The organism is Pseudomonas xantholysinigenes, assembly GCF_014268885.2.
Taxonomy (GTDB): domain Bacteria; phylum Pseudomonadota; class Gammaproteobacteria; order Pseudomonadales; family Pseudomonadaceae; genus Aquipseudomonas; species Aquipseudomonas xantholysinigenes.
Window position 1 is genome coordinate 3356410 of record NZ_CP077095.1, and the last position, 111235, is coordinate 3467644.

Here is a 111235-nt window from a genome sequence, read left to right on the forward strand (position 1 = left end):
CGATGCGTAGATTGTTGTCGCTCTCGTCATCGTCGAACTGCGAATCGAGCACCTGGCCGGCCGGGTAGCCGGCCTTGATCGCCGCGTCCACGTGCTGCTTGTCGGCGGACAGGAACAGGGCGATGTTCAGTGCCGGGATGTATTCGTAGGGTGAACGGCCCTGGGTGAAGATCGCCCGGGTCATGTTCAGGCCGTAGTGACCGATGGTCTTCATTACCCGCATGCCGGTGTCTGGATCGTTCTGCGACAGCAGCACCACTTCCACCAGCGGGTCCTCGGGGTCCTCGCGCAGGTCGTTCAACGCCAGCAGGCGCTTGATGAAGGGATAGGCGATACCCTTGCCCAGCGGCACGTCCAGGTGCTGCTCCTGGTACTTGCGGTATTGCGCTTCACCGTCGCGGCGAAATACCGCGTCCGACTCGCTGAGGTCGAACACCGCGCTCGAAGCCACGCCAATCACCAGGCGATCGTCCAGTTCGAAGGGCATGCACGCTCCTTGTCTTGTAAAGTGAAACCGTCAGCCTTCGCTGCGGCCTTGCAGTCGCGAAGCCCAGTCCTCGACTTCGCGTTGCTCCAGGCGTTTTTCCAGGGTTCGACGCCAGTTCGGCACCAGCGGCAGTGCCAGGCATTCGCGCAACAGCTCAGGCTCCAGGCGCTTGTCGAACAGCACCGCCGAAAGCCGCGCCACCGACCATTGCCCATATGGGCGCTCGACCAGCTCAAGGGCATCGCCCGCCGCCACCTCGCCTTCTTCGAGCACCCGGTAGTACCAACCGGTGCGCCCACTCTGCTGCACCCGCAAGGCCATCTGCGCCACATCAAAACGGTCGTTGAGTTTCCAGCACGGCATGCGCCCCTGGGAGATCTCCAGCAACGCCGTGCCGACCCGAATGCGGTCACCCAGGCAGACATCCGTCTCGCGCCAGCCGCTGCTGCTGAAGTTCTCGCCAAAAGCGCCTGGCTGCGCCAGCAACGGGTGCGCGCCAAGCTCGGTGAGCCAATCGGCGTAGTGGTCACGGGGGTAGTGGTGAATCGCCTTCTCGACACCGCCGTGCACGCGCAGGTCGCCCTGTTCGTCGCTGGCCAGGCCGAGGAAGGTCACCTGCAAGCGACCCTGACGGGGCTGTTTGTCGATGGCGCTGTGCGAGCCTGGGCGGGTAAAGGGCCGGGCGCTGCCGGTAAGCAGGCTGTCGAGGCGTGAACTGGACGGGAGCATGCGGCGGTCTCGAGCAAAGGACCTGGCGAGCTTACACCAGAGCCGTTGCCGACCCAAGACAACGCCCTGTCGTGGGAGCGGGTTTACCCGCGAACACCGGCGCAACCGGTGCCATCGCGCGGCGCGCCCGCCCCCATTCAGGGAAGCCCGCTACTTGCCCCGCGCCTTGTTGTAAATGGTCTTGGCCCGGTCGGCAGACGCCTGGCAGGTCTTCATGTCGCCTTTGGCCTGGGCGTCCTTGGCCTGCTTGAGCAGCTCATGGTAGTCATGGGCCATGCCGCCATGCAGCGCCTGGCCATCGGTCTCGCTGATGTATTCCAGGTCCTTGATCTTGGCGTCGCAGTTGGTCGCCGGACCATCCTCGGCGTGGGCGGCGAAACTCAGTAGCGAAGCCATCACGAGCAGTGTCATGGATTTCATGGAGCGTTCTCCTGGGAAACAACCTGACTGCTGGAAAGTACGCCGGGCTGAATGTCGGCGCAGCAAGGAGCATAGCCGCGCATCGCCTGTCATGCCTTGCATCAGCCCAACGGTACGGCGACCTCGGCGAGCAGAAAATCGATGAACACCCGCAGCTTGTGCGGCATGTGCCGGGCCTGCGGGTACACCAGCATGAACGGGCGCGAGGTGCCACCGAACTCACCCAGCACCTCCACCAGCTCGCCCTTGGCCAATGCCGCCTGCACGGTGAACCGATAAGCCTGCATCAGGCCGCCGCCATGACGCGCCAGGGTGGTGGTGGCGAGGAAGTCCCCTTGGCAGGTGAATGCGCCATGGGTGTCGAGCTCGATGACCTGGTCGCCCTGGCGGAAGGTCCACGCCGGACGGCGCCCGCTGCTGGGCAGCTCGAACTGAATGCACTGGTGCCCAAGCAGATCGGCCGGCGTGCGCGGGGTGCCGGCACGGGCCAGGTATTCGGGGGTCGCGACTATGACCAACTCGGCGTCCTCCAGCCGCCGAGCCACCAGCCGCGAATCGGCCGGCGCGCGGCCACGGATCGCCAGGTCGAAAGGCTCTTCGGCGAAATCGACGTTGCGGTTGCTCACATGCACATCCACCTGCACCTGTGGGAAGCGCTGGCGAAATATCGGCAACAACGGCAACAGCCGGTAATGGGCGTAGGGGGTGGGCGCGCTGATGCGCAGGCGGCCGCTGGGTTCGAGCTGGCCACCGGCAACCTGGCGCTCGGCCTCGACCAGTTGCCCCAGGGCCTGGCGGCATTGCTGGTAATAGGCCTGGCCGGCCTCGGACAGGCGCATCTGCCGCGTGGTACGCACGAACAGGCGCACACCCAGGCGCTCCTCCAGCCGGGCCACCGAGCGGCTTACCGCCGCCGGGGTGACGCCAGCCTGGCTGGCCGCCTCGGTGAAGCTGCCGGCGTCGGCGGCCAGGCAGAACAGCTCCAGACTACCCAGTTGTAGATCGTCGAAATGGCGGGTCATGGCGTCCCCATTGATTACATGATGTATCGATTGAAATGCCATACGCCTCATTTTTCAAGCGTGCCTTGCCGCCTAAAGTGGCTCCACCCACGATCAACCGGAGTTCACCCCATGAGCACAGCACGCACCGTCATCATCACCGGCGCCTCCAGCGGCCTGGGCTTCGCCCTCGCCAAGGCGTTCCTCGAGCGCGGCGACAATGTCGTCGGCAACGCCCGCAGCGAAGCGCGCCTGAACGAAGCCGCCGCCCGCCTGGGCGATCCGCGCGCCTTCATTGGCGTGGCCGGCGACATCGCCGAGAAAGCCACCGCGCAGCGGCTGTTCGCCGCGGCGATCGAAGCCTTCGGCCAGGTCGATATCCTGATCAACAACGCCGGCATCTTCATTCCCAAGCCGGTCACCGACTACACCGAAGCCGATGTCGACGCGCTGGTCGGCACCAACCTCAAAGGTTTCTTCTACCCCGCCCAGGTGGCAGCGCAGCTGATGAAGGCTCAAGGGCACGGGCATATCGTCGCGATCACGGCCTCGGTGGCGATGCAACCGGACACCCGGGTTCCGGCGCTGCTGCCGGTTCTGGTCAAGGGAGGGCTGAACCAGGCGGTCAAGGGCCTGGCCCTGGAGCTGGCGAGCAGTGGCGTGCAGGTCAATGCCGTGGCGCCGGGCATCATCGACACCCCGTTGCACGGCGACGGTGCCAAGGGCCTGGGCATGCTGTCGCCGAGCGGACGCACCGGCCAGCCCGAGGATGTGGTGGCGGCCGTGCTATACCTGACCGACGCCCGCTATGTCAGCGGCGTCATCCTGCCGGTCGACGGTGGCAGCACCGCCGGCACCTGGCACTGAGACCTGGAGAATCGCGATGCCCTATGTTCATATCCGCGTGACCGACGAAGGCGTGACCGCCGAACACAAGCGCCTGCTGATCGAAGGCACCACCCGGCTGCTGGAACAGGTGCTGAACAAGCCACCGGCGAGTACCTTCGTGGTGATCGAGGAAGTGCCGACCGACAACTGGGGAGTCGCCGGGGAGACGGTGACGGCGTTGCGCCAACGCGAGGGATGATGCGCCGTGTGGGTATGGGGTTCAGCCGCGAACAACGCAGCGCCTGCTTCGCGGGTGAACCCGCTCGCACAGGGATAATGGTTTCCTGGGCGATCTGCTACTGCCGCAGTCGCGCCAGCGCCTCCAGTACGAATCCGGTTGCCCGCTCCACTTCGCCGTCCCGGCAAGCCACCCCCAATTGACGCCACAACCCCGGTCGCAGCGCACGCCGGACGATGCGTGGATCGTGCGCCTGGACCTCACCTTCCTGCGGCAGCAAGGTCGCCCCGTACCCCGCCGCCACCAGGCTCTTGATCGCATCGTTGTAGTTCAGTTCGATACGCGCTTCGGGGTACAGGCCCGCCGCCGCGAACCATTCGGCGGTCACCCGCGACAGCTGTGTGCTGCTGTCGTTGAGGATCAGCGCCCGCCCAGCCAACCAGGCCGGCGTCACCCGCGCCGGTGGCTGCCAGTCGGCAGGCACATAGGCCATGATCGGATCGCGCCGCCACGGCGTGACCCTCAGGCCCTTGCCCGCCACCTGGGGCAGCGCCACCAGGCCAATATCCAGGCTGCCTTCGCGCAAGCGGGCAAGCGAGGCCTGGGAGGTGAGCACCTGGACCTGTACATCAATGCCCGGATGATCCACTCGCAAGGTTTCCAGCGCCTGCGGCAGCAGATGGGCGATGGCGCCGGTGGAGGCGCCCAGGCGTACCCGGCCGCTCAAGCCTTCGACCTGCCGCCGCACCTCATCCAGCGCCTGGTCGGCATCGGCCAACAGGCGCCGGGCACGGACCAGCAGCGTCTCGCCGATGACCGTGGGACGCACCTGGCCGCGGGTACGGGTGAGCAAGGCCGCCCCCACCCGTGCTTCCAGCTCGGCCACATGCAGGCTGATGGTCGGTGGCGCGAGGTTGAGCTGGCGGGCGGCGTCGGCGAACGAGCCGTGATCGGCAATCACTACTAAGGTGCGCAGGCGGTCGAGGCTGATTTCGCGCATGGGGCTCCAGGAGCGTTCATAGGCATTGTTCAGCAATTCTGAATTTGAGCTTCATGATATTCAAATTTTCTTTTAGAGCGACAACGACGAGCATGGTGCCAACTTTCCTTGAGCGAACCCTCACCATGCACCAGCCCCTTGTCTTCATCGACGGCGACCAAGGCACCACCGGCCTGCAGATCCACGCCCGCCTGCACGGTCGTCACGACCTGCGCCTGCTCACCTTGGTCGAAGCCGAACGCAAGAACCCGGCACGCCGCGCCGAGGCGATCAACAGCGCCGACATTGCCCTGCTGTGCCTGCCCGACGATGCCGCCCGCGATGCGGTGGCGACGATTCACAACCCGGCCGTGCGGGTGATCGATGCCAGCTCCGCCCACCGCACCACGCCAGGCTGGGTCTATGGCCTGCCGGAGCTGAACCCACAACAAGCCGAGCGCATCGCCCGTGCCACCCGGGTCAGCAACCCCGGCTGCTACCCAACCGGCGCCATCGCCCTGCTGCAACCACTGGTCAAGGCCGGGCTGCTGCCGGCGGACTACCCGCTGAGCATCCATGCCATTTCCGGCTACTCCGGTGGCGGTCGGGCGGCGGTGGAACGCCATGAACAGCGCAGCGACGACTACCTGCCGGCCTTGCAGCTGTATGGCCTGGAGCTGGCGCACAAGCATGTGCCGGAGATCCAGCAGCATGCCGGCCTCAGCGCACGGCCGGTGTTCGTGCCGGGCTACGGCGACTATCGCCAGGGCATCGTGCTGAGCATCCCGCTACAACTGCGCCTGCTGCCGGGCGTGAGTGCCGAACAGCTGCAAGCCTGCCTGGAGCACCACTACCAGGGCGCGCGCCACGTGCAGGTGATGCCTCTGCATCAGCACGGCGCTGCGCCAGCACTGGACCCGCAAGCGCTGAACGACAGCAACGACCTGCGCCTGGCCCTCTACGCCAACCCCGAGCACGGGCAGGTATTGCTCACGGCGGTGTTCGACAACCTCGGCAAGGGCGCCTCTGGGGCCGCCGTGCAGAACCTCGAGCTGATGCTGGCAGCCCTGTAGCCGCGCAGCGAAGCCCGACAGCGGGTAGAATAGGCACCCCTCACGTTGCTCCCGGAGCCCTACCCGCGATGTTCATCCTCCGCCGCCTCGACGGCGTGCCGCCCGAGTCCTTCCAGAACCAGATCCGCCAGCTGGTGATCGACCATGTCGGCCAGCTCAGCAGTGTCGCCATCAGCCCGGACAACCCGCTCTACCCGCTGTACCAGTACGGCGTGGGCCTGGAGGTGCACCAGTACCTGATGGCCCTGGACGGCACCCGCGGCCTGGCGGTCGAACTGGTCCTGGCCCTGGATGCCGAGGCCCCGGACCAGTTGCTCGGTTTCGCCCTGGCATTACCGGCCCAGGATGACTCGCAGGCCTGCGCCCTGGCGTTTCTGGCGGTGGACGCCGGTCATCGCCGCCAAGGCGTCGCCCGCGGCCTGCTGGATGACCTGCGCGGCCGCTATGCCTGTGTCGAGCTCAGCGCCTTCCCGGCGCAGGTGTCGTGGTTCGAGGCCATGGGCCTGCAGGTGGTGGCCAGCGCCGGCCCGCAGGTGCTGATGAGCAGCACCGGACACGCCAGCGGCGCATTGATCGGCCGGTTGGATATCGCGCCGATCTACCAGACCGTCGAAGTCATGCAGATTCATGCCTACCTGCTCAATCAGCATGGCGACGAGGCGATGATAGAAGCGGAACAGTTGCGCGATGAGCGCCTTGACGCCCTCGCAGAAGAAGCCCAGGCCTGCGCGAAGCAGCGTCTTACCCGGCATTGACCGCCGCTGCTGTTCGCGGGCAAGCCCGCTCCCACAGGGGCAGTGCATACCCTGAGGCCAACGCGGTCCCTGTGGGAGCGGCTTCAGCCGCGAACACCGGCACAGCCGGTGCCAGGCACCGCGTCGCTTGCTTCGCGGGCAAGCCCGCTCCCACAGGTGTGGTGCATGGCCTGAGGTCGGCGCGGCCTCCCTGAGGGAGCGGCTTCAGCCGCGAACACCGGCGCAGCCGGTGCCAGGCACTGTGTTACTTGCTTCGCGGGTAAACTGGCTGGCGAAGAGGCTGTATGCACAGCCTCTAGGCATGCACCCAGCGCCGATGCAGCCCACGGGCCAGCGCATCGAGCATGAAGCCCAGCACGCCGATCAACAGCACCATGGCCATCAGTTCCGAATACGCCAGGCGATCGCGAGTGTCGAGGATGAAATACCCCAGCCCCGCACTGACCCCCAGCATCTCGCACGGCACCAGCACGATCCACAGGATGCCGATGGCCAGGCGCACGCCGGTCAGCACATGGCCGATCACGCCGGGAATGATCACCTTGCACAGCGTCTCCCAGCGCGTGGCGCTGAGGCTGCGCGACAGTTGCAGCCAGCGCGGGTCGAGCTGGCGCACCCCGGCGGCAGTGTTGAGCAGGATCGGCCATAGCGCGGCGAACGCCAGCAGGAAGTAGATCGGCTGGTCGCCCACGCCCATCAGCATCACCACCACCGGCATCCACGACAACGGCGAAATCATCCGCAGGAACTGGAACGCCGGCGTGGTCGCCGCCTCCAGATGGCGATAACTGCCCACCAGCAAGCCCAGTGGCACGCCAATCAGCAGCGCCAACAGCAGGCCGACCAGGATGCGCTTGAGGCTCACCCAGATATGCCCGTACACCTCACCCTGGCCCAGCAACTCCAGCAAACTGCTCAACGTGGCCTGGGGCGAGAAACGTGCCGACAGGCCATCGGCCGCGCCAAACACCTGTACCCCAGCCCACCACAGCACCAGCAGCACCGCCAGGCCAACCAGGCCCAGGGCGCCATGCACGACATGCCCACGCATCAGACCGCGAACTCCTCGCTGCGCTGGAAGTTCTCGGCGATGCCGAACGTCGCCGGGCCGCCCACCGCCTCGATGGCCTTGCGCACGAAGCGATCGTCGACCAGGTCGCGGGCGGTCTGCGCCGGGTCCAGGCCGGCGAGGAAGCCGCTCTCGCCTTCAATCAGGGTGTTCTTCAGCCGCTTGACCAGTTCCTCGGTGTAGCTGGGGAACGGATACGGCTGGAAGTCGATGCGTTTCTCGTCCCACTGCTGGTGCTGGATCGCACCGCTGGCGATATAGCCGGCACGGTCCTCGGCGGACGGCGCCAGGACCTTGGCCAGCACCGCTGGCTCGTGCGGGGTGTACTTGTTGGGGCCGGCCTTGGACAGCAAGGCGGCAGCCTCGGCGCGATGCTCGCGGGTCCATTGCTGGGCCTTGACGATGGCGTTGACCACCTTCTGCGACCATTCGGGGCGGTTGTTCAGGTCGTGCTCGTGCATGAACACCACGCAGCAGGCGTGGTTGCGCCAGACATCACCGGTGAAGCGCTGCACACGGCCAACCTTGAGGTTCTCGGCCAGCGCATTGAATGGCTCGGCGACGATATAGCCGGCGATACGCTTGCTGGCCAGGGCTGGTGGCATGTCCGAAGGCGGCAGCACCAGCAGGTTGACCTCGTTGTCGGCCAACTGCGCGCTGGCCGGTTTGGACACCGGCTTGAGGCCGTTGTCGCTGAGCATCTGCTGCAACACCACGTTGTGGATCGAGTACCAGAACGGAATCGCCACGGTCTTGCCGCCGAGCTGCTTCATGTCGGTGATGTCCGGCGCCACGGTCAGGCCCGAGCCGCCGACATGGTTCCAGGCCACCACCTTGGCCGGCACTTTGCTGCCGTAACGCGCCCACACGGTCATCGGCGACAGCAGGTGAATGACGTTGACCTGGCCGGAGATGAACGCCTCGATCACCTGGGCCCAGCTGCGCAGCAGCACCGGCCGTTCGGCCTTGATGCCCTCGGCCTCGAACAGGCCATTGTTGTGCGCCACCAGCAATGGCGTAGCATCGGTGATCGGCAGGTAGCCGATGCGCACCGGCGCGTCCGGCTCGGCGGCGGCGCGCGCCTGCAGGCTCGCCAGCAGCGGCAGCGCGCCGGCGGCGGTGAGCATGGCGCTCAGCTTGATGAAGTCGCGACGCGAGGTCGTGGAGCAGCAGTCATCCATGCACATGGACAGCCTCCGAGGGCAAGGGAGAAGGAATGGGTTCGGCTGTGCGGCTTGCCCGCCGAAGGGTCTTGAGAATCTCGATACGCAACGCGCCCAGTTCCTCGACGCGTTGCTCGCGGGGTTGCGGCAGGTCGATGCGCCACTGGCCGAGGGTGCGCGCCGGGTGGTTGCCCAGTAGCAGCACGCGATCGGACAGCAGCAGGGCTTCGTCGATATCGTGGGTGATCAGCACGGCGGCGGTGTTGTGGGTGGCGATCAGTTGCAGCAGCAGTTGCTGCATGTCGGCCCGGGTCACTTCGTCCAGCGCGCCGAATGGCTCATCGAGCAGCAGCACCTCAGGCTGGCGTGCCAGGCAGCGGGCCAGCGCGGTGCGCTGGGCCATGCCGCCGGACAACTGCGCCGGGAACTGGCCACGGGCGTGGGCCAGGCCCACGGCGTCGATGGCATGGTCGATCCGCGCCCGTCGCTCGGCCGCTGGCAGCTTGGGCTGGCGGGCGAAATCGAGGCCGAAGGCGACGTTCTTTTCCAGGCTCAGCCAAGGCAGCAGGCTCGGGTCCTGGAAGGCCACCGCCAAGCGCGGGTGCGGCCCTTGCAGCGCCTCGCCGTGCAGGCTGACGCGGCCGCCGCGGGGCTGCTGCAGGCCGGCCAGCACACGCAGCAGGCTGGATTTGCCGACCCCGCTGGGGCCGAGGATGGTCACCACCTCGCCCGGCGCCAAGGTCAGGTCGAACTGTTCCAGCACCGCCTGCCAGCCACCCTCGCGCGGGTAGCCCAGGCTGATGTCGCGGGCCTCGAGTAGCACTTCGCTCATGCAACAGACGCCTGGCGTTGCAGTTCGGCGCGCAGTTGTACCAGGCTCGGGGTGACGATCGGGACGAAAGCCGACTCACGCCAACGACGGGCGAACCCTTCGCCATAGGCGCTCAGGTAGGCCTTGCCACCACTGGCCTGCAACTCCAACTGCACGGCATCGGCGGCGCTTTCGGCAAGCGTGATGCGCAGCTTGAACAAGGCTGCCGGCTGGGCGAGGAAGCGCCCGTCGAGCAGGCCCTGCTTGAGTTCGCCAACAGTGTTTTGCAGACGCTGGGCCAGCACCTGGCGCGCTTCTTCAAGGAACGAGCCACGGCCTTGCAAGTGCTCCTGCACTTCCTCCAGCGCGCGGCGGGCCAGGCCGATGGCCATGCCGCACTGCAGGGCGAGAAACGCCGGGCGCACCTTGGGCAGGAACTCGCGGGCGTTGTCGTGCAGCAGCCAGTCGCGGCTCAGCGCCACCTGGCGGAAGGCCAGCGCCGCCGTATTGCTCGACTGCAAGCCCATCAATTGCAAATCGTCGGAGCGCTCCAGGCCCTTGGCATCGGAGGGAATGGCCAGCACGAAGGGCGCGCCGCCAGCGTCGTCCTCGATGGCGGCGGCGACGACGAAACCGCTCTTGCGCAGGTTGGTCACCCAGTGCAACCGGCCTTCGAGGCTCCAGCCGCCGGCCTGGGGTTGGGCGCGGACCTGCAAGGCCTCGATGCCGGACAGGAACTTCATGGCGTTGGACAGCCCGGTGGCCCCGGCCAACTCGCCTTTGAGCAGGTCGGGCAGCAGCCGCTCGCGCAGCGCCTGGTTGGGGCTGTGCAACAGGTATTCGATGAAAGCGCGCTGGCCCCAGCAGACAAACGCCGCGGCCAGCGAACGATTGGCAATGGCGGCGATGGCCTCGACCGCGTCGCTGACCTGGCCGCCCGAGCCGCCGAGGGCCGGCTCTATGCCAATGCGCAACAGTTGCGACTCGGCGATCTGCGCCAGCACCAGGTGCGGGTCGCACTGGCCCTGGTCGATAGCCTCGGCATTGGCGTCCAGCCATTGGCGAAATGCATGATCAAGCATGTCCCTACTCCTTTTGAAACGCCGGGCACGCCGGCACCAAGCCTCGATCAGGCCGAAGGCTGCCAGCGGTACTTGCTCAGCTCGTCGTTGAGCGGCGTCTGGGCGAACACATTAGCAAAGTTGCACAGGGTAGCGAGACTCACTCCGAGAATCACTTCCAGGGCATTGCCCTCGCTGAAGCCGGCGTCGCGGAAAGCCTGGTAGGTGGCGTCGCTGACATTGCCACGGGTGGCGATCACTTCACGGGCGAATTCGGCCAGGGTTTCGTAGCGCGCATCAGGCAGTTCGCCACGGGCACGCAGGGCATCGACCACCTCCTGGGGCAGCTTGGCCTTGTTCAGCGCCACGGCGGTGTGGCCGGCGACGCAGAAGTCGCAACCGTGCTGGGTGGCGGCGATCAGCTGCACCACTTCGCGCTCGGCCAGGCTCAGCTCGGACTTGCCATTGAGCGCCGACACGGTGACGTAGGTTTCCAGGGCGGCCGGAGCGTTGGCCAGGATGCCCAGCAGGTTGGGGATGAAACCGGAGTTCTTCTGCGCGTTCTCGAGGAACGGACGTGCGGCTTCCGGGGCGGTCTGCAGGCTGTGTAGAGTGATGCGCGCGGACATGGAGTGGTCTCCTTTGATGTAGGTCGCTACAGTCTGTTGGTTATAAGAAGTAGCATCCATATTCATCAGTCGCCTTTCCTTGCTCCAGAGTCTTTGCATTAGATGATTTCATCCAGCCATCTTGTCGATTGGTTATTAGAAGGCCTCGAGCTCGATGCCAGCCTGTTCCATGTCGGCCGTTACTGCGGTGGCTGGCACGCCAGCACCCAGGGCATGGGCCGGGCCAGTTTCCATTTGGTGGTGCAGGGGCATTGCTGGTTGCACATCGATGGCCAGCCCGCACCGCTGCGCCTGGAAAGCGGCGACGCGGTGTTCCTGCTGCGTGATCTGGCCTACCGACTGTCCAGCGACCAGAGCCCGGCCGATGCCTGCGCCCAGCCGCGCCAGCCGATGCAGGCGCTGGACAGTACGGCCAGCGATGGCGTGGGCCTGGTGTGTGGCTTCTTTCATTTCCAGTCAGGGCTTTCGTCGCTGATCGTCGAAGGGCTGGCGGATTGGATCGTGCTGCGCGCCGACGACCCGGCGGGCAGTGCGGCGCGGGCGTTGTTCGGGCTGATCCTGGAGGAATGCCGGCGCACCCCGCAGCCTTCGCAGACATTGCTGGAGCGGCTGACCCACTTGCTGTTCCTGTATGTGCTGCGCCAGCAGGTGCATGCCGGGCAATCGCTCGGTGGGCTGGTCGCCCTGGCACGCCAGCCGGCCTTTGCCGGGTTGCTGGAGCAACTGATCAAGGCGCCAGGGCAGGCCTGGACCCTGGAAAGCATGGCGGCCTGCGCCGGCCTGTCGCGCTCGGCGTTCTTCAAGCGCTTCAACGAACTGGCCGGGCAGTCGCCGGGGCAGGTGCTGCTGGCCTTGCGCATGCGGCATGCCGGTCAGTTGCTCAAGGCCGGCAATACCGTCGAGCAGGTGGGGGCGCAAGTGGGCTATCAGTCAGTGGCGGCCTTCACCCGGGCCTTCGCCAAGGCCGTGGGCGTGCAACCTGGCGCTTATCGCAAGCAACACGAAGGCCGCGCCCCCACCCTGGAGGCAGCACCGCGCCAAGGCTACTCCTGACGTAGCGGAATATCGCCGCCCTTCCCTTCACGGCGCTCGCTCATCCAGTCATTGACCTGCTGCCCGAACTCGGCCGGCGCCTTGCGCCCGAAGCGCCGCGCCAGGTCGAGGATGGTCTGCTGCGCCAGGGCTTCCTCCATGCGTTTCTGTGCCCCCAGCATCACCGCATGGATGGCACAGGTGCCCTCGGTTGCCCAGCGCGGCGCTGAACCCTCGAACACCGCGCAGCGCTCGCGGATCTCTCGGCAGTCGAAGAGCTTCTTCGGCCCATCGATGGCGTTGACGATATCCAGCACGGTGATCTCGTCGGACGGCCGGGCCAGGCGGAAACCGCCGCGTACCCCCTCGGTGGCCGCCACCAGCCCGGCCCGGGCCAACTTGGTGAATACCTTGGCCAGGTACTCCTGGGGCACACCTTGCAGCTCGGCTAGGTCGCGCACGCTCGACTCGCGGCTGTCACCGCGCTCATCGACCAGGAACAACAGGCAATGGATGCCGTACTCGACGCCGGCACTGTACAGCGACATGTCAATCTCCGACCAAATTTGTCGCAAATAGTACGCGCTTCCTCCTCCCCTGGCAAAACCTGCCTCGGCCATTCGTCAATATTTCAAATCCCTGGAAGCTCCATTTCACATGGGCTACAGCCAAACTCACAGGGCCCGAGGCCGGCCGTTCAAGAAAAAAACACTTGCCGCACAAAACTACGACCAATAAAGTCGCAGTTATTCGACAGATGCCCAACACCTGATCGAACCCTCGTCCCCTACCTTGCGGAGCCCCTTCATGACCTCTCACATCCTGATCATCGGTGCCGGTTTCGCCGGCGTCTGGAGCGCCCTGAGCGCCGCCCGCCTGCTCGACCAGGCCCAGCGCGACGACGTGCGCATCAGCGTGCTGGCCCCGCAACCGCAACTGCGCATCCGCCCACGCTTCTACGAAGCCAATGCGCACACCTTGCAAGCACCGCTGTCGGACTTGCTCGGGGTGGTCGGCGTGGACTTCATCCAGGGCAACGCCGAGCACATCGACAGCCAGGCGCGCCAGGTCGGCTATGTCGACGCCCAGGGCCAGCGCCAGCAGATCGGCTACGACCGCCTGGTGCTCGCCGCCGGCAGCCAGGTCGCCCGCCCCGCCGTACCGGGCCTGGCCGAACACAGCTTCGACGTCGACCAAATGGAATCGGCCGTGCGCCTCGAACAGCACCTGGCAAGCCTGGCCGAACAGCCAGCCAGCCCGGCGCGCAATACCGTGGTGGTCTGCGGCGGTGGCTTCACCGGCATCGAAACCGCGACCGAAATGCCCGCCCGCCTGCGCGCCCTGCTCGGTGAAGGCCAGGCCCGGGTCGTGCTGGTCGATCGTGGCGCGAGCGTTGGCGCGGCGCTGGGCGCCGGTATCACGCCATCGATCATTGCCGCCTCGGAGCAGGCCGGCGTGCAGTGGCTGACCGGTGCCTCGGTGGTGGCGGTGGATGCCGGCGGCGTGACCCTCGACAACGGTGACTACATCGCCAGCAAGACCGTGATCTGGACCGTTGGCGTCAAGGCCAGCCCGCTCACCGCCCAGGTCGAAGGCGAGCGTGACGGCCTCGGCCGCCTGCGGGTCGATGACCACCTCAAGGTGATCGGCCAGGCGCATATCTATGCCACCGGCGACGTGGCCTGGGCGGCGGTGGACGAGATCGGCAACCACGCGCTGATGACCTGCCAGCACGCCATCCCCATGGGCCGCCACTCGGGCAACAACGCCATGGCCGACCTGCTGGGACTGGAGCCGGTGGTGTACCGCCAGCCCAAGTACGTGACCTGCCTCGACCTCGGCGAGTGGGGCGCGACGTTCAGCGAAGGCTGGGAGCGCGAGCTCAAACTGCAGGGCCAGGAAGGCAAGTCGATGAAGCAGCAGATCAACACGGTCTGGATCTACCCACCGGCCGCCGACCGTGACCAGGCACTGGCGGCGGCGGATCCGTCGATCGCGATCGTCTGAGTGACCAAATAGCAAAGGCCCGTCACGCAAGTGACGGGCCTTTTTGTATTCGTCATTACATTGAACGACTGGTCAATAATAGTGGCACTATGTCATCATCCTGAAAAAAACAACATGAACCGTGAGGATATAACCCCTTCGCAGCGCATCGAGAGCCTGACCCACCGAGCCCGGTAAAGCCGCGCTCTTGACGCCTGCCTGCCACCGTCAAGGAGCGTCGCATGCAATTTCGGAACATGAAGATCGGCATTCGGGCAGCAAGCCTGTTCACCCTGCTCGGGATCCTGGTCCTGGCCATGGGCCTGGTCGCCCTCTACGAAACTCGCAAGATGGACAGCGCCACCGACGAGATCCGGATCACCTGGATGCCCGCGGTCCTCGCCCTGGGCGAAGTCAGCAGCAACCTCGGCCGTGCCCGCGCCCTCACCCTGCGCAGTGTCCTCGAGGAAAGCGCCGCCGCGCGGCACGCCACCCTGGCCAGGATCGTCGAGGTCAACCGCCAGCTCGAAGACGACCTCAAGGCCTACGAGAAAACCATCATCGCCGCCGACGACCGCGCCCTGTTCAGCACCTTCATGGGCTTGAGCGAGCGCTATCACGCCCAGCAGAAAGCCATCCGCGATGCCGCCGCCGACGATCAGCTGGACGAGGCCCGGCGCCTGATCAACGGCCCGCTGGCCGAATACGCCGACAGCATGATGCAAGCCCTGGCCGCGCTGATCGACTACAACACCAAAGGCGCCGAGCAGGCCTCGCTACGCAGCAGCGATGCCTCCGATGAAGCCTTGCGCCTGATCGTCGCCACCCTGGCTTTGATCCTGCTGGCCCTGGTGGCCATCGCCACCCTGCTCACCCGCAGCATCGTCCGCCCCCTGGCCGACGCGGTGGCCGTCGCCGAACGGGTGGCCACCGGCGACCTCACCCGCGACATCACCGTCACCGGCCGCGACGAACCGGCTTTGTTGCTGCGCGCCCTGAGCCGCATGCAACACAGCCTGCGCGATACCCTGCGGCAGATCGCCGCCGCCTCCGACCAGTTGGCCTCGGCCTCCGAGGAGCTGCACACCGTCACCGAGGACACCAGCCGCGGGCTGCACCAGCAAAGCGCCGAGATCGACCAGGCGGCCACCGCCGTCAACCAGATGACCGCCGCGGTCGAGGAAGTGGCCAACAACGCCGTGAGCACCGCCGATGCCTCCAAGGGCGCCGACCAGACCACCCGAGACGGGCGCGACCAGGTCAACCAGGCGCTGAGTTCGATCCAGCACCTGGTCAACGATGTCACCGGAACATCCCATGAGATCGAGCAACTGGCCAATAGCGCCAACGAGATCAGCCGGGTACTCGATGTGATTGGTTCGATTGCCGGGCAGACCAACCTGCTGGCCCTCAACGCCGCCATCGAGGCGGCCCGTGCCGGCGAAGCCGGGCGTGGTTTCGCGGTGGTCGCCGACGAGGTGCGGGCGCTGGCCCACCGCACCCAGCAGTCCACGGCGGAGATCGAGCAGATGATCGGTGGTATCCAGAACGGTACCGAGCGCGCGGTCAGTGCCATGCACAGCAGCCAGGGTCGTGCCAGCGGCACGCTGGAAGTGGCGCAGGCAGCCGACCAGGCCCTGGAGCTGATCGCCGACGCCATCGCCTCGATCAACCAGCGCAACCTGGTGATCGCCAGCGCCTCGGAGCAGCAGGCGCAGGTGGCACGGGAGGTGGACCGCAACCTGGTGAATATCCGCGACCTGGCGATGCAGACCTCGGCCGGCGCCAACCAGACCAGCGCGGCGGCCCAGGACCTGTCGCGCCTGGCGGTGGAGATGAATGGGATGGTGGCGCAGTTCAAGGTGTAACGCCGCCTCATCGCCGTTGCAGGAGCCGGCCTTGCTGGAGACTCAGGCACCGCGATAAACCTGCTCCACAGCGACCGCGCCGACCTCAGGCATGCACCACACCTGTGGGAGCGGGCTTGTCGGACCGCCGCACCGCCGCGAAGCAGGCGACGCGGTGCCTGGCACCGGCTGCGCCGGTGTTCGCGGCTAAAGCCGCTCCCACAGGGATCGCGCTAGCTTTAGCAGTTGAGCAAGACAGTTGCTCCCACAGGGACCGCGCCGACCTCAGGGCATGCACCACACCTGTGGGAGCGGGTTTACCCGCGAAGCAAACGACGCGGTGCCTGGCACCGGCTGTGCCGGTGTTCGCGGCTGAAGCCGCTCCCACAGCGACCGCGCTAGCTTTAGCAGTTGATGCTCCCACAGACAGCCCTCAAGCCATTACCGGATAATCCGTCAGCCCCCGCGCATCCCCGCCAAACAGCGTGGCCCGCTCGTGCTCGGCCAACGGCGCATTCACCCGCAGCCGCTGTGGCAAATCCGGGTTGGCCACGAACGGCCGGCCAAAGCCGATCAAGTCGGCCCATCCTTCGCAGAGCGCCTGGCGCGCACGCTCTGCGCTGTACTTGCCGGCATACACCATTACCCCAGGGAATACCGCGCGCAGCTGCTGCTTGAAATCCACCGGCATGTCCGGCGCATCGTCCCAGTCGGCCTCGGCAATATGCAGGTAACCAATGGCCAGTTCGCCCAGACGCTTGGCCGCGGCGGTGTAGGTGGTGACCGGATCGGCATCGACACAGCCATTGAGAGTGGTCAAGGGGGCCAGGCGCACACCGACACGCTGCGCCGCGCCTGTGCCATCGACCAGCGCCTGGGTCACTTCATCGAGAAAGCGCAAGCGGTTCTCCAACGAACCGCCATAGCGGTCGGTACGGTCATTGGCGCCGGAATCGAGAAACTGGTTGACCAGGTAACCATTGGCGGCATGCAGCTCGACCCCGTCGAAACCAGCAGCCATGGCATTGCGCGCGGCCTGGCGGTACTGCTCGACAATCTGGCCGATCTCGGCCTCGTCCAGCGCACGGGGCTTGGAGGCCTGGACGAAGCCCGGGGTACCGTCGGCGTTGTCGATGAATACACTGACCCCTTCGGCCTGGCGCGCGGTGGACGACACCGGCGGCTGGCCAGCGAGCAGGCTGCTGTGGCTCAGGCGGCCCACATGCCAGAGCTGGGCGAAGATGCGCCCGCCTGCGGCATGCACCGCGTCGGTGACCAGGCGCCAGCCATCGATCTGCGCCTGGGTGTGGATACCAGGGGTACGGGCATAACCCTTGCCCAACGGGGCGATCCAGGTGCCTTCGCTGACGATCAGCCCGGCACTGGCGCGCTGGGCGTAGTACTCGGCCATCAGCGCGGTGGGCACATCGCCCGGTTGCGCGGCGCGCGAGCGGGTCATCGGCGGCATCAACACGCGGTTGGGCAGGCTCAGTTCACCCAGTTGCAGGGGTTGGAACAGCGGATCTTGGTTCATGGTTCAGGTTCTCCGGTAGAGGTATTCGGCAGGTTCAGGCGCGACTGATCACAGGTTGCGGTTGGGCGGGCACCCGGCGGTCGAGGCGGCCGCTGTAGACGGTCAGGGCCAGCGCGCCCAGGGTGACCAACGCGGCGATCCAGGGGGTGTGGCCCAGGCCCAGGTGCTGCACGACCTGCGCGCCGCCCCAGGAACCACCCGCCACACCCAGGTTGAAAGCGGCGATGTTGAAGCCGGCGGCCACATCGACCGCGTCCGGCGCGACCTTCTCGGCCTGCTGCACCACGTACACCTGCAAGCCCGGCACGTTGCCAAAGGCGACGGCGCCCCAGGCCAGCACGGTGGCGACCACCAGGACCGGGTGCGGCGCGGTGAAGGTCAGCACCATCAGCACCACGGCCAGCAGCGCGAAGATGATCGACAGCGCCTGCACCGGGCCCTTGCGGTCGGCCAGGCGGCCACCCCAGATGTTGCCCAGGGCCACCGACACGCCGTAGGCGAGCAGCACCAGGGCCACGCTGTTGGCGCCGAAGCCGGCGATGTCCTGCAGGATCGGGGCGAGGAAGGTGAAGGCGACCAGCGAGCCGCCATAACCGACGGCGGTCATGGCGTAGACCAGCAGCAGCCGTGGTTGCAGCATCACCCGCAACTGGCGCAGCAGCGGTGCCGGCTCGCTGTGGGCGATACGCTTGGGCACGAACAGCAGCGCGCCGATCAGCGCCACCAGGCCGAAGGCGGCAACCACCAGGAAGGTCACGCGCCAGCCGAAGTGCTGGCCGATGAAGGTGCCCAGCGGAATACCGGTGACGAAGGCCACGGTCATGCCGCTGAACATGGTGGCGATGGCGCTGGCGGCTTTTTCCTTCGGCACCAGGCTGGTGGCGATGATCGAGCCGACCGAGAAGAACACGCCATGGGCCAGGCCGGTGAGGATCCGCGCCATGATCAGCGATTCATAGCTGGGGGCCTGCCAGGCCACCAGGTTGCCGGCGGTGAACAGCGCCATCAGCCCGACCAGCAGCAGCTTGCGCGGCACCCGGCCGGTCATGGCGGTGAGCAGCGGCGCGCCGATGGCGACGCTCAGGGCGTACAGGCTGACCAGCAGGCCAGCCGAAGGCAGGGTGACGGCAAGGTCGTTGGCGATGGTCGGGATCAGGCCGACGATCACGAACTCGGTGGTGCCGATGGCGAATGCGGCGAGGGTGAGAGCTAACAAGGCGAGTGGCATGTGAAAATCACCAGTGCAATTGGAATGGGTGAATTCTCGGGCTCGCAGGGGGACAGGAAAAAGACGGCGGCGGGACAATGAGTTTTGACCGGCAAGCAAAGATAGCCATCAAGATCGTGCCTAGATGTAGGAGGCGGATTGATGACAACCGGCACTGTTAACAAAAGACCCAAAAGGACATAATTGCCGCCATACAAGTCCCTGGAGGTCTTATGCAAGATCTACGTCAACTGCGCTACTTCGTCGCCGTCGCCGAATGCGAGAACGTCGGCCGCGCAGCCGAACAGCTGCACATTTCCCAGTCGCCCCTGAGCCGGCAGATCGCCCAGCTGGAGGACAACCTCGGCCTGGCCTTGTTCGAGCGCCGCAACCAGCGCCTGTACCTGACCAACGACGGCCGCACCTTCCTCGGCGAAGCGCGTGGCCTGCTCAAGCACGCCGAACGCCTGGAATCGCTGGGCAAGCGCCTGGGCCGCGGCGAAGAAGGCGGCCTGTGCATCGGCTACGTCAACCACGCCATCCATGCCGGCGTGCTGCCCGGCGCGGTGCGGGCGATTCGCAGTGAACGACCACAGATCCACATCGCCCTGTACAACATGACGCCCAAGGAACAGTTCGAAGGCTTGCGTCAGCGCAGTCTGGACATCGCCCTGGTGTGCGAACCGCCGCCAGTCAACGACCCGGACCTGCGCTCGCAGCCGGTGTTCGACGACCCGATGCTGCTGGCCATCCCCGCCCAGCATCCACTGGCGTGCAAGACCGAGCTGACCCCGGACGACCTGCATGAACAGGAGTGGATCATCACCGGCGGCCAACCCGACCAGGCCAACAAGCGCGACGATTTCATCGCCCGCTGCGGCGATGCCGGCTTCACCCCGCGCCTGTCCCTGGAAGCCACCGACCCGCTGAGCGTGCTCGGCCTGGTCTCCGCCGGGCTGGGCCTGGCCATGGTGCAGAGCAGCCTCAGTGCCAGCGTCGGCCCGTCGGTGGTGCTGCGCCGACTCGACTGGTTCCAGCCTAGCGTGCAGGTGTGGGCGGCCTGGCATCAGGTCGACCTGCGGCCAATCGTGGGCATCTTCCGGGAGCGCGTACTGGCCCTGGCCGAAGACGTGGAAACCCTCAAAAAGACCGCATAGGTCTCAACTCAGTCCAATTGCGTCTTTTACAGTCTTGGAATGCGCGACTAGCCTTGTCTCCCATCGATGCAACTCACATCTACAGGAGCCATTCCATGAACATCGACCTCGGCGGACGCACCGCCATCATCAGCGGTTCGACCGGCGGTATTGGTCTGGCCATCGCCCGCGGCCTGGCCCGCGCCCATGCCGACGTGGTCATCGCCGGTCGCAGCCAGAAGTCGGTCGATGCCGCCCTGGCCGAACTGCGCGCCCTGGGCGGGCGTGGCCAGGTACACGGCGTGGTCGCCGACCTGGGCACCGCCGCCGGCGCCGAGACCCTGTTCGCCGCGCATCCCCGGGCCGATATCCTGGTCAACAACCTCGGCATCTACGACGACGTCGACTTCTTCGAAGTGCCGGACAGCGAATGGGCACGCTTCTACGAAACCAACGTGCTGTCCGGCGTGCGCCTGGCCCGTCACTATGCCCCGGGCATGGTGGAAAAAGGCTGGGGTCGCATCCTGTTCATCTCGTCGGAGTCGGGCATTGCCATCCCGGCCGACATGATCAACTACGGCGTGACCAAGAGCGCCAACCTGGCGGTCTCCCACGGCCTGGCCAAGCGCCTGGCTGGCACCGGCGTCACCGTCAATGCGGTGTTGCCTGGCCCGACCCTGACCGACGGTGTCGCCGCCCTGGTCGCCGACGCGGCCAAGGCTTCCGGGCGCAGCATTCGTGACGAAGCCGACAATTTCGTGCGTACCGCCCGCCCAAGTTCGATCATCCAGCGCGCCGCCGAAGTCGACGAAGTGGCCCACTTGGTGGTGTACCTGGCCTCGCCCTATGCCTCCGCCACCACCGGCGCGGCCCTGCGGGTCGACGGCGGCGTGGTCGACAGCATGGCGATCTGAGGGTCAGCCCTTTCAAGGTGCTGTGAATTGACGTCCGACTTGGATTTGCCGGGGTCGCTTTGCGACCCTTTCGCGGCACAAGGCCGCTTCTACAGGTGATCGCGCCGTCCTGTAGGAGCGGCCTTGTGCCGCGAAAGGGCTGGATCTGAGGATGCCTGGGAGCGGGCGATGCCGCTCCCAGGCATTGCTGACTTTTATTCAAGACACCTTGGCAGCAGACGCACTGTTTCTCCCCGCCCCTAGCGCGCTAGCCTCCCCGCCATTCCCTGCCACAAGGACCCACCATGCCCAATGACCATCAAGCCTGGGGCTGGACCCCGGGTGCTGGCCTCGACGGCCTGCAATTGATCCGCAAACCCCTGCCCATGCCCGGCCCCGGCCAGGTACTGGTGGCCAACCAGGCCATCGCCCTCAACCCGGTGGACTGGAAGATCTGCGAATGGGGCCACGCCGACTGGCGCCAGGGCACCGTGCCCGGTGTCGACGGCGCCGGAATCGTGGTCGCCGTCGGTGACGGTGTCGACCTGCCGCTGGGTGGCCGCGTTGCCTACCACCAATCACTGTCGCGCGATGGCAGCTTCGCCGAGCACTGCCTGCTCGACGCCAACCTGGTGATGCACATACCCGCCAACCTCGACATCGCTGCCGCAGCGACCGTGCCATGCCCGGCGCTGACCGCCTGGCAAGCGCTGGCCAAAGTGGCCGAGGGCGCCTCGCGCGATGTGCTGGTGATCGGCGCGGGCGGCGCGGTGGCGTACTACCTGGTCCAGCTGGCGCTGCAGCGTGGCTTGCAGGTATGGGCCACCGCCGCGCCCAAGCACCATGCCCATCTGCGCGAGCTGGGCGTGGCCGAGGTGTTCGACTACCAGTCAGGTGATTGGCAAGGGGAGCTGCGCCATGCACTGGGCGAGCGCCCCTTGCATGCCCTGTTCGACACCGTCAGCGCTGCCCACGCAGCCAGCCTGGCCCACCTGCTGGGCTACAACGGCCATCTGGTGTGCATCCAGGACCGTCAGGAACAGGCGCCGCTGCCGGCCTTCAGCAGCGCGATCTCGCTGCATGAAGTGGCCCTCAACAGCGTGCATGCCCATGGTCGCCTGCGTGACCGTCAGGTACTGAAAGCCGAGGGTGAGCGGTTGTTGCAGGCGGTCGCCGATGGCCGGCTGCTGGCGCCGGCGCGCCGGGACTTCGCCTTCGAAACGCTGCCTGTGGCGTTGCGTCAGCTCAAGGACGGCAGCCGTGTCGGCAAGTGGGTGACGCGGTTGTAAGGCTGGGGCCGGTCGCTCCTCCTGTAGGAGCGGCCTTGTGTCGCGAAAGGGCTGCGTAGCAGCCCCGGATACCGAGCCATTATCGAGATTGCCGGGGCCGCTACGCAGCCCTTTCGCGACACAAGGCCGCTCCTACAGGGGGCAGTGCTGTATGCGACAGCGCAGCCCAAAGGGCGCAGGTGTCCCGCCACCCCCAACACTTACTGGCGCAGCACCATCGCCACGATGGTCGCCTGCAACTCCTGCTTGGCCGCTTGCGCGCCTAGTTCGCCGGACGCCGCCGCCAGTGACAGCGCATCCGCCGCCCCGACCAATACCCAGAGCCCGGCCACGCCGATCTCACCCTGCGGGGCGAATGGCGCCAGGGCCTGTCGGCACTTGTCCATGAACGGCCCTTCATAGCCGCGCTTGAGCGCCTCCATCTCCGGGGACCCGGCCAACGCCGCGCTCACCCCGGGGATCTCCCGCCCCTGGGTGGTCACGCAATCCACATAAGCCTCGGCAATCACCCAGGCGCGCCCCGCCAAGTCGGCGGCACAACCCGCCAGGGCCTGCTCGAGCATCGCCGTCTGGCGTGCGTCGTACTCCTGGTACAACGCCACCAGCAGCCCGGTACGGGTTTCGAAATGGTCATACACCACCGGCTTGGTCACCCCGGCCTGCTCGGCCAGACGCCCTAGGCTCAGGGCATCGGTACCCTCTTCACGGACCAGTTGCCAGGCCACATCCAGCAATTGCCGGCGGCGCTCGTCGCGCGACAGGCGTTTACGCGCCACAGGTTTGTGCTCGCTTGACATTGATTACCTACCAAAAGTAACTTACCAAGGGTAACTTACTGTGAGTATATAGCGCTCGCAGCTCTCCCGCACCCCGTTTCCGGAGATCCACCATGCATGCCTTGATCGTCATCGGCCATCACGACCCCGCCTCCCTCACCCACGCCCTTGCCCGGCAGATCGCCGCCGGCTTGCACGCCAGCGGCCATACCAGCGAATTCGCCGACCTGGCCAGCGAAGGCTTCGACCCACGCTTCAGCCTGGCCGACCATGCCGTACACCGGCGCCAGGGCAAGCCACCGGCCGATGTGCTGGCCGAGCAAGCGCGCATCGAGCGCGCCGATACCCTGCTGCTGGTCTACCCCATCTACTGGTGGTCGCTGCCGGCCCTGCTCAAGGGCTGGGTCGAGCGGGTATTCAGCAATGGCTGGGCCTTCGACCAGGCCGCCGACGGCAGCACGCGCAAACGCCTGCGCGGCATGACCGTGCACCTGGTCGGCCTGGCCGGCGCCGACGCCACCACCTTCGCCCGTCACGGCTACGCCGAGGCCATGCGGGTACAGATCGACCATGGCATCTTCGACTACTGCGGGGCCCAGGTGCTCAGTTCGACCCTGCTCGCCGACAGCGAAGGCGCGCACGCCGAGGCGCTGCTCGAACAAGCCAGGGGCCTTGGCCTGGCACTGTTCGACAACCGTCACAACGCAGCCTGAGCCGACCTGCTCATCCACCGATGGATGCGCATCGGCACAGCGAATGGCTACCATGGTCGCAACTTTCATCACTCGGGCAAGGAGGCCCGCGCGCCCATGGCCATGATCGAACTGCACGGCATCAGCCTCCACCACGCCGGCATGCCCTGTTTCAGTGCCATCGATGCCCGTGTCGAATGGGGGCAACGTATCGCCATCATCGGTGACAACGGCAGCGGCAAGTCGTCCTTGCTGCGCCTGCTGCACGGCAGCCTGGCGCCCAGCGAGGGCCGCATCGAACGCCACGGTGGCCTGCGCATCGGCCATGTGCCGCAAGTGCTGGACGCCGAGTCGTCGCTCAGCGGCGGCCAGCGGGTCAACCAGGCGCTGAGCCAGGCCCTGGCCCTGGGGCCTGACCTGCTGCTGCTCGACGAACCGACCAACCACCTGGACGCCGACAACCGTCGCTCGCTGTCACGCATGCTCGAGCATTTCCCCGGTACCCTGGTGCTGGTCAGCCATGACGTCGCGCTGATGAACCAGACCTGCGACACCCTGTGGCACTTGCACCAGGGCCACCTGGAGGTCTTCACCGGCAGCTACGCAAACTATATGGCCGAACGCGAGCAGCAACGCGCCGGGCTCAGCAAACGCATCGCCGAACTGCGGCGCGCCCGCGATGACAGCCACGACGCACTGATGCAAGAGCAGGCGCGGGCCGCCAACGCCCGCAAACGCGGGGCGAAATCCATCGAAAACCGCAAGTGGGCGACCGTGCGTTCGCCGACCAAACTGGGCCGCGGCAACACCACCGCTGGTCGCAAGCAGGGGCAGATCCTGCAACAGCAGCGCGAACTGAGCGGGCAACTGGCCGAGTTGCGCCCGGAGCCCGTGATCGTTCCGCATTTCCACCTGCCGGCGACCGCGCAATCGTCGCGGCTGCTGGTCCAGGTGCGCAATGGCAGCATCGGCCACGGCGACATGGCGGTGCTCAGCGGCATAGACCTGCAGTTGGCCGGTGGCGAACGCCTGGCCCTGACCGGTGCCAACGGCAGCGGCAAATCGACCCTGGCCCGGGCCGTGCTCGGCGACCCCGCCGTGTGGCGCCTGGGCGAGTGGCTGACACCGGCCCCCGACACCATCGGCTACCTCGACCAGCACTATGCCACCCTGCCGGCCAACGCCAGCGTCCTCGAAGCCTTGGCCCGGCACGTGCCTACCTGGTCACAGGAACAACTGCGCGCGCACCTGGCGAGCTTTCTGTTTCGCCAGGCGCACGCGGTGCACACCCCGGTGCAGGCGTTGTCCGGTGGCGAGAAGGCACGCCTGGCGCTGGCCTGCATCGCGGCGCGTCCGCCGCAGTTGCTGATCCTCGACGAGCCGACCAACAATCTCGACCTGCGTACCCGTCGCCACGTGCTGGAGGTGCTCGCCCACTACCCCAATGCGCTACTGGTGATTTCCCATGACGAAGACTTCCTCGACGGGCTGGATATCAGCCGCCGCTTTCACTGCGCCAGGGGCCACTCGGCCAAGGGCCAGTAGCGGCCCTTGCGCGACTCGTACAGGGTGAAGTGCCGCGCCGTCAGGAAGAACTCCGGTGCCTCACCGGCTTCCGGCAACTGGCCGCGAAAATCCCGCGACAGGGTCAGGTGTGGCCGGTACTCGCGGGTCGGCGCCGCGATACCGAGCGGCAACAACGCCTGGTGCAGGGCATACACCAACTGACGCAAGGCGACGGGCGCCTGCTCGGGCTCCAGCACCAGCGCATCGGCACGCGGCCACACCTGCATGCGGTCCAGCACCAGCCGCAGTGGCGCCTGCGGCAGTGTCAACCGGTCGACCGCGGCGCAGATCGACGAGACCTGCCCCGCATCGACATCGCCCAGAGACACCAGGGTGACATGGAAGTTCTCCGCCGGCACCGGCCTGCCGCTGCGCAGGCTCAAGCTCCGCCGCCATTGCGCCAGGGCCCGGCACTGGGCATCTACGACCGGCAAGGCGAAGAACAGGCGTTTGAAGGGCGCCCCGCTCGGGCGTGTGTCCTGGACCATGTCCTGCTCCTTGGCTGCGGATCGAAGGGTCGAGTGTAGCGCCCTGGCCATGGGAAAAGCCTGCAAGGGCTGTTGAATCGTTTACGCAACCCGTAGGCCATCCCACCTAAGTCGTGTGGATTTGTCGTAACAATAGGTACAAACCCGGCCCACGATTGTTTATGCTGGCGGGCTTACGCCATGGCGCATGGCCATTTTTCGACAAGTAAACGTCCATGAAAATTGCACTCGTACTGATCTTCGTACTCTCGATCGCCTATGTTCACCTGCGCGGTCGGGTTCGCCACAAACTGACCCGCCAGCTGGGCGACCACTCCAGCTTCCTGGCGCCGGTCAACGCCTTCCTCTACCTGTTCTCCAAGCACCCGGCCAAACCGTACCTGCCCGTGGAAGCGTTCCCCGAGCTGAAGGTGCTGCAGGACCACTGGCAGGAAATCCGCGCCGAAGGCCAACAGCTGCTGCAAGCCGGTGAAATCAAGAAATCCGACAACTACGACGATGTCGGCTTCAACTCGTTCTTCAAGACCGGCTGGAAGCGCTTCTACCTGAAGTGGTACGGCGAGAGCCACCCTTCGGCGATGACCCTGTGCCCGCGCACCACTGAACTGCTGCAAGGCATCGGCTCGGTCAAGGCGGCGATGTTCGCTACCCTGCCGCCAGGCGCCAAGCTGGTGCGCCACCGCGACCCATACGCCGGCTCCTACCGCTACCACCTGGGCCTGGATACCCCCAACGATGACGGCTGCTACATCGACGTCGACGGAGAGAAGTACTCCTGGCGCGACGGCGAAGGCGTGGTGTTCGACGAGACCTACATCCACTACGCGGCCAACACCACCGAGCACAACCGCATCATCCTGTTCTGCGACGTCGAGCGCCCGCTCAAGTACCGCTGGGCGAGCGCCTTCAACCGCTGGTTCAGCCGCAACGTCATGGCCGCCGCCGCCGCGCCCAACGACGCCAGCGACAAGACCGGCGGCATCAACCGCCTGTTCACCCGCATCTACAAGATTCGTGAACGCGGCAAGGCCATGAAAAAGCGCAACCGCACCCGCTACTACCTGGAAAAGTGGGCCGTGGTCGCGGCGCTGGTACTGGTCTTCATCTACATCTGATCGCCCTGCGCAAACCGGCTCCTACCCGCGCGTAGGAGCCGGCCTTGCCGGCGACCTTCGCGTCGCCCCTGTCCCGCCTCCCGAACAGCCCACTTTCGACTAGCCTGAAAGCTCCTGTTGCCAACCTGACAAGGTGAACACGATGAGCATGATGGACTGGGACGCCTACCGTAAGCAGTTGATGGCCGGCATCGGCGATCTCAAGCACCTTTCTCCCGATACCGTGGCCGGTTACATGACCGCCAGCGGTGCCGGCGCCAAGACCAACCACCTCGATGCCAAGACCCGCGAACTGATCTCCCTGGCCGTGGCTGTCACCACCCGCTGCGACGGCTGCATCGCCGTGCATTCGCAGCAGGCGGTCAAGCACGGCGCCACCCGCGAGGAAATCGCCGAGGCCCTGGGCGTGGCGGTGGCGATGAACGCTGGCGCCGCGCTGGTCTACTCGGCCCGGGCCCTGGATGCCGTGGGCAAGTCCGGCGCCTGACCCGGCCAGGCGTCGCCGCCCTTGCGCGGCGGCGCCGCGCCGCCCAGACTGAGCGGCTCAGTACCCGCAGGAACCGCCATGATCCAGATCCGCCCCATGACCCCGGAAGATTTCCAACGCTTCTGGCCCACCTTCCAGGCCATTGTCCAGGCCCGCCAGACCTACGCCTTCGACCCCGGGCTCGACCTCGAGCGCGCCCGCGCGCTGTGGCTGGAAACACCGCTGCGCACGCTGGTGGCCGAGGAAGACGGCGAACTGCTCGGCTCGTACTTTCTCAAGGCCAATGCCGGCGGCCCCGGCGCGCATGTGGGCAACTGCGGCTACATGGTCGGCGAATCTGCCCGAGGTCGCGGCGTGGCCCGGTTGATGTGCGAGCACTCGCAGAAACTCGCCCGCCAGGAGGGCTTCCTGGCCCTGCAGTTCAACTCGGTGGTGGCGACCAACGAAGTGGCCGTGGCGCTGTGGCACAAGCTTGGCTTCGACACCGTCGGGCGCTTGCCCAAGGCCTATCGCCATGCCGAACTGGGCCTGGTGGACTGCCTGGTGATGTACAAGTGGCTGGCCGACGAACCGGTGGTGGAAAAACCGCCACTGCTGATTGGCCGCAAGAACATCGAGGCGCGGGTGTCGCGTCGGCGCGGTCGCTGATCGACACAGCACATGGCACCGCATTGCCTGCTTCGTGGCGGTTCGACGCCCCGATCAATCCGCTGCCACAGGGGCAGCGCATGGTATGAGTCACAGAGGCGCCATTCACTCAAACGATTGACTCCCTGGCGCTTCGATGGTCAGATGCGCGCCAGTTTCAGGTGCCCTGCGCCGCCGCGCGCAAGGTGAAACGGGAAGCCGGTGAGTCGTCCCCACGACAAGTCCGGCGCTGCCCCCGCAACGGTAAGCGAGCGAACCCTTCGACAGACCACTGTGCCTCGGCATGGGAAGGTGAAGGCTTCACGACCCTCGCAAGCCCGGAGACCGGCCTGAGGCTTCACTTGGCAACCCGCGGTGGGCGGGCGCAGGCCGGTATCCGCGTGCGCGCCTGCCTACGCGGTTCGCCTTTGCGTGTTCTTCCACCGGGATCCATTCATTCCTGCAGCAGTGGAACGACATGTCCCGATTCAACAAGCTTCACACCCTGGCGGCGTGCCTCGCCGTCTCGATCCCGGCCCTGGCCGATGAACAGCCCGGTAGCCTCACCCTGCCCTCCACGGCGATCACCGACAACCGCGACCCGCAGGTGGTCGACCTGGCCACCCCAACCCAGGCCGGCTCGCGCCTGAACCTCAGCGCCCTGGAAACACCGGCCAGCACCAGCACGCTGAGCGAAGCGCAGATCCTCGGGCGCAACAACCAGACCGTGCAGGATGCCGTGACCCGCTCACCGGGCATCACCTTCATCGGCACGCCGGGCGACGGTGGCACCGGCCTGTCGGCCCGCGGCTTCAGCGGCCAGAGCTCGGTGATGACCCTGTTCGATGGCTCGCGCCTGTACGCCGGCGCCGGCACCCTGACCTACCCGGTCGACCCGTGGATGGTCGAGCGCATCGATGTAATCCGCGGCCCGGCTTCGGTGCTATATGGCGAAGGCGCCACTGGCGCGGTGGTCAACGTGATCCCGAAAAAGCCTTTCGACGGCGACATCCGCAACCACCTGCGCCTGGGCTACGGTTCCTGGGACCGCCAGCAGCTGGGCCTGGACAGCGGTGGCAGCCTGAGCGAACGCCTGAGCTACCGGCTCACCCTCAACCAGCAGGCCAGCAACGGCTGGGTCGACCGCACCGACTCGCGCAGCCTGGCGCTGTCGGCCGCGCTGCGTTTCGACGCCACCGACGACCTGAGCTTCACCTTGTCCCACGAGCGCGGCGACGCGCAGCCGGCCAACTACTACGGCACCCCACTGATCGACGGCCACCTGCGCGGCAGCCTGCGCAAGAAGAACTACAACGTCAGCAACGACCAGCAGCGCTACCACGACGAGTGGACGCGGCTGAACAGCGACTGGCAGATCAACGACAGCCTCAGCGCCAGCAACCAGCTGTACTACATCAAGAGCCGCCGCCACTGGCGCAATGCCGAGGAGTACGCCTGGGATGCCGACAGCGGGTTGGTCGGGCGCGCCAGCTTCCTGGAAATCAAGCACAACCAGGAACAGATCGGCGACCGCCAGAGCTTCACCTTCGATCACGCGCTGTTCGGCCTGGCCAGCAAGACCGTGGTCGGGGCGGAGTACAACAAGATTCGCTTCAATGTCGACAGCAACTCGCCCTACAACGACGACGGCAGTGACCCACTCGACCCTTGGCAGCCCACCCCCGGCGGTTTCCACAGTGGCTCGCCGCTGCGCCCGCAGATGCTGTCCAAAACCAGCACCTTTGCGCTTTTCGCCGAAAACCGAACGCAACTCACCGAGCGCCTGTCGTTGGTGACCGGCGTGCGCCGCGACCAGAACCATATCGATCGCGACAACCTCGTCGACGGCACCCGCAACGACCGCAGCCTGCGCGGCGGTAACTGGCGCGCTGGGCTGGTGTTCGCGGCCACCGACGATCTGTCGTTGTACGGCCAGTACTCCACCAGCGAGGACGGCGTCGGCGACCTGCTGACCCTGCGACCGGAAGACCGCCTGGAACTGACCGAAGCCAAGCAGACCGAACTGGGCTTGAAACAGCGCTTCTGGGACGGACGTGGCGAGTGGACGCTGGCGGCGTACCACATCGTCAAGAAGAAGTTGCCGGTCTATGACGTGGTCTCCAAGCGCAGCCAGCAAGCCGGCCAGCAGACTTCCGATGGGCTCGAAGCGAGCCTGGAATTGGCATTGGGCAACCAGTGGCAGGTGTCGGCCAACGCCGCGTTGGTGCGGGCCAAGTACGATGATTTCCTGCAACGCAGCGGTGGCGTTGTCTACGACCGAGCCGGCAATCGCCCGCAAGATGTCCCGCACCGAACCGCCAACCTGTGGTTGAGCAAAGGCTTCGGCCAGGCGGTCGACGCCGGCATCGGCCTGCGCTATGTGGACGCACGCTACACCAGTGCCGCCAACGACGCCCAGGTACCGGGCTACACCGTGGTCGACGCCAACCTCGGCTGGCAAGTGCTGCCCGATGTGCGCCTGGGCCTGCAACTGAACAATCTGTTCGACCGCCAGTACGCCCAGTCCAGCTACAGCGGCGAGCAATGGTTGCTGGGCGCGCCGCGGTCGTATTTCGCCACGCTGGACTACAGCTTCTAAGGCCACGGCCTCGAACCCTCGCCATGCGATATTGCAGGCAAACCTGGCACCAGCTACGCCGGTGTTCGCGGCTGAAGCCGCTCCCACAGCAACCGCGCCGGTTTCATGGCATGCACCACACCTGTGGGAGCGGGCTTACCCGCGAACCAAGCGACGCGGTGCCTGGCACCGGCTACGCCGGTGTTCGCGGCTGAAGCCGCTCCCACAGGGACCGCGCCGGCATCAAGCCATGCGCTACACCTGTGGGAGCGGGTTTACCCGCGAACCAAGCGACGCGGTGCCTGGCACCGGCTGCGCCGGTTTCATGGCATGCACCACACCTGTGGGAGCGGGCTTACCCGCGAACCAAGCGACGCGGTGCCTGGCACCGGCTTTGCCGGTGTTCGCGGCTGAAGCCGCTCCCACAGCGACCGCGCCGACCTCAAGGCATGCACCACACCTGTGGGAGCGGGTTTACCCGCGAACCAAGCGACGCGGTGCCTGGCACCGGCTGCGCCGGTGTTCGCGGCTGAAGCCGCTCCCACAGCGACCGCGCTGGTTTCATGGCATGCACCACACCTGTGGGAGCGGGTTTACCCGCGAAGCAAGCGACGCGGTGCCTGGCACCGGCTATGCCGGTGTTCGCGGCTGAAGCCGCTCCCACAGCGACCGCGCTAGCTTTAACAGATGCCTCGAGCGCTTGGCGGGATTGCTTTCACAGCTGATGCCACCTGTAAATCCTCGCCGTTCGATATCCGTTATGCATCGATTGCATTTGTCCCCCGCGCCGAACCCATGGCATGAATGCAGGTCCACGCCTTTACTTGGCCGCATTCCGCCTACCAGGAGATTCCGCGCATGAGCAAGCCCGAGTACATTCCGCCCAAGGTCTGGACCCACCAGGCCCCCTCCGGAGGCCAGTTCGCCAGCATCAACCGTCCGGTCGCCGGCCCCACCCACGACAAGCCGCTGCCGGTCGGCAAACAGCCACTGCAGCTCTACTCGCTGGCCACGCCCAACGGCGTCAAGGTCACCATCCTCCTGGAGGAACTGCTCGCCCTCGGGCACGTCGGCGCCGAGTACGACGCCTGGTTGATCCGCATCGGCGACGGCGATCAGTTCGGCAGCGGCTTCGTCGGGATCAACCCGAACTCGAAGATCCCCGCCCTGCTCGACAACAGCGTCGAACCGCCGGTGCGGGTATTCGAGTCCGGCTCGATCCTGCTGTACCTGGCCGAGAAGTTCGGCGCCTTCCTGCCCAAGGCCCCGGCCGCGCGTACCGAGAGCCTGAACTGGCTGTTCTGGCAGATGGGCTCGGCGCCCTACCTGGGCGGCGGTTTCGGCCATTTCTATGTGTATGCGCCAGAGAAATTCGAATACGCCATCAACCGTTTCACCATGGAAGCCAAGCGCCAGCTCGATGTGCTCGACCGACGCCTGGCCGAAAGCACCTACCTGGGCGGCGACGAATACAGCATCGCCGACATCGCCGTCTGGCCCTGGTATGGCCAGCTGGTGCGCGGCAACCTGTACGGCGCCGCCGAGTTCCTCGCGGTGGATGAATACCGCCATGTGCAACGCTGGGCCGAACTCATTGCCCAACGCCCAGCCGTGCAGCGCGGCACCCGGGTCAACCGCACCTGGGGCGACGAAGCCAGCCAGGTGCCAGAGCGTCATTCAGCCACAGACCTGGACTGAGCCTGGAGCGGCCTTGCCGAGGCTTCGGACCGACAAGGCCGCGCGGCCAGAATGCCGCGCTGCAACGAAGCATTTCCCCACTGCATGCCTGCGCCCCTCGGGACCTTCTTGCTACACTCGCCGCCATGATTTTTCCACCTGCACAACTGTGGTGACAGCATGATCGAGGTAACCGAGGTTTCCATTGCCGAGCTGCGCGACGCGCTCGAGTCCGGCCGCACGACCGCCGTCGAACTGGTCAAGGCCTACCTGGCACGCATCGACGCCTATGATGGCCAGGACACCGCCACCGCGCTCAACGCCGTGGTGGTGCGCAACCCTGAAGCCCTGAAAGAGGCCGAAGCCTCCGACGCCCGTCGCGCCCGTGGCCAAACGCTCGGCCCGCTGGACGGCATCCCCTACACCGCCAAGGACAGCTACCTGGTCAAGGGCCTGACCGCCGCCTCCGGCAGCCCGGCGTTCAAGGACCTGGTCGCCCAGCGCGATGCCTTCACCGTCGAGCGCCTGCGCGCCGGTGGCGCCATCTGCCTGGGCAAGACCAACATGCCGCCCATGGCCAACGGCGGCATGCAGCGCGGCGTCTATGGCCGCGCCGAAAGCCCGTACAACGCCAACTACCTGACCGCGCCGTTCGCCTCGGGCTCGTCCAACGGCGCCGGCACCGCCACCGCCGCCAGCTTCAGCGCCTTCGGCCTGGCCGAGGAAACCTGGTCCAGCGGCCGCGGCCCGGCTTCGAACAACGGCCTGTGCGCCTACACCCCATCGCGCGGAGTGATCTCGGTACGCGGCAACTGGCCGCTGACGCCGACCATGGACGTGGTCGTACCCTACGCCCGGACCATGGCCGACCTGCTGGAAATTCTCGACGTGGTGGTCGCCGACGACGCCGACAAGCGTGGTGATCTGTGGCGCCTGCAGCCATGGGTGCCGATCCCGGCCGCCTCGAGCGTGCGCCCGGCTTCCTACCTCGACCTGGCCGCGGATGCCGGGTCGCTCAAGGGCAAGCGCTTCGCCGTGCCGCGCATGTACATCAACGCCGATGCCGAAGCCGGCACCTCGGAAAAGCCGGGTATCGGCGGCCCCACCGGCCAACGCATCAACACCCGTGCCAGCGTGATCGCATTGTGGCAGCAGGCCCGCCAGGCCCTGGAAGCCGCTGGCGCCGAGGTGGTCGAGACCGACTTCCCACTGGTTTCCAACTGCGAAGGCGACCGCCCCGGCGCGCCGACCGTGTTCAACCGCGGCATGGTCAGCAAGGAATTCCTCCATGACGAGCTGTGGGAACTGTCCGGCTGGGCCTTCGACGACTTCCTGCGCGCCAACGACGACCCCAAGCTCAACCGCCTGGCCGATGTCGACGGGCCGCAGATCTTCCCCCACGACCCGGGCACCCTGCCCAACCGTGAGGATGACCTGGCCGCTGGCATGGATGAATACGTCAACATGGCCAAGCGCGGCCTGAAGACCTGGGACCAGATCGCCACCGTGCCCGACGGCCTGCGCGGCCTGGAAGCCACCCGCAAGCTCGACCTGGAAGACTGGATGGACGCCCAGGGGCTGGACGCCGTGCTGTTCCCCACCGTGGCCGATGTCGGCCCGGCGGACGCCGACATCAACCCCGAATCGGCGGACATCGCCTGGAGCAACGGCATCTGGGTGGCCAACGGCAACCTGGCGATCCGCCATCTGGGCGTACCGACCGTCACCGTGCCGATGGGCGTGATGGCCGATATCGGCATGCCTGTGGGGCTGACCTTTGCCGGCAAGGCCTACAGCGACAACAATCTGTTGAAATTCGCCGCCGCGTTCGAGTCGACCGGGTCGCGTCGCATGATCCCGCCGCGCACGCCAAAACTGGGCTGATCCACGCCCCACGAAACGCTTGAACAGCGCTCGCCAAATTCAACCAATTGTGTAAAATTCAACACAATATTGAATTTGGCGAGCCTCCATGCCCCCTTCCGATCCCCTTCACGAACGCCAGCTCACCCTTACCGTCCTCAAGGCCACCCTCCAGGCCCTGGGCAGCGTCGCGCCCAACAACCTAGAAATCCTCCTGCACGACCTCGACCACCCGGAACACTCCGTGGTGGCCATCGTCAATGGCCATCTCTCCGGCCGCCGGGTCGGCAGCCCGATCCTCGCCGCCCCTGAACAAGACCAAGGCTTCAAGGCACTGATGCGCGCCACGGTCGAGCAGCGCGGCTGTGACCCAGTGGTATTGCCCGACTACCCCACCACTCTCAAGGGCCGCACCCTGCGCAGCGCCACGGCGATTTTCCGCGACAGTACCGGCCACCCCTTCGCCAGCCTGTGCGTGAACAGCGACGTCACCGGCCTCGACGCGGCCATGGCCTTCCTCCAGCACTTCCAGCCGCTGGGCGCGGCCTGTGCCACGCCCAGCAATGCCGAGCCCGCCGACATGGCGGTACTGATGACCGAGATCATCCAGGACGCGCTGCTCCACAGCGGCCAGGGCCGGCTGAGCAAACAGGCCAAGGTCGAGGCCGTGCGGGTCATGCAGGAACGCGGCCTGTTCATCGTCAAGGGCGGCGTGAAGAAGGCCGCCGAAGCCCTCGGCGTCACCCGCTACACCGTCTACAACTACCTGGAGCAGCTGCGTGGCGAACACACGCCAGCTGCCCGCGACTGACCTCAGGAGCTCCCATGCCATTGCATATCCATACCCCGCTGATCGAGTCCCGCCCCCTGTCGCGCACTGCCGGGCGCCCGGTGTGGCTCAAGCTCGAGGCCCTGCAGCCCTGCGGCTCGTTCAAGCTGCGTGGGGTCGGCCACGCCTGTGAAATACACCAGGGCCGTGGCGCGCGGCATTTCGTCTCGTCTTCAGGCGGCAACGCCGGCCTGGCGGTGGCCTATGCCGGGCGCAAGCTGGGGTTGCCAGTCACGGTGGTGGTGCCCGAAACCACCACCGAGCGGGCCAAGGAGTTGTTGCGCCAGGAAGACGCCAGCGTGGTGGTGCATGGCAGTTCCTGGCAAGAGGCCAACGCCCACGCCCAAACGCTGCTGGGGCCGAACGATGCGTTCATCCATCCTTTCGACGATCCACTGTTGTGGGCCGGCCATGCCAGCATGATCGACGAAGTGGCGGCGGCAGGCGTCAAGCCCGACGCGGTGGTGCTCTCGGTCGGTGGCGGCGGGCTGCTCAGCGGCGTGGTCGAAGGTCTGCAGCGCAATGGCTGGCACGACGTTCCGGTGCTGGCGGTGGAAACCGAGGGCGCAGCTTCGCTGCACGCGGCCATCGAGGCCGGGCATACCGTGGAACTGCCCGGCATCCAATCGGTGGCGACCTCGCTGGGGGCCAAGCGGGTGGCCGAGCAGGCGCTGGCCTGCTGCCGCACCCATACCGTGCACAGCCACCTGGTCAGCGACCGCGAGGCGCTGGATGCCTGCGAGCGCCTGCTGCTCGACCAGCGACTACTGGTGGAACCGGCCTGCGGCGCCGCGCTGGCGTTGCTCCAGCACCCGGAAGTGCTCGCCCCCTACGCAAATGTGCTGGTGATCGTCTGCGGAGGCGCGACGGCGACCCTGGAGCAGATCCGCGCCTGGCGCGAACAGCTAGCCTGACTCCGCCCCGGCACGGAACACCGATGGCAGGCAGGACCGCTAACGCTATATACTTTTCAATATAGCGAACCAGACATCCTGCCTTAGCCATGCCCAGTATCCGTGACCGCAACCTGCAACTGATCCTTGCTGCCGCCAGCGAGGAGTTCGCCCTTCACGGCTTCGCCGCCGCCCGGGTCGATGCCATCGCCAACCGCGCCGGCCTGCCCAGGGCCAATGTGTTCTATTACTTTCGCAACAAGCAGCAGCTCTACAGCGCCGTGCTGGACCTGGTGATGGAGCCCTTGCTGCGCGCAGCCCGCAGCCTGGCGCCCGAGGCGCATCCACAACAGGCCCTGCCCCATTACTTCAAGGCCAAGGCCGAGGTGGCCCGCCGCCACCCCCATGCCACGCGGGTCTGGCTCAAGGAGATGCTCCACGGCGGGCAACGCCTGCCTGTCGAGCGCAGCGAGGCCCTGCGCCAGAGCACCCGGCAGAACCTGGCGTGCCTGGCGCAGTGGATGGAACAAGGCCTGATTGCCCGGACTGCGCCGGAGCACCTGCTACTGTTTCTCTGGTCCACGCCCCTGGCCAGTTTCCGCTTTGGCGAGGCGCCCGGCAGTTCGGCACGGCTGAAGCCGACGCGGGCGTCGACCCAGGCCCTGGCCGATCTGTTCCTGCGTGGCGTGCGCCCAGAGGTCGAGGCGGCGAAGCTTATCGCTGTATTAACATAACCATAACGATAGACACCCGATGAGGAGTACCGGCATGACTGCCGCCAACACTGCAAAGGAAGCTGTGGGCGCACCCTATCAGCTGGAACTGATGAAGCATGCCCAGCGCATGACCTGGCAGGCCGTTGAGCGCATCGCTCAGGGCATCGGCCCCGGCATGCGCGAGTCAGAAGCACGAGCCTTGGGCCAAAGCGTGCTGGAGGAACTGGGCATGCAACGGATCTGGCACCCCACCCATATCCGCTTCGGCAGCAATACGCTGAAAACCTTCAAGGAGCGTTCCGAGGGGGATCCGCTGCTGGGGGAGCACGACATTTATTTCATCGACATGGGCGTGGTCTTCGAAGGCCATGAGGGAGATGCCGGTGCCACCTTCGTCACCGGCGAAGATCCGCAAATGCATGCCTGCGCGCAGGCCGCCAAGACACTGTTCGAAGCGGTCGAAGCTCATTGGCGCTCACAGCGGGTGAACGGCGTGGAACTCTACCGCTTCGCCGCCGAGCGCGCCCAGCAGATGGGCTGGCGGCTCAACATGGATATCAAGGGCCACCGCGTCAGCGACTTCCCCCACGCCATCTATCGCGGTGGCAACCTGGGCGATTTTGACGGGCAACCCAGCGCGGGGTTGTGGATCCTGGAAATCCAGATCGCCCACCCCGAACTGCCTTACGGCGCCTTCTACGAAGACCTGCTGAGCTGACCGCGTCCCGCTAGGCGCCGGCCATGTCGGTGTTCGCCGGCCAGCCGGCGCCTGCGACATGACCCAGCCAAGCGGCACCTCACCACGGCGCCGCTTCGGATGGTCACATTTTCCTGTTCAACTGAGCGTGCGCCGGCAACTCGGACGAAAAGCGCCCCGCGCCCTTTCGTAGCGCGACAAGTGAAGGCACAATGCGTGTCCTTTTTTTGGCTGGCCAGGCCGGGGGCCTTTAAATGATCAAGACGCCTTACTACCTCATCGACAAACAGAAACTGCTGGGCAACATGGAAAAGATTGCCTATGTGCGCCAGCAGTCCGGGGCCAAGGCCCTGCTCGCCCTCAAGTGCTTCGCCACCTGGTCGGTGTTCGACCTGATGCAGCAGTACATGGACGGCACCACCTCCTCCTCGCTGTTCGAGCTCAAGCTCGGCCGCCAGAAGTTCGCCGGCGAAACCCACGCCTACAGCGTGGCCTGGGCCGACGATGAAGTCGAAGAGATGCTGGAGAACTGCGACAAGATCATCTTCAACTCCATCGGCCAGCTCGAGCGCTTCGCCGAGCAGTCCGAAGGCAAGGTTCGCGGCCTGCGCGTCAACCCGCAGGTGAGCAGCTCCGACTACCTGCTGGCCGACCCGGCACGCCCGTTCAGCCGCCTCGGTGAATGGGACCCCGAAAAGATCGAGAAGGTGATCGAGAAGATCTCCGGCTTCATGTTCCACAACAACTGCGAGAACGGTGACTTCAGCCTGTTCGACAAGATGCTGTCGCACATCGAAGAACGCTTCGGCCACCTGCTGCACAAGGTCGAGTGGGTCAGCCTGGGTGGCGGCATCCACTTCACCGGCGAAGACTACGCCGTGGACGCCTTCTGCGCCCGCCTCAAGGGCTTCGCCGAGAAGTACGGCGTGCAGGTGTACCTGGAACCAGGCGAAGCGGCCATCACCAACAGCGCCTCGCTGGAAGTGACCGTGCTCGACACCCTGTACAACGGCAAGCACCTGGCCGTGGTCGACAGCTCGATCGAAGCGCACCTGCTCGACCTGCTGATCTACCGCCTCAACGCCAAGATGGCCCCCAACGATGGCGCGCACACCTACATGGTCTGCGGCAAGTCGTGCCTGGCCGGCGATATCTTCGGCGAGTATCAGTTCGACAAACCGCTGCAAATTGGTGATCGCCTGTCGTTCGTCGACACCGCTGGCTACACCATGGTCAAGAAAAACTGGTTCAACGGTCTGAAGATGCCGTCCATCGTGGTCAAGCAGCTCGACGGCAGCGTCGAGGTGGTGCGCGAGTTCGGCTTCGACGACTACGTTTCCAGCCTGTCCTGACGGACAGGCCCTTTGAAGTAAGGAGCAACAGGTAAATTGAAGAAGAACGTTCTTATCATTGGTGCAGGAGGTGTCGCCAAGGTGGTGGCCCACAAGTGCGCACAGCATAACGACGAACTCGGTCGTATTGCGATTGCGTCACGGAACATCTCCAAATGCCAGGCCATCATCGACAGCGTCAAGGCCAAGGGTAGCCTCAAGGTACCCGCCGACATCCAGGCCTTCGCGCTCAATGCCCTCGATGTCGAGGCGACCAAGGCACTGATCCGCGAGACTCAATCGCAGATCGTGATCAACGTTGGTTCCGCCTTCCTCAACATGTCGGTGCTGCGTGCCTGCATCGATACCGGTGTCGCCTACCTGGACACCGCGATTCACGAAGAACCGGGCAAGATCTGCGAAACCCCGCCCTGGTATGGCAACTACGAGTGGAAACACCTCGAGGAATGCCAGCAGAAGAACATTACCGCCATTCTCGGTGTCGGCTTCGACCCGGGTGTGGTGAACAGCTACGCGAAACTCGCGCAGCAGCAGTATTTCGACCGCATTGATTCGATCGACATCCTCGACGTCAATGCCGGGTCCCACGGCAAGTACTTCGCCACCAACTTCGACCCGGAAATCAACTTCCGCGAGTTCACCGGGCAAGTGTGGAGCTGGCAGAACAGCCAGTGGACCAGCAACAGCATGTTCGAGGTCAAGCGTACCGACGACCTGCCGGTGGTGGGTTCGCAGAACCTGTACCTGACCGGCCATGATGAAGTGCACTCGATCTCGAAGAACCTGAACGTGCCGAACGTGCGCTTCTGGATGAGCTTCGGCGAACACTACATCAACGTGTTCACCGTCCTGAAAAACCTTGGCCTGCTCTCCGAGCAACCGGTGAAGACCGCCGAAGGCCTGGAAGTGGTGCCGCTGAAAGTGGTCAAGGCCGTGCTGCCGGACCCAGCCTCGCTGGCCCCGGGCTACACCGGCAAGACCTGCATCGGTGACCTGGTCAAGGGCACCAAGGACGGTCAGCCGCGCGAAGTGTTCATCTACAACGTGGCCGACCACGAAGAGGCCTACGCCGAGACCGACAGCCAGGGCATCTCCTACACCGCTGGCGTGCCGCCGGTGGCGGCGGCGCTGCTGGTCGCCCGTGGCCAGTGGGATGCCGGACGCATGGTCAACGTCGAGGAACTGCCAGCCGAGCCGTTCCTCAAGGCGCTGGACGTGATGGGCCTGCCGACCCGCGTCAAGGATGAGAAAGGCGATCGTCCGTGGGACGCTGAAGCCTGAGTCATCGCAGTAAGCAGAAGGGGCGCCGCTTGGCGCCCCTTCTGCTTTTCCAGGCCTGGCCTATTCGCGGGCAAGCCCGCTCCCACAGGGACCGCGCACGCCTTGTGCCAAGCACTGAACCTGTGGCACCGCGCACGCCTTGCGCCAAGCACTGAACCTGTGGGACCGCGCACGCCTTGTGTCGAGCACTGAACCTGTGGGAGCGGGCTTGCCCGCGAAGAGGCCGGCGCAGGCGCCTCCAGGGTCAAGTCGAGCAGCCTCTACGTCGCCCGCCTGCACCGCCTGAAGCCTACCGCCTCGAACACCGCCCACCCCCCTCTGAATGGGTGCCCGGGCCCGGGTTGCGCCGGCCCAGGCTTTCAGTCTGGCCCCGCCTGCGCTATCTTCGCCGCGCTGCCGGCTTGCCCGGCAGCCGCACTCGTGCACTCAAGGAACCGCCAGCATGTTTTCCAGCCGTACCCTCGTCCTGACCCTGGGCATCGCCTTCATCATTCTCGACCAGTGGGTGAAGCTCATCGCCCTGGTCGCCCTGAACAACCACAGCTATGTCTATGGCAACCAGAGCGTCTGGCTGGACCTGGCCCTGAGCCTCAACCCCGGCGCGTTTCTCAGCCTCGGCGCCGGGCTCGCGCCATGGCTCAAGCAACTGGTGTTCGTGGTCGCCGTCGGCGTGGTGTGCGGCTGGGCCATGGTCTGGGCTTGGCGCCACTGGCAATCGGCGCCGGTGAAGGCCAGCGCGGCCTGGTTCATCGCCGTGGGCGGGCTGTCCAACCTGATCGACCGGGTCTTTCGCGATGGCCACGTGGTCGACTACCTGGTGCTCAACATCGGCACGCTGCACACCGGCGTGTTCAACCTGGCCGACATCGCCATCATGGCCGGCGCGGCAGTGCTGGTGGTGGACGGCCTGACCCGGCCGAGCAAACGCTGAGCGGCAATTATCAACGTCTCGAAAGGGCTGGTACCTAGCGCGAGGCAGCCTCCAGCCGCTCCAGCAACGCCTTGGCCAGCGCCTTGTCGGAGAACGGATTCTGCCCGGTGATCAACTCGCGATCGACCACCACATGGGGCTTCCAGGCCTGGGCATAACTCATCGAACCGCCCGCGCCGGCCATGGCCTTGGCCGGGTAGAACTGCAAGCGCTGGGGCTTGAGCGAACCTTCGAAGACCTGTTCCTCGGGGTCGGAGAAGATCGTCATGCGGTAGCCCTGGTAGGCCCAGTCACTGGCCGCCGGTGAATCACCACGGGCCAGCGCGGCACGGTAGGCGACCGGGTCCTGCTGGGCTGACAGCAGCGTGATTGGCCCATGGCAGATGGCGGCGGTCGGTTTGCCGGCCTGATGGAAGTGCCGCAGCAAGGTGCCGACGTCCGGGTTGTTGGCCAGGTCGATCAGCGGCGCGTGCCCACCGGGAATGAAGATCCCGGCATAACGGTCCAGATCACCTGCCAGCACCTCTTTCACCGACAGCGTGTCGTGAATACCCGGCAGGCCCTCCACGACCTTGCCGATACGCTGCATTTCGCCAGCGTCACCGCCAAAGTACAGCGGGTCCACTGAACGCTCGTCAACGCTGGGAGCATTGCCCTTGGGCGTCACCAGCACCAGCGTGTAACCCGCCTTGAGCAACTGGTCGGCCGGCACGCCGAATTCGTTGAGGTAGTAGCCGGAGGGGTACGACTTGCCGTCCTTGAGCGGCAGCTGGTTTTCGCTGGACAGCAACACCAGCACCTCGCCCTTCGATTCAGCGACGGCCTGGCCGGCCAGCAGCACGCCGGCCAGGGCCAGGGCGATGGGGGCAATCCTGTTCATGGCAATCTCCTGATCAGTTGAACGGCGCGATATCCAGCGGACGGGCGAGCTGCACCTGGGTCGGCGCGGCCAGCCATTCGGCGGTGCTGGCGCGGTAGGCCTGGTAATGGGCACTGCTGCGATGGGCCTCGACTGCCGCCTCGTCGACATACAGCTCAAACAGGTCGAAGGCCAGCACCTGGCCCTCGCGGATGAACAGGTCGTAACGCAGGTTGCCGGGCTCGGCGCGAGTGTGCTCGACCATCAGGCGCAGAGCCTGCTCGGTGGCTTCACGGTGTTCGGGGTGGGGCTGGATGGTTGCAAAAATGGCGATGGCCATGGCGTTCTCCGCAAAGGGATCGAAGTCAATGCGCCCATCCTAGCCATCGCGCTAAGATTCGATAATTCGAAAGCGCTTATTTCTTCGATCCAGAATATGAATATCGCCAACAAAGACCTCAACCTGCTGCACCTGTTCCAGGTGCTCTACGAAGAGCGCAGCGCCTCCCGCGCCGCGCAACGCCTGGCGCTCAGCCAACCGGCCCTGAGCCACAAGTTGAACAAGCTGCGCCATCAATTCGACGACCCACTGTTCGTCCGCGCGCCACGCGGCCTCACCCCCACCCCTCGGGCCCATGAGCTGGCGCCGCAAGTCCAGCAACTGGTCGAGCAGTTGCAGGCCTTCTACAGGCGCTGCGACGGCGAGGACTTCCTCTCCCGTCCCGCCCAGCTGCACTTGTACAGCACCGACTACCTGGAACAGACCCTGCTGCCCAGCCTGCTGCCGATCCTGCGCAGCCAGGCGCCGAACCTTACCTTGATCACCCACAACACCCGCGGCGAGCTGCCCCGCGAGGCACTGGAAAAAGGCACCTGCGACCTGGCCATCGCCGGTTTCTACAACGACCTGCCCGACACCTTTCATCAGCAGCGCCTGCTCAGCGAGGACTTCGTGGTCCTCGCCGCGCAGGACAACCCACAGCTGGCAAACGGCATGGACCTGCGCGCGTTCCTCGCCTGCCAACACCTGCTGACCACCCTCACGGGCGACCTCGATGGCCGCGTCGATCGAGCCCTGCGCGCCCTGGGCAAAACGCGCCGGGTGGTCGCCGGGCTGTCCAGCTTCATCGCCCCCACCCGCCTGGTGCGCGGCACCGACCTGCTGTTGACCTGCCTGCGCAGCCTGGCCGAAGAAGCGGTGGCCCGCGACCCCGCGTTGGTGATCCACGCCCTGCCGCTGGATCTGCCACGGGTCGAGGTCATGCAGATCTGGCACGAACGGACCCACGTCGACCCATTGCGTCGCTGGTTCCGCCAGCAGGTGTGGTCGGTGGCGACGCAGGTCACTGCACCAACTGGTTGATCTCGATGATCGGCATCAGCACGGCCATGACGATCAGCAGCACCACGCCGCCCATCACCACGATCATCAGTGGCTCGAGCAACGCGGTCATGCCCATGGCCCGGCGCTCGATGTCCTTGGCCAGGCTATCGGCGGCGCGGTCGAGCATTGGCGGCAGGTTGCCGGTTTTCTCGCCACTGGCGATCAGGTGGATGAGCAGCGGCGGAAAGACCTTCTCCACCGCCAGCGCCGAGGCCAGCCCCGCGCCCTCGCGCACCCGCGCGGTGGCTTGGCTGACGCACTGGTCCAGGCGGTCGTTGCCCAAGGTCTGGCGCGCCGCTTCCAAGGCGCGCAGCAAGGGCACCCCGGCGCTGCCGAGGATCGCCAGGGTGGAGGCGAAACGCGCGGTATTGAGCCCCAGCACGAAACGCCCAAGCAACGGCAAGCGCAGGATCCGCCCATGCCAGGCCAGGCGCGCCGCCGGCGCGCGCAAATAGACACGCCAGCCCCACAAGGCCACTGCCATGACGGCGAAACACAACACCCCCCACTCGCGCACGAAGTCACTGGCGCTGAGCATGGCCAGGGTCAGCCCGGGCAAGTCCTGGCGCGCTTGCGTAAACGCGCTGACCACCTGCGGCACCACATAGCTGAGCAAAAAGATCACGATGCCCACCGACACCAGGCCGACTACGGCGGGGTAGATGAACGCGGTGAGGATCTTGCCGCGCAGGGTGTTGCGCTCCTCGATGTAGTCGGCCAGGCGCTCCATCACCTGGGCCAGGTCGCCGGACTCCTCGCCTGCCGCCACCAGGGCCCGGTAGATATCCGGAAAATCCCGTGGCCGCTCGGCCAGGGCATCGGCCAGGCGCATGCCGCTGCGCACATCGCCACGCACGGCGCCGAGCACCTGGGCGATATGCTTGCGCTCGGCCTGCTCCAAGGTCGCCCCCAGCGCCGCCTCCAGCGGCAGGCCTGCGGCCAGCAGGCTGGCCAACTGGCGGGTGGCCCAGGCCAGGTCGCCATCGGAAAGCTTCGGGCTGAACAACGCACCGCCCTGCCCGGGCGCGGCCTGGGCCTCCACCTGCAAGGCGGTCAGCCCCAACGCCCGCAACTGCGCCAGCGCAGCACCAGGCGTGTCGGCCTCGAGCAGGCCATTGACCAGGCGGCCCTGGGCGTCGGCGGCTTCATAGCGATAGCGATTCATCAGGCGTCCCGTGTCACGCGCAGGATTTCTTCCAGGCAGGTGCTGCCGTCATCGACCCAGCGCTGGCCATCCTCGCGCATGCTGCGCATGCCGTTGCGCCGGGCGGCGGCACGCAGGGCCTGCTCGTCGGCCCCCTGGTGCACCAGGCTGCGCACCTCGTCGTCGACGCAGAACAACTCATGGATGCCAGTGCGGCCGCTGTAGCCGCAATGGTTGCACTGCGCGCAGCCCACGGCGCGGTATTGCCCGGGCATGGCCGGATCAGGCGCGCGGCAATGCGGGCACAGCCGCCGAACCAGGCGCTGGGCCAGGACCCCCAACAACGCCGAGGCCAGCAGGAACGGCTCGACGCCCATGTCGATCAGGCGGTTGACCGCCGACACCGCGTCGTTGGTGTGCAGGGTAGCCAGCACCAGGTGTCCGGTCAGCGAGGCCTGCACGGCGATCTGCGCGGTCTCCAGGTCACGGATTTCGCCAATCATGATCACGTCCGGGTCTTGGCGCAAAATGGCCCGCAAGGCCACGGCGAAGCTCATCTCGATGCGCGCGTTGACCTGGATCTGGCTGATCCCCGGCAGGTCGTATTCCACCGGGTCTTCGACGGTGAGGATATTGCTGACGCTGGCATCCAGCCGCGCCAAGGCGGCATACAGGCTGGTGGTCTTGCCCGAGCCGGTGGGGCCGGTGACCAGCACGATGCCGTGAGGCTGACGGATCAACTGGTCGAGCCGCGCCAGCACGCCGGCGTCCATGCCCAGTGCCTCCAGGCGCAAACGCCCGGCCTGTTTGTCGAGCAGGCGCATCACCACGCGCTCGCCGTGGCCGGTGGGCACCGTGGACACGCGGATATCGATCGGCCGCCCGGCCACGCGCAAGGCGATACGACCATCCTGGGGCAGGCGTTTCTCGGCGATGTCCAACTGCGCCATGATCTTGATCCGCGACACCAGCGCGCCGTGCAACGCCTTGCGCGGCGAGACCACGTCGCGCAGGGTGCCGTCAACGCGGTAGCGCACCAGGCAATGGCTCTCGAACGGCTCGATATGGATATCGCTGGCCTGGTCGCGCGCGGCCTGGGTGAGCAAGGCGTTGATCATGCGGATCACCGGCGCGTCGTCCTGGGCTTCGAGCAGGTCGGTGACTTCCGGGATGTCCTGCAACAAGCGGTCGAGATCGACCTCGTTCTCGGCGGCGCCGACCACCGCCGCGGCGCTGCCGGTGTCGGCATAGGCGCTGACCAGCAGGGCATCCATCTGCGCGTCGCTCAGCGCCTCGAGCCGCACCTGGCCATGTCGCCTGCGCACTTCGGCCACCGCCCAGGCCGGGCTCGACGGGCAGCGCGACAACAACGCCTGCGCCTCGCCGTCGGCCTGCAACACCAGGCGCTGGGCCTTGGCCCAGGCATAGGGCAGCCGGCTCACCGGGCAACCTCGTCCACCGGCACCGCGCGGATCGACGCCCGCGGCGCGCGCAGCGCCGCCGGTTGCGCCCGGCCCTGGTCCGGCACGCCTTGCTCCACCGGCGGCAACAAGGGCATGTCCATGTCGGGCAGGGCCCAGGAGTGCTCGGGCTTGAGATTGCCCTGGGCGCGCCGGATGAAGTCGTAGCGGTTGAGGGTGATGCTGCGCCCGACACCGGCATCACGCACGATGTACGGGCGCAGGAAGACCATCAGGTTGGTTTTGTTGCTGGCCCGGCGCTCGTTGCGAAACAGCGCGCCGACCCCTGGCAGCCCGGACAGCCAGGGGATGCCTTCGTTGCTCTGGGTATAGCCATCCTGCAACAGGCCGCCGAGCACCATGATCTGGCCGTCGTCGAGCAGGATGCTGGTGTCGATGGCGCGCTTGTTGGTCACCGTGCCGGCGGCGCTGGAGGCCCGCGCATCGACGCTGCTGACCTCCTGGTAGACATCCAGCTTGACCGTGCCGCCCTCGGAGATTTGCGGGCGCACGTTCAGGCGCAGGCCGACTTCCTCGCGCTGGATGGTCTGGAACGGGTTGTTGCTGTTGCCGCCACCATCGGTGACGTACTGGCCACTGACGAACGGGATGGTCTGGCCGACGAAGATGCTCGCCGCCTCGTTGTCCAGGGTCAGCAGGTTCGGGGTCGAGAGCACGTTGCTGCCGCCCTTGCTCTTGAGCGCGTGGGCCAACACCTTGAGGTCCAGCACTTCACCGATACCGGGGATCTTCACCGTGCCGTCGACCACCCCCACCGACAGGCCCTTGGGCAGCACATCGATGCTGGTGGCGCCCTTGGTCAGGCCGCTGCCGCCCAGGTTGGCGCCGCCGAACACCCCGTTCTTGCCCAGGTTGCCAGCCTGCCACTGGATGCCGAATTCATTGGCATCGTCCTCGCCGACCTCAACGATCAGGCTCTCCACCACCACCTGGGCGCGGCGCTGGTCGAGCTGGTCGATCACCTCGCGCAAGCTGCGGTACAGCGGCTCAGGCGCGGAGATCAGCAAGGTGTTGGTGGTCTTGTCGGCCTGGATGGTCGCGCCGCCCGCGGAAAACGCCGTGCCCTGCTCGCCCTGGGCCAGGCCGTTGCCATAGCCGTTGGGCGTGCTGCCGGCGCCCAGGCCATTGTTGCCCTGGGCCAGGCTGCCAGTGGCGTTGCGGCTGGCGCCGTTCTGCGGCGTGCTGGCATTGCCGCTGGCGCTATTGCCATTGCCATTGCCAGCGCCGAGCATGCCGCCACCGCTGAGCATCGCCCGGGTACCATCGCTGGCGGCGCTGTCGCTTTCGCCGGTGAGCAATCCACGCAGGCTTTGCGCCAGCTTGTCGGCCTGGGCGTTGCGCAGGTACACCACGTGCAGGTTGCCGGTGCTGTTCTGTGCGTTATCGAGCTTGTAGATCAGATCGCGGGCCAACTGGGTCCGCTCGGGGCTGCCGGAGCGGATCACCACGCTGTTCGAGCGCGGGTCGCCGAGCACGCTGATCTTCTGCGTCGGGTCACTGCCCTGGCTGTCGAGCAGCTCGTTGACCATGCTGGCGATATCGCTGGCAATGCCGTTCTGGATCGCCACCACATCGGTGTCGATGGCACTGGGGATATCGACCCGATCGAGAATCTGCGCCACCCGCTCGAGGTTCTCGGCGTAGTCGGTGACGACCAGGGTGTTGTTACCCGGGTAGGCGTTGATCGGGTTGTCGGGCGAGACGATCGGGCGCAGTACCGGGATCAGGTTGACGGCATTTTCGTACTGCAGGCGGAAGGTGCGGGTGAGCATGCCGTTGCCGGCCTCGCGATCGCCGCTCACCAACGCGCCGCCGAGCAACTTGGCGTCGGCCTGGGGCACCACCTGGGCCACGCCGCCGACGTCGACCACACTGAAGCCCTGCATGCGCAAGGCCGCCAGCAGCATGCTGTAGGCCTTGGCCGCCGGCACCTCGCCTTCGGAGACCAGGGTCAGTTGGCCCTTGACCCGCGGGTCGACCAGGAACTGCCGGCCCGTGGCGCGGGCCAGGCCACGCACCACGGCCTGGATATCGGCGTCGACGAAATTCAGTTGCACGGGCTGGTCGCCCAAAGGGTTGGCCTGGGCGGGCATGGGCGTTGCGTGACTGTGTCGCGAACCGACCCGTGCCGGCACCTGGCGCGGCGCCGGACGGGCGCTGGGGCGGGCCTGGCTTTGATGGTCCAGGGCTGTCGGCGTGCCGCCGAGCACGGCCAGCGGCCTGCCCAGCTCGCTGCTGGCCAGGGGCGTGTGCGCGGCTGGCGGGGAGGTGCAGGCGGCAAGCGCCAGGACCAGCGCCAAGGGCGCGAACGGCAGCAGCCGGGAGTGAAGGCAGGTCATGAAGGGTCCTTAGCGCCAGGCGCCTGATCCATGCGAAGAGTTCCGGAAAATGTCACCGGGCTGCCGGGTGGGCCGTCCGCGTCACGGCGCAGCGTCAGTTGACCGATGCTCAGCCCGAGGCGCGACGGTACCTGCTGCATCCAGGCCACGGCGGCTTCAGCCGGGGCGTGCTGCCAGCCCAGTTGCCAACTACCGCCGCTGCCGTCGAGCCGCGACAGGTCCTGCAATCCCGCCTGCGCCAGGCTGTCGCGCAGGACTTGCTCGAGACTGTCGACAGCGGCGGCCGGATGCTGGCCCAGCAAAGCATCGAGGGCCTGCGCCTGGCTGCGCAGCTTGGGGGTTTCGACCTCCCAGTGGGCGATCTGGGCCAAAGCGGGGGCAATCAGCAGCTGCCAGCCAAACAGCGCACCGAGCAAACCGCCGGCCAGGGCAATGGCGCGCCGCTCCCGAGGGGCCAAGGCCTGCCAGCGCTGGCGTCCCTGCGCCCGCGCGGCGCTCAGGCGCGCCTTAATCGGCATGGGCCAGCGCCTCTTGCTGCTGGCCGGCCACGCGCAGCGTCCAACCCTGAGCATCGACGCCCGCCTCGATGCCCCGCGCCGCCAGGTCGGCTTGCCAGCTACTGTCAGCCGGAGCCTTGCCGCCGTCGGCCAAGGGGCTGATGCGCAGCACGCCTTCTTCGAAGTTCATCGCCGCCACGTTGCCAACCAGAAACGGCATGCTCTGCCCGGCAGCGTCGAGCAGTGCCGCCAATCCCGAGGCAGCGGCCCCCTGCCCGCCCTGCAACTGCTGACGGGCCTGCTGCAACGGATTGAGCACCACCGGCAATTGCGGAAATGCCTGGCGCACCTGGCTGACCATGCGCGTGCGCAGCTGTTCGCCCGTGCTGGCCAGGTGCGCGGCGTACAGGTTCAGGCCCAGGCACCAGATCGTTGCCGCCACGCCCCAGATCGCCAACACCGGCCGCCAGCCAAACGCCTTGGTCGGCCCACGCAAACCCGCCGCCAGGTTCGGCGCCGGCAAATCCTCGGCAGGCTGGGCGAACACACCCTCCAGGCGCACCCGCTCGGCCTGCAACCAGGCCTGCAGCCGCGCCAACTCGGGCTGCCCCAGCCAGGCCACGGCGACCTGCCCATCGGGCTGGCGCGGACCATGGGCTATATGCACTTGCCCGGCATCCCCCAGCACCAGCCCCTGGACCGCGCAACGCACCGCCGCCTCCAGGCGTTTGCCACTGAGCGGCGGCAGCGCGAGCGCCAGGGCCAGGCTGTCGTTTTCATGCAAGTGCAGGCGCCACACCGAACCCTTGGCCTGGACGGCCAGTTGCCCACGCGTCGCCTGCCCCCGGCGCTCGCCCTGGCGGTAGTCGAGCAACGCCTGCGCCGTCAGCTCGGAAAGCGGCGGCAGTTGTATGTCCAGCGACGTTCTCATGCGCCCACCCGTGTCCAGATCACATCCGCCAACTGCCCTTCGCGCTGACGCAACAGCGCCTGCATTGGCAACGCGCGAGCGCCCAGGCGGGCCTGGCCATGCAGGCGGAACCAATCGCTGTTGATGCCCACCCGCACGTTGGCCGTGGCCAACTGCGGCATGCGCAGGCGGTTGACGAAATCACCGCGGTTGATGAACCAGCGCCCGGCGTCGCGTTCGGCCACCAGCGCGGCGGCCTGCTGCAGCGACAGCCCCGGCACCTGGGCGGCCAGCACTTCGGCGCTGGCGGTGTTGCCATTGACCCAGGTCAGCGCCGGCAGCACGGTGACGAAACGCTGCAGGCGCCGCAGGGTCTGGCCGTCCATGCCCTTGAGCGCGGCCAGGCCGTCCAGGTTGCGCAGCATCGGGCGCTTGGCCGGCAAGGGCTGCGCGGCCACCGTCGGCGAGGTCAGGCGACCGCTGTCGAAACCTGGGGGAACCTTGCCCACGCTTTCTGCTGGGCGCCGTGGGTAGCTGTCGAGCACCTGATCGGCAATGGCCATGGCCAGGCGCGTGTCGACGCCGATCAATCCGCACAAGCGCTGGAAGGTAGCCAACGCCTCGCTATCGAGCTGGCCATCGACCACCAGGTTGCGCAGGTTGAACTTGCCCTGCTCGTCTTCCAGCCGCCCATCGAACTGCACGCTACCCGAGGGCAGGCCGAGGATCGGCCGTGCCCACGGTTGCCCACCGCGCACCAGCGGGTCGTGCAGGCGCTGTTCGAGCAGCACCTGGCGGCTGAGCTGCAAGCCGCCTTCCAACGCCCATTGCCCCTGCAATGCCAGTTGGCGATTCTCCAGCTGCCGGGTGAGCCCCCCCTGGCGCTCGATCATGCCAGCGGCGATCACCGCCACCACCGCGGCAATCAGCAAGGCGCTGATCACAGCCATGCCCTCTTCGCGCGCCATGGCCGGTCACAACTGCCACGAGCCGATATCGGCATTCACCCCTTCGCCGCCCGCCTGGCCGTCGGCGCCGAGGGAGAACACATCGACTTCGCCGTTGGCCCCCGGGTTCAGGTATTGGTAGGGGCGGCCCCATGGGTCGTTGGGCAGGCGCTCGAGGTAGGCGCGCCACTGGCCGTCCTTGGCCTGGGCCGGTTTTTCCACCAGCACCTTCAGGCCCTGGTTCTGGTTCGGGTAGCCGCCGTTGTCCAACCGATAGAGCTTGAGCGCCTGCATCAGCCCGGCGATGTCCTGGCGCGCCGCCGTGGCACGGGCCTGGTCCGGCCGGTCGAGCACCTTGGGCACCACCATCGCCGCGAGGATCCCGAGGATCACCACCACCACCATGATCTCGATCAGAGTGAAGCCCTGTTGGCGGAAACGGCGGCCTGTGGCGCTGCGGCGGGCGATCTGCATCTCGGCATTCCTTGCGTGAGTTCGAATCGGGGGCCGAGTGTGGCAGGCAGGTATGTCACGGATATTGAAAAAGCTCGGGAGTGCGCGTCGCCAAACGGTCATCGCGCGGCTCTAGAGTGCCCCTTTGCCTTGGAGCGAGTCGATGCCGTGCAGCGCCAGGAAGGCTTTACCTTGATCGAAGTGCTGGTGGCGCTGACCATCGTCGCCGTGGCCATGGCCGCCGCCGTGCGCGCCACCGGGCTGATGACCCAGGGCAATGGCCTGCTGCGCGACAAGGCGCTGGCCTTGCTGGCGGCCCAGGGGCGGTTGGCCGAGTTGCGCCTGGAGGCCAGCGCCAAACCCGGCGTCAGGCAGTTCGAATGTGATCAAGGGCGCCTGCGCCTGCGCTGCGAGCAGCGCATCGCCCAGACGCAGGGTGGGCTGCTGGAGGTGTCGCTACAGGTGTTCGATCGCCAGCGCGAAGGGCCGGCGCTGGCGCGGTTGCAGACATTGATTGCCGTGGGGTTGCCGGGTATCCGGCGATAGTCTTGCAGCACCCCCTGCAAAGCCCCGGTGCACGGATTCAGGATGGCGCCGACACCCGCTCATCTTCCTCCACCCGAGCCGCATAGCGCTGCGCCAGCACCGCGCAGACCATCAGCTGGATCTGGTGGAACAGCATCAATGGTAGGATCATCGCGCCGATGCCACCACCGACGAACAGCACCTGGGCCATCGGCACGCCGGTGGCCAGGCTCTTCTTGGAGCCGGCGAACAGGATGGTGATGCGGTCCTCGACATTGAAGCCAAGCACGCGCCCGAGCAAGCGCGTGCCCAGCAGCACCACTGTGAGCAAGATCCCGCACACGGCGAACAACCCGGCCAGGTGCTGCGCCGACACGGTGTGCCACAGGCCGGTCACCACCGCCTCGCTGAACGCGGTGTACACCACCAGCAGGATCGAGCCCTGGTCCACGACCTTGAGCCAGCGCGCATTGCGCTTGACCCAGGCGCCGATCCAGCGGCGGGCGAGCTGCCCGGCGACGAAGGGCACCAGCAGTTGCAGGGTGATCTTGAGCACCGCGTCCAACCCCGAACCCGTGTCGCCAGAGGCGCCCAGCAACAGCATCACCAACAGCGGCGTGAGGAAGATCCCCAGCAGGCTCGAAGCGGCCGCGCTGCAGATCGCCGCCGGCACGTTGCCGCGCGCCAACGAGGTGAAGGCGATGGCCGACTGCACCGTGGCCGGCAAGGCGCACAGGTAGAGCACGCCCAGATACAGCTCGTTGCCCACCAGCGGCACGAACAGCGGCTTGAATGCCAGGCCCAGCAACGGGAACAGCACGAAGGTGCAGGCAAATACCAGCAGGTGCAGGCGCCAATGGCCAGCGCCGGCGATGATCGCCTCGCGCGACAACTTGGCGCCATGCAGGAAGAACAGCAGGCCGATGGCCAGGTTGGTCAACCAGCCGAACAGCACCGCCCCCTCGCCGGAACAGGGCAGCACGGTGGCGATGAACACCACGGCAAGCAGGGCCAGGGTGAAATTGTCGAACAGCATGCGCAAGTACTTCATCAGAGGTTCCATCTTGTCTTTATGCAAGCCAGGACGATAAGGTCTGGGTCTTTGCGCCGCTAACGCCGGAACCCCCGGCAGTGTCGCCCAACGGACACCCCAGCCCTCGCCTGGCGGGACTCAAGTACTGAGCCCCCAAGACTGATGACAAGGAACGCCCCGACCATGATCCGCTCCACCCCCTGGCTGCTGGCCAGCGCCCTGACCCTCGCCGCGTCGCCGCTGCTGGCCGATGACCTGCAAACCACCGTCGATGGTGTGATCGAGCCGCTGATGCGCGAGCAACACATCGCCGGCATGGCCGTGGCGATCCATGCCAACGGCCAGTCGCATTACTTCAGCTATGGCTGGGCGAGCAAGGCCGACAAGCAGGCCGTGACCCGCGACACGCTGTTCGAGGTCGGCTCGGTGAGCAAGACCTACACCGCCACCCTCGCCGCCCTGGCCAGCGCCGAAGGCAAGCTCGACCTCAATGCCCCGGCCAGCCGCTACCAGCCGGCCCTGGCCCAGGCCGCGATCGGCAAGGCCAGCGTGCTGCAACTCGGCGCCTACAGTGGCGATTGCCTGCCGTTGCAATTTCCGGATGCCGTGCAAACCCCCGAACAGACCCTGGCCTGGTTCCAGCACTGGCAACGCCGCTTCGAGCCCGGCAGCTACCGCTGCTACTCGAACCCCAGCCTGGGCCTGTTCGGCGACCTGGCCGCCCGTGCCCAGCAGCGGCCATTCGCCGAGCTGATGACCCAGGGGCTGCTGCCGCGCCTGGGCCTCAAGCACACTTACCTGGAGGTGCCTGCCAACGCACGCGGCCTGTACGCCCAGGGCTACGACGCCAACGACAAGCCGGTGCGGGTCAACCCGGGCCCCTATGCCGACCAGGCCTACGGCATCAAGACCAGCGCCAGCGACCTGCTGCGCTACGTGCAGTTGCAACTGCAGCCGGACACGCTGGACCCGGCCCTGCGCAAAGCCATCGGCATTACCCAGTCCGGCTATTTCCAGGTCGGCCCGATGACCCAGGGCCTGGGCTGGGAGCGCTACCCATACCCGGTCGCGCTCGACACCCTGCTCGAATACAACGGCGCCAAGATCATCCGTGGGGAAAACCCGATTCGCGCGCTGCAACCGCCGCTGCCCGCCGAACCCGCCGCCTGGTACAACAAGACCGGCGCCACCGGTGGCTTTGGCGCCTATGTGGCGTTCGTGCCCGCCAAGCAGATGGGCATCGTGCTGCTGGCCAACCGCAACTACCCCAACGAAGAGCGCGTGCGCGCCGCACAGCGCATCCTGTCCAGCCTGGAGCAATGACATGCTGAAGATCCTTGGCAAGGCGTCCTCGATCAACGTGCGCAAGGTGCTGTGGACCTGCGCGGAACTGGACCTTGCGTTCCAGCGCGAAGACTGGGGCAGCGGCTTTCGCGCCACCGACACCCCGGAGTTCCTGGCGTTGAACCCCAACGCCATGGTGCCGGTGATCGTCGATGGCGACTTCGTGCTGTGGGAGTCCAATACCATCCTGCGCTACCTGGTCAACCAGCATGGCGGGCAGCACCTCTACCCCAGCGCCCCCCGCGCACGCGCCGCGGTGGACCAGTGGCTGGACTGGCAGGCCACCGACCTCAACGATGCTTGGCGCTACCCGTTCATGTCGTTGGTGCGCCAATCCCCCGCGCACCAGGACCCCGCCCTGCTGGCTGCCGCCAGCGACCAGTGGACAGCCCGGATGCGCCTGCTCGAACAGCGCCTCCAGGCGACTGGCGCCTATGTCGCCGGCAGCGATTTCAGCCTGGCCGACGTGGCCATCGGCCTGTCGCTCAACCGTTGGCGGCGCACGCCACTGGAGCATCCGGAACTGCCGGCACTGGAGGCCTACCATGCGCGACTGCGCCTGCGCCCAGGCTACCTGGAGCACGGCGACAACGGCCTGGCCTGACAGAACCCGCTGGATTGTCCGACAAGATGTAGTGACAAAAAATAATCACTACAAAACGGTTGACGCCCTTCCCGCGCCTTGTGCATGATGAGGCCGTCTCCCCGATCGGGAGCGGTGGCAAGGGTGTTCCAGACGGCCTGCGCGGTAACGCAGGTCGTCCGTGGAGAGGGAAACTGCCCAGAAGGCAGCGTGAGAAAGCCCCTGTTGCGATGCTGCTGTAGCAGCCTTGGTTAGCGCGCTACATGGTGTGGCGCCGAATGTGAACTTCAGTCGAACTTCACCAACGAATGAGAGTAATGGGGGCTTTATGATGAACTTGAACAACAATCCAACCATCGACCAATTGGCTCAGCTGTTCGCCGCGCGCAAGGACAGCCTCGACGACCACCTGCTGTGGGTCAGCCAAACCGGCGAAGTCCGTCTGGACCGCCTGCCGCCGAACACGGTCGAAGCCGAATTCGAATCGCACATGCCCAGCATGCGCGCCCGCTTCAAGGTCTACCGCCGTGGCCAGGGCTACGTCGGCAAGAAGGCCGCCGCCGACACCTCCTTCGTCGGCCGCGTGCTCCAGACCCTGCAACAAGAATGGCCTACCGCCCGTGAGCGGCAGGCAATCAAGGTGATCGATACGCTGAACTGAGCCCGCCTCAGCCAGACAGGCACCGCTTTTGAGCCCGGCCCTACAAAGGCCGGGCTTTTTCATGGGCGGATTTTTCCCCACGGACGGCGCATCGCGGGCACGCCTCGCGTAGCCGGCGAACCCGGCAGCGCGCCACACTCAGGCCCGCAGACGCGGTACCGCCTCCCCAGGCAGCGGCAAGGCGCCCGTGGCCATCGCCCGGGCGCGGTCGACACCCCAGACCAACGCCCGGGTCATGGTTTCGCCGGGGCGCGCGGGGTAGTACTCCTCGAGCAAGGCCTTGCCGCCCTGGGCATACACGCCCACAAACAACTGCGTGGCCCCCAGCCGGGAAAGCCGCACCTGCACATCGATGCTGGTGCCGTCGCTCAACTCCTCGTCATGGCTGCGGCTGTGCAACTGCGCATCGGCCCACTGCCAGTAGGTCTCTTCCCTGATTCGCATTGAAGTCAATACTCCGAGTCTGAAATGCCGCGCAAGAAAAGCACAGTCGCAGGCCCCCGGCGAGGGTGCCGCGCCGATACCATGAGCAGGATCAAGAAATGCGGGGAAAAGCGCGCCGTTGGGCGGCTAGCCTGAATGCAATCGCGGGGCGGGCCCGCCCCCACAGGCCGCCGTGTGGCGGCTGTGGGGCGGATCCGCCCCGCGATGAAGATTAAGGTCGGCTCACTTTTTCGAAGGCACCCGCGGCATGAACCGCCCCTTCTTGGCCCGCTGCAGATGGGCCGGCTGCAATTGCGCCGACTCGTCCAGGGTCATGTTGGCAAAGCCCAGGCGCAAGGCCGCTTGGCCGCAACGCACCTGGCTGTTGATCGGAAACGCATCGTTCAGGTCTTCGAAATAGGATTCGCTCATGCCCTGTCTCCCTCCAATGGCGACCGTGCCGGCAAGCAATGCGCTTGCCTAGTGAAGCGGCGGTCCGTTGAAGTGAGACTAGCCGGTCATTTGCAGACTAGCCGGACAAAACAACCATGGCCGACCAATGGCATCCGCTTACTTCAGGCGCACCGCCGTGCCGGTAGCGAACACCACGACCATGCCCCCTTGCACCGACGGCATGCTGATCTCGAAGTCCACGCCCAGCACGGCATCGGCTTGCAACTGCCGTGCCCGGGCCATGAGTTCCTCGGTGGCCTGCTCGCGGGCCAGCTTCAACGCGCTTTCCAGGGTCTGCGAGCGGCCGCCGAAGAAGTCGCGAAAACGTGCGAAGAAATCGCGCACGAAGTTGATCCCCTGCACCGATTCGGCGCTGACCACGCCGAGGTACTCGGCGACAGGGCGGCCTTCGAGCTGGCTGGTGGTGCTGATGATCATGGGGTGGTACTCCTGAAACGAACAAAAGAGGCGATCCTAGCAAATTCATCCGCCGGGTAATTACACAAGTTCTTGCTTGAATATTACTGATCCGCCTCCTAGACTCCCTGCGCAGGATCACGCAAGGAGCCTTCATGACCGCCCTCCCCGAACAACCGCCGGCGCGCTGGAGCGAACTGCTCAGCGGCGGCAATACCCTGCGCTCGATCGCCCTGGCCGGTGGCGTGGCCCTGCATGCCATCAATGTGTATATCGTCACCACGCTGCTACCCACGGTGATCGACGAAATCGGCGGGCTGGCCTTCTATGCCTGGAACACCACGCTGTTCGTGGTAGCCTCGATCATCGGCTCCACGCTGTCCACGCGCCTGCTAGCCCGGGTCGGCCCACGCGTCGCCTACCTGCTGGCGCTGCTGGTGTTCGCCGCAGGCTCGATACTCTGTGCCCAGGCCAGCAGCATGCCGATGCTGCTGGTGGGACGCAGCGTGCAGGGCCTGGGCGGCGGCATCCTGTTCGCCCTCAGCTATGCCTTGATCCACCTGGTGTTCGAACAGCGCCTGTGGCCGCGGGCCATGGCCTTGGTCTCGGCCATGTGGGGCGTGGCCACCCTCTGCGGCCCGGCCGTGGGCGGCGTATTCGCCGAAGGGGGGCACTGGCGCTGGGCCTTCTGGTCGTTGCTACCGGTCACGGCGCTGCTGGCGCTGATCGTCTGCCTGCGCCTGCCCGGGCGCCAGGCGCGGGACGACAACGGGGCGCGCCCGGCCTATGGGCTGATTGCCTGCCTGGTCGCCTCGGTACTGGCAATCTGCGCGGCAAGCCTGTCCGAAGTGCTCTGGATCAACCTGGCCGGCATAGTCACCGGCCTGGCGATCGCCGCACTGATCGCCCGCCTCGACCCACGCGCCCACCATCACCTGCTGCCCAGCGGCGCCTACAGCCTGGGGCAACCGATGGGCGCGCTGTTCGCCATCATGTGCCTGCTGGTGGCGGCCATCACCACCGAGATCTACGTCCCCTATTTCCTTCAGCGCATCCATGGTTTCGGCCCACTGGCGGCCGGCTACCTGACCGCGGTGATGGCCGCCGGCTGGACGCTCGGCGCCCTGACCAGCGCCGGGCGCGACCGCAATGGCGGTGCCCGGCAGATCCGCCTTGGCCCGCTGGTGGTGACCGTGGCGCTGTTGGCCCTGGCATTGCTCACACCGCAACCGGCCTGGCTGGCCCAAGCCCCCGGCCTGGCGTTGTATGCCGTGGCCCTGGCCGGTGTCGGCCTGGGCATCGGCCTGGGCTGGCCGCACCTGCTCACCCGGGTGTTGCAAGCCGCGCGCCCCGGCGAGGAAAACCTCGCCTCGGCATCGATCACCACCGTGCAGCTCTACGCCACCGCCCTGGCCGCCGCCTTGGCCGGATTGGTCAGCAACAGCGCCGGATTGGTCGAGCCAGGTGGCGTCGACGGCGCGCGCCAGGCCGCGGCCTGGCTGTTCGCCCTGTTCGCCTGCGCGCCGTTGCTGGCGATTCCCCTGGCCCTGCGCATCACTCGCCCTTCAGCCCGCAAGGAACAGCCATGAAAGAATCGAAGGAAGTCTACGAGCGCATCAGCGATCAATTCGAAGACTTCACCAGCCATGCCAGCCAGCGTGGCGTCGAGGTCGATACCGTCCGCTACATGGTCCACGACTTGCTCGGCGGCGTGGTCGGCAACCAGGTCCTCGACCTGGCCTGCGGCCACGGTTTTTTCAGTCGCAGGCTCAAGGACTGGGGCGCGGCGCGGGTGCATGGCGTGGATATCTCGCCCAGCATGATCCACCAGGCTCGCCAGGCCAACGACGGCATCGCCTATGAAGTGCGCGACGTCGCGCAGATGGGCGAGATCGGCCAGTTCGACAAGGTCACCGCCGCCTGGCTGTTCAACTATGCCGGTAGCGTCGAGGAACTGCGGCGCATGTTCCAGTCCGTCGCGCTCAACCTCAAGCCCGACGGGCAACTGATCGCCTACACCGCCAACCCCACGTTCGACCTGGCCCGGGGCAATTTCACCGAATACGGCATCCGCGTCATGGACGAGCAGCCGGTGGAAGGAGGTTTTCGTTGCCAGGGCCAGTTCATGAGCACACCGCCCGCGGACTTCACCTACTACCGCTGGCACAAGTCGGTGTACGAACAGGCCGCCCACGACGCGGGCCTGCGCAACGTACGCTGGATCGCCCCGCTGATCAGCGGGATTCGCAAGAAGGCACACCCAGCGGGGTATTGGGACCTGTTCGAGCAAAACAGCCTGCAAATCGGCCTGATCTGCAGCCGCTGAGTCGAATAATGCCGCCTGCGGGCAGGTTCACAGGCTGCGCGCCAACAACTGGCCTGGCCAGCCTTCGACCTCGAAGGTGCTGACGCGCGCATAGCCGCAGGATTCATAGAAACGTACCAACGCGCCCGAGCCGCCAGCGTAGCAATCGACACGCAGGCGTCCGACACCTGCCATCCTGGCTTGTTCATCGGCGAACGCCATCAAGTGCTTGCCAACGCCTCGCGCGGCGGGATCGCGTGAGGCAACCAGCAACCGCACATAGATTTCCGCTTCCGTCGCAGGCGGCACGTAGGGCATGGCCTCGCCCAGCACCAAGGCCGCGCGAAGGGCACCCGCCGGCGTCTGCACGACCCAGGCACCCGGCAGCGCACACGCCTCGGTCACCCGCTCGATGCGCCGTGGCTGGGTCGACCAGGGCTCTGTTCCCCACTGCCCAGGGTTGCCCATTTCACGGAACCAGGCGATGACTTCATCGAACAGGCCCAGTAGCGCTGGCGCATCCGCCTCGCTGGCACGGCGCAGGACCAGGCCATCCATTGGCCAGGCGCCCATCATGGCCACAACCGGGTCGCGCTCCAGCCGCCCCCTTCCGATGTCGCGGTATAGCGCCAACGTTTGTGATTGCGGTCAGTGGCCCCCTGCCAGAACTCCACGACCGTCGGCGCGACGGCATAGACCTGCCAACCGGGCTCCACATGACCAGGGTGATCCTCAAGAAAAGCCTGAACCTCGGCAAGACGCCGCGCCAGCGACTGGGGATCCTCCATGATCTCGCTTTGCCTGGAGGCCATGGCACTGGCGCGAGAACCGACGGGACGCCCCAGAAAATCCTCGGCGCACTCCTGCGCTGACAGTGCCCCGGCTTCGCCGCGCAGGCGGATCTGCCGCCCCAGCGCAGGCCAGTAGAAGGTAAGCGATACCTTGGGCTGATGTTCGATTTGCCTGACCTTCGGGCTTTCACGCTTGACCGCGAAATGCCACCCACGCGCATCGACATTCTTCAGGATCAACACCCGCGCATCAGGCCAGCCCTGTTCATCGACGGTCGAAAGCGTCATTGCATGGGGCTCGCGCACACCCGCGGCCAACGCGGCATCCAACCACAGCGCGAAGGCCTCCTGGGGCGTGGCCGGCATGGCCGACAGATCAAGGTCGGGTAGCGGTGCCTTGAGCGATGGAATCTGCCTCAGCATTTCTTTGATCGGCAATGCGTCCGGGGTGGTGTGGAGCATGATGCGTCAACCTCCTGCAGTCAGGGCGTAAACCACCACCCTACCATCGAACCGGCCCGCCTTCCCACGCCTGCGCAGAAGCCGACGCGGCAAGCTGCCCAACGTTCAGACCCTCACCAGCCACTCATCCACCAGCCCCTGGCGCGCCAAGGCCTCGCACCACGCCGGCTCGGCCTCGACCTGCACCTCGTTGCAGTCCAGTTCGTGCAGCACCTGCAACACCCGCGACGCACCGAACTCATCGAGCATGCGGCAACGAACCCGGGCAAAGCGCCCGTCAGCCATCGCCCGCCCGTCATGCAACACCAGGGTCGGCGCACGACCGTCGAGCACCTCGGCCGACGCTGGACACTCGAGCCTCTGGTCTACCACCACGCGCATTGGCGCCACTGGCGTGGCACGTTGCGCCGACACCGGCGCCAGCAGTGACGTGTCGCACGCCTTGACCCATTCGCAGGTGGTCAGCAAGGCCGATGCCCGCCCCCGCCAGTGGGCCAGTGGTGCTTGCTCATCGCAATGACTGAGCATCGCGCCGTCGCCCAGCGTGCCGATCGCCAACGCGTCGGGCCGCAATACCCGTACCCAGGGGCGCTGGCGCTCGATACGCGAGAAGAACCCGCGATTGAGCGCCCGCGCCTCCGGGCACGGCAATACTTCGACGACGATGCCGGCCTGGCGCAGGCGTTCGCCACCGCCGCACTGGGAGGCATCGGCGCTGGCGCTGACCACCCGGCGCACCCCCGCGGCCACCAACGCATCGGCGCAGGGCGGCGTGCGCCCATGCCGGCCACACGGCTCGAGGGTGACATAGGCGGTGGCGCCACGCGCCGCTTCCCCGGCCTCGCGCAACGCGTGTACCTCGGCATGGGCTTCGCCGGCACGTTGATGCCATCCACGCCCCACCACCCGGCCATCGTTGACGATCACGCAACCCACCCGTGGATTGGGCATGCTGCTGAACAAGCCCTGGCAGGCAAGCGCCAGGGCCATGTCCAGGTAGTGGTGGTCGATCACGCTCACGTGCGGACCAGCGCCAGCAAGTAGCGAGCCTCGCCATGCTGGCGCTCGATCACCTCCAGCCCCTGCCAGGCAAAACCATGGGCCTCGAGGGTCTGGCGGATGCCATTGTCGGTGAAGAAGTAGCCCTGGCGCTGATTGTCCATTTCACGCCAGCCGGGCTCGGGCTGGACATCATCGACGCCGAACACGTTCAGCCCCACCAGCGCGCCAGGGCGCAACAGACGGCGCACATGGGCCAGGTACGCCGCCCATTCATCCGGGTGCTGGTGGTGGAAGCAACCGTTGTCCAGGGCCGCGTCGTACTGCGTGCCCGGCGCCGGTTGCCAGTCCTGCACCGCTTGCTGCACCAGGTTCAGGCGATCGCCCCAGCGCTTGCGCAGCAGCGGCCAGCTGGAGTTCTCGACGATATCCAGGCCGGTCACCCGGTGCCCGGCGAGGATGAAGGTGGACGCATCGCGCCCACGCCCCACGCCGAGGTCGAGCACATGCTGGTCGGCGCGTGGGTCCAGGCGCTCGAGAAACGCCTGAGCCGCCTGGATCATGCCAACATCCCACGACCATTCGTCCTCGCCATGGCTGTAGCGGTGCACGAACGAGGTGTCGAGGGCCTTGCGGTAGTCGCCCTGGGCCATGAAGCCCTGTGCTTGCTTGCTCATCGCAATCCTCCGTCAGGACGCCAGGCGGGCGTCGATGCCATAGATGCGCCCGTCATAGGAGCTGGCCAGGAAGGCATCGCTGAGCGCGTCATGGCTGAGGCAGGAAATGCCGCTGGCGGTTGGCCGCTGCACCGGCAACCAGCGCCGCGAGGCCAGGTCGAACAGCGCCACGGTGCCGTTGTAGGCGGCGGTGGCGATCACCCGGCCATCCTCGGAGGCGGCAATGCACTTGATCGAGTGCTGGTGTGGTGAGTCGAACACCTCGTCGCCGGTGTCCAGCCACAGGCGCAGCTTGAGATCGCGACCGATGCTGGCGAAGCCACCGGTGATGGTGCAGCAACCGTTGGAGATGCGCGTGTGCGCGCTTTCGATATGGCGCACGCAGCTGAAGTCCTCGATGCTGTGCACAGCCGCATCGGCCGAGGCGCAGACACTGAACAGATGGCGCGCGTCAGCGGCCACGCCTTTGATCGCGTTCTCGTGCATGGGGATCGACGCCACCAGGCGCAGTCCGCCCTGGCCGTCATGGGCGAACACCAGGCCTTCACCAGTGTAGGTGCCGATCAAGGCATGCTCCTCACCGTTGCGCACGAAGCTCGCACCGCAGTTGAGCGGCGAACGGTGCTGGTACAGCAGGCGCCCGCTCAAGCCGTCGAACACCTGGCCCATCTGGCCGCCGGTCAGCAGCAGCGAACCAAACGGCAGGAGGAAGTTGCACAGGCTGCCGACACTGCTCACCGGCTGGTCGTCACGGTGCAGGATGCCGGCGTCGCCGATGCTGTAGCGGCGTTCGTCGCTGCGCACCACGGCGTTGATGCTCACCGCCGGCTCGATGCCCGAGACCTGCCACTGGTCGCGCTCGTAGTTCCAGGTGGCATAGCGCGAGCCGAAGGTGGCGAACACCAGTTGCTCGTCACCGACGAAGGCACAGCTGCGCGGCCAGACGATGCTCGGCAGCGCGGTGCTGCGGCGCTTGACCAAGTTGCGCCCGGCGTCGAAGGTCCAGAGGACCGCCGAGCGGTCGTAGCTCAGGCTCACCAGCAGGCGCTTGTCGTCGTTCCAGACGATGCGCTTGATCCCCGCGGCATGGGCCGGCACGGTGTGCACCTGGCCGTCGGCGATGATCGAAATGCGCCCTTCATCGTCGCCGGCGAACACCACGCCCTCGCGGGTGATGGCGATGGTGTCGGTCTCGACACCGCCGATGTCCACTTCACCGCACTGCGCGCCACTGCGCGTGTCCCACTGGCGCACGGTGCCGTCGTCGCTGCTGGAAATCAGGCGCTGGCCATCCGGCGACCAGACCACCGAAATTACATCGGCCTGGTGACCGTGAAAAGCCTGCTGCAACACGCCGTTGAGGTCGAAGATGCGCAGCACATGATCGCGCGAGCAGGTTGCCACGCGCTGGCCATCCGGGGAGAACACCGCCATTTCGACGTCATCGTCGTGGTCGCGCAGGACTGCTTTCAAACGCATGCTCGGTACTTCCCAGATGCGCGCGGTGTAGTCGCTGCTGGCGCTGACCAGGTACTTGCCGTCGGCGCTGAAGGCGCACTGGTTGGCCAGGTGGTCGTGGTGCACGCGGTGAATCGGCTCGCCGGTGCTGGCGTTCCACAAAATCACCTGGTTGTCGTAGCCGGCAGTGGCGACGAAGTGCGCGGCATGGGCGGCGATGCCGCTGATCGGGCCAATATGTTTCATCGAAAGATCCTTTTTCGCGAGCGATCAGAGCTTGATCGAATGGCTGGACTTGTCGGCTTTCGCCTGCAGGTAGTTACGGTTGTGCTGGGTCAGGAATACGCCGGTGGGCACTTGCTCGACCACGTCGATGCCGCCGGCGCGCAACTGCGCGACTTTCTCCGGGTTGTTGGTCAGCAGCCGGCACTTCTCCACGCCCAGGGCGCGCAGCATCTGCACCGCTGGGTCGAAACTGCGCGAGTCGGCCAGGTGGTTCAGGCGCAGGTTGGCTTCGTAGGTGTCAAAGCCCTTGTCCTGCAGCAGGTAGGCCTCGAACTTGGAATACAAGCCGATGCCCCGCCCTTCCTGGCGCAGGTAGATCAGGTAGCCGCCGACTTCGTGCAGCGTGCGCAGGGCCTCCTGCAACTGGGGGCCGCAATCGCAGCGCTGCGAGCCGAACACATCGCCGGTGATGCACTCGGAGTGCACCCGCACCAACGGTATGTCGCACTGCTCGGGGCTGATGCCCACGGCGAAGTGTTCCTGATGGCGTTCGAAGCCGTGGAAGCCGAAGAAATGGGCGTCGACATCGCCGCCGAGTATGGAGATCGGCACAATGGTATGCAGCGAAACATCCTTGTTCATGGGATCAGACCTCTTGCACGGAAGACGCGGTTGCTTAGTTGTGGTGTTCCACCAGGCGAAAGCCCATGACGTAGATCGGCCGTGGGTAGCGCCCGTGGCGGCGCGCGGTGCGCGCCAGGTCGCGAAAGCGGGTGAAGCTGCCACCACGGGCCACGCGGTGGGTACCGACATCGAGCACCAGGTCGTCCTCGATGCGAGGGCCACCGGGGTAGGCCTGGTAGTCTTCGGCCACGTACTCCTCGACGTTACCGGCCATGTCCAGCACGCCGAAGGGCGAGGCGGCGTCGACGAAGACGCCGACCGGGGTGCTGTCCAGGTAGCCCAGCTCGGCGGTGTTGGCGTGCTCGACCTGGTAGCTGTCGCCCCAGGGGAACTGCCGCCCCTCGGCGCCGGCGGCGGCATATTCCCACTGCGCCTCGCTGGGCAGGGCGAAACGCCGTCCGGTGCGTGAGCTCAGCCAACGCACATAGGCGTCGGCATCGCTGGCGGCGACGCTGTACACCGGGTGGTTGGCGTGATGCCGCGGGTAGCGACCGAACGCCCAGCCTTCGGGGATGCCGGGGTGGCCGGTGTCGAGCAGGAACTGGCGGTACTCCTGGTGCGTCACCGGAAACCGGGCGATGCGAAATGCCGCCAGCTCCACCGCGTGGCGCGGGGTTTCCTTGGCGATCCAGCTGCGGTCCAGGCCCAGCCCGTCGAACTGGTCCATCACCTGCTCCACCGCCTGCGGGTCGAGGCCGATGTGCACGCGCGCCGCCGGGATATCGATCATCTGCGGGGCAAAGGTGTCGATGCGCGGGTCACCACGCAGGGCCAGCACCTCACCGGCGGCGATGCGCCGGGCCAGGGGCTGGCTGGGCTGCTGGAGAATCGTCAGGAGGACGTCCAGCGGCCCTTGCAGCAGTTCGGCGAACGCCGTGGCGACCCGGGCCTGCAACGGATGCTCCTGATACTGCTCGGGGTAGCCCATCAAGGCCCGGTCGCTGACATCCTTGGGCAAGGGGCTGGGCAACCGTGGCCAATGCCACTGTTTGTAGCTGTTCATGCGAATACCTGCCTGAACACCGGCCCGCCGAACGGCAGGCCGGTGACAACGAGGGATCAGAGGCGGTCGAGAAGCAAGCGAGGATTGCTTTCGATCATCTCCACTTCGGCGCTGTAGACTTCGATGACCAGGCCGTCCGGGTCCTCGAAATACACGGCGCTGCGGACCTGGTCCGGGCCATGGTGATAGCCCGGGGCCGGGCCGTTGCCCTTGACCAGCTTGATGGTGCCGGTGGCCGTGACCTGCTCGGCGATACGCCGCACATCCTCGGGCAGCGCGCGGATGCCAATGTGGTAGCCGGCCGGGTAGCTGAAGGCCTCGCTCTGCTCGATGAAGAAGTCGAAGCCGTTGAGCTCCATCACCGCCTTGCGTGGGCCAAGGTTGTAGCAGTAGTTGGCACCGAGGATGTCGGCGTAGAACGCCTTGGAGGCTTCCAGGTCGCGGGTGAGGATATTGACGTGGTTCATCTCCGGGCGCTGCCTGGCCCGGGCCGCATCGTCCAGCCCCAGGCCATCGAGTGAGCGCCACAGCTTGGTGGCGGCGGCGAACTTGGCGAAGCCCGGCAGCCAGGCCTTGATCGCCTGTTCCGCGGCCTGGTCGCTGGTGATATCCAGCGCATAGGGATACAGGAACCCCTGGCATGCCTGCTGCCATTGCGCGAGCACGCCACTGGTCGACGGCAGCTGCGCCAGCGTGCCTTGCACGCGAATCAGCACCAGCGCGGTGTTGCGGCACAGCCCGCGGGCCTCGTTGAGCAGGCTGCCCAGCGCGACTGGCGGCGTCGCGCTGTCGAGCAGCAGGCAGACCGCATCCACCGGCCCCTGCCCTGCCGCCTGCTGGCTGACCTGCAGGCTGAAGCCCGCCTTCGCCGCCGCGCTGCCCAGGGTGTCCAGGGCTTGGGCTGACGCGTCGCCAAGCGGCGCGCCATGCAATGCCAATAAGCGCAACATCAGGCAGCCCTCCGTCCGACCAGCAGGGTGTAGCGGCCGATCGGCTCCTGTTCCACCGCAAGCCCGGCCGACGCCATGCTGTCGATCAGGTAGCGGGTCGAGTGCAGCTCGCCGTTGACCGTGTTGAGCATCATGTGCAGGGAGAAATCGGCGGACAACGCCGGATGGATTTCGTCGTCCTCCAGCGCCATGCTCAGCACCAGCAGCGCGCCACCGTCCTCGACCATGCCAGCGGCGCCAGCGATCAAGGTGCGCACCTGCTCACGGGTGAAGTAGTGCAGGCAGTCGTTGAGCATCACCACATCGGCGCGCTCGCCCTGGTACTGGGCCAGGTCCAGCAGGTTGCGCGCGTGGAAGCGCAGACGCTCTTCCAGTTTGTATTTGCCGAAGGTGGTTGCAGCGGCGTCACGGGTCGGCTCCAGGTCCCAGACTTCACCCTTGACCTGCGGATGACGGCTGGCGATCTCGGCCAGGTAAGTGCCATGGCCGCCGGCCAGGTCGATCACCCGCCGGGCCTTGTCGAACAACGGCAGGTCGCGCAGCACATCGACCATCGGCTGGCTGAAACGGACCATGGCGTCGTTGAATGCATCGCGCGCCGCCAGGTCGTGCTTGAAACGATTTTCCTGCTGGAAGTCCAGCGACTGGCGACTGCGCAGCACCTCGTCCAGGCGCGGCCAGTTGTGCCATTGCAGACGCTGGTGATCGATGATCGGGCCGATGAACTCGGCGCTGTCACTGACCAGGAAGCGCTGGCTCAGCGGCAGGTTCTCGTAGCCTTGCGCGGTGCGCTTGAGCAGGCCCATGGCGACCAGCGCGTTGAGGAAGATCCGCCCCTTGTTCGGCACCCAGCCCAGCGCATCGCTCAAGGCCTGGGCGGCGATCGGCTGGCGGGTGTGGTCGAACACGCGCTGGGCCAACGCCGAATGCAGAATGGCCGATTGACGGTACTGATCGGACAGTTTCACCAGGTCGACCACGCTTTGCAGGCTGCTCACCTCGTCGGCGTGTTCGTAGATGGTCACGGGTTTCTGGGCATTCATGCACTCACGTCCCTGTCGAATTATTGGAGTAGGACCTGCGCCCGGCCATTGGCCAGCCAAGGAATTCCACGAACTTGCACGCAACCCTCCCTGGGACCGGCAAGCACAGGCTCCGAAAAACAGCCTAGACCTGAGTCAAAGAAATACAACCAATAACTTTTATATTTTTATCGAATATAAATTTCACTATCGATACTCGTTCACCTTGCACCTATCCGCACGAATACACGCTATCCTTCGCCCACTCACCTGCGCAAAGGATGACCCAGGCGAGTGCCCGACCCGCTCATTCACGCCCGGTTCCCAAGGCTCCATGACCTCGACCTCCGCTGACCCGAACTGCACCACCGACCGCATTCTGTTCCTGCTCAAGACCCGCGGGCCGCTCAAGACCGCCGACCTGGCCCAATTGCTCGGTATCACCTTCGAAGCCACCCGCCAGCAGGTGCAGAAGCTCCAGGCCAGCGAGCTGATCAGCGGCATCAGCGTCCCGGCCAAAGGTGCCGGCCGGCCCTCGCAGAAGTGGGCACTGACCGCCGCGGCCCAGCGCCGCTTTCCCGACTCCCACAGCGTGCTGACCCTGCAACTGATCGAAAGTGTCGAGCAGGTGTTCGGCAGCGACGGCGTCGACCGCCTGATCAGCCGCATGGAGGACAGCAACAGCCGCGAATATCAGCAAGCCTGTGGCGACGCCGAAACCTTGGAAGACAAGGTGCGCATCCTGGTGCAACTGCGTGAACGGGCCGGCTACATGGCCGAGATGCAGGCCGATGGCCAGGCCTGGCTGATCGTCGAAAACCATTGCCCGATCTGCATTGCCGCCACGCGCTGCCAAGGGTTCTGCCGTAGCGAACTGCAGGTGTTCCAGGCGGCGATTGGCGAGCAGGCCACTGTCGAGCGCTGCGAACACCTGATCTCCGGCGATCGCCGCTGTGTCTACCGTATTTCGCCGAAGTAGCTTGCTGAATTTCGAAAGTCAGCATGCACGCCGATTGTTTGAGGTCTGTGGGAGCAACTTCAGCCGGTGCCAGGCACCGCGTCGCTTGCTTCGCGGCGGTGCGGCGGTCCGACAAGCCCGCTCCCACAGGTGTGGTGCAGGCCCTGAGGTCAGCGCGGTCACTGTGGGAGCGGGTTCACCCGCGAACACCGGCACGGCCGGTGCCAGGCAGCGCGTCGCCTGCTTCGCCAGCAAGGCTGGTTCCTACAGGAGGCGCGCAGGTTTGAGGGCTGTGACTGCAAAGCAAGACCATTGCACCCACAAGCACCATCAGTCCCGACTACTGCCCCTCACTCCCCCACCCCAACGCCTTGTACAACGCAATCGCATCCAGGTACGACGCGGTCTCCGCGTCCGCCACCTCGCGCTTGATGGCGAACAGCGCGCGCTGGTTCTCCAGCACCGCCAGGTAAGTCCCCGCCCCGCGCCGGTAGCGCTTGTTGGCGATGTCGATGGCTTCGCTGCCATGCCCGGCGGATGCCACCAGGCTTTGCAGCCGCGACTGGTTGCGCACCAGTTGGGTCACCGCGTTTTCCACCTCTTCCCGTGCCTGCAACACAACCTGCTCGTAACGCGCCCGCTTGCCATCGGCCAGTGCTTCGCGCGCGCGCAGCCGGGCCCGGGCGTTGCCCAGGCGCAGGGCTGGCCAGGTGACCACCGGCGCCAGTTCGTAGGCCCGGGCGGCACTGCCCAGGTCACCGCTGCGCAAAGCGAAGAAGCCGATGAAGCCGCCCAGGTCCAGGCGTGGGTACAGCTCGGCGGTGGCCACGCCAACCTCCTCGGTGCTGGCGGCCAGTTCACGCTCGGCGCTGACCACGTCCGGGCGCTGGCCGATCAGCGCATCGACATCGCCCAACGGCAATTGCCGCGCCAGTGGCGGCAGGAACGCCGCATCGGCCTGGGCCTGGCTGCCCGGGACTGCGCCGGTGAGCACATCGAGGCGGTAACTGGCCTGCTGGATCGCCGCCTGCAACGGCGGCACCGCTGCCTCGCTGAGCAACAGGTTGGCGTGGGCGTTTTGCTGGTCTTCGTACTGGCCGCTGCCGGCCCGTACCTGGGCCGTGGTCAACTGCAGGGTCTCGCGCCAGGCCTCGACCTGGTCTTCGGCCACGGTGAGGCTGCGCTTGAGCCCGAGCCGCAGGTAGTAGTTGCGCGCCACCTCGGCGGCAATGCTCAGGCGGGCCTGCCGCAGGTCGGCCGCGGCCGCGTCGGCACGGGCCTCGGCGGCATCGGTCAGGCGTTGCAGGCGGCCGAACAGCTCAACCTCCCACTGCACGTCGAAACCGGCGCGATACTGCTCGCTGCGCATGCGCCGCGGGTCGCTGCCATCGGCCGGTTGCTGCTGCTCCAGGCTCTGGTTGTAACCGGCGCGGGCGGTGACCCAGGGATAGCGGTCGAGGCTGCGGTCGTCGAACAATGCCCGCGCCGCCAACAGGTTGGCATGGGCCTGGCGGATATCGTGGTTGTGGACCAGGGCCTGGTCCACCAGGCGCACCAGTTGCGGGTCGTCGAAGAATCGCCACCACTGCGCCGGCAACTCGCCACGCGCGGCGAACGCGGCCCGCTGCGGGCTGTGTACGCCGCTGACCGGGATTTGCGGCACCTGATAATCCGGGCCGACGCTACAGGCGCCCAACGCCAGCAATGCAACAGGCAACAGACGTTTCATGGCTGACGCTCCAGGGTTTCGGCCAACGACCGGGCGCGCGGCGAGCGCACCGTGCTGGCATGGTCGCGGGCCAGCAGGCTGTAGATGGTCGGCAGCACGAACAGGGTGAACAGCGTGCCCACCAGCATGCCGGTGACAATCACCACGCCCAGCCCGAAACGGCTGGCGGCACCGGCACCGGAGGCGAACAGCAGCGGGATCAGCCCCACCACCATCGCCGCCGTGGTCATCAGGATCGGCCGCAGGCGGATCCGCGCCGCCTGGCCGATGGCCGCGCGGCGGTCGAGGTGCTGCTCGGCCTGCAAGGTGTTGGCGAACTCGACCATGAGGATGCCGTGCTTGCTGATCAGGCCGATCAGGGTGACCAGGCCGATCTGCGTGTAGATGTTCACCGTGGCCACCCCCAGGGCCAGCGGCAGCAGCGCGCCGCTGATCGACAACGGTACGGTGATGAGGATGATCAGCGGATCGACCAGGCTCTCGTACTGCGCCGCCAGCACCAGGTAGATCACCACCACGGCGGCGAGGAAGGCCAGCATCAGCGCGTTGCCCTCCTGCTGGTACTGGCGCGCATCGGACTGCCAGTCGATGCTGAAGCCCGCGGGCAATTGCGCGGCGGCCTGCTCGAGGAAGGCCACGGTATCGCCCAGAGTCACCCCGGCAGCGGGGATGGCCTGGAAGGTCGCGGCGTTCTGCTGGTTGAACTGGGTCAGGCGGTTGGGTTCGACCTGCTCGCTGACCTGCACCACGGTGGACAGCGGCACCAGCCGGCCCTCCTCGCTGCGCACGTACTGGCGGGTCAACGCCTGCGGGGTCAGGCGCTGGTCCCTGGGGCTCTGGGCGATCACGTCGTAGGAGCGGCCGTCCAGACCAAAGCGATTGAGGTAGTTCTCGCCCACCAGCACCGCCAGCGATTCGCCGATGTCCTGCATGCGGATGCCCATGCTGTTGGCCTTGGCCCGGTCGACGCGCACCTGCACCACCGGGTTGTTGTAGTCCAGGTCACTGTCGACCACGGCGAACAGGCCACTCTGCCGGGCCTTGCCCTTGAGCTGCTCCATGGTGTCGTACAGCACGCGGTAGTCCTGGGAGCTGCGCAGCACCATCTGCACTGGCAGGCCACCGGTGGAGCCTGGCAACGCCGGCAGCTGGAAGGCGAAGATGCTGGTGCCCTCGACATCGTTGACCGCCGCTTGCAGCTCGAGCTGGATCTGCGAGGCATTGCGCTCGCGCTCGTCCCAGGGCTGCAGGTTGATGCCACCGATGCCCGAGGCAATGCCGTCGCTGCCGTTGATGATCCAGGTGCTGACAGTCTCCGGCAAGGTGCGGTAGACCGCATCGAGCTTGTCGGCGAAGCGCTCTACATAGGCCAGGTTGGCGTGCTGCGGCGCCTTGATCGCGGTGAGCAGGCCGGCCTGGTCCTCGGTCGGCGCCAGCTCGCGCTGCGGCAGGCTGTACAACAGCGGCAAGCTGACCAGCACCAGCACGGCGAACGCGACGCTGATCCAACGGTGCTTCAGGGAAAAACCCAGGACCTGCGCGTAGCGCTCGGCCAGCCACTCGAAGAAGCGGTTGGCGGCATGGGCCATGCGCCCCTCGGATTGGCGCGCATCGAGCAAGAACGAGCTCATCACCGGCGACAGGGTCAGCGCCACCACCCCGGACACCACCACCGCCCCGGCCAGGGTCAGGGCGAATTCGCGGAACAACGCGCCGGTCAGGCCGCCCATCATGCCGATCGGCGCATATACCGCCGCCAGGGTGATGGTCATGGCGATCACCGGCCCGGCCACCTCGCGGGCGCCGATCAGCGCCGCGGCCACCGGCGTACGGCCTTCCTCGATATGCCGGTGCACGTTTTCCACCACGACGATGGCATCGTCCACCACCAGCCCCACCGCCAGCACCATGGCCAGCAGCGTCAGCAGGTTGATGCTGAAGCCGAACGCCAGCATCAGCGCCGCCGCGCCGAGCATCGACAGCGGGATGGTCACCACCGGGATCAACACCGTGCGCAGCGAGCCCAGGCACAGGTAGATCACCACCACCACGATCAACAGCGCCTCGAGCAGGGTCTTGCTCACTTCGTCGATCGACGCCTGGATGAAACGCGCGGTCTCGAAGGCCAGTTCGGCCTTGGTGTCCGGTGGCAGGGTCTGGCGGATCTGCGGCAGCAGTTGGCGGATGCCATCGACGATCACCAACGGGTTGCCGCCAGGGGTGGCGAACAGCCCCAGGTGCACCGCCGGCACGCCGTCCATGCTGGCGCTGGTCTCGGCGGAGGCTGCGCCCAGCTCGACGGTGCCGATATCGCGGATGCGCACCAGCCCATTGCCATCGTTGCGGATCACCAGCTCGCGGAAATCACCGACCGAGGTCAGGTCGGTGTCGACGCGGATATTGGCGATCACGTACTGGCCCTTCACCTTGCCGGGCGCGGCCTGGTAGTTGTTGCGCCGCACCGCCTCGGCCACGTCGGCGGCGGTCAGGCCGCGCGCGGCCAGGCGCGCCGGGTCGATCCACAGGCGCATGGACAGGGTCTGGCCGCCGAAAACCTGGACCTTGGCCACGCCTTCAATGGTGCTGAGCAGCGGCTCGACCACCCGGGTGAGGTAGTCGGTCAGCGCCGGGATCGGCAGGCTCGGGCTGGCGAAGCCGATATAGGCCACTGCCGTCGACTCGCCGGCGGAGCGCTCGATCACCGGGTCATAGGCCCGCTCCGGCAGGCGGTAGCGCACCTGGTTGACCTTGGCCATCACCTCCGTGAGAGCCTGGGTCGAGTCGCGGTTGAGTTCCATGCGCACGGTCACCAGGCTGCGGCCCTGCACCGAGGAAGACGACAGGTAGTCGATGCCTTCCACCGAGGACACCGCCTGGGCGATCGGCTGGGTGACGAAACCTTGCATCAGTTCGGCGGGGGCGCCGGGGTATTCGGTGGTGACGGTGATGGTCGAGCTTTCCAGCAACGGGTACTGGCGGATCGGCAATTGCAGCAGCGACAGCAACCCCAGCAGCAGGATCAGGGTGCTGACCACCAGCGCCAGCACAGGCCGGCGCACGAACAGGTCGGTGAATGTCATGGCGGGTTCTCGCGGGGGTCAGGCGCCGCTGGCCGGGGCCTGCAGGGTATCTTCGATGGCTTGCACGGCGGTGCCGTCGCTCAGGCGCAATTGCCCGGAGACCACCACCTGGTCGTCCTCACGCAAGCCCTGTTCGATCACCACCCGGCCGGCCTGGCGCTCGCCGGTGCGTACCGAGACGCGTTGCACCACCAGGGCATCGGCGGCGGCATCGTGGCGGGCGACGAATACCGTGTCGCCATAGGCGGTATAGGCCACCGCGGTTTCCGGCACGCTGAGCACCTGGCCGACCTCGGGGCTGGCCACCTGCACACTGGCGTACATACCGGCCGCCAGGCGCGCATCGGGGTTGGCCAGCGTCGCCTGCACCTGCACCGTGCGCGAACGGCCGATCAGCGGGTCGATGGCCGTGATGCGCGCGGTGAACGGTGTGTCGGGGAAGGCGTCGAGACGCACCTGCACCGGCTGGCCGGGGCGCAATTGGGCGCTGAGCTGCTCTTCGAGGGAGAAGTTGACGTACAGACTGCGGGTATCGATCAGGCTGACCACCGGATCACCGACATTGAGGTACTGGCCCTGGTTGACCCGACGGATGCCCAGGCGCCCATCGAATGGCGCGCGCACGGTCTTCTGGGCGATCACTGCCTCGGTATGGGCCAGCTCGCCCTGGGCCATGTCGCGGGCGGCCAGGGCGTTGTCCAGCTGCTCCTGGGTGGCGGCGTTCTCGCGCAGCAGGTCCTTGACCCGCCGGTGGTTGGTGCGCGCGTTGTCCAGCTGGGCCTTGAGGCGCAGGCGCTCGGCCTGCTCCGGCGCATCGTTGAGGGTTATCAGCACATCGCCCTTGCGCACCTGTTGGCCAGAGCTGAAGTTGATCGCCGTGACCCGCCCGCCGATCTCGGCGGAGACCAGCACCTGGTGTACCGCCTCAAGCTCGCCGACCCCGGCAAAAGCACGGTTTTCCAGGCCTTTCTGCACCGTGGCCAAGGCCACCTTGACCAGGTGCCGCGGCGCGGCGGCAGTGGCCTGGGCCTGGCCGGCATGGCGCCAGGCCAGGCCACCGGCGGTGACCAGGGCCAGCACCAGGGCGCTGCCGAGTATCGCTTTGCCATTCATTGCGCGTCCTCCCCTCATGCCCAGCTCAGGTTGAACAGGAAGAACGCCAGGATCGACCAGAGCACCAGCACCAGGTGGGTCAATTGCAGGCCTTCCTGGCGGATCCAGTAACCGAACCACAGGCCGCCGAGCAACATCGCCAAGGTGAAGGCGAGCATGGCGCCCAGCGCCAGGTTCAGCCAGGCCCGGGCCATGAGCGGGTCCTGGGCGATGACCAGGGCATAACTGCCGATCCAGGCCGAAAGGCTGGCGACAATCTGCAACAGCAAGATCACCAGCAGCGCAACCCGAGCCAGGGTCGGCGACTGGCAGGCGCGGCGCAACAGGGGGAATTCGATGGCCGGTGGTTGGCGCAGCGGCGCCATGGCCAGGGTGGCGCCGATGGCGCCGACGGAGCTGGAGAACGCCTGCAGGTTGTTCAGTACCGCGATGCTCAGCCACAGCGCCAGGCCCACGGCCTGGATGGCCTGGAACAGCCACAGGGAGGTGTGCAAATCCATATCAACGTCCGTATTGATGGCCTGGCTTGGGGTGTCCAGGCAATTACACAAGAAAACGCTTGGATATTAGTGGCAGCCTTGCCGATACACAAGCGTTGCCATTACGGGCGTGTGCGCAGGAATGAGCGTTGATATGGGTCAGGGCTTGTGCAGCGCCAGGTAAGGCTGGCGTCTACAGGTGGGGTCTGTGGGAGCAACTTCAGGCAGCCGGTGCCAGGCACCGCGGCGCTTGCTTCGCGGGTAAACCCGCTCCCACAGGCGTAACGCATGGTTTGAGGTCGGCGCGGTTGCTGTGGGAGCGGCTTCAGCCGCGAACACCGGCGCAGCCGGTGCCATCCATCGCGGCGCCTGGTGCGCCAGCAAGTCAGGTGCTGACGGCCGCTCGCAGCCGCTGCCCCAGCCGCGGCCCGAACACATTGATCAGCAAGCCGAGCATCACCAGCAGCGCGCCCCAGCCCTGCACCTCGGTCAGCCGCTCGCCCAGCAACAAGGCCGACGAACTCAAGCCGATCACCGGCACCAGCAACGAGAACGGCGCCACCTTGCCGGCCGGGTGGCGCGACAGCAGCGTGCTCCACAGGCTGTAACCGACCATGGTGGCGACAAACGCCAGGTACACCAGGGCCAGCACCGAACTCCAGCCGATATTGGCCAGTGCGTGCCCGATCCGCTCGGGCCCCTCCAGCCACCACGACAGGGCCAGGAACGGCAGCGGCGGGATCAGCCCGCCCCAGATCACCAGGGCCACCAGGTCGACCTGGCCGAAGCGCCGGGTAATGATGTTGCCCATGCCCCACATGGCGCCCGCGCACAGCGTCAGCAGCAGGGCGATCAACGGCACATGCCCGCTGTCCTCGCTGCCGATCACCGCCAGCCCTCCGGCCGCCACCAGCAGCCCCAGGACACTGGCCAGGCGCAGCCGCTCACCGAGGAACAACGCCGCGAAGCCAAGGGTAAAGAACGCCTGGGACTGCAGCACCAGCGATGCCAGCCCCGGCGGCATGCCGCTGTACATGGCCTGGAACAGAAAGGCGAACTGCCCCAGCGAGATGGTCGCGCCATAGGCGATCAGCCAGCGCCACGGCAGGTTCGGGCGGCGCACCAGGAATACCGCCGGGAAGGCCACCAACAAGAAGCGCAACGCCCCCAGCAGCATCGGCGGCAGGCCGTCGAGGCCAACCTTGATCACCACGAAATTGACGCCCCAGGCGATGATCACCACCAGGGCGATCAGCAGGTCCTTGAGTGGCATTGCACGCATTCCTTCTACAGGCTTGTTTTAGTCATATTTAGTTACAGCATAAGGTCAATCCTCCGCCGCGAACCAGCACAGTCAAGCGCCAACCTTGCGCAACAGTCGATGATCGTCAGTGTCAGCAAGCACATCACCCCTGCGCGGCTTGCGTGTAGTAACCCGCGGCCTTGCGCAGCGTGGCGGCCACACTGTCCCTCAGGCGCGCCGGTTCGAGCACCTCCAGCGTTGCCCCGTGGCTGAGAATCCACCATACCAACCCCTGGGTGTAGGCCTGCTCGCATTCCAGAAACCACCAGCCGTCCTGGTCGGGCGTCAGGGTCTGGGGCCTGGCCAATGGGGTCTCGTCGTGGTCCAGCCGCTCGCGCAATGCGCTGTTGATCCGCAGTTTCAAACGAATCGGCGCCTCTTCCAGGTGAACCCGCTGGACGTGCTCGGCCAGCTCGAACGCCTCGGGTACCTGCACACTGCGCGCCATCAATGGCCGTATGCGACGGAATCGATGCAGCGGCAACTTGCGCATGATCGGGCTGCCCTCCTCCTGGCACACCACATAGATGCTCGAGTCCTGGTACGACAGGCCCAGGGGGTTGATGACCTTGCGCGCCAGCCTGGCGCTTTTGCGCGAGTAGTAATCGATTTCCAGCTGGTAGCCCTCGAGCAATGCCAGTTGCACCGCCTCGAGCATGGCCAGGTCGACGGGCGCCTGCTGCAACTGCAAGTGCTGGGTACCAGTGACAACTTTGCCCAGCCAGCGCCCATCGGCGCGCTGCAGGCGTGTGAGCAAGGTCCGTGACTGCTCGTACAGGTCGCGCAGGTCGGCCAGCGCGGCTTCATGCAACAGATGACGGGCCTGCTCGAACAGCGTGACGATACTCAGGGCCACGCGCGCCGACTTGAGTTGCGCCGGGCTCAAGGGTTCGGGCCGACTGGCCTCGATTTCCAGGGGCTGGCGCTCGTCGGTGCGCCAGAGCAATCCTTGGCCGTTGGGATCGTTCGCCGATTTCAGCGCCTGGGCCCGACACAGCGTTTCCAGATCACGCTGTACCGTGCGCAGGTCGACCTCCGCCTGCAATTGCTGGTGCAGGGACGCGGCGGTGATCCCGCTGCGCCCACTCTGCGCCACCAGGCTCCACAGCTGGATACGTCGTTTGAGGGTGAGAAACGCCTTGGGCGTCGAGGGTGCGGTCATCGGAACGCTCCATGCCGTCTGCAGGGGAAAGGCCGGGCCAAGGGCCGGTGTGAACCGGCCCCGGGCACCTTCAGTCAGCGCGACTGGCGATGTGCTCGGCATAACGGCCAATGCACGCCGCGCTGTCACCCAGCAAGTTGCCATCCGCGTCGAGGATCGGCGTGTCCACCAGCGCCTTGACCAACTGCGCCGTCTTGACCGTCTTGAACACCAAATCGCGCCCCAGCGGGTTGTAGGTCTGGTAATCGTCGCCCAGTACATTGATCAAGGCGGCGAGTTGATCATTGGCGATCGCCAGGCGCCGCCGTGCCGCGGCCAAGGTGTCGGTGGCCAGCACGGCCAGGTCGTAGATGCCCTCCAGGCGGGACAGGATCAGGCGCACCTCCTCGGCGTAGGTCTTAGCCTGCTCGCAGTTGCTCCGGGCGTTTTCCAGATTGGTGCCGGCCTTGGCGCTGAGCAGGCTGCCGAAGACCAGCAGCGCCGGCCCGACCGCCAGCACGCCCAGCACCATGGTGCCTCCGGCCATGCCCAGGCCGCCGGAAGCCAGCGTGCCACCACCGAGCCAGGCCAAGGTGGCGTTGGTCGCGGCGGCGCCGCTCAGGGCGCTGATTGCCGTGCCGGTGCCCGCCGAAGCCAGCATCATGGTGCCGCTGTAGGCACCGAACGCCGTCAGCGCGCCACCGGCAGCGCCGCTGCCCAGGCCCAGCGCGGAGGCTTCGATCATCGAGCAGCTCAGGCTCATCTCGGCCAGTTCGTTGGCGCTGAAGTCCCCCAGGTGCAGCAGGTCGATACCGGCCGCCTCGTCCAGCTGGACGTTCTTGAGCTTGCCGTATTGCTCGACAAAGTCGCCCAGTTCCTCGCTCAACGCCGCCACCTTCTGCCGCCCCAGGCCGGCCAGTGTCTCACCGCACAGGTTACGGCTGTGCTCGAGCTGCTGGCTCATCTGGTCGACCAGTTCCCGGGACGCCTCATTGAGTTCGTGGGCGTTGTTGTTGCGAAAGACGGCCTGCACGCCCTTGCCGATACCGAACAAGCCGGAAGCGGCAACCAAGGCGGGCACAATCAGAGGTAATGGCATATGAAAGTCTTCTGTCTGCTGTAGAGGTAGTAAGGGTCAAAGCACAAGGGCGTCGTCCGACGCCATGAACACATCGAATTCCCCGCGTGAGGCGAAATGCAGCTTCACCCCCAGTTGCGCGGCGAAGGCATCGATGCGCTGGGCGAACTGATCGGCGTGCAAGTCGTCGCAACTGGCCAAGGCACTGCTCAGTTCGGCGCAATCGGCACCGAAAGCATCGCGTTTCTGGCTGATCAAGGCCTCCATGCGCAGGCGGTAGTCCTGGGCGACCTCCCGCGCCGCAGCGCATTTGTCACGGATGAACAGGTAGTGTTCATGGGCCTCGCGCTCCTGCGCGAGGGCATCCAGGAAGCTCTGGTAGAACAGGTTCGACACGGTGTAGCCCACCATGCTGCCGATCATCGCCCCGGCAACCGGAATCGGGATCACGACCTGTCCGACCGCCGAGAACACCGTGGATGACAACATGCCGTAGGCGGTCGCGCCGACCTCCTCGAGCATCGCCTGTTCGTCAATATCGCCACGCGCATAGCGGCTGACGGTCTTGCCCAGGGACAGGCTGATGGAAACCGCCAGGCTCGGCAGCGAGGTGCGCGAAAGGCTGCGCAGATGGGCGCTGGCCGACTGCTGCATGAAGCCCTTGAGCGCCGACCCGGCGAACGCCGTGGCGTAGCCCAGGCCAGCCCCTTGCAATGTGTCCAACGCCACATCGCCAGCGGCCTGGGACAGGCTCTTGTCGCCACTGTGCAACGCCACCAGGTTGGTCACCAGGCCAATGCAGCCACCAATGGCCGCGCCGAACTTGGCGCCCTCCAAGCCCGCCCGATGGCTGACCCGGCCAATATCCTTGAGCGTCTCGAACTCCGGGTCGAGTCGATAGGCGCGGGCCTCGTCACGGCTGAAGCCCGCATCACGCACCTTGCCTTCGAGCGCGGCGTAATTGTCGGCCTTCTGCCGCAGCCGGGCGGCCAGTGCGTCATCGCCCTGGGCCGCGACACGCTCGGCCTGCTCGCGCAACTGCGCGGCACGCTGGCGGCAGGCAGCCCGGGCAGTCTCGACCTGGTCGCTGGGCAGGTCGAGCCAGTCCGCCTCCAGGTAGCGGGACAGGTCCTTCTTCCCGCCGCCTTCGCCCTCGGCGATCTTGCGCATCAGGTCTACCGGATCGTTGACGAACTTCATTTGCGAATGGCTGCCCGCCACGACCTTGCCATCGATCCGCTCGACATGGTCGAAGCGGTTGTGGTTGTTGCCGTAACCCTCGACATCCTCGGTACGGCTGACCCGTTTGGCGCTGCGGTTGATGATGTGCTCGGCGTTATCCCGGCTGGTCTTGACCACTTCGGCGGCATAACCGGCCTGCTGGGCCAGGTTGTTGTCGGCGTAGTCGGGATGGATGCCGCCTTTGGCGATATCGCGCAGGTTGCGGTTGAACACCTGGCCGGTTTCCTGATCGATCCCGCGCAGGCCTTTGAGGAACTCGGCCGACGCCGAGCCGAAGCGCCCGACCGTTTCGTACAGGGAAACGCCAATGACCGTGTTGGTCGTATCGTTGAGTGTCTTGTTCATGGTGCTGTCCGTGCGGATATCAGATCAGGCCTTGGCTCTGGAGTCGCCTTGCTGCGCCGCGCGCAGGGCGGCGGCCAGGGTGGCGCGGTCGATGGCCTGGCGGGTGAGCAGGCTGCCGACGACCAGGCCGATGGCCAGGAAGGTGAGTTCTTTCATGGGTGGTTCCTCGTCAGACGGTGATTGGCCTGGCGAGTGTGGGGGCAACCCGCGACAAGAGTTGTCGCGGGTATCGGGCACAGTGGGGCTATCAAAGGGTGTCGGTCCATGGCAACGGGCATCAGCATCCATAGGGACGGATTGGATCCCACTGGACAGGCATGGCCTATTGATATCAAATTGCGCGCGCCGCGCCAAGCGCGCACCAGCCCCCAAGAGAGGACGATGCGCCTCGCCCCACAAGGAAAGCCCCATGGCCTACAGAGAAGACCTGGACCTTGAGTTCCTCGCCCGACTGGACTCGGAGTCGCTCAATGATCTGGTGTATTGCCTGGTACACGACAAGGACGGCAGCGTCCGCCTGACCGAAGAGTTGACCAGCAACGAGGTGTACAAAGCCTGGTACCCGGACCACCAGCGCTACTGGAAGCAGATCGCCGCCGAAGTGCAGTGCTTCGGCGGCAACACCCTGGCCACCCTGTTCCGTGGCGGCAAGGGCGTGCTCTACCGCGAAGTCCTCGAAGACGTCTGCGACAAGCTGAAGGTCAACTACAGCAAGAACTCGACCGCCGAGAAAATCGAGCAGAACCTGCTGATGAAGATCCTCACCGACGCCCTGGAAAACATGACGCCAGAGCAGTTGAAGGAGCTGGCCGACTCGATCGGCGTGACCAATGTCAACCTGCTTACGCCCGAGGCCATGGTCGGGATCTTCCAGGCCGTGTTCCGCGCAGGCGGCTTCAAGTCGTTCCAGCTCACGGTGATCATCGTCAACGCCGTGCTCAAGGTGTTGATCGGGCGCGGCCTGACCTTCGCCGGCGGCGCCACCCTGACCCGGACCATGGCAGTGCTGACCGGCCCGATCGGCTGGGTGATCACCGGCGCCTGGACCATGGTCGACATCGCCAGCCCGGCGTATCGAGTGACCATCCCGGCCGTCATCCAGATCGCCGCGCTGCGCCAGAAAGCCCTCTACGACAAACAGGCCGAGCAGATCGCCTTCGCCTGACCCCGCCCAAGCCGAACGAGCGCAGTCGCGCTCGTTCGGCCCTCGCTCGTCCTCCTCCCCGCCTCAAGCGACCAACTGCCAACACCTTCACTTGACCTGACTTGTATGTACATGCTCAGATCGGATCACGGCCGTCCGCCCTGCGTCCCGCCGACCGCCGCCGCCCTCACAAAAACAACGAAGCGGAGCCCTCCCCGATGTCCAGCAAACCTGTGATCGAGCGCCGCTCGATCGACTACATCCCGGAATCCGAACGCCATGGACGCGTCTACAGCCAGTTCACCCTGTGGCTGGGTGCCAACCTGCAGATCACCGCGATCGTCACCGGCGCCCTGGCCGTGGTGCTCGGCGGCGATGTGTTCTGGTCGCTGATCGGCCTGTTCATCGGGCAGCTGGTCGGCGGCGCGGTGATGGCCCTGCACGCCGCCCAGGGGCCACGCCTGGGGCTGCCGCAGATGATCTCCAGCCGCGTGCAGTTCGGCGTCTATGGCGCGGCCATCCCGATGGCCCTGGTATGCCTGATGTACCTGGGTTTCACCGCCACCGGCACGGTGCTTTCCGGCCAGGCCATCGGCCAGTTGCTGAGTGTCAGCGACAGCGCCGGCATCCTGATCTTCGCCGGGGTCATCGTGCTGGCGACCCTGGCCGGCTACCGGGTGATCCACTGGATCGGCCGCCTGGCCAGCGTGCTGGGGATCATTGCCTTCGTCTACCTGTTCAGCCGCATCCTGCTGCTGGCCGACATCGGCCAGTTGCTCGACAACCGGCATTTCAGCTGGGCCAGCTTCCTGCTGGCGGTGTCGTTGGCCGCGTCCTGGCAGATCGCCTTCGGCCCCTACGTGGCCGATTACTCGCGCTACCTGCCGAGCAGCACCTCGCCGCTCAAGACCTTTCTCGCCGCCGGCCTGGGCTCGGTGATCGGCGCCCAGGCCTCGATGGTCCTCGGCGTGTTCGCCGCGGCGATTGCCGGCGGCCAGTTCTCCGGGCGCGAAGTGGCCTACATCGTCGGCCTCGGCGGCGCCGGCACCACGGCGGCGCTGCTGTACTTCTGCATCGCCTTCGGCAAGGTGACCATCTCCACCCTCAACAGCTACGGCAGCTTCATGTGCATCGCCACCATCATCAGTGGTTTTCGCGGCCACCTGCAGATCAGTCGGATGCAGCGCCTGGTGTTCGTGCTTGGCATCGTCGGAGCCGCCACGCTGGTGGCGCTGCTGGGCCAGCATTCGTTCCTCAGCGCGTTCAAGTCGTTCATCCTGTTCCTGCTGACCTTCTTCGTGCCCTGGAGCGCAGTGAACCTGGTGGACTACTACTTCATCACCAAGGAACGCTACGACATCCCGGCGCTGGCCGATCCTGACGGGCGCTATGGGCGCTGGAACTGGCCGGGGATCGGCGTGTACACCTTCGGCGTGCTGGTGCAGATGCCCTTCATCGATACCAAGCTGTACACCGGGCCCATGGTCGCGCACCTGGGTGGGGTGGATGTGTCCTGGTTGATCGGCTTGGTGGTGCCGAGCCTGCTGTATTACTGCGTGGCGCGTGGCAAGGCCGCTCAGGCGCCGGCGCGGATCGTGGTGCCTGAGGGGCACTGAACGCCCGAAGCGTTGTGGCGCCCTGCCCGCCAGGCATCAGGCGCCCACCGCTGGCACTGTCACGCCATCGTCACGCAACTGTCGTAATCTGCGGCGCACCCTTGTGCCAAAGGTCATCGGCATGCCTCGCCTGCTTCCCATCCTGCTGTGTCTGTTGCCGGGCCTGGCCTTCGCCGAGCCTGTGCAACTGCGCCTGCAGGGTTCCAACACCATCGGCGCCGCCCTCGGTCCGGCCTTGGTTCGTGGCCTGCTGCAAGCCCAGGGAGCCAGCGCCATCGGCACCCTGCCCGGCGCCCAGGCCAACGAAACCCAGATCCGCGCCCGCGACCACGACGGCCAGCCGCTGCGCATCGACATCGCCGCCCATGGCACGAGCACCGGTTTCACTGCCCTGGCCAACGGCGAGGCCGACCTGGCCGCCGCCTCACGCCCGATCAGCGACCGCGAAGCCCTGCAACTTCAGACGCTGGGCGATTTGCGCGGCGCCAACGCCGAGCAAGTCATCGGCCTGGATGGCGTGGCGGTGATCGTGCACCCGGACAACCCACTGCCGCAGCTGACCACCACACAGCTGGCCCAGGTGTTTTCTGGCCAGTTGCAGCGCTGGGAGCAACTGGGCGTTCCCGGCGGCGCCATCCACCTGTACGCCCGCGACGACCGTTCCGGAACCTTCGAGACCTTCAAGGCGCTGGTGCTCGACCCCGAGCATGAGCAACTGTCGACGCAAGCTCTGCGCTTTGAGTCGGCCGACGCGCTGGCCGCGCAGGTCAAGGCCGACCGCCAGGCCATCGGCTTCAGCGGCCTGGCCACGGTGCATGGGGCCAAGGTCCTGGCGGTGGCCGCGGGCGATGCCCCCGCCCTGCCGCCCAGCCGCGCACTGGTGGCCAGCGAGGACTACCCGCTGTCGCGCCGGTTGTTCTTCTACCTGCCGGCCAATGCCAAGCCCCAGGCACGGGCCTTGGCCGAATTCGCCCAGAGCCCGGCGGGCCAGGCCATCGTCGCCGAGCAGGGCTTCGTTTCGCAGCAGATCAAGGCCCTGCCGGTACCCAGCCAGGCCGACATGCCGCCGCGCTACCGCGCCCTGGCCAGCGAAGCACAGCGCCTGAGCGTGAACTTCCGTTTCCAGGAAGGCAGCGCCGGCCTCGACAACAAGGCCCTGCGCGACGTGCAGCGGGTCAGCGACTACCTGCGCCAGGCCGGCAAGCTACACGGCCAGGCCGTGCTGGTGGGCTTCGGCGACCCCAAGGACACCCCAGGCCGCGCCGCCCTGCTGTCGCGCCTGCGAGCCATGGCCGTGCGCCGCGAACTGGCCCGCGAAGGGGTGCAGGTCAAGGATGTGGCCGGGATGGGCGACGAACTGCCGGTGGCCGGCAACGACCTGGAGCAAGGGCGCCAGCGTAACCGCCGGGTTGAGGTGTGGGTGTACTGAGCCCTCAGTGCTCGTCGGGCAACTCGGCCCGCGCCAGCAGCCCCCCGCCGGCACGGTTGCGCAAGGTCAGCTCGCCCCCTTGCTCGCGGATGCTCGCCCGCGCCGCCGACAGGCCCAGCCCCACCCCGCCGGTGTCACGGTTACGCGAACCTTCCAGGCGGAAGAAGGGATCGAATACCCGTTGCAATGCCTCCTCGGGAATGCCGGGCCCCTCGTCGCCGACCTCGATGACAATGCGGTGCTCACCACGGCTCAAGGCAATCCGCGGGGCTTTCGCATACTTCACGGCATTCTCCAACAGGTTGACGATCACCCGCTTGGTCGCCAGCGGGCGCCCATCGTGCACCAGGTGCGCCGGGCCATAGAAACCGACGGCGATCCCCTGGTCGCGGTAATCGTCGACCAGGGTCTGCAACAGTTCCGACAGATCGTAGGCGGTGCGCTGCTCCACCTGCGTGCCTTCGCGGAAGAACGCCAGGGCGGCGTTGATCATCGTCTGCATTTCCTCCACATCCCGCACCAGCTTGGCCTGGTGTTCCTTGTCTTCCATGAACTCGCTGCGCAAGCGCAGACGGGTCAGCGGCGCGCGCAGGTCGTGGGAGATCGCCGCAAGCATATGGGTGCGCTCGCGGATGAAATGCTGGATCTGCGCCTGCATGATGTTGAAGGCGATGATCGCCTGGCGAATCTCCTCCGGGCCTTCGATGGCAATCGGCGGTGCCTGCAGGTCGCCGCCGAAACGGCGCACGGCACCGGCGAAGCGTTGCAGCGGATTGGCCAGTTGCCGCGTGGCGAGCCAGGCCACCAGCAAGGTGGCGATCAGCCCGAGCCCCAGCACCACCGCGATCCGCGCCTCGACACTCAGGCCCCAGCTACGCTCAGGCGGCACGAACGCCAGCCAGCTGCCATCGGCCAATCGCAGCAGCGCCATGTAGTGGGCATCGGGGCTGCCAGCAGGCCAGTCGTCAGGGTTGAAGACTTCCATGTGCCGCGTCGCGCCATACAAGGCGCGCAGGTCTGGATCGGTGGCAGAATCAAGCAGAATGCCGGCGCCAGGCAACGCCAATCCCGCCCGGCGCGCCTGCCAGGTCACCTGCAGCGCCGAGCTGCTCGCCGCCTGCGCCAGTTGCTCGCGCAACTCGGCAGGTGCCGTCTCGATCATCCGGGTGGTCACGGCGATCTGTTCGAGCAGCCCGGTGCGCTCGATCGGTGGCCGTGCCCAATTACCCGCGAGCTGGACGAACAGCGCGTTGAGCGCCAGCGACGCCAGCAGCGCGGCGAAGATGGTCAGGGCGATGCGGCGCCTGAGGGTATCGCGGCCCAGCACGCGGCGGATCACGAGCGGCTGACCTTGGCGGTGAACAGGTAGCCACCGTTGCGCACGGTGCGGATCAGCTCCGGGCGCTTGCTGTCCGGCTCGATCTTGCGCCGCAGGCGGCTGACCTGCACATCGATGCTGCGGTCATAGGCATCATGCCCATGACCACGGGTCAGATCGATCAATTGCTCACGGCCGAGAATGCGCTGCGGGTGCTCGAGAAACACCACCAACAGATCAAACTCGGCGCCGGACAACGGGATCATCACCTGCTCGGGCGAGCGCAGCTCGCGACAGGTGATATCCAGTTGCCAGCCGGCGAAACCGATCAATGGCCGCGCCGCGTCGACCGGCACGCTGGGTTCGCCGGCGCGCCGCTGCAGGGCCCGCACCCGGGCGAGCAGTTCGCGGGGGTCGAAGGGCTTGGTCAGGTAGTCATCGGCGCCCAGCTCCAGGCCGATGATGCGATCGCTCAGCTCGGCCATGCCGGTCAGCATGATGATCGGGATGCCGGTCTGCGCGCGGACCTTCTGGCACAGGCTCAGGCCGCCCTCGCCCGGTAGCATCAGGTCGAGGATCAGGGTGTCCGGGCGCTGCTCGGCAATCGCCGCCCACATCGCCTGCCCCTCGGCGGCCAGGTCCACGTCGTAGCCGTGCTGGACGAAGAACTTCTTCAGCAAGGCGAGGATTTCCACATCGTCGTCGACGATCAGCAGTCGGCTCACGGTCACTCAGGTCCACGGTAAAAACGGCCAATCTATCGTTATTGCATGGCCCAGGTCATATATTTCAACCGCGCAACATTGCGTCGGCGCCGACATCAAGCGGACATCACCCGGCAATGAATCTTCGCCACCCTGCGGACCTTTCACTGCCCCGGAGGGTTTCCCTTGCACAATCCGCCCATGATCCTAAGCCAACGTGCCACGACACGCGCCGGCGACGCCCCGCTGATCATCCAGCAAGTCAGCCTGGAACTGGAGCAAGACCAGCAGCAGATCACCTTGCGCCGCTACTTCGAACACTACGGCCCGGACAGCGGCGACTGGGTCGAATACCGCCACTCGGTGAGCATCCGCGAACTGGAGCATTGGCTGATGGCCCATGGCAGCTTGCGCATCGAGTGCCCGCAAGGCGTGGTCACCGCGCGCGAAGCCGGTGTGCAATCGTGAGCCGCGTGCCCGCCCTCGCCCTGGCAGTGGTCGGCACCCTCGCCCTGGCGGCCTGCGGCAGCAACCGTACGCCGCAAGCCGGATACCTGCCCGACTACAGCCGCCTGGCCCCACTCAAGACTGCCTCAGGAGGGCAAGTGCTCGGCTGGACCGATCCGCGCTGGCCACGTGGGCGCTATATCGAGGTCTACCTGGCGCCCAGCCGGTTCTATCCCGCGCCCATACCGACAACGCGCATCCCCCAGGCGACCCTCGAACACATCAGCCATTACTACGACCAGGCACTGCGCGCCGAGCTGGGCAAGGTCATGACGCTGGTCGAGCGCCCCGGGCCCAATACCCTGGTGGTCAGGCCGGCCATCACCCGGGTCAGCGCCGATACCCAGGGCCTGCGCTTCTACGAGTGGCTGCCGATCACCCTGGTCGCGGCCGGGGTCAGCAGCGCCGCGGGCATCCGCGACCGCGACAGCCAGGTCGCCTCCGAACTGGTCTTCGAGTCCGGCACCAGCGGCCGGGTGATTGCCCAAGCGATGCTCAGCGGCACAGGCGTGCCACTGGAAAACGACCGCCAGGTAATGAGCGCCGACAACGTCAAGACCGTGCTCGACGGCTGGGCCAGCGACGTGCGCCAGACCTTTGTGCAGCAACATCGCTAGCGCAGCGCCCGCGCCAGTTGACCCTGCCCGGCAGGCGCGCCATGCTGGCGCCCCGTGTTCCACGCTGCCCAAGACCCCATGCTGACCTGGCTGACCCGCGACTCACTGGCCTTCCCGCCCCTGGCAAAGGCCCTGCACGAACCCAATGGCTTGCTCGCCGCAGGCGGCGACCTCAGCCCCGAGCGCCTGGTCGCGGCTTATCGTCATGGCTGCTTCCCCTGGTACCAGGACGGCCAGCCGATCCTCTGGTGGTCGCCAGACCCACGCACGGTGCTGTTTCCAGACGAGTTGCACGTGTCCCGCTCACTGGCCAAACTGATGCGCCAGGGCCGCTACCAGGTGAGTTTCGACCGCGACTTCGCGGCGGTGATCGCCGCCTGCGCCGCGCCGCGCGACTATGCCGACGGCACCTGGATCACCGATACCCTGCGCGCCGCCTATTGCGAGCTGCACCGACTCGGCATCGCCCATTCGGTGGAGGTTTACCAGGGCGATGAGCTGGTCGGCGGCCTGTATGGCCTGGCCATGGGCCGGCTGTTCTTCGGTGAATCGATGTTCAGCCGTGCCGACAACGCTTCCAAGGTAGGTTTCGTGACGCTGGTGCAGCACCTGCGCCAGGCCGGCTTCGTGCTCATCGACTGCCAGATGCCGACCAACCACCTGCACAGCCTCGGCGCCCGCGCCATCAGCCGGGCCAGCTTCGCCGAGCACCTGGCCAGCTACCTGGACCAACCCAACGGCGCCAGTTGGGTCGCCTAGGCGAGTTCCCAGAGCTGGCTTACACTTAGAGACAACGTCCCACCGAAGGGGTTGATCATGACAGAGCTGGCGCGGTTGAAGTTCTATGCCACTCAACCCCACTCCTGCAGCTACCTGCCGGACGAGCAGGCGACCACGCTGTTCCTCGACCCGAGCCAGCCGATGGATGTGCACGTGTATGCCGACCTGTCGGAAATGGGCTTTCGTCGCAGTGGCGACCACCTGTACCGCCCGCACTGCCAAAACTGCAACGCCTGCGTGCCGGCGCGCATCCCGGCCGCGCGCTTCATCCCCAACCGCCAGCAGCGGCGCATCCTCAAGCGCAACGCCGACCTGAGCGTGACGGCCGTGCGCCCGGTGTTCAAGGAAGAGTATTTCGACCTATACCGGCGTTATATCGAGCAACGCCATGCAGATGGCGACATGTTCCCACCCAGTCGCGACCAGTTTTCTACCTTTCTGGTGCGCGACCTGCCCTTCTGCTGGTTCTACGAGTTCCGCCTGGGCGGCCGGTTGCTGGCGGTGGCGGTGTGCGACCTGCTGCCCAACGGCCTGTCGGCGGTGTACACCTTCTACGAGCCTGAAGAGGAACGCCGCAGCCTGGGGCGCTACGCCATCCTCTGGCAAATCACCGAGGCATTGCGGCAAAACCTCGAGGCGGTGTACCTGGGCTACTGGATCAAGAACTGCAAGAAGATGAACTACAAGACCCAATACCGCCCGATCGAGCTGCTGATCAACCAGCGCTGGGTCACCCTCAACTGAAAGCATTGGCTTGAAACACAATTTTCGGGCATAATCCACGCCACTTTTTTTGCCCGGTGCAGTCGTGCGTCGGGCCATCATTGGACACCGAGGGCTTTACTGCATGTCGAAAGAAGACAGCTTCGAAATGGAAGGCACTGTCGTCGACACCCTGCCCAACACCATGTTCCGCGTGGAGTTGGAAAACGGGCACGTCGTTACCGCGCACATCTCCGGCAAGATGCGCAAGAACTACATCCGTATTCTCACTGGCGACAAGGTCCGCGTCGAACTGACGCCGTACGACCTGAGCAAGGGCCGCATCACCTACCGTGCGCGCTAAGCTCAAGCCATGAAAAAGCCCGGCCAAGTGCCGGGCTTTTTTGTGGGCCTTCATAATGCGGGGCTGCTTGGCAGCCCGATCACGGCACAAGGCCGCTCCTACAGAAATATGTAATTCCCTGTAGGAGCGGCCTTGTGTCGCGAACGGGCCGCACAGCGGCCCCAGCCTTACGCGACCTCTGCCGTGGTCTCGAAGTCGAACACCAGCTCGCCATCGCGCAGGTCGATGTGCACCACGCCGCCATGCTCGGCCAGCTCGCCGAACAGGATCTCTTCGGCCAACGGCCGCTTGATCTTGTCCTGGATCAGCCGCGCCATTGGCCGTGCGCCCATCTGCACGTCGTAGCCGGTGGTCGCCAGCCAGCCACGGGCATCGTCGCTGACCTCCAGCAACACCCGCTTGTCTTCCAGCTGCGCCTGCAGTTCGATGAGGAACTTGTCGACGATGCTCTTGATCGTCTCGTGGGACAGGCGGCCGAACTGGATGATGGTGTCCAGGCGGTTGCGGAACTCCGGCGTGAAGCTCTTGCGAATGACTTCCATGGCGTCGGACGAGTGGTCCTGGTGGGTGAAGCCGATCGACGCCCGCGCGGCGGTTTCGGCGCCGGCGTTGGTGGTCATGATCAGGATCACGTTGCGGAAGTCCGCCTTGCGCCCGTTGTTGTCGGTCAGGGTACCGTGGTCCATCACCTGCAGCAGCAGGTTGAAGACTTCCGGGTGGGCCTTTTCGATCTCATCGAGCAGCAGCACGCAGTGCGGTTGCTTGGTGATCGCCTCGGTCAGCAAGCCGCCCTGGTCGAACCCGACATAGCCGGGTGGCGCGCCGATCAGGCGCGACACGGTGTGCCGCTCCATGTACTCGGACATGTCGAAGCGTACCAGTTCCACGCCCAGCGCCTTGGCCAGCTGGCGCGCCGCCTCGGTCTTGCCGACACCAGTGGGGCCGGCGAACAGGAACGAACCGACCGGCTTGTCCGGCGCCTTGAGCCCGGCACGGGACAGCTTGATCGCGGTGGCCAGCGAGTCGATCGCCGGGTCCTGGCCGAACACGGTCAGTTTCAGGTCACGCTCGAGGTTGCGCAGCAGTTCCTTGTCGGAGCTGGTGACGTGCTTTGGCGGAATCCGCGCGATCTTGGCGACGATGTCCTCGACCTGCGGCACGTCGATGCGCTTGACGCGGTTGGCTTCCGGCTGCAGGCGCTGGTAGGCGCCGGCTTCGTCGATCACGTCGATGGCCTTGTCCGGCATGTGCCGGTCATTGATGTAGCGCGAGGCCAGCTCGGCGGCGGCGCGCAGGGCTTCGTCGCTGTACTCGATGTTGTGATGGCTCTCGAAGCGACCCTTGAGCCCGCGCAGGATGCCCACGGTGTCTTCCACCGATGGTTCGGTGACGTCGACCTTCTGGAAGCGCCGCGCCAGGGCGCGGTCTTTCTCGAAGATGCCACGGAACTCCTGGAAGGTGGTCGAGCCGATGCAGCGAATGTCGCCGGACGACAGCAGCGGCTTGAGCAGGTTGGAGGCGTCCATCACGCCGCCGGAGGCGGCACCGGCACCGATGATGGTGTGGATCTCATCGATGAACAGGATCGCCTGCGGGCGCTTGCGCAGCTCGCCGAGCAGCGCCTTGAAGCGCTTCTCGAAGTCGCCGCGGTACTTGGTGCCGGCCAGCAGCGCGCCGAGGTCCAGGGAGTAGACCACGCTCTGCGCCAGCAGGTCGGGCACCTGGCCGTCGACGATGCGCTTGGCCAGGCCTTCGGCGATGGCGGTCTTGCCGACACCGGCCTCGCCTACCAGCAATGGGTTGTTCTTGCGCCGACGGGCGAGGATCTGCGCGACGCGCTCGACCTCCTGCTCGCGGCCCACCAGCGGGTCGATACGCCCGGCACGGGCCAGCTCGTTGAGGTTGCTGGCGTAGGCGTCCAGCGGGTTGCTCGAGGACGACGCTTCACCGCCCTCCTCGTCCTGCATGTCCTGGTCGCTGTCGGTGTTCGGCCCATGGCCCGGCACCTTGCTGATGCCGTGGGCGATATAGTTGACCACGTCGATGCGCGCCACGCTCTGCTGCTTGAGCAGGAACACGGCCTGGCTTTCCTGTTCGCTGAAGATCGCCACCAACACGTTGGCGCCGGTCACTTCGCGCTTGCCGGAGCTTTGCACGTGGAACACGGCGCGCTGCAGCACACGCTGGAAGCCCAGGGTCGGTTGCGTTTCGCGGTCCTCGTCATGCACGGGGATCAGCGGCGTGGTCGAATCGATGAACTCTTGCAGGTCGTGCTTGAGTTTGTCGAGATTGGCGCCACAGGCGCGCAGAACGGTCGCGGCAGCCTCGTTGTCAAGGAGTGCCAGCAACAGGTGTTCGACGGTCATGAACTCATGGCGCTTCGAACGGGCCTCCTTGAAGGCCAGATTGAGGGTGACTTCGAGCTCGCGGTTTAACATAGCTTCACCTCATACCCAAGTGGTCGGCGATTAACCGTCCTTCTCGATTTCACAGAGTAGCGGATGCTGGCTTTCCCTGGCGTATTGGTTGACCTGCATGGCCTTTGTTTCGGCGATGTCACGGGTAAACAATCCGCATACTGCCCGCCCTTCGGTATGGACGGTCAGCATGATCTTGGTCGCCAGCTCGCGGTTCAGATTGAAGAACGTCTCGAGCACTTCGACGACGAAATCCATTGGCGTGTAGTCATCGTTGAACAAAACCACCTTGTACATCGGTGGCGCCTGCAGGATCGGCTTGGCCTCCTGAACCGCGAGACCCGCGCCGTCGTCCTCATGCCCGTCTTCATGCGACTGGGGGCGATCCTGATTGAATGTTAGTCGAATCTTACTGAGTACATGCATGGAAAGAATTTCATCATGATCGACAGGTTAAGGTTGTGGGTTGACCGCGCAGGCCATGCTTGGCGCGGGCGCCGCCTGACCTTGACTATCGGCAAAACGGTGTTACAACCAATAAGAACCCACCGTGGTCGATAAAGATCCGCGCAGTCAACCAGATTTTCTCGCATGGTGCGTATGCGGATGAAGTGGATGATACTCCAGTGATGGAGTCCTTTGCAGAGGGACATAGGGATGGCAAGCGGTAAAGTCAAGTGGTTCAACAATGCCAAGGGCTACGGATTCATCAACGAAGACGGCAAGACCGATGACCTGTTCGCCCATTATTCGGCGATCCAGATGGACGGTTACAAGACCCTGAAAGCCGGGCAAGCCGTGAGCTTCGAGATCATCCAGGGGCCCAAGGGCTTGCACGCGACCGAGATAAAAAGCGCCACCCAGGCCACCCAGGCCAATGCGACGACCCCAGGCAATACCGTCGAAGCCTGATCCCTGCTGCATCTGCCGGTAAACGTAGAAACCGGTCGCTTCTTTAATAAAGAGGCGACCGGTTTTTTGTCTGGCTTGCCAGGTCTAGCGGCGCCTGGCACCGGCTGCGCCGGTGTTCGCGGCTAAAGCCGCTCCCACAGTGACCACGCCGACCTCAAACCATGCGCTACGCCTGTGGGAGCGGGTTTACCCGCGAAGCAAACGCCGCGGTGTTTGGCACCGGCTACGCCGGTGTTCGCGGCTAAAGCCGCTCCCACAGCGACCGCGCTAGCTTTAGCAGTTGAGAAAGACAGTTGCTCCCACAGCGCTCAAGCCCTGCGCTACACCTGTGGGAGCGGGTTTACCCCTGACGAGCTACATATGCTTGATCAAGGCATCGCCAAAGCCAGAGCTGCCGACCAACGTAGCGCCATCCATCAGGCGCTCGAAGTCATAGGTCACGGTCTTGGCCGCGATCGCACCGTTGGTGCCCTTGATGATCAGATCAGCGGCCTCGGTCCAGCCCATGTGCCTTAGCATCATCTCGGCCGAGAGAATCACCGAGCCTGGATTGACCTGGTCCTTGCCAGCGTATTTGGGCGCGGTGCCGTGGGTGGCCTCGAACATGGCCACGGTGTCGGACAGGTTGGCGCCCGGGGCGATGCCGATGCCACCGACCTCCGCCGCCAGGGCATCGGACAGGTAGTCACCGTTGAGGTTGAGGGTGGCGATCACGTCGTATTCGGCCGGACGCAGCAGGATCTGCTGGAGCATGGCATCGGCGATGGCATCCTTGACGATCACTTCGCGGCCGGTCCTGGGGTTCTTGAACTTCATCCATGGGCCGCCATCGAGCAGCTCGGCGCCGAATTCGTCGCGGGCCACTTCATAGCCCCAGTCCTTGAACGCACCCTCGGTGAACTTCATGATGTTGCCCTTGTGCACCAGGGTCAGCGACTTGCGGTCGTTGTCCACCACATACTGCAAGGCCTTGCGCACCAAGCGCTTGGTACCCTCCTTCGAGACCGGTTTGACGCCGATGCCACAGTCCTGGTCAAAACGGATCTTGGTGACGCCCATTTCCTCCTTGAGGAACTTGATCACCTTGTTCGCCTCGGGCGAGCCGGCTTTCCACTCGATACCGGCGTAGATGTCCTCGGAGTTCTCGCGGAAAATCACCATGTCGACATCGCCCGGCTTCTTCACCGGGCTGGGCACGCCCTGGAACCACACCACCGGACGCAGGCACACGTACAGGTCGAGCTGCTGGCGCAGGGCCACGTTGAGCGAGCGGATGCCGCCACCGACCGGGGTGGTCAGCGGCCCCTTGATCGACACCACGTAGTCTTTCACGGCGTCCAGGGTCTCCTGGGGCAGCCAGGTGTCCTGGTCATACACCTGGGTGGCCTTCTCGCCGGCGTACACCTCCATCCAGGCGATCTTGCGCTTGCCGCCATAAGCCTTGTGCACGGCGGCGTCGACCACCTTGATCATCACCGGCGAGACATCCACGCCGATGCCGTCGCCTTCGATATAAGGAATGATGGGGTTGTCGGGCACATTGAGCGAATGGTCTGCATTGACGGTGATCTTGCTGCCGTCGGCCGGAACCTTGATTTTCTGGTATCCCATGCTGCACTACTCCGCTGTTTCGCTGGTGTGATTGGAAAACGCGCGATGCAATGAGCCTAAACCACATCCGCCGACCTGCAAGGCGATCGCTTCAGCCGCGCTCGTCCAGCAGTGTGCGGATCACCTGTTCCTGCCCGGCATAGTCGCCCTCGCCGAAATGCACGTGGCGTACCTGGCCCTGGCGGTCGACGAAGTAATGCGCCGGCCAGAACTGGTTGCCCCAGGCGTTCCAGATCCGGTAGTCGTTGTCCACCGCCACCGGGTAGTCGATGCCCAGCTGGCGAACCTGGGCGCGCAGGCTGTCGATATCCTGCTCGTAGGCGTACTCCGGGGTATGCACGCCGATCACCACCAGGCCCTGGTCGCCGTAGCGCCGGGCCCAGTGGTTGACGTGCGGCAGGCTGCGCCGGCAGTTGACGCAGTCGTAGGTCCAGAAGTCCACCAGTACCACCTTGCCCTTGAGTGCCTGAGTCTCCAACGGCGCCGAGTTGAGCCACTGCCGGGCACCGGCCAGCGACGGCATGGGGCCGTAGCTGTCGCGGGCCAACAAGTGGCCGGCCAGCCCCAACCCGACCAGGGCCAGGACCATGCCGCCGGCCTTGAGCAGGCGGCGCTGGCCGCGCGCCTCAGTTGTCATGGCAGCCGCTGGTGGCATAGCTGCGGTATTCGACGCTCTGCGCCTTGCCTTGCGAATCGAGGTAGTCCATGCGGGTGTTGACCACGCCGCAGGCATGGCGCTGGTCGTCCTTGACCGAGAGCACTTTCTTCACGTCCAGCTGGTCGCCGTAACGGTACTGCATCACGCTGGCCTGGTTGAGCGAACTGCTGCTGGCCTGGGCAGCGACGGCGCCGAGGCCGACAATGGCGAACAGGGCGGCGCTGGCGAGGGTCTTGAAGGTCATGGCGAATCTCCTTGATACAGGGTCTTGGCAGAGGGAGCGGCGCTCCCCGGTCGAGAGCCATTTCACCCCCGCCAGGTATCGCGCTTGTGTCCGCCCAGGCCGCCTTGTGCTTCTTCCTGTATCCCCGCCGGGGCCAGATACACTGCAATACAAACCAAGGCAGGCAAGCCCCGGCTCGCTCGGTACACTGCGCCCAACCTTCACCTACAAGGACACCCCGATGGACCATGTCGATCACATCCTGGTCGTCGACGACGACCGCGAAATCCGCGAGCTGGTCGGCAACTACCTGAAGAAGAACGGCCTGCGCACCAGCATCGTCGCCGATGGCCGGCAGATGCGCGCCTTCCTCGAGCAGAACAGCGTCGACCTGATCGTCCTCGACATCATGATGCCCGGCGACGACGGCCTGCTGCTGTGCCGCGAGCTGCGCGCCGGCAAGCACCGCAACACCCCGGTGCTGATGCTCACCGCGCGCAACGACGAGACCGACCGCATCATCGGCCTGGAAATGGGCGCCGACGACTACCTGACCAAACCGTTCTCGGCCCGCGAACTGCTGGCGCGGATCAACGCCGTGCTGCGCCGCACGCGCATGCTGCCACCGAACCTGACCATCAGCGAAAGCAGCCGGCTGATCGCCTTCGGCCCCTGGCGCCTGGACACCACCGCGCGCCACCTGCTCGACGCCGAAGGCACTCTGGTGGCGTTGTCCGGTGCCGAATACCGCCTGTTGCGGGTGTTCCTCGACCACCCGCAGCGGGTGCTCAGCCGCGAGCAGTTGCTCAACCTCACCCAGGGCCGCGAGGCGGACATCTTCGACCGCTCCATCGACCTGCTGGTCAGCCGCCTGCGCCAGCGCCTGGGCGATGACGCCCGCGAGCCCACCTGCATCAAGACCGTGCGCAGCGAAGGCTATGTGTTCTCGCTGCCGGTGCAATTGCTGGAGTCGCCAGCATGAAATGGCCCCGCACCCTGGCCTCGCGCCTGGCCTTGATCTTCTTCACCGGGCTGGTCCTGGCCTATGGCCTGTCGTTCAGCCTGCAGGCCTACGAGCGCTATGTCAGCAGCCGCTCGATGATGCTCAGCAACCTGGAGCTGGATGTCTCCACCTCGGTGGCCATCCTCGACCGTCTGCCCGCCGCCGAGCGCCCGGCCTGGTTGCCGCGCCTGGAACGGCGGACCTACCGCTACCGACTGGACGACGGCCTGTCCGGCGAGGCGATGCCCAGCGAGAACCCGCCCATGGCCGCCGACTCCATCGTCAAGGCCATCGGCGACCGCTATCGCCTGACGTTCCAGGAAATCCCCGGCCCCAATGCGCATTTCCAGGCCCACTTGCGCCTGGCCGATGGTGCGCCGCTGACCATCGACGTCACCCCTGCCTCGGTGCCAGTGGCCACCTGGCTGCCGGTGGTGCTGCTGATCCAACTGGCGGTGCTGCTGGCCTGCACCTGGATCGCCGTGCGCCTGGCCATCGGCCCATTGACCCGCCTGGTGCAGGCAGTGGACAACCTCGACCCGAACCACCCCGGCCCGCTGCTCGACGAAAGCGGCCCACGGGAAGTGCGCTACGCTGCGGTGGCCTTCAACGCCTTGCAGGCGCGCATCGCCGCCTACCTCAAGGAGCGCATGCAGTTGCTGGCGGCGATCTCCCACGACCTGCAAACACCGATCACACGCATGAAACTGCGCGTCGAGCAAATGGACGACGGCCAGGAGCGGGACAAGCTGGCACATGACCTCGACGCCATGGAACACCTGGTACGCGAGGGCGTGGCCTATGCCCGCAGCATGGACAGCGGCACCGAGGCGCCGTGCCGGGTCAACCTCGACGCATTCCTCGACAGCCTGGTGTTCGACTACCAGGACAGCGGCGCCCGGGTCGATCGCCATGGCAGCGCCCAGGCGACCCTGGAGACCCGGCCCCATGCCCTGCGACGGGTGCTGGTCAACCTGGTGGACAATGCGCTGAAGTTCGCCGGCTCCGCGCAGTTGGAAGTGGGCCGCGAGCACGGCGTGACCGTGATCCGCGTGCTCGACGATGGCCCTGGCATCCCCGAGGCGGAACTGGCCGACGTGCTCAAGCCGTTCTACCGGGTCGAGGGCTCGCGCAACCGCAGCACCGGCGGCACCGGCCTGGGCCTGGCCATCGCCCAGCAGTTGACCCTGGCCATGGGCGGCAGCCTGACCTTGCGCAACCGCGCCGAGGGCGGGTTGTGCGCGCAGGTCGAGCTGCGCTGAATCCACAGCTGCGACCGCCGATCAGACGCTCTCCTGTAGGAGCGGCCTTGTGCCGCGAAAGGGCTGCGCAGCTGCCCCAGGGATTCAGCATTGAAGCAAGAATCGCTGGGGCCGCTACGCGCCCCTTTCGCGACACAAGGCCGCTCCTACAGGGGTTGCGCAAAGCCTCGAAGCGGGGCCAACAAAGCAAGATCGTTCAAGCCGCCGACGCCCTGCTCTGGCATGCTGGCCTGCCCTGTCGATTCGTTGCCGCCTTCATGTCCAGCCCACCCCTCGCCCGCCACGCCTTCCTCCAAGGCGCCATCGCCATCCTGCCATTGTCCCTGGCCGTCGCGCCCTGGGGCCTGCTGGCCGGTTCCATGGCCATCGAAGCCAACCTCAGCGCCTGGCAAGGCCAGGGACTATCGGCCATCGTCTTCGCCGGCGCCGCGCAGCTGGTGGCTATCGGCATGCTCAAGGGCGGCGCCAACCTGTTCTCGATCCTGCTCACCACCTTGCTGCTGACCTCGCAGCACCTGCTCTACGGGCTGTCGATGCGCCCCGTGCTGTCGGGGCTGCCGACTCGCTGGCGGCTGGGCCTGGGCTTTCTGCTCACCGATGAGTTCTTCGCCCTGACCAGCCACCACGACCAGCAGCAGTTCAACCGCTGGTACGCCCTGGGCGTCGGGCTGACCTTCTACGTGGCGTGGAACCTGTTCACCCTGGCCGGCATCATCCTCGGCCAGAACATCCCGCATCTCGACCAACTGGGCCTGGATTTCTCCATTGTCGCCACCTTCGTCGCACTGATCGCGCCACTGGTGCGCAACCTGCCAACGCTGGTGTGCGTGGCGGTGTCGCTGTTCTGCTCGGTACTGTTCAGCTACTGGCACTGGGAAACCGCCCTGGTCGCCGCCGGCCTGCTGGGCATGGCCGCTGGGTTCGTCTATCAGAAATTTTCCGGAGCCCGCTCATGATCTGGCTGCTGATCTGCGCCATGGGCGCGGTGGTATTCCTCAACCGCTACGCCTTTCTCGAACCACGCCTGCCACTGCGCCTGAGCTCCAACGCGCGGCAGTTCCTCGGCTTCGCCGTGCCCGGCATGCTCACGGCCATCTGCGGGCCGATCATCTTCCTGCCCGGGCATCAGCTTGAACTGAGCCCGCTCAACCCTTACCTGCTTGGCGCGCTGGTGGCCATCGGCCTGGTGCTGTTGACCCGCAGCGTGTTGCTGAGCATGCTGGCGAGCATGTTGATCTTCTTCCTCCTGCGCAGCTGGCTGGCATGAACACGCCCCTGCGCGAACAGACCCACCTGTGGCAGGCGCCGGCCCTCGGCGATGTCGAGATGCTGCACGCTCGCTATTTCCAGCAGCGCTTCGCCCCGCATGTGCACGAAGGCTATGTGTTCACCGTGATCGAGTCTGGTGCCCAGCGCTTCTGGCACCGTGGCAACGAGCACCTGGCGCCAGTGGGCAGCATGGTGCTGATCAACCCCGACGAACTGCACACCGGCGCCACGGCTCATGAGGCCGGCTGGCGCTACCGTGGCTTCTACCCCGAGCACGCGCGGGTCACCGGGGTGCTCGACGAACTGGAACTGGGCCGCCATGGCCTGCCCCGCTTCAAGGACAGCGTGATCCAGGACCCGGCCCTGGCCGCCGCGTTCAGCCACCTGCACCGGCTGTCCGAAACCGGCGCCAGCGCCCTGGAGCAACAGACTGCCTGGCGCCAGGCCGTGCTGGCGCTGGTGCAGCGCCATGGCCACTGCGCCGAACCGGCCGCGCCCGGCAACGAGCCGCTGGCCGTGGCCCGCGCCCGTGAGTTGCTGGAAAGCCAGTTGGCCGACCCGCCGTCGCTGGAAGCGCTGGCCGCGGCGGTGAACCTGTCACCCTTTCACTTCGCCCGGGTGTTCCGCCAGGCCACCGGCCTGCCGCCCCATGCCTGGCTCAAGCAGCGTCGCCTGGCGCGGGCACGGGAGCTGCTGAAAAGCGGCCAGCCGGCCCTGGAGGTCGCCTTCATGCTCGGCTTTGCCGACCAGAGCCACCTGAGCCGCCAGTTCAAGCAGGCCTACGGGGTCACCCCCGGGGCCTATCGCCAGGCCTGCCTCAACCTGGCATAGCCGCCCGCGCCCAGGCGCCGGGCGTCAAACCGGTCATGCCGCGAAAGAAAGCGATGAAAGCGCTGTCGCTGGCAAAACCCAGTTCATCGGTGATCGCCCCCAAGGGCCGTTGCAGTGCCAACTGCTCCACCGCGCGCAACAGGCGCCACTGCTGCCGCCATTGCTGATAGGACATCCCGGTGTCGCGCCTGAGCAGGCGGCTGATGGTCTTTTCGCTGGCCCCCACCTGGCCCGCCAGCTCACCCAGCGTTGGCGGCAAACGGTCCAACTGCTCCACCAGCCGAGCCAAGCGGCGGTCACTCGGCAATGGCAGGAACATCGGCTGGCGCGGCGCCTGCCGCAGTTCGTCCAGGCACAACGCCAGCAGATGCGCGCTGCCGCCGCGGTCCCAGGCCGTGTCGAACGGTGCCTGGGCCATGCGTTCGAACAATTCGCGCAGCAACGCATTGACGCTGAGGATCGTGACTTGCGCGGGCATGCCTTTGCATAACGCTGCGGTGAAGTACAGCGAGCGGTAGTCCACGGTCTCGCGCATCCGCGCCCGATGCTCGAGCCCCGCCGGGATCCACGCCGCCTGCGTCGGTGGCAACAGACACAAATGCCCAGGCGTCTCGATTCGCACGCAGCCCTGACGAGTGAAAAGCAACTGGCCGCGACGATGGCAGTGGTGCCCTGAGTCGTGGTCGCCCAAGGCCGAGCAGATACCCAGCACGGGCACGGCGAAGGCGTCGGGGTCAAAAGGTGAGTCCGGGTCCAGCCAGGCCATGGGCGATGTGTCCGATTTCGACGATAAACTGTTCAGTTCGCGATAATAGTCCAACCGCTTGCCCCCCTACCATCTCCGGCCCTTCTCGCCCAAGGCGTCGATACCATGCTTTCCCGATCCTGGCTGGCCCTGGCCAGTGCCCTGCTGATGTTCCCGCAAATTGCCGAGACCCTTTACAGCCCGGCCCTGGTTTCGCTGGCCGAACATTTTGCCGTGAACGCCGCCCAGGCGTCGCTGACCCTGTCGCTGTATTTCGTGGCGTTCGCCGCCGGCGTGCTGGCCTGGGGGCGCCTGTCCGACCTGTGGGGCCGGCGCCCAGCCATGCTCGCGGGGTTGCTGTTGTACAGCGTCGCCGCCCTGGCCGCGCTGCTGGCCGACAATTTCAGCCAACTGCTGGCCGCCCGAATCGTGGCAGCCTTTGCCGCTGCGGTGGGCTCGGTGGTGACCCAGACCGTGCTGCGCGACCGTCACCAGGGCGCCGAACTGGCCCGGGTATTCTCGCTGCTTGGCGCCTGCCTGGCCCTCAGCCCGGCCCTGGGCCTGCTCGGCGGAGCCTGGCTGGATAACGTGCTTGGCTACCAGGGCGTGCTGGCCGGCCAATTGCTGATGGCCACGATATTGCTGGCCTGGACCTGGCGCTGCCTGCCGGAAACCCGCCCCGGCCGATGCACGGCCCCGGCGCTCGGCCAACTGCTCTGGCGCCTGCTCGTCGACCGCCGCATCCAGCAGGCCTGCGCCCTGGTGGCCGTGTTCAACATCAGCGTGTTCAGTTGGTACAGCTTGGCGCCGTTTATCTTCGAGCGGCTCGGCGCCAGCGCCTGGATGGGGTATTCCGGCCTTGCCCTGGCAGGTGGCGCGTTGCTCGGCGCACAGCTCAACGACAGGTTGCTGCGCCGAGGGATCAGCATGCAGCGCCTGTTGCGCCTGGCCTGCCTGCTCGACCTGCTGGCAGCCCTGGCCATGTTGGCGTTGGCCAACAGCCTGTGGGCGGTCGCCGCCATGCTGCTGGTGATGGTTGCCTTTGCCATGGCCATCCCGCTGGTGCTCGGCTCGGCCCTGGTCGACTACGGCGATTGTCGCGGCAGTGCCGGGGCGCTGTTCGGGCTGCTCTATTATCTGCAGATCGGCCTGGGATTGATGCTGGTGGGGGCCGCCCAGGCCCTGGCGGCGACACTGCTGGCCTGCGCGCTGCTGGCCTGCTTGCTGGCCGTTGGCTACCGCGCCTGAGCGTTCCGGCAGCCGCGCTGGCCGCTGCTACACTCAAGGGGCTGAACGGAGGAACCCGCCATGTCCGAACGAGAGATCACCACCCTGATCACCCTGATGAACCAGCGTCAGGCCTGCCTGAGCAGCGCCTGCAAGGAAATCGCCGACTGGATCGACCGTCAGGGCGACATACCCGCTGCGGGTAAGATCCGCGCCAGCCTGAAGGCCCTGGAGGCCGAGGACGCCCAGGTGCGCAAGACCCTGACCTCACTGAACATCGAGCGGCCGCTGCCCAGGTTCCGTAGTTGATGGGGCTGCTTTGCAGGGCGCTCCTACAGGAGATCGTAACCCCCTTGTAGGAGCGGCCTCGTGCCGCGAACGAGGCGCAACGCGCCCCCGAGCTACTCTCAGTGATTCATGTGCATATGGTCATGCCCGGCGCCGGCCTCGGCGTTGAGCGCGCGTACCGGTGCCTGTACCTGCAGGGTTTCCTTCACGCCCTTGGCATCCTCGATGGTCAGGGTCAGCGCTACCTGCTCGCCTTCCTTGACCTGCTGGTTCAAGCCCATCAGCATCACGTGGTAGCCGTTCGGATCCAGGGTCACCGCCTTGCCGGCCGGCAACTCGACCGCCTTGACTTCACGCATGCCCATCACGTCGCCGTTCATGGTCATCTCGTGCACCTGCACGGTCTTGGCCACCGGCGAAGCCACGCCCACCAGCTTGCTGTCGCTGCTGGCGGTGAGGGTCATGAAGGCGCCGGTGGCGTGCTGCTGCGGCACGCTGGCGCGCACCCAGGCATCGCTCACGGTGGTCTGGGCCAGGGCTGGCAAGGTCAGGCCCAGCAGGGCCAGGGCGGCCAGGCCGCGCTTGATCGGTTGCATCGACATTCAGCAGATCTCCATCAGGGTAACCAGATCCTCGGCGCATTCCTTGGCGTTCAGGGAATGCCCCAGGCTCAGGCGCAGGGTGCTACGCGTATCGTAGACGTAGCTGGTGGACGAGTGAGAGATGGTGTAGGTGTCGCCGGCCGGAACCTTCTCGTAGAACACCTTGAACTCCCGGGCCACCGCATCGATTTCCTCGGGGGTGCCGGTCAGGGCGACGATCGACGGATCGAAGGCCTTGACGTAGGCGTCTAGCACCTCGGGGGTGTCGCGCTCCGGATCCAGGGTGATGAACACCGGCTGGAACAGGTCGCGATCACGGCCACGGAGGATCTTGCGAATCTGCGCCACCCGCGCCATGGCGGTCGGGCAGACGGCCGGGCACTGGGTGAAGCCGAAGAAGATCATCGGCATCGACCCGTAGAAGCTCGACAGGGTCCGCTCGTTGCCTTGCGTGTCCTTGAGCTTGAACTTGCGCCCAAGGATCTCGTTGCTCATGTTCTTGCCGTACTTGAAGTCCAGGCCCCGGGCCGGGCTGCAGCCCGCCAGCAGGCCAAGGCCCAGTACGCCCATCCCGGCGACAACCGCGCGCCGGGTCAACAGATCATTCATGGAACCATCCTTTACAGGGAAGGTGCCGACCCCTGGGATGGGCCGGCCAGAAAACCGGGGCATTCTGTCACGCCCCCCCCACCCCATCTACCCGACTTAGGCGCAATCGGGCTGCAGCCCTTTGAATACGGGGCGCGACCGGTTGTCGCAGGGGTTGAATTGGTAACAGTTTATTGCTAGATGCCAACTCAGCCGCGCAACCTGTCCATACGCCGGGCGATCGCGGGGCAGCCGTTCAGGTCGACGGCCTTCTGCCAGAACTCCCGGCGCGCCGGGCTGTTCCGCTCAGCGGCGTAACCGAGCAGCCGGTAAAGTTCAGCCTGATAGGACGGCGCGGTGCCCCATTGCAACTGGATGTCTTTCGGGTCCTGCTTGACACACTCCAGCGTCACCGCCGGTTGCGGATAGTAGCCCGTGAACTGGGAGAAATCGGCCAGCGCCTTGCTCAGCGCGGGTGCGTAGGCAGGCCCGTCGACATACCCCATGCATTGGTTGGCGATCCGCAAAGCCGCTGGCGCGAAGCCTTGCTCCAGGCTCGAGGCCAACAGCGTGCATTGCGCAGGATCGTCAAGCACCGCCGCATCCGGCTGATAGACGAACAGGTAGAGCGCCATACGGTACTGGGCCACGGCATGGCCCGCATCGACTGCGCGCTGCAGCTGTGCCAGCGCCGGCGTCCATTCACCGCGCAACTGGCTCAGACGCGGTTCCAGGTCCTGGGCTGAAGCGCCTTCGGCCAGCTGTTGGATCATTCGCATCATCTGCGGCTCGATAGCGTCGAGGCGGGCAACGGCCTGGCGGTAATCGGTCTCGCTGTTGCCTGGAGGCTGGTACGCCCCCAGTACCTGGGTCGAAAGCATCAGGGTAAACAGCGCGGCAAGGGAGCGCTTCATACCGAGCATCCTTGTTCAGTCGAATGGAAGTAGCTCAACGCATCGCGGGGCAAGCTCGCACCCGCGCCTGGACGGCACTCGAGCCAGGCGTGGGTGCGGGCTTGCCCCGCGATGGAGAAACACGCCTTAGTAGTATGCGTTTTCCTTTTGGCTGTGGTCGGTCACGTCACGCACGCCCTTGAGCTCGGGAATACGCTCGAGCAGGGTGCGCTCGATGCCTTCCTTCAGCGTCACATCGGCCTGGCCGCAACCTTGGCAACCACCGCCGAACTGCAGCACGGCAATGCCGTCGTCGACCACGTCCACCAGGCTCACGGCACCGCCGTGACTGGCCAGGCCCGGGTTGATCTCGGTCTGCAGGTAGTAGTTGATCCGCTCGTTGATCGGGCTGTCCTCGTTGACCATCGGCACCTTGGCGTTCGGCGCCTTGATGGTCAGCTGGCCACCCATGCGGTCGGTGGCGTAGTCCACCAGCGCGTCCTCGAGGAACGGCACGCTGACCGCGTCGAGGTAGGCAGTGAAGCTTTTCAGGCCCACCGGTTCATCGTCGGGCTTCTCTTCGCCCGGCTTGCAGTAGGCGATGCAGGTCTCGGCGTACTGGGTGCCCGGCTGGGTGATGAAAATACGGATGCCGATGCCAGGCGTGTTCTGCTTGGACAGCAGATCGGCCAGGTAATCATGGGCGGCGTCGGTAATGGTTATAGCGCTCATGGAAGTTCCTCACAGACTTGCCGGCAGTGTACGCCAACCCGGCCCTCGAACAAAGTCCTAGTAATTGACTCGGGAAAGCGCCAGCGCCGGCTTCTGCGCCGATCGCGCGGCGAATACGGCCTTGAGCCGCCCATACAGGCTACGTTCCAGCCAGTGGTAGCTGAGCCACGACATTAGTCCGATTGACGGCACGCACAAGGCGAACACCAGGTACGGGTTCAGGCCCAACTGCTCGCTGGCGAACAACCCGCCATACAGCACCAGAACATGCACCAGGTACACCGAGTACGAACAGTCCCCCAGCGCCTTGAGCACCCGGTTGCCCTTGAAATACGGCTCCAGGGCGATGAACGCCAGCACCACCAGCGCGCTGGGCACTCCCCAGTGCAGCAAGCGCGGTGAGGCACCCAAGTAGTACAGCGCCACCACGGCCAGCGCCAGCAGCCCCAGCGGCAGCCACAGCCCCTCGCGCACCAGGCCACGGCGGTAGAGCACGCCGATGCCGATGCCGAGCAAAAACTCGTAGACGATGTCGTTGTGGTAGAAGCGGCTGAGCACGCCCAGGCGCCCCAGCGCTTCGCTGACCAGCAGCAATGCCGCGGTGACCAGCAGCAAGTGATGGCGCTGGCGCACCAGCAAGGCCAGGCCGAACAGCAGGTAGAAGAACATCTCGAAATTCAGCGTCCAGCCAACGTTGAGGGTCGGGTACAGCCCATAGCCACCGGGGTTCTCGGCGGGAATGAACAGCAGCGACAACAGCAGGTGCTGCCACTCGAACACCTGGTGCGGCATCCAGCGGCTGGCGATCAGCATCAGCACGGCCATCAGCAGGCTGTAGAACCAATAGGCGGGGACGATGCGCAAGGCGCGGTTGAGCAGGAATTGCCCGGGGGCGATGGTTTTGTCGCGGGTCGACAAGTAGATCACCAGCCCACTGATGACGAAGAACAGGTCCACCCCCACCGCACCGCGGTCGGCGAGCAGTTGGCCGATGGGGCCGGTGGATTGGAAGTCGAAGAAGATCTGCCTGAAGTGGTGGCAAACCACCAACCAGGCGGCAAAAGCCCGGAGCGCCTGAAGCGAATACAGCATGAATAACCCTGCGTTGGCCGGTGCGTTGAGGCCTCGGCAATCAGGCTATCGCCATCGCGGGGTAGGAGCGGCCTTGTGCCGCGAAAGGGCCGCTGCGCGGCCCCGGCAATCTTTGCAGCGTTGCTGAAGGCCCCTGGGGCTGCTTTGCAGCCCTTTCGCGGCACAAGGCCGCTCCTACCCCGGTGATGGCTGCAGAGCCATTTCAACCGAAACCATCCAGCAGTTCCGACCACGGCAGGCCGGGAAAGTCCCGGTCAACCGATCAGAGGTTCTCGTAGCGGTTCATGTCGAGCACCCCCGCCTCCACCGGATCGGTCTCCTGGATATAGCGATTCAGGTCATGGAAGTACTGCCAGAACTGCGGATGGCTGCGACGCACGCCCCAACGCATGACGATGCGCTCGAACTTGGCGGTGTCGTCCCGCGCCGCCTCCATGTCCTCGACGAACTCCGGCACATCGGCCACCGGAATGTTGAAGATGAAGTTCGGATAGCTGCTGAGCACGCCCGGATACAAGGTCAGGCTGTCCAGCCCGGGCTGGTAGCGATAGGCCTCGCCGAGCAGGAACGCCACGTTGCTGTGGGCGCGGTTGCGCAGCAGGCTGTAGACCTGGCGCTGGCCGCCCTGCCCTTCGATGCGCAGCATGGTCGCCTCGGGCAACTGGCCGATCACCTTGAGCCCCGCCGCCGGGCGCGATACCAGGCGGCTGAGGGTCTGCTCGGCGTCACGGAACTCGACCGGCATCTGCGCGCGCGAACAATGGGCGCCCTTGCAGCGGTTGATCGGGTCGGGCGCGGCGTTGAGGCTGCCGGTGCGTTGCAGCAGTTGCAGGCCGAAGTCGCGCTTGGGATCGTGCTTGTCCAGCTTCAGCGCGCTCGGGGTGCTGGTGTCGATGTCCTCGTAGTCCATCCACATCTTCACCTTGCCGCTGTTCTGGTACCAGTCGCTGAGTATCTGACCACGCTGGTTGGCGGGCATCAGGCGCAGGAAGTTGACCTCGGCGCCGTTACGGATCAGGTCGAAGTACAGGCGCGTCTGCAACTGGTGCGAAACGTTGCCGAACACGTCAAAGTTCACCGCCAACTGGTAGTAAGTACGCTCGAACAGTGGGTAGTCGAACAGCCACATCGTCAACGGTACATCGCCAATCAGGCCCTTGGTCACCGAGGCGCTGTCGAAGTGGCGGAAGATACTCAGCAGGGCGTTGTCGTTGCCGGCCCACAGGGTCGACCAGCTGGGCGCCGGTTGCTCGGCATAGGCTTCACGGCGCAGCGCCTCGTACTCGTTGCGCTTGTCGCGGTAGGCATGCCACAGGCTCAGCACGCTGCCGACATCGTCGATCTGCCCAGGCATGGCCAGCAGCGGCGTGGCCTCGCCCCGGTACTTGGCGTCGGTGATGTAGAGGTCGTGAGCGGGTTCCTGGAACAGCGCCCAGAAGTTGTCGCGGATCACGTCGGTGGCGATCTGCCCACGGCACACCGGGCCACGGATGAAGGTCCGGACGAAGTACTCGGCGTTGTCCAGCATGAACTGGTAGCGGGCCACCGCCGGGATCGCCTCGAAGGTCTCGAACGGGTTGGAGCGGTGCCGCGGGCCATAGCCCGGCAGCGCACTGGCGTGCCAGTCGCCGCTGTAGAACAGCTGCTTGACCCGCTTGAGCTTCTGCGGCCCCATCGGGTAGGTGATATGGGTCTTGTGCACGATCACGCCTTGCACCGGAATCAGCCGATAGTAGAAATCGGTGCCCGGCGGATCGTTGGGGCGGCGCGTGGCGATCAGGTCGACCGGCTGGCCGCTCGGCGTGCGCGAGCGCACCCACTGGAAGAAGTGGCCTTGCTCGCCGCCAACAAAGTAGATGTGCGCCAGGAACAAGTGCTCGTACAACCAGCGACCGACCAATGCTTCGGTCGAACCAGGCCGGTTGAGCAGCTCTTCCCAATCGGCGATCTGCTTGGCTTCCACCGCGCTGGGCTGGACCGGGTTCTTCTCCACCGGGGCACCTGCCGCCAGCCAGCGCTGCAAGGTCTGGTACTCCTGGTCGGTGAGGCCGGTGACCGCCAGTGGCATGCCTTCTTTGGGATGGGCGCCGGCATAGGCGTCGAACTCGTGGGGCAGCGGGCACATGTTGTTGCGGTTGAGCCCCAGGACGATCTCATCGGGCAGCTTGGCATTGGGCGTGAGCGGGGTCTTGTGGCCGAGCTCGAGCATGCGCGCCATCAGCGCGGCCTGACTGCCTTGCTTGTCGAGCACCGAATAGAAGCCCTGCTTGCGCCAGCCGGCCTCGTCACGGGCGTCGTAGAACAGCCGCGTGGTAGGCACTGCCTGGCTGCGTTCGCCCTGGTAGACCGGCACCTTGGAAGCGCCACGCTCAGCGCCCTCGGCACTGCCCAGGTTGAGCTGGCAGGCCGCGTCGTTACAGGCGTGGCAGGCCACGCACTTCTCGGTGAAGATCGGTTGGATGTCCCGGGTGTATGAAATCGTCGGGCTCGATTGGGTGGCCTGCGCGAACGCCACGCCGCTGATGAGCAAGGCGAAGGCGCTGGCAAGTATGCGATACAGCATGTGCCGATAGTCCTGGTTAATTTGAAGCCATCACGATGAGCCTGGCGGGTCCTGAGGTGTTGGGGCGGCACCAACATGAGTGAAATTCATGTAAATGGGCGACACCCCTAAAATCCATGCAGCTTTGTTATTATCGGCACCTTCTGATATTTGCCCGACCAGGTAGTCCTATGTCCGACCGCAGCGCTCGTTTACAAGCACTCCAGCACGCACTCAAAGAGCGCATCCTGATCCTCGACGGCGGCATGGGTACTATGATCCAGAGTTACCGCCTCGAGGAACACGACTATCGTGGCACGCGTTTCGCCGATTGGCCAAGCGATGTCAAAGGCAATAATGATTTGTTGCTGCTCAGCCGCCCCGATGTCATCGCCGCGATCGAGAAGGCCTACCTGGATGCCGGCGCCGATATCCTCGAGACCAACACCTTCAACGCCACGCAGATTTCCCAGGCCGACTACGGCATGGAGGCGCTGGTCTACGAGCTCAACGTCGAGGGCGCGCGCGTCGCCCGCCAGGTGGCCGACGCCAAGACCCTCGAGACCCCGGACAAGCCGCGCTTCGTTGCCGGCGTGCTCGGCCCGACCAGCCGCACCTGCTCGATTTCCCCCGACGTCAACGACCCGGGCTATCGCAACGTCACCTTCGACGAACTGGTGGCAAACTACATCGAGGCCACCCGTGGCCTGATCGAGGGCGGCGCCGACCTGATCCTGATCGAGACCATCTTCGATACCCTCAACGCCAAGGCAGCGATCTTCGCCGTGCAGCAGGTGTTCGAGGAAGACGATGTCGAACTGCCGATCATGATTTCCGGCACCATCACCGACGCCTCCGGCCGCACCCTGTCCGGGCAGACCACCGAAGCGTTCTGGAACTCGGTGCGCCACGCCAAGCCAATCTCCGTCGGCCTGAACTGCGCCCTTGGCGCCAAGGACCTGCGCCCGTACCTCGAAGAACTGGCGACCAAGGCCGACACCCATGTCTCCGCCCACCCCAACGCCGGCCTGCCCAACGCCTTCGGCGAGTACGACGAGACCCCGGCGGAAATGGCCGCGGTGGTCGAGGAGTTCGCCGCCAGCGGCTTCCTCAACATCATCGGCGGCTGCTGCGGCACCACTCCGCCGCACATCCAGGCCATCGCCGAGGCCGTGGCCAAATACAAGCCACGCGCCATCCCGGATATCCCCAAGGCTTGCCGTCTGTCGGGCCTGGAACCGTTCACCATCGATCGCCAGTCGCTGTTCGTCAACGTCGGCGAGCGCACCAACATCACCGGTTCCGCCAAGTTCGCCCGGCTGATCCGCGAAGAAAACTACACCGAGGCCCTGGAAGTCGCCCTGCAGCAGGTCGAGGCCGGCGCCCAGGTGATCGACATCAACATGGACGAAGGGATGCTCGACTCCCAGGCCGCCATGGTCCGCTTCCTCAACCTTATCGCCGGCGAGCCGGATATCTCCCGGGTACCGATCATGATCGACTCCTCCAAGTGGGAGGTGATCGAGGCGGGCCTGAAGTGCATCCAGGGCAAGGGCATCGTCAACTCGATTTCGATGAAGGAAGGCGTCGAGCAGTTCAAGCACCACGCCCGCCTGTGCAAACGCTACGGCGCCGCCGTGGTGGTGATGGCCTTCGACGAGGTCGGCCAGGCCGACACCGCCGCGCGCAAGCGCGAGATCTGCCAGCGCAGCTACGACATCCTGGTCAACGAGGTGGGCTTCCCGCCGGAAGACATCATCTTCGACCCGAACATCTTCGCCGTCGCCACCGGCATCGAAGAGCACAACAACTATGCCGTCGACTTCATCGAGGCCTGCGCCTATATCCGCGACCACCTGCCCTACGCCCTGAGCTCGGGCGGCGTGTCCAACGTGTCGTTCTCGTTCCGCGGCAACAACCCGGTGCGCGAGGCGATCCACTCGGTATTCCTCTATCACGCCATCCAGAACGGCCTGACCATGGGTATCGTCAACGCCGGCCAGCTGGAGATCTACGACGAAATCCCCGCCGCGCTGCGCGAGAAGGTCGAGGACGTGGTGCTCAACCGCACCCCGCACGGCACCGATGCCCTGCTGGCGATTGCCGACGACTACAAGGGCGGCGGCGCCACCAAGGAAGTCGAGAACGAAGAGTGGCGCGCGCTGCCGGTGGCCAAGCGCCTTGAGCACGCGCTGGTCAAGGGCATCACTGCGCACATCGTCGAGGACACCGAGGAGTGTCGCCAGCAATGCGCGCGGCCCATCGAGGTCATCGAAGGCCCGCTGATGAGTGGCATGAACGTGGTCGGCGACCTGTTCGGCGCCGGCAAGATGTTCCTGCCCCAGGTGGTCAAGTCGGCCCGCGTCATGAAGCAAGCCGTGGCCCACCTGATCCCGTTCATCGAGGCCGAGAAAGGCGACAAGCCCGAAGCCAAGGGCAAGATCCTGATGGCCACGGTCAAGGGCGACGTGCACGACATCGGCAAGAACATCGTCGGCGTGGTGCTTGGCTGCAACGGCTACGACATCGTCGACCTCGGCGTGATGGTGCCGGCCGAGAAGATCCTGCAGACCGCCCGCGAGCAGAAGTGCGACATCATCGGCCTGTCCGGGCTGATCACCCCGTCGCTGGACGAGATGGTGCATGTCGCCCGCGAGATGCAGCGCCAGGGTTTCAACCTGCCGCTGATGATCGGTGGCGCCACTACTTCGAAGGCCCACACCGCGGTGAAGATCGAGCCCAAGTACTCGAACGATGCCGTGGTCTACGTCACCGACGCCTCGCGCGCCGTGGGCGTGGCCACCCAGCTGCTGTCCAAGGAGCTCAAGCCCGGCTTCGTCGACAAGACCCGCGAGGAATACGTCGAGGTCCGCGAGCGCACCGCCAACCGCAGCGCCCGCACCGAGCGCCTGAGCTATGCCCAGGCCATCGCCGCCAAGCCGCAGTACGACTGGGCCGGCTATAAGGCCGCGGTGCCCAGCTTCACCGGCGTCAAGGTGCTCGAGGACATCGACCTGCGCACCCTGGCCGAATACATCGACTGGACGCCGTTCTTCATCTCCTGGGACCTGGCCGGCAAGTTCCCGCGCATCCTCACCGACGAAGTGGTCGGCGAGGCTGCCACGGCGCTGTACCAGGACGCCCGCGAGATGCTCGACAAGCTGATCAACGAAAAGCTGATCAGCGCCCGCGCAGTGTTCGGCTTCTGGCCGGCCAACCAGGTGGCCGATGACGACATCGAAGTCTATGGCGACACCGGCCAGACCCTGGCCACCCTGCACCACCTGCGCCAGCAGACCATCAAGCCCGACGGCAAGCCGAACTGGTCGCTGGCCGACTTCGTCGCGCCGAAAGACAGCGGCGTGACCGACTACGTCGGTGGCTTCATCACCACCGCCGGCATTGGCGCCGAGGAAGTGGCCAAGGCCTACCAGGACAAGGGCGACGACTACAGCTCGATCATGGTCAAGGCCCTGGCCGACCGCCTGGCCGAGGCCTGCGCCGAGTGGCTGCACGAGCAGGTGCGCAAGGAGCACTGGGGTTATGCCAAGGATGAGCACCTGGACAACGAGGCGCTGATCAAGGAGCAGTACAGCGGTATCCGCCCTGCCCCGGGCTACCCAGCCTGCCCGGACCACACCGAGAAGGCCACGCTGTTCCGCCTGCTCGATGGCAGCGCCATCGGCGAGACCGGCCCCAGTGGCGTGTTCCTCACCGAGCACTTCGCCATGTTCCCGGCGGCGGCGGTCAGCGGTTGGTACTTCGCCCACCCACAGGCGCAGTACTTCGCCGTGGGCAAGGTGGACAAGGACCAGGTCGAGCAGTACAGCGCGCGCAAAGGCCAGGACCTGAGCGTGAGCGAGCGCTGGCTGGCGCCGAACCTGGGCTACGAGGCCTGACATCGTCCCTGCGCGAGCCAGCCAGACT

General features: G+C 66.0%; 110 protein-coding genes and 1 riboswitch (1 of these 111 cut by a window edge). Of the genes, 50 read left to right on the forward strand and 60 right to left on the reverse strand.

Annotation, left to right across the window (positions count from 1 at the left end; all coding sequences use genetic code 11):
- From HU772_RS14855 to HU772_RS14870, 4 genes are all read right to left on the reverse strand, one after another.
- Window positions 1-487, reverse strand: the 5' portion of a protein-coding gene (locus tag HU772_RS14855) for a 5'-nucleotidase (protein ID WP_186662078.1). 449 nt of this gene lie to the left of the window's left edge; only the first 487 of its 936 coding nucleotides appear in the window; its start codon is at window positions 485-487; the stop codon falls past the left edge of the window.
- A gap of 30 nt (window positions 488-517) precedes the next feature.
- Window positions 518-1216: an MOSC domain-containing protein gene (locus HU772_RS14860; protein ID WP_186662077.1), complete on the reverse strand. Its 699-nt coding sequence runs from the start codon at window positions 1214-1216 to the stop codon at window positions 518-520.
- A 150-nt stretch (window positions 1217-1366) separates the two neighbouring features.
- Window positions 1367-1636, reverse strand: coding sequence for a PA2433 domain-containing protein (locus HU772_RS14865; RefSeq protein WP_186662076.1), 270 nt, complete (start codon window positions 1634-1636; stop codon window positions 1367-1369).
- 101 nt (window positions 1637-1737) lie between these two features.
- The gene (locus HU772_RS14870; protein WP_186662075.1) at window positions 1738-2658 is read right to left on the reverse strand and encodes a LysR family transcriptional regulator; all 921 of its coding nucleotides are present in this window, start codon (window positions 2656-2658) and stop codon (window positions 1738-1740) included.
- A 111-nt stretch (window positions 2659-2769) separates the two neighbouring features.
- Between HU772_RS14870 and HU772_RS14875 the strand changes: the two genes are divergently transcribed.
- Window positions 2770-3504: an SDR family NAD(P)-dependent oxidoreductase gene (locus HU772_RS14875; RefSeq protein ID WP_186662074.1), complete on the forward strand. Its 735-nt coding sequence runs from the start codon at window positions 2770-2772 to the stop codon at window positions 3502-3504.
- Between the two features lie 16 nt (window positions 3505-3520).
- On the forward strand, window positions 3521-3724 hold the full coding sequence (locus HU772_RS14880) for a tautomerase family protein (RefSeq protein ID WP_186662073.1): 204 nt from the start codon (window positions 3521-3523) through the stop codon (window positions 3722-3724).
- Window positions 3725-3821: 97 nt separating this feature from the next.
- Here the strand turns inward: HU772_RS14880 and HU772_RS14885 are convergent, their stop codons facing one another.
- Window positions 3822-4703 (reverse strand): LysR family transcriptional regulator, encoded by an 882-nt coding sequence (locus HU772_RS14885; protein ID WP_186662072.1) that lies wholly within the window; start codon window positions 4701-4703, stop codon window positions 3822-3824.
- A 125-nt stretch (window positions 4704-4828) separates the two neighbouring features.
- Here HU772_RS14885 and argC point away from each other — a divergent pair, with 125 nt between their 5' ends.
- Entirely contained in the window at window positions 4829-5755 is a 927-nt protein-coding gene (gene argC, locus HU772_RS14890) for an N-acetyl-gamma-glutamyl-phosphate reductase (protein ID WP_186662071.1), read from the forward strand.
- A 68-nt stretch (window positions 5756-5823) separates the two neighbouring features.
- Entirely contained in the window at window positions 5824-6510 is a 687-nt protein-coding gene (locus tag HU772_RS14895; RefSeq protein WP_186662070.1) for a GNAT family N-acetyltransferase, read from the forward strand.
- 295 nt (window positions 6511-6805) lie between these two features.
- On the opposite strand, the gene HU772_RS14900 is transcribed toward HU772_RS14895, so the two are convergent.
- The 5 genes from HU772_RS14900 to HU772_RS14920 are packed head-to-tail and all read right to left on the reverse strand — an operon-like array spanning window position 6806 to window position 11243.
- Window positions 6806-7561, reverse strand: a complete 756-nt coding sequence (locus tag HU772_RS14900; protein ID WP_186662069.1) for an ABC transporter permease — start codon at window positions 7559-7561, stop codon at window positions 6806-6808.
- Complete coding sequence (locus tag HU772_RS14905; protein ID WP_186662068.1) at window positions 7561-8766, reverse strand: ABC transporter substrate-binding protein; 1206 nt, start codon at window positions 8764-8766, stop codon at window positions 7561-7563. The genes HU772_RS14900 and HU772_RS14905 overlap by 1 nt, the downstream gene beginning before the upstream one ends.
- A complete protein-coding gene (locus tag HU772_RS14910) occupies window positions 8753-9574 on the reverse strand; it encodes an ABC transporter ATP-binding protein (RefSeq protein WP_186662067.1) in 822 nt (273 codons plus the stop codon). Before HU772_RS14910 ends, HU772_RS14905 begins: the two co-directional genes overlap by 14 nt.
- Complete coding sequence (locus HU772_RS14915) at window positions 9571-10635, reverse strand: acyl-CoA dehydrogenase family protein (protein ID WP_186662066.1); 1065 nt, start codon at window positions 10633-10635, stop codon at window positions 9571-9573. Before HU772_RS14915 ends, HU772_RS14910 begins: the two co-directional genes overlap by 4 nt.
- Window positions 10636-10682: 47 nt before the next feature.
- Complete coding sequence (locus HU772_RS14920; RefSeq protein ID WP_186662065.1) at window positions 10683-11243, reverse strand: carboxymuconolactone decarboxylase family protein; 561 nt, start codon at window positions 11241-11243, stop codon at window positions 10683-10685.
- A 102-nt stretch (window positions 11244-11345) separates the two neighbouring features.
- On the opposite strand from HU772_RS14920, the gene HU772_RS14925 reads away from it, so the two are divergent.
- A complete protein-coding gene (locus HU772_RS14925; protein WP_186662064.1) occupies window positions 11346-12296 on the forward strand; it encodes an AraC family transcriptional regulator in 951 nt (316 codons plus the stop codon).
- Here the strand turns inward: HU772_RS14925 and HU772_RS14930 are convergent.
- Complete coding sequence (locus tag HU772_RS14930; RefSeq protein WP_186662063.1) at window positions 12287-12823, reverse strand: RrF2 family transcriptional regulator; 537 nt, start codon at window positions 12821-12823, stop codon at window positions 12287-12289. The two genes, HU772_RS14925 and HU772_RS14930, sit on opposite strands and share 10 nt — an antisense overlap.
- A gap of 259 nt (window positions 12824-13082) precedes the next feature.
- Between HU772_RS14930 and HU772_RS14935 the strand changes: the two genes are divergently transcribed.
- Window positions 13083-14282 carry an NAD(P)/FAD-dependent oxidoreductase gene (locus HU772_RS14935; protein WP_186662062.1) on the forward strand — a complete coding sequence of 400 codons (1200 nt, stop codon included), beginning with the start codon at window positions 13083-13085 and terminating at the stop codon, window positions 14280-14282.
- Window positions 14283-14518: 236 nt separating this feature from the next.
- Window positions 14519-16129, forward strand: coding sequence for a methyl-accepting chemotaxis protein (locus HU772_RS14940; RefSeq protein WP_437182442.1), 1611 nt, complete (start codon window positions 14519-14521; stop codon window positions 16127-16129).
- 412 nt (window positions 16130-16541) lie between these two features.
- Here the strand turns inward: HU772_RS14940 and HU772_RS14945 are convergent, their stop codons facing one another.
- Together HU772_RS14945 and HU772_RS14950 are read right to left on the reverse strand one after the other, a co-directional pair.
- Entirely contained in the window at window positions 16542-17642 is a 1101-nt protein-coding gene (locus HU772_RS14945; RefSeq protein WP_186662060.1) for an alkene reductase, read from the reverse strand.
- Window positions 17643-17676: 34 nt separating this feature from the next.
- On the reverse strand, window positions 17677-18870 hold the full coding sequence (locus HU772_RS14950) for an MFS transporter (protein ID WP_186662059.1): 1194 nt from the start codon (window positions 18868-18870) through the stop codon (window positions 17677-17679).
- A 212-nt stretch (window positions 18871-19082) separates the two neighbouring features.
- On the opposite strand from HU772_RS14950, the gene HU772_RS14955 reads away from it, so the two are divergent.
- From HU772_RS14955 to HU772_RS14965, 3 genes are all read left to right on the forward strand, one after another.
- Window positions 19083-20006, forward strand: coding sequence for a LysR family transcriptional regulator (locus HU772_RS14955; protein ID WP_186662058.1), 924 nt, complete (start codon window positions 19083-19085; stop codon window positions 20004-20006).
- 95 nt (window positions 20007-20101) lie between these two features.
- Entirely contained in the window at window positions 20102-20899 is a 798-nt protein-coding gene (locus HU772_RS14960) for an SDR family NAD(P)-dependent oxidoreductase (RefSeq protein WP_186662057.1), read from the forward strand.
- 284 nt (window positions 20900-21183) lie between these two features.
- Entirely contained in the window at window positions 21184-22167 is a 984-nt protein-coding gene (locus tag HU772_RS14965; protein ID WP_186662056.1) for a zinc-binding dehydrogenase, read from the forward strand.
- Window positions 22168-22367: 200 nt separating this feature from the next.
- On the opposite strand, the gene HU772_RS14970 is transcribed toward HU772_RS14965, so the two are convergent.
- Window positions 22368-22964, reverse strand: coding sequence for a TetR/AcrR family transcriptional regulator (locus HU772_RS14970; RefSeq protein WP_186662055.1), 597 nt, complete (start codon window positions 22962-22964; stop codon window positions 22368-22370).
- 92 nt (window positions 22965-23056) lie between these two features.
- Here HU772_RS14970 and HU772_RS14975 point away from each other — a divergent pair, with 92 nt between their 5' ends.
- Window positions 23057-23656 carry an NAD(P)H-dependent oxidoreductase gene (locus tag HU772_RS14975; RefSeq protein WP_186662054.1) on the forward strand — a complete coding sequence of 200 codons (600 nt, stop codon included), beginning with the start codon at window positions 23057-23059 and terminating at the stop codon, window positions 23654-23656.
- A gap of 96 nt (window positions 23657-23752) precedes the next feature.
- Window positions 23753-25180, forward strand: coding sequence for an ABC-F family ATP-binding cassette domain-containing protein (locus tag HU772_RS14980; protein ID WP_186662053.1), 1428 nt, complete (start codon window positions 23753-23755; stop codon window positions 25178-25180).
- On the opposite strand, the gene thpR is transcribed toward HU772_RS14980, so the two are convergent.
- On the reverse strand, window positions 25144-25689 hold the full coding sequence (gene thpR / locus HU772_RS14985; RefSeq protein WP_186662052.1) for an RNA 2',3'-cyclic phosphodiesterase: 546 nt from the start codon (window positions 25687-25689) through the stop codon (window positions 25144-25146). The genes HU772_RS14980 and thpR overlap by 37 nt on opposite strands.
- A 215-nt stretch (window positions 25690-25904) precedes the next feature.
- Here thpR and lpxO point away from each other — a divergent pair, with 215 nt between their 5' ends.
- From lpxO to lspA, 13 genes are all read left to right on the forward strand, one after another.
- Window positions 25905-26804 (forward strand): lipid A hydroxylase LpxO, encoded by a 900-nt coding sequence (lpxO, locus tag HU772_RS14990; RefSeq protein ID WP_186662051.1) that lies wholly within the window; start codon window positions 25905-25907, stop codon window positions 26802-26804.
- 142 nt (window positions 26805-26946) lie between these two features.
- On the forward strand, window positions 26947-27291 hold the full coding sequence (locus HU772_RS14995) for a carboxymuconolactone decarboxylase family protein (RefSeq protein WP_186662050.1): 345 nt from the start codon (window positions 26947-26949) through the stop codon (window positions 27289-27291).
- A gap of 78 nt (window positions 27292-27369) precedes the next feature.
- The gene (locus HU772_RS15000; RefSeq protein ID WP_186662049.1) at window positions 27370-27939 is read left to right on the forward strand and encodes a GNAT family N-acetyltransferase; all 570 of its coding nucleotides are present in this window, start codon (window positions 27370-27372) and stop codon (window positions 27937-27939) included.
- Window positions 27940-28081: 142 nt separating this feature from the next.
- Window positions 28082-28286, forward strand: a riboswitch (cobalamin riboswitch).
- 110 nt (window positions 28287-28396) lie between these two features.
- On the forward strand, window positions 28397-30517 hold the full coding sequence (locus tag HU772_RS15005) for a TonB-dependent receptor (protein WP_186662048.1): 2121 nt from the start codon (window positions 28397-28399) through the stop codon (window positions 30515-30517).
- A gap of 837 nt (window positions 30518-31354) precedes the next feature.
- Window positions 31355-32194: a glutathione-dependent disulfide-bond oxidoreductase gene (gene yghU, locus HU772_RS15010; protein ID WP_186659776.1), complete on the forward strand. Its 840-nt coding sequence runs from the start codon at window positions 31355-31357 to the stop codon at window positions 32192-32194.
- A gap of 159 nt (window positions 32195-32353) precedes the next feature.
- Window positions 32354-34057, forward strand: coding sequence for an amidase (locus HU772_RS15015; RefSeq protein ID WP_186659774.1), 1704 nt, complete (start codon window positions 32354-32356; stop codon window positions 34055-34057).
- An 88-nt stretch (window positions 34058-34145) separates the two neighbouring features.
- Window positions 34146-34847: a helix-turn-helix transcriptional regulator gene (locus tag HU772_RS15020; RefSeq protein WP_186659772.1), complete on the forward strand. Its 702-nt coding sequence runs from the start codon at window positions 34146-34148 to the stop codon at window positions 34845-34847.
- Window positions 34848-34861: 14 nt separating this feature from the next.
- Entirely contained in the window at window positions 34862-35779 is a 918-nt protein-coding gene (locus HU772_RS15025) for a pyridoxal-phosphate dependent enzyme (RefSeq protein WP_186659770.1), read from the forward strand.
- A gap of 89 nt (window positions 35780-35868) precedes the next feature.
- Window positions 35869-36492, forward strand: a complete 624-nt coding sequence (locus tag HU772_RS15030) for a TetR/AcrR family transcriptional regulator (protein ID WP_186659769.1) — start codon at window positions 35869-35871, stop codon at window positions 36490-36492.
- 34 nt (window positions 36493-36526) lie between these two features.
- Entirely contained in the window at window positions 36527-37192 is a 666-nt protein-coding gene (locus tag HU772_RS15035) for a M24 family metallopeptidase (RefSeq protein WP_186659768.1), read from the forward strand.
- A 233-nt stretch (window positions 37193-37425) separates the two neighbouring features.
- Window positions 37426-38523: a carboxynorspermidine decarboxylase gene (gene nspC / locus HU772_RS15040; RefSeq protein ID WP_186659767.1), complete on the forward strand. Its 1098-nt coding sequence runs from the start codon at window positions 37426-37428 to the stop codon at window positions 38521-38523.
- 36 nt (window positions 38524-38559) lie between these two features.
- The gene (locus HU772_RS15045) at window positions 38560-39804 is read left to right on the forward strand and encodes a saccharopine dehydrogenase family protein (protein WP_186659766.1); all 1245 of its coding nucleotides are present in this window, start codon (window positions 38560-38562) and stop codon (window positions 39802-39804) included.
- Between the two features lie 442 nt (window positions 39805-40246).
- On the forward strand, window positions 40247-40735 hold the full coding sequence (gene lspA / locus HU772_RS15050) for a signal peptidase II (protein ID WP_186659765.1): 489 nt from the start codon (window positions 40247-40249) through the stop codon (window positions 40733-40735).
- Window positions 40736-40769: 34 nt separating this feature from the next.
- On the opposite strand, the gene HU772_RS15055 is transcribed toward lspA, so the two are convergent.
- Both HU772_RS15055 and HU772_RS15060 read right to left on the reverse strand, forming a co-directional pair.
- Window positions 40770-41615, reverse strand: coding sequence for a type 1 glutamine amidotransferase domain-containing protein (locus HU772_RS15055; RefSeq protein WP_186659764.1), 846 nt, complete (start codon window positions 41613-41615; stop codon window positions 40770-40772).
- Between the two features lie 13 nt (window positions 41616-41628).
- Window positions 41629-41934, reverse strand: a complete 306-nt coding sequence (locus tag HU772_RS15060) for a putative quinol monooxygenase (protein WP_186659763.1) — start codon at window positions 41932-41934, stop codon at window positions 41629-41631.
- A gap of 96 nt (window positions 41935-42030) precedes the next feature.
- Here HU772_RS15060 and HU772_RS15065 point away from each other — a divergent pair, with 96 nt between their 5' ends.
- Window positions 42031-42957 carry a LysR family transcriptional regulator gene (locus HU772_RS15065; RefSeq protein WP_186659761.1) on the forward strand — a complete coding sequence of 309 codons (927 nt, stop codon included), beginning with the start codon at window positions 42031-42033 and terminating at the stop codon, window positions 42955-42957.
- Here HU772_RS15065 and gspF read toward each other — a convergent pair.
- The 7 genes from gspF to gspG are packed head-to-tail and all read right to left on the reverse strand — an operon-like array spanning window position 42938 to window position 50770.
- The gene (gene gspF, locus HU772_RS15070) at window positions 42938-44143 is read right to left on the reverse strand and encodes a type II secretion system inner membrane protein GspF (protein WP_186659759.1); all 1206 of its coding nucleotides are present in this window, start codon (window positions 44141-44143) and stop codon (window positions 42938-42940) included. The two genes, HU772_RS15065 and gspF, sit on opposite strands and share 20 nt — an antisense overlap.
- Window positions 44143-45564 (reverse strand): type II secretion system ATPase GspE, encoded by a 1422-nt coding sequence (gene gspE / locus HU772_RS15075; protein WP_186659757.1) that lies wholly within the window; start codon window positions 45562-45564, stop codon window positions 44143-44145. The genes gspF and gspE overlap by 1 nt, the downstream gene beginning before the upstream one ends.
- Window positions 45561-47942, reverse strand: a complete 2382-nt coding sequence (gene gspD, locus HU772_RS15080) for a type II secretion system secretin GspD (RefSeq protein ID WP_186659755.1) — start codon at window positions 47940-47942, stop codon at window positions 45561-45563. The genes gspE and gspD overlap by 4 nt, the downstream gene beginning before the upstream one ends.
- Window positions 47939-48460: a type II secretion system protein M gene (locus tag HU772_RS15085; protein ID WP_186659753.1), complete on the reverse strand. Its 522-nt coding sequence runs from the start codon at window positions 48458-48460 to the stop codon at window positions 47939-47941. The genes gspD and HU772_RS15085 overlap by 4 nt, the downstream gene beginning before the upstream one ends.
- Window positions 48450-49370 (reverse strand): GspL/Epsl periplasmic domain-containing protein, encoded by a 921-nt coding sequence (locus HU772_RS15090; protein WP_186659752.1) that lies wholly within the window; start codon window positions 49368-49370, stop codon window positions 48450-48452. Before HU772_RS15090 ends, HU772_RS15085 begins: the two co-directional genes overlap by 11 nt.
- Window positions 49367-50299, reverse strand: coding sequence for a type II secretion system minor pseudopilin GspK (gene gspK / locus HU772_RS15095; RefSeq protein WP_264082537.1), 933 nt, complete (start codon window positions 50297-50299; stop codon window positions 49367-49369). Before gspK ends, HU772_RS15090 begins: the two co-directional genes overlap by 4 nt.
- A 24-nt stretch (window positions 50300-50323) precedes the next feature.
- Entirely contained in the window at window positions 50324-50770 is a 447-nt protein-coding gene (gene gspG / locus HU772_RS15100) for a type II secretion system major pseudopilin GspG (RefSeq protein ID WP_186659748.1), read from the reverse strand.
- A 147-nt stretch (window positions 50771-50917) separates the two neighbouring features.
- On the opposite strand from gspG, the gene gspI reads away from it, so the two are divergent.
- Window positions 50918-51295, forward strand: coding sequence for a type II secretion system minor pseudopilin GspI (gene gspI, locus HU772_RS15105; protein WP_437182443.1), 378 nt, complete (start codon window positions 50918-50920; stop codon window positions 51293-51295).
- A 37-nt stretch (window positions 51296-51332) separates the two neighbouring features.
- Here gspI and HU772_RS15110 read toward each other — a convergent pair whose 3' ends face one another.
- The gene (locus HU772_RS15110) at window positions 51333-52337 is read right to left on the reverse strand and encodes a bile acid:sodium symporter family protein (protein ID WP_186659744.1); all 1005 of its coding nucleotides are present in this window, start codon (window positions 52335-52337) and stop codon (window positions 51333-51335) included.
- 153 nt (window positions 52338-52490) lie between these two features.
- Between HU772_RS15110 and ampC the strand changes: the two genes are divergently transcribed.
- From ampC to HU772_RS15125, 3 genes are all read left to right on the forward strand, one after another.
- Window positions 52491-53630 carry a class C beta-lactamase gene (gene ampC, locus HU772_RS15115; protein ID WP_186659742.1) on the forward strand — a complete coding sequence of 380 codons (1140 nt, stop codon included), beginning with the start codon at window positions 52491-52493 and terminating at the stop codon, window positions 53628-53630.
- 1 nt (window position 53631) lies between these two features.
- A complete protein-coding gene (locus HU772_RS15120; protein ID WP_186659740.1) occupies window positions 53632-54255 on the forward strand; it encodes a glutathione S-transferase family protein in 624 nt (207 codons plus the stop codon).
- Window positions 54256-54562: 307 nt separating this feature from the next.
- A complete protein-coding gene (locus HU772_RS15125; protein ID WP_186659738.1) occupies window positions 54563-54895 on the forward strand; it encodes a hypothetical protein in 333 nt (110 codons plus the stop codon).
- A 138-nt stretch (window positions 54896-55033) separates the two neighbouring features.
- Here the strand turns inward: HU772_RS15125 and HU772_RS15130 are convergent, their stop codons facing one another.
- The 3 genes from HU772_RS15130 to HU772_RS15140 all read right to left on the reverse strand — a co-directional run bounded on the left by HU772_RS15130 (window position 55034) and on the right by HU772_RS15140 (window position 56209).
- A complete protein-coding gene (locus tag HU772_RS15130) occupies window positions 55034-55339 on the reverse strand; it encodes a hypothetical protein (protein ID WP_186659735.1) in 306 nt (101 codons plus the stop codon).
- Window positions 55340-55561: 222 nt separating this feature from the next.
- Window positions 55562-55750: a hypothetical protein gene (locus tag HU772_RS15135; RefSeq protein ID WP_186659733.1), complete on the reverse strand. Its 189-nt coding sequence runs from the start codon at window positions 55748-55750 to the stop codon at window positions 55562-55564.
- Between the two features lie 138 nt (window positions 55751-55888).
- Window positions 55889-56209, reverse strand: a complete 321-nt coding sequence (locus HU772_RS15140; RefSeq protein ID WP_134693982.1) for a YbjQ family protein — start codon at window positions 56207-56209, stop codon at window positions 55889-55891.
- Between the two features lie 134 nt (window positions 56210-56343).
- On the opposite strand from HU772_RS15140, the gene HU772_RS15145 reads away from it, so the two are divergent.
- Together HU772_RS15145 and HU772_RS15150 are read left to right on the forward strand one after the other, a co-directional pair.
- Entirely contained in the window at window positions 56344-57777 is a 1434-nt protein-coding gene (locus HU772_RS15145; RefSeq protein ID WP_186659731.1) for an MFS transporter, read from the forward strand.
- The gene (locus HU772_RS15150; RefSeq protein WP_186659728.1) at window positions 57774-58514 is read left to right on the forward strand and encodes a class I SAM-dependent methyltransferase; all 741 of its coding nucleotides are present in this window, start codon (window positions 57774-57776) and stop codon (window positions 58512-58514) included. Before HU772_RS15145 ends, HU772_RS15150 begins: the two co-directional genes overlap by 4 nt.
- Before the next feature lie 27 nt (window positions 58515-58541).
- Here HU772_RS15150 and HU772_RS15155 read toward each other — a convergent pair whose 3' ends face one another.
- The 9 genes from HU772_RS15155 to HU772_RS15195 form a co-directional block, all read right to left on the reverse strand.
- On the reverse strand, window positions 58542-59069 hold the full coding sequence (locus tag HU772_RS15155) for a GNAT family N-acetyltransferase (RefSeq protein ID WP_202885382.1): 528 nt from the start codon (window positions 59067-59069) through the stop codon (window positions 58542-58544).
- On the reverse strand, window positions 59066-59746 hold the full coding sequence (locus HU772_RS15160; protein WP_202885381.1) for a pyridoxine/pyridoxamine 5'-phosphate oxidase: 681 nt from the start codon (window positions 59744-59746) through the stop codon (window positions 59066-59068). Before HU772_RS15160 ends, HU772_RS15155 begins: the two co-directional genes overlap by 4 nt.
- Window positions 59747-59851: 105 nt before the next feature.
- Entirely contained in the window at window positions 59852-60766 is a 915-nt protein-coding gene (gene ribD / locus HU772_RS15165; protein WP_186659726.1) for a bifunctional diaminohydroxyphosphoribosylaminopyrimidine deaminase/5-amino-6-(5-phosphoribosylamino)uracil reductase RibD, read from the reverse strand.
- Window positions 60763-61422, reverse strand: a complete 660-nt coding sequence (locus HU772_RS15170) for an SAM-dependent methyltransferase (protein WP_186659724.1) — start codon at window positions 61420-61422, stop codon at window positions 60763-60765. The genes ribD and HU772_RS15170 overlap by 4 nt, the downstream gene beginning before the upstream one ends.
- Before the next feature lie 12 nt (window positions 61423-61434).
- Window positions 61435-63126 carry a WD40 repeat domain-containing protein gene (locus HU772_RS15175; RefSeq protein ID WP_186659723.1) on the reverse strand — a complete coding sequence of 564 codons (1692 nt, stop codon included), beginning with the start codon at window positions 63124-63126 and terminating at the stop codon, window positions 61435-61437.
- A gap of 24 nt (window positions 63127-63150) precedes the next feature.
- Window positions 63151-63747: a GTP cyclohydrolase II gene (locus tag HU772_RS15180; RefSeq protein ID WP_186659721.1), complete on the reverse strand. Its 597-nt coding sequence runs from the start codon at window positions 63745-63747 to the stop codon at window positions 63151-63153.
- A gap of 34 nt (window positions 63748-63781) precedes the next feature.
- Window positions 63782-64792: a formylglycine-generating enzyme family protein gene (locus tag HU772_RS15185; protein ID WP_186659720.1), complete on the reverse strand. Its 1011-nt coding sequence runs from the start codon at window positions 64790-64792 to the stop codon at window positions 63782-63784.
- Window positions 64793-64848: 56 nt separating this feature from the next.
- Window positions 64849-65742 (reverse strand): VOC family protein, encoded by an 894-nt coding sequence (locus HU772_RS15190; RefSeq protein ID WP_186659719.1) that lies wholly within the window; start codon window positions 65740-65742, stop codon window positions 64849-64851.
- Window positions 65742-66785, reverse strand: coding sequence for a methyltransferase (locus HU772_RS15195; RefSeq protein WP_186659718.1), 1044 nt, complete (start codon window positions 66783-66785; stop codon window positions 65742-65744). The genes HU772_RS15190 and HU772_RS15195 overlap by 1 nt, the downstream gene beginning before the upstream one ends.
- 313 nt (window positions 66786-67098) lie before the next feature.
- Here HU772_RS15195 and HU772_RS15200 point away from each other — a divergent pair, with 313 nt between their 5' ends.
- Window positions 67099-67743, forward strand: coding sequence for a helix-turn-helix transcriptional regulator (locus HU772_RS15200; protein WP_186659717.1), 645 nt, complete (start codon window positions 67099-67101; stop codon window positions 67741-67743).
- A 319-nt stretch (window positions 67744-68062) separates the two neighbouring features.
- Here the strand turns inward: HU772_RS15200 and HU772_RS15205 are convergent, their stop codons facing one another.
- The 9 genes from HU772_RS15205 to HU772_RS25080 form a co-directional block, all read right to left on the reverse strand.
- Window positions 68063-69451 (reverse strand): efflux transporter outer membrane subunit, encoded by a 1389-nt coding sequence (locus tag HU772_RS15205; protein WP_186659716.1) that lies wholly within the window; start codon window positions 69449-69451, stop codon window positions 68063-68065.
- Window positions 69448-72531, reverse strand: a complete 3084-nt coding sequence (locus HU772_RS15210; protein WP_186659715.1) for a MexW/MexI family multidrug efflux RND transporter permease subunit — start codon at window positions 72529-72531, stop codon at window positions 69448-69450. Before HU772_RS15210 ends, HU772_RS15205 begins: the two co-directional genes overlap by 4 nt.
- An 18-nt stretch (window positions 72532-72549) precedes the next feature.
- Window positions 72550-73644, reverse strand: a complete 1095-nt coding sequence (locus HU772_RS15215; RefSeq protein WP_186659713.1) for an efflux RND transporter periplasmic adaptor subunit — start codon at window positions 73642-73644, stop codon at window positions 72550-72552.
- Between the two features lie 14 nt (window positions 73645-73658).
- The gene (locus HU772_RS15220; RefSeq protein ID WP_186659711.1) at window positions 73659-74144 is read right to left on the reverse strand and encodes a DUF2165 family protein; all 486 of its coding nucleotides are present in this window, start codon (window positions 74142-74144) and stop codon (window positions 73659-73661) included.
- Between the two features lie 364 nt (window positions 74145-74508).
- Window positions 74509-75396: an EamA family transporter gene (locus HU772_RS15225; protein WP_186659709.1), complete on the reverse strand. Its 888-nt coding sequence runs from the start codon at window positions 75394-75396 to the stop codon at window positions 74509-74511.
- 133 nt (window positions 75397-75529) lie between these two features.
- Window positions 75530-76588, reverse strand: a complete 1059-nt coding sequence (locus HU772_RS15230; RefSeq protein WP_186659707.1) for a helix-turn-helix transcriptional regulator — start codon at window positions 76586-76588, stop codon at window positions 75530-75532.
- Between the two features lie 70 nt (window positions 76589-76658).
- Entirely contained in the window at window positions 76659-77639 is a 981-nt protein-coding gene (locus HU772_RS15235; RefSeq protein WP_217858719.1) for a hypothetical protein, read from the reverse strand.
- Between the two features lie 63 nt (window positions 77640-77702).
- A complete protein-coding gene (locus HU772_RS15240; protein WP_186659702.1) occupies window positions 77703-79232 on the reverse strand; it encodes a hypothetical protein in 1530 nt (509 codons plus the stop codon).
- A gap of 24 nt (window positions 79233-79256) precedes the next feature.
- Window positions 79257-79388, reverse strand: coding sequence for a hypothetical protein (locus tag HU772_RS25080; protein ID WP_264082538.1), 132 nt, complete (start codon window positions 79386-79388; stop codon window positions 79257-79259).
- Window positions 79389-79641: 253 nt separating this feature from the next.
- On the opposite strand from HU772_RS25080, the gene HU772_RS15245 reads away from it, so the two are divergent.
- The 3 genes from HU772_RS15245 to HU772_RS15255 all read left to right on the forward strand — a co-directional run bounded on the left by HU772_RS15245 (window position 79642) and on the right by HU772_RS15255 (window position 83421).
- Window positions 79642-80397, forward strand: a complete 756-nt coding sequence (locus HU772_RS15245; protein WP_186659700.1) for a YaaW family protein — start codon at window positions 79642-79644, stop codon at window positions 80395-80397.
- A gap of 197 nt (window positions 80398-80594) precedes the next feature.
- Window positions 80595-81992, forward strand: coding sequence for a purine-cytosine permease family protein (locus HU772_RS15250; RefSeq protein ID WP_186659698.1), 1398 nt, complete (start codon window positions 80595-80597; stop codon window positions 81990-81992).
- Between the two features lie 121 nt (window positions 81993-82113).
- Entirely contained in the window at window positions 82114-83421 is a 1308-nt protein-coding gene (locus tag HU772_RS15255) for a substrate-binding domain-containing protein (protein ID WP_186659696.1), read from the forward strand.
- A gap of 4 nt (window positions 83422-83425) precedes the next feature.
- Here HU772_RS15255 and HU772_RS15260 read toward each other — a convergent pair whose 3' ends face one another.
- Together HU772_RS15260 and HU772_RS15265 are read right to left on the reverse strand one after the other, a co-directional pair.
- The gene (locus HU772_RS15260; RefSeq protein WP_186659694.1) at window positions 83426-84760 is read right to left on the reverse strand and encodes an ATP-binding protein; all 1335 of its coding nucleotides are present in this window, start codon (window positions 84758-84760) and stop codon (window positions 83426-83428) included.
- A complete protein-coding gene (locus HU772_RS15265) occupies window positions 84757-85464 on the reverse strand; it encodes a response regulator (protein ID WP_186659693.1) in 708 nt (235 codons plus the stop codon). Before HU772_RS15265 ends, HU772_RS15260 begins: the two co-directional genes overlap by 4 nt.
- Window positions 85465-85644: 180 nt before the next feature.
- Between HU772_RS15265 and HU772_RS15270 the strand changes: the two genes are divergently transcribed.
- From HU772_RS15270 to infA, 5 genes are all read left to right on the forward strand, one after another.
- The gene (locus tag HU772_RS15270) at window positions 85645-85911 is read left to right on the forward strand and encodes a hypothetical protein (protein WP_186659691.1); all 267 of its coding nucleotides are present in this window, start codon (window positions 85645-85647) and stop codon (window positions 85909-85911) included.
- Complete coding sequence (locus HU772_RS15275) at window positions 85908-86567, forward strand: DUF3313 domain-containing protein (RefSeq protein WP_186659689.1); 660 nt, start codon at window positions 85908-85910, stop codon at window positions 86565-86567. The genes HU772_RS15270 and HU772_RS15275 overlap by 4 nt, the downstream gene beginning before the upstream one ends.
- A 78-nt stretch (window positions 86568-86645) precedes the next feature.
- Window positions 86646-87326: a leucyl/phenylalanyl-tRNA--protein transferase gene (gene aat / locus HU772_RS15280; protein WP_186659687.1), complete on the forward strand. Its 681-nt coding sequence runs from the start codon at window positions 86646-86648 to the stop codon at window positions 87324-87326.
- A gap of 57 nt (window positions 87327-87383) precedes the next feature.
- Window positions 87384-88091, forward strand: a complete 708-nt coding sequence (locus tag HU772_RS15285; protein WP_186659686.1) for an arginyltransferase — start codon at window positions 87384-87386, stop codon at window positions 88089-88091.
- Between the two features lie 103 nt (window positions 88092-88194).
- Window positions 88195-88413: a translation initiation factor IF-1 gene (gene infA / locus HU772_RS15290; RefSeq protein ID WP_002553999.1), complete on the forward strand. Its 219-nt coding sequence runs from the start codon at window positions 88195-88197 to the stop codon at window positions 88411-88413.
- Between the two features lie 167 nt (window positions 88414-88580).
- Here the strand turns inward: infA and clpA are convergent, their stop codons facing one another.
- Window positions 88581-90851, reverse strand: a complete 2271-nt coding sequence (clpA, locus tag HU772_RS15295) for an ATP-dependent Clp protease ATP-binding subunit ClpA (protein ID WP_186659684.1) — start codon at window positions 90849-90851, stop codon at window positions 88581-88583.
- Window positions 90852-90881: 30 nt separating this feature from the next.
- A complete protein-coding gene (gene clpS, locus HU772_RS15300; protein ID WP_134691984.1) occupies window positions 90882-91256 on the reverse strand; it encodes an ATP-dependent Clp protease adapter ClpS in 375 nt (124 codons plus the stop codon).
- A gap of 231 nt (window positions 91257-91487) precedes the next feature.
- Here clpS and cspD point away from each other — a divergent pair, with 231 nt between their 5' ends.
- A complete protein-coding gene (cspD, locus tag HU772_RS15305) occupies window positions 91488-91742 on the forward strand; it encodes a cold shock domain-containing protein CspD (protein WP_186659682.1) in 255 nt (84 codons plus the stop codon).
- Window positions 91743-92096: 354 nt separating this feature from the next.
- Here the strand turns inward: cspD and icd are convergent, their stop codons facing one another.
- The 3 genes from icd to HU772_RS15320 all read right to left on the reverse strand — a co-directional run bounded on the left by icd (window position 92097) and on the right by HU772_RS15320 (window position 94255).
- Entirely contained in the window at window positions 92097-93353 is a 1257-nt protein-coding gene (gene icd, locus HU772_RS15310) for an NADP-dependent isocitrate dehydrogenase (RefSeq protein WP_186659680.1), read from the reverse strand.
- A gap of 91 nt (window positions 93354-93444) precedes the next feature.
- The gene (locus HU772_RS15315) at window positions 93445-93990 is read right to left on the reverse strand and encodes a thioredoxin family protein (protein WP_186659678.1); all 546 of its coding nucleotides are present in this window, start codon (window positions 93988-93990) and stop codon (window positions 93445-93447) included.
- Window positions 93980-94255 carry a DUF2790 domain-containing protein gene (locus tag HU772_RS15320; protein WP_186659676.1) on the reverse strand — a complete coding sequence of 92 codons (276 nt, stop codon included), beginning with the start codon at window positions 94253-94255 and terminating at the stop codon, window positions 93980-93982. The genes HU772_RS15315 and HU772_RS15320 overlap by 11 nt, the downstream gene beginning before the upstream one ends.
- 220 nt (window positions 94256-94475) lie before the next feature.
- On the opposite strand from HU772_RS15320, the gene HU772_RS15325 reads away from it, so the two are divergent.
- The 5 genes from HU772_RS15325 to HU772_RS15345 all read left to right on the forward strand — a co-directional run bounded on the left by HU772_RS15325 (window position 94476) and on the right by HU772_RS15345 (window position 98599).
- Window positions 94476-95216, forward strand: coding sequence for a response regulator (locus HU772_RS15325; protein ID WP_186659674.1), 741 nt, complete (start codon window positions 94476-94478; stop codon window positions 95214-95216).
- Window positions 95213-96499, forward strand: a complete 1287-nt coding sequence (locus HU772_RS15330) for an ATP-binding protein (protein WP_186659673.1) — start codon at window positions 95213-95215, stop codon at window positions 96497-96499. Before HU772_RS15325 ends, HU772_RS15330 begins: the two co-directional genes overlap by 4 nt.
- A 257-nt stretch (window positions 96500-96756) precedes the next feature.
- Window positions 96757-97455 (forward strand): AzlC family ABC transporter permease, encoded by a 699-nt coding sequence (locus tag HU772_RS15335; RefSeq protein ID WP_186659672.1) that lies wholly within the window; start codon window positions 96757-96759, stop codon window positions 97453-97455.
- The gene (locus tag HU772_RS15340; protein ID WP_186659671.1) at window positions 97452-97766 is read left to right on the forward strand and encodes an AzlD domain-containing protein; all 315 of its coding nucleotides are present in this window, start codon (window positions 97452-97454) and stop codon (window positions 97764-97766) included. The genes HU772_RS15335 and HU772_RS15340 overlap by 4 nt, the downstream gene beginning before the upstream one ends.
- A complete protein-coding gene (locus tag HU772_RS15345) occupies window positions 97763-98599 on the forward strand; it encodes an AraC family transcriptional regulator (RefSeq protein WP_186659670.1) in 837 nt (278 codons plus the stop codon). Before HU772_RS15340 ends, HU772_RS15345 begins: the two co-directional genes overlap by 4 nt.
- Here the strand turns inward: HU772_RS15345 and HU772_RS15350 are convergent.
- Window positions 98586-99365 carry an AraC family transcriptional regulator gene (locus tag HU772_RS15350; RefSeq protein WP_186659669.1) on the reverse strand — a complete coding sequence of 260 codons (780 nt, stop codon included), beginning with the start codon at window positions 99363-99365 and terminating at the stop codon, window positions 98586-98588. The genes HU772_RS15345 and HU772_RS15350 overlap by 14 nt on opposite strands.
- A 105-nt stretch (window positions 99366-99470) precedes the next feature.
- On the opposite strand from HU772_RS15350, the gene HU772_RS15355 reads away from it, so the two are divergent.
- On the forward strand, window positions 99471-100592 hold the full coding sequence (locus HU772_RS15355) for an MFS transporter (protein WP_186659668.1): 1122 nt from the start codon (window positions 99471-99473) through the stop codon (window positions 100590-100592).
- A 60-nt stretch (window positions 100593-100652) separates the two neighbouring features.
- Entirely contained in the window at window positions 100653-100880 is a 228-nt protein-coding gene (locus tag HU772_RS15360) for a hypothetical protein (RefSeq protein WP_186659667.1), read from the forward strand.
- A 98-nt stretch (window positions 100881-100978) separates the two neighbouring features.
- Here the strand turns inward: HU772_RS15360 and HU772_RS15365 are convergent, their stop codons facing one another.
- From HU772_RS15365 to HU772_RS15390, 6 genes are all read right to left on the reverse strand, one after another.
- Window positions 100979-101461 carry a copper chaperone PCu(A)C gene (locus tag HU772_RS15365; protein ID WP_186659665.1) on the reverse strand — a complete coding sequence of 161 codons (483 nt, stop codon included), beginning with the start codon at window positions 101459-101461 and terminating at the stop codon, window positions 100979-100981.
- Entirely contained in the window at window positions 101462-102070 is a 609-nt protein-coding gene (locus HU772_RS15370) for an SCO family protein (protein WP_186659663.1), read from the reverse strand. It abuts the gene before it with no gap.
- 188 nt (window positions 102071-102258) lie between these two features.
- Entirely contained in the window at window positions 102259-102963 is a 705-nt protein-coding gene (locus HU772_RS15375) for a hypothetical protein (RefSeq protein ID WP_186659661.1), read from the reverse strand.
- A gap of 126 nt (window positions 102964-103089) precedes the next feature.
- Complete coding sequence (gene nfuA, locus HU772_RS15380; protein WP_110996563.1) at window positions 103090-103674, reverse strand: Fe-S biogenesis protein NfuA; 585 nt, start codon at window positions 103672-103674, stop codon at window positions 103090-103092.
- 57 nt (window positions 103675-103731) lie between these two features.
- On the reverse strand, window positions 103732-104766 hold the full coding sequence (locus HU772_RS15385) for an acyltransferase family protein (protein WP_186659659.1): 1035 nt from the start codon (window positions 104764-104766) through the stop codon (window positions 103732-103734).
- 262 nt (window positions 104767-105028) lie between these two features.
- Window positions 105029-107329, reverse strand: a complete 2301-nt coding sequence (locus HU772_RS15390) for a fatty acid cis/trans isomerase (RefSeq protein WP_186659657.1) — start codon at window positions 107327-107329, stop codon at window positions 105029-105031.
- 170 nt (window positions 107330-107499) lie between these two features.
- On the opposite strand from HU772_RS15390, the gene metH reads away from it, so the two are divergent.
- Window positions 107500-111207 (forward strand): methionine synthase, encoded by a 3708-nt coding sequence (metH, locus tag HU772_RS15395; protein ID WP_186659655.1) that lies wholly within the window; start codon window positions 107500-107502, stop codon window positions 111205-111207.
- Window positions 111208-111235 lie beyond the last annotated feature (28 nt).

Excerpts from the sequence above, each read along its gene's own strand:
- HU772_RS14950 (WP_186662059.1), bottom strand. The coding sequence starts at position 18,870 with ATGCCACTCGCCTTGTTAGCTCTCACCCTCGCCGCATTCGCCATCGGC.
- HU772_RS15270 (WP_186659691.1), top strand. The coding sequence starts at position 85,645 with ATGATCCTAAGCCAACGTGCCACGACACGCGCCGGCGACGCCCCGCTG.
- HU772_RS15370 (WP_186659663.1), bottom strand. The coding sequence starts at position 102,070 with ATGAATGATCTGTTGACCCGGCGCGCGGTTGTCGCCGGGATGGGCGTA.
- ampC (WP_186659742.1), top strand. The coding sequence starts at position 52,491 with ATGATCCGCTCCACCCCCTGGCTGCTGGCCAGCGCCCTGACCCTCGCC.
- gspK (WP_264082537.1), bottom strand. The coding sequence starts at position 50,299 with ATGGCTGTGATCAGCGCCTTGCTGATTGCCGCGGTGGTGGCGGTGATC.
- HU772_RS15175 (WP_186659723.1), bottom strand. The coding sequence starts at position 63,126 with ATGAAACATATTGGCCCGATCAGCGGCATCGCCGCCCATGCCGCGCAC.
- HU772_RS15210 (WP_186659715.1), bottom strand. The coding sequence starts at position 72,531 with ATGACATTCACCGACCTGTTCGTGCGCCGGCCTGTGCTGGCGCTGGTG.
- HU772_RS14860 (WP_186662077.1), bottom strand. The coding sequence starts at position 1,216 with ATGCTCCCGTCCAGTTCACGCCTCGACAGCCTGCTTACCGGCAGCGCC.
- HU772_RS15355 (WP_186659668.1), top strand. The coding sequence starts at position 99,471 with ATGCTTTCCCGATCCTGGCTGGCCCTGGCCAGTGCCCTGCTGATGTTC.
- HU772_RS15160 (WP_202885381.1), bottom strand. The coding sequence starts at position 59,746 with ATGCTCCACACCACCCCGGACGCATTGCCGATCAAAGAAATGCTGAGG.
- lpxO (WP_186662051.1), top strand. The coding sequence starts at position 25,905 with ATGAAAATTGCACTCGTACTGATCTTCGTACTCTCGATCGCCTATGTT.
- HU772_RS15200 (WP_186659717.1), top strand. The coding sequence starts at position 67,099 with ATGACCTCGACCTCCGCTGACCCGAACTGCACCACCGACCGCATTCTG.
- HU772_RS14955 (WP_186662058.1), top strand. The coding sequence starts at position 19,083 with ATGCAAGATCTACGTCAACTGCGCTACTTCGTCGCCGTCGCCGAATGC.
- HU772_RS15135 (WP_186659733.1), bottom strand. The coding sequence starts at position 55,750 with ATGAGCGAATCCTATTTCGAAGACCTGAACGATGCGTTTCCGATCAAC.
- HU772_RS15250 (WP_186659698.1), top strand. The coding sequence starts at position 80,595 with ATGTCCAGCAAACCTGTGATCGAGCGCCGCTCGATCGACTACATCCCG.
- HU772_RS15340 (WP_186659671.1), top strand. The coding sequence starts at position 97,452 with ATGATCTGGCTGCTGATCTGCGCCATGGGCGCGGTGGTATTCCTCAAC.
- yghU (WP_186659776.1), top strand. The coding sequence starts at position 31,355 with ATGAGCAAGCCCGAGTACATTCCGCCCAAGGTCTGGACCCACCAGGCC.
- HU772_RS14930 (WP_186662063.1), bottom strand. The coding sequence starts at position 12,823 with ATGTCGCTGTACAGTGCCGGCGTCGAGTACGGCATCCATTGCCTGTTG.
- HU772_RS14865 (WP_186662076.1), bottom strand. The coding sequence starts at position 1,636 with ATGAAATCCATGACACTGCTCGTGATGGCTTCGCTACTGAGTTTCGCC.
- HU772_RS15085 (WP_186659753.1), bottom strand. The coding sequence starts at position 48,460 with ATGCCGATTAAGGCGCGCCTGAGCGCCGCGCGGGCGCAGGGACGCCAG.
- HU772_RS14965 (WP_186662056.1), top strand. The coding sequence starts at position 21,184 with ATGCCCAATGACCATCAAGCCTGGGGCTGGACCCCGGGTGCTGGCCTC.
- HU772_RS15180 (WP_186659721.1), bottom strand. The coding sequence starts at position 63,747 with ATGAACAAGGATGTTTCGCTGCATACCATTGTGCCGATCTCCATACTC.
- HU772_RS15220 (WP_186659711.1), bottom strand. The coding sequence starts at position 74,144 with ATGGATTTGCACACCTCCCTGTGGCTGTTCCAGGCCATCCAGGCCGTG.
- HU772_RS15245 (WP_186659700.1), top strand. The coding sequence starts at position 79,642 with ATGGCCTACAGAGAAGACCTGGACCTTGAGTTCCTCGCCCGACTGGAC.
- HU772_RS14945 (WP_186662060.1), bottom strand. The coding sequence starts at position 17,642 with ATGAACCAAGATCCGCTGTTCCAACCCCTGCAACTGGGTGAACTGAGC.
- HU772_RS15055 (WP_186659764.1), bottom strand. The coding sequence starts at position 41,615 with ATGAACAGGATTGCCCCCATCGCCCTGGCCCTGGCCGGCGTGCTGCTG.
- HU772_RS14900 (WP_186662069.1), bottom strand. The coding sequence starts at position 7,561 with ATGCGTGGGCATGTCGTGCATGGCGCCCTGGGCCTGGTTGGCCTGGCG.
- HU772_RS14920 (WP_186662065.1), bottom strand. The coding sequence starts at position 11,243 with ATGTCCGCGCGCATCACTCTACACAGCCTGCAGACCGCCCCGGAAGCC.
- HU772_RS14885 (WP_186662072.1), bottom strand. The coding sequence starts at position 4,703 with ATGCGCGAAATCAGCCTCGACCGCCTGCGCACCTTAGTAGTGATTGCC.
- HU772_RS15005 (WP_186662048.1), top strand. The coding sequence starts at position 28,397 with ATGTCCCGATTCAACAAGCTTCACACCCTGGCGGCGTGCCTCGCCGTC.
- HU772_RS15130 (WP_186659735.1), bottom strand. The coding sequence starts at position 55,339 with ATGCGAATCAGGGAAGAGACCTACTGGCAGTGGGCCGATGCGCAGTTG.
- HU772_RS14880 (WP_186662073.1), top strand. The coding sequence starts at position 3,521 with ATGCCCTATGTTCATATCCGCGTGACCGACGAAGGCGTGACCGCCGAA.
- thpR (WP_186662052.1), bottom strand. The coding sequence starts at position 25,689 with ATGGTCCAGGACACACGCCCGAGCGGGGCGCCCTTCAAACGCCTGTTC.
- HU772_RS15375 (WP_186659661.1), bottom strand. The coding sequence starts at position 102,963 with ATGAAGCGCTCCCTTGCCGCGCTGTTTACCCTGATGCTTTCGACCCAG.
- HU772_RS15090 (WP_186659752.1), bottom strand. The coding sequence starts at position 49,370 with ATGAGAACGTCGCTGGACATACAACTGCCGCCGCTTTCCGAGCTGACG.
- HU772_RS15020 (WP_186659772.1), top strand. The coding sequence starts at position 34,146 with ATGCCCCCTTCCGATCCCCTTCACGAACGCCAGCTCACCCTTACCGTC.
- HU772_RS15230 (WP_186659707.1), bottom strand. The coding sequence starts at position 76,588 with ATGACCGCACCCTCGACGCCCAAGGCGTTTCTCACCCTCAAACGACGT.
- HU772_RS14980 (WP_186662053.1), top strand. The coding sequence starts at position 23,753 with ATGGCCATGATCGAACTGCACGGCATCAGCCTCCACCACGCCGGCATG.
- metH (WP_186659655.1), top strand. The coding sequence starts at position 107,500 with ATGTCCGACCGCAGCGCTCGTTTACAAGCACTCCAGCACGCACTCAAA.
- icd (WP_186659680.1), bottom strand. The coding sequence starts at position 93,353 with ATGGGATACCAGAAAATCAAGGTTCCGGCCGACGGCAGCAAGATCACC.
- HU772_RS14995 (WP_186662050.1), top strand. The coding sequence starts at position 26,947 with ATGAGCATGATGGACTGGGACGCCTACCGTAAGCAGTTGATGGCCGGC.
- HU772_RS15240 (WP_186659702.1), bottom strand. The coding sequence starts at position 79,232 with ATGAACAAGACACTCAACGATACGACCAACACGGTCATTGGCGTTTCC.
- HU772_RS15385 (WP_186659659.1), bottom strand. The coding sequence starts at position 104,766 with ATGCTGTATTCGCTTCAGGCGCTCCGGGCTTTTGCCGCCTGGTTGGTG.
- lspA (WP_186659765.1), top strand. The coding sequence starts at position 40,247 with ATGTTTTCCAGCCGTACCCTCGTCCTGACCCTGGGCATCGCCTTCATC.
- HU772_RS25080 (WP_264082538.1), bottom strand. The coding sequence starts at position 79,388 with ATGAAAGAACTCACCTTCCTGGCCATCGGCCTGGTCGTCGGCAGCCTG.
- HU772_RS15185 (WP_186659720.1), bottom strand. The coding sequence starts at position 64,792 with ATGAACAGCTACAAACAGTGGCATTGGCCACGGTTGCCCAGCCCCTTG.
- HU772_RS15190 (WP_186659719.1), bottom strand. The coding sequence starts at position 65,742 with ATGTTGCGCTTATTGGCATTGCATGGCGCGCCGCTTGGCGACGCGTCA.
- gspD (WP_186659755.1), bottom strand. The coding sequence starts at position 47,942 with ATGACCTGCCTTCACTCCCGGCTGCTGCCGTTCGCGCCCTTGGCGCTG.
- HU772_RS14960 (WP_186662057.1), top strand. The coding sequence starts at position 20,102 with ATGAACATCGACCTCGGCGGACGCACCGCCATCATCAGCGGTTCGACC.
- HU772_RS14940 (WP_437182442.1), top strand. The coding sequence starts at position 14,519 with ATGAAGATCGGCATTCGGGCAGCAAGCCTGTTCACCCTGCTCGGGATC.
- HU772_RS15125 (WP_186659738.1), top strand. The coding sequence starts at position 54,563 with ATGATGAACTTGAACAACAATCCAACCATCGACCAATTGGCTCAGCTG.
- HU772_RS14915 (WP_186662066.1), bottom strand. The coding sequence starts at position 10,635 with ATGCTTGATCATGCATTTCGCCAATGGCTGGACGCCAATGCCGAGGCT.
- HU772_RS14935 (WP_186662062.1), top strand. The coding sequence starts at position 13,083 with ATGACCTCTCACATCCTGATCATCGGTGCCGGTTTCGCCGGCGTCTGG.
- HU772_RS15060 (WP_186659763.1), bottom strand. The coding sequence starts at position 41,934 with ATGGCCATCGCCATTTTTGCAACCATCCAGCCCCACCCCGAACACCGT.
- HU772_RS15255 (WP_186659696.1), top strand. The coding sequence starts at position 82,114 with ATGCCTCGCCTGCTTCCCATCCTGCTGTGTCTGTTGCCGGGCCTGGCC.
- clpS (WP_134691984.1), bottom strand. The coding sequence starts at position 91,256 with ATGCATGTACTCAGTAAGATTCGACTAACATTCAATCAGGATCGCCCC.
- HU772_RS15150 (WP_186659728.1), top strand. The coding sequence starts at position 57,774 with ATGAAAGAATCGAAGGAAGTCTACGAGCGCATCAGCGATCAATTCGAA.
- HU772_RS14925 (WP_186662064.1), top strand. The coding sequence starts at position 11,346 with ATGATTTCATCCAGCCATCTTGTCGATTGGTTATTAGAAGGCCTCGAG.
- HU772_RS15140 (WP_134693982.1), bottom strand. The coding sequence starts at position 56,209 with ATGATCATCAGCACCACCAGCCAGCTCGAAGGCCGCCCTGTCGCCGAG.
- HU772_RS15330 (WP_186659673.1), top strand. The coding sequence starts at position 95,213 with ATGAAATGGCCCCGCACCCTGGCCTCGCGCCTGGCCTTGATCTTCTTC.
- HU772_RS15350 (WP_186659669.1), bottom strand. The coding sequence starts at position 99,365 with ATGGCCTGGCTGGACCCGGACTCACCTTTTGACCCCGACGCCTTCGCC.
- HU772_RS14895 (WP_186662070.1), top strand. The coding sequence starts at position 5,824 with ATGTTCATCCTCCGCCGCCTCGACGGCGTGCCGCCCGAGTCCTTCCAG.
- HU772_RS15345 (WP_186659670.1), top strand. The coding sequence starts at position 97,763 with ATGAACACGCCCCTGCGCGAACAGACCCACCTGTGGCAGGCGCCGGCC.
- aat (WP_186659687.1), top strand. The coding sequence starts at position 86,646 with ATGCTGACCTGGCTGACCCGCGACTCACTGGCCTTCCCGCCCCTGGCA.
- HU772_RS15000 (WP_186662049.1), top strand. The coding sequence starts at position 27,370 with ATGATCCAGATCCGCCCCATGACCCCGGAAGATTTCCAACGCTTCTGG.
- HU772_RS15390 (WP_186659657.1), bottom strand. The coding sequence starts at position 107,329 with ATGCTGTATCGCATACTTGCCAGCGCCTTCGCCTTGCTCATCAGCGGC.
- HU772_RS15320 (WP_186659676.1), bottom strand. The coding sequence starts at position 94,255 with ATGACCTTCAAGACCCTCGCCAGCGCCGCCCTGTTCGCCATTGTCGGC.
- HU772_RS15360 (WP_186659667.1), top strand. The coding sequence starts at position 100,653 with ATGTCCGAACGAGAGATCACCACCCTGATCACCCTGATGAACCAGCGT.
- HU772_RS15030 (WP_186659769.1), top strand. The coding sequence starts at position 35,869 with ATGCCCAGTATCCGTGACCGCAACCTGCAACTGATCCTTGCTGCCGCC.
- HU772_RS14975 (WP_186662054.1), top strand. The coding sequence starts at position 23,057 with ATGCATGCCTTGATCGTCATCGGCCATCACGACCCCGCCTCCCTCACC.
- HU772_RS15205 (WP_186659716.1), bottom strand. The coding sequence starts at position 69,451 with ATGAAACGTCTGTTGCCTGTTGCATTGCTGGCGTTGGGCGCCTGTAGC.
- HU772_RS14970 (WP_186662055.1), bottom strand. The coding sequence starts at position 22,964 with ATGTCAAGCGAGCACAAACCTGTGGCGCGTAAACGCCTGTCGCGCGAC.
- gspG (WP_186659748.1), bottom strand. The coding sequence starts at position 50,770 with ATGCAGATCGCCCGCCGCAGCGCCACAGGCCGCCGTTTCCGCCAACAG.
- HU772_RS14870 (WP_186662075.1), bottom strand. The coding sequence starts at position 2,658 with ATGACCCGCCATTTCGACGATCTACAACTGGGTAGTCTGGAGCTGTTC.
- HU772_RS14875 (WP_186662074.1), top strand. The coding sequence starts at position 2,770 with ATGAGCACAGCACGCACCGTCATCATCACCGGCGCCTCCAGCGGCCTG.
- HU772_RS15335 (WP_186659672.1), top strand. The coding sequence starts at position 96,757 with ATGTCCAGCCCACCCCTCGCCCGCCACGCCTTCCTCCAAGGCGCCATC.
- HU772_RS15215 (WP_186659713.1), bottom strand. The coding sequence starts at position 73,644 with ATGAATGGCAAAGCGATACTCGGCAGCGCCCTGGTGCTGGCCCTGGTC.
- HU772_RS15155 (WP_202885382.1), bottom strand. The coding sequence starts at position 59,069 with ATGATGGGCGCCTGGCCAATGGATGGCCTGGTCCTGCGCCGTGCCAGC.
- HU772_RS15225 (WP_186659709.1), bottom strand. The coding sequence starts at position 75,396 with ATGCCACTCAAGGACCTGCTGATCGCCCTGGTGGTGATCATCGCCTGG.
- HU772_RS14910 (WP_186662067.1), bottom strand. The coding sequence starts at position 9,574 with ATGAGCGAAGTGCTACTCGAGGCCCGCGACATCAGCCTGGGCTACCCG.
- HU772_RS15285 (WP_186659686.1), top strand. The coding sequence starts at position 87,384 with ATGACAGAGCTGGCGCGGTTGAAGTTCTATGCCACTCAACCCCACTCC.
- infA (WP_002553999.1), top strand. The coding sequence starts at position 88,195 with ATGTCGAAAGAAGACAGCTTCGAAATGGAAGGCACTGTCGTCGACACC.
- HU772_RS15170 (WP_186659724.1), bottom strand. The coding sequence starts at position 61,422 with ATGAGCAAGCAAGCACAGGGCTTCATGGCCCAGGGCGACTACCGCAAG.
- HU772_RS15145 (WP_186659731.1), top strand. The coding sequence starts at position 56,344 with ATGACCGCCCTCCCCGAACAACCGCCGGCGCGCTGGAGCGAACTGCTC.
- HU772_RS15315 (WP_186659678.1), bottom strand. The coding sequence starts at position 93,990 with ATGACAACTGAGGCGCGCGGCCAGCGCCGCCTGCTCAAGGCCGGCGGC.
- clpA (WP_186659684.1), bottom strand. The coding sequence starts at position 90,851 with ATGTTAAACCGCGAGCTCGAAGTCACCCTCAATCTGGCCTTCAAGGAG.
- HU772_RS15110 (WP_186659744.1), bottom strand. The coding sequence starts at position 52,337 with ATGGAACCTCTGATGAAGTACTTGCGCATGCTGTTCGACAATTTCACC.
- HU772_RS15035 (WP_186659768.1), top strand. The coding sequence starts at position 36,527 with ATGACTGCCGCCAACACTGCAAAGGAAGCTGTGGGCGCACCCTATCAG.
- HU772_RS15120 (WP_186659740.1), top strand. The coding sequence starts at position 53,632 with ATGCTGAAGATCCTTGGCAAGGCGTCCTCGATCAACGTGCGCAAGGTG.
- HU772_RS15065 (WP_186659761.1), top strand. The coding sequence starts at position 42,031 with ATGAATATCGCCAACAAAGACCTCAACCTGCTGCACCTGTTCCAGGTG.
- HU772_RS15325 (WP_186659674.1), top strand. The coding sequence starts at position 94,476 with ATGGACCATGTCGATCACATCCTGGTCGTCGACGACGACCGCGAAATC.
- HU772_RS15365 (WP_186659665.1), bottom strand. The coding sequence starts at position 101,461 with ATGTCGATGCAACCGATCAAGCGCGGCCTGGCCGCCCTGGCCCTGCTG.
- HU772_RS15015 (WP_186659774.1), top strand. The coding sequence starts at position 32,354 with ATGATCGAGGTAACCGAGGTTTCCATTGCCGAGCTGCGCGACGCGCTC.
- HU772_RS14905 (WP_186662068.1), bottom strand. The coding sequence starts at position 8,766 with ATGTGCATGGATGACTGCTGCTCCACGACCTCGCGTCGCGACTTCATC.
- gspF (WP_186659759.1), bottom strand. The coding sequence starts at position 44,143 with ATGAATCGCTATCGCTATGAAGCCGCCGACGCCCAGGGCCGCCTGGTC.
- nfuA (WP_110996563.1), bottom strand. The coding sequence starts at position 103,674 with ATGAGCGCTATAACCATTACCGACGCCGCCCATGATTACCTGGCCGAT.
- argC (WP_186662071.1), top strand. The coding sequence starts at position 4,829 with ATGCACCAGCCCCTTGTCTTCATCGACGGCGACCAAGGCACCACCGGC.
- HU772_RS15195 (WP_186659718.1), bottom strand. The coding sequence starts at position 66,785 with ATGAATGCCCAGAAACCCGTGACCATCTACGAACACGCCGACGAGGTG.
- HU772_RS15025 (WP_186659770.1), top strand. The coding sequence starts at position 34,862 with ATGCCATTGCATATCCATACCCCGCTGATCGAGTCCCGCCCCCTGTCG.
- nspC (WP_186659767.1), top strand. The coding sequence starts at position 37,426 with ATGATCAAGACGCCTTACTACCTCATCGACAAACAGAAACTGCTGGGC.
- cspD (WP_186659682.1), top strand. The coding sequence starts at position 91,488 with ATGGCAAGCGGTAAAGTCAAGTGGTTCAACAATGCCAAGGGCTACGGA.